This window comes from Methylopila jiangsuensis (assembly GCF_027922305.1).
Lineage (GTDB): Bacteria > Pseudomonadota > Alphaproteobacteria > Rhizobiales > Methylopilaceae > Methylopila > Methylopila jiangsuensis.
Window position 1 is genome coordinate 53334 of record NZ_BSFK01000007.1, and the last position, 115343, is coordinate 168676.

At 70.0% G+C, this 115343-nt stretch carries 97 protein-coding genes, 1 tRNA gene, 1 pseudogene and 2 riboswitches (1 of these 101 only partly in view); of the genes and pseudogenes, 62 read left to right on the plus strand and 37 right to left on the minus strand.

Going from position 1 to position 115343, the window contains the following annotated elements; translation table 11 throughout:
- Window positions 1-336: 336 nt before the first annotated feature.
- Window positions 337-1578: an MFS transporter gene (locus PKE85_RS07375; RefSeq protein ID WP_271204156.1), complete on the plus strand. Its 1242-nt coding sequence runs from the start codon at window positions 337-339 to the stop codon at window positions 1576-1578.
- Here PKE85_RS07375 and PKE85_RS07380 read toward each other — a convergent pair.
- Both PKE85_RS07380 and PKE85_RS07385 read right to left on the minus strand, forming a co-directional pair.
- The gene (locus tag PKE85_RS07380; protein WP_271204157.1) at window positions 1560-2999 is read right to left on the minus strand and encodes a UdgX family uracil-DNA binding protein; all 1440 of its coding nucleotides are present in this window, start codon (window positions 2997-2999) and stop codon (window positions 1560-1562) included. The two genes, PKE85_RS07375 and PKE85_RS07380, sit on opposite strands and share 19 nt — an antisense overlap.
- Window positions 2996-4228, minus strand: a complete 1233-nt coding sequence (locus PKE85_RS07385) for a putative DNA modification/repair radical SAM protein (protein WP_271204158.1) — start codon at window positions 4226-4228, stop codon at window positions 2996-2998. The genes PKE85_RS07380 and PKE85_RS07385 overlap by 4 nt, the downstream gene beginning before the upstream one ends.
- A gap of 251 nt (window positions 4229-4479) precedes the next feature.
- Between PKE85_RS07385 and PKE85_RS07390 the strand changes: the two genes are divergently transcribed.
- The 4 genes from PKE85_RS07390 to PKE85_RS07405 all read left to right on the plus strand — a co-directional run bounded on the left by PKE85_RS07390 (window position 4480) and on the right by PKE85_RS07405 (window position 7499).
- Window positions 4480-4668 (plus strand): YegP family protein, encoded by a 189-nt coding sequence (locus PKE85_RS07390; RefSeq protein ID WP_271204159.1) that lies wholly within the window; start codon window positions 4480-4482, stop codon window positions 4666-4668.
- A gap of 35 nt (window positions 4669-4703) precedes the next feature.
- The gene (locus PKE85_RS07395) at window positions 4704-5852 is read left to right on the plus strand and encodes a DNA cytosine methyltransferase (protein WP_271204160.1); all 1149 of its coding nucleotides are present in this window, start codon (window positions 4704-4706) and stop codon (window positions 5850-5852) included.
- On the plus strand, window positions 5849-6301 hold the full coding sequence (locus tag PKE85_RS07400; protein WP_271204161.1) for a very short patch repair endonuclease: 453 nt from the start codon (window positions 5849-5851) through the stop codon (window positions 6299-6301). Before PKE85_RS07395 ends, PKE85_RS07400 begins: the two co-directional genes overlap by 4 nt.
- Window positions 6302-6428: 127 nt before the next feature.
- Window positions 6429-7499, plus strand: a complete 1071-nt coding sequence (locus PKE85_RS07405; RefSeq protein ID WP_271204162.1) for a sensor domain-containing diguanylate cyclase — start codon at window positions 6429-6431, stop codon at window positions 7497-7499.
- A 28-nt stretch (window positions 7500-7527) separates the two neighbouring features.
- Here the strand turns inward: PKE85_RS07405 and lepA are convergent, their stop codons facing one another.
- The 10 genes from lepA to PKE85_RS07455 all read right to left on the minus strand — a co-directional run bounded on the left by lepA (window position 7528) and on the right by PKE85_RS07455 (window position 22209).
- A complete protein-coding gene (gene lepA / locus PKE85_RS07410; protein WP_271204163.1) occupies window positions 7528-9333 on the minus strand; it encodes a translation elongation factor 4 in 1806 nt (601 codons plus the stop codon).
- A 58-nt stretch (window positions 9334-9391) separates the two neighbouring features.
- Window positions 9392-11212 carry an aminopeptidase P family protein gene (locus PKE85_RS07415; protein ID WP_271204164.1) on the minus strand — a complete coding sequence of 607 codons (1821 nt, stop codon included), beginning with the start codon at window positions 11210-11212 and terminating at the stop codon, window positions 9392-9394.
- A gap of 68 nt (window positions 11213-11280) precedes the next feature.
- Window positions 11281-12123, minus strand: a complete 843-nt coding sequence (locus PKE85_RS07420; protein ID WP_271204165.1) for a universal stress protein — start codon at window positions 12121-12123, stop codon at window positions 11281-11283.
- Between the two features lie 96 nt (window positions 12124-12219).
- Window positions 12220-13092 carry a 50S ribosomal protein L11 methyltransferase gene (locus tag PKE85_RS07425; RefSeq protein ID WP_271204166.1) on the minus strand — a complete coding sequence of 291 codons (873 nt, stop codon included), beginning with the start codon at window positions 13090-13092 and terminating at the stop codon, window positions 12220-12222.
- A gap of 151 nt (window positions 13093-13243) precedes the next feature.
- Complete coding sequence (locus PKE85_RS07430; protein ID WP_271204167.1) at window positions 13244-14548, minus strand: UDP-glucose dehydrogenase family protein; 1305 nt, start codon at window positions 14546-14548, stop codon at window positions 13244-13246.
- A 260-nt stretch (window positions 14549-14808) separates the two neighbouring features.
- The gene (gene glgA / locus PKE85_RS07435) at window positions 14809-16251 is read right to left on the minus strand and encodes a glycogen synthase GlgA (protein WP_271204168.1); all 1443 of its coding nucleotides are present in this window, start codon (window positions 16249-16251) and stop codon (window positions 14809-14811) included.
- Window positions 16252-16293: 42 nt separating this feature from the next.
- On the minus strand, window positions 16294-16902 hold the full coding sequence (locus PKE85_RS07440) for a hypothetical protein (protein WP_271204169.1): 609 nt from the start codon (window positions 16900-16902) through the stop codon (window positions 16294-16296).
- A 54-nt stretch (window positions 16903-16956) separates the two neighbouring features.
- Window positions 16957-18219 (minus strand): glucose-1-phosphate adenylyltransferase, encoded by a 1263-nt coding sequence (gene glgC, locus PKE85_RS07445; RefSeq protein WP_271204170.1) that lies wholly within the window; start codon window positions 18217-18219, stop codon window positions 16957-16959.
- A 112-nt stretch (window positions 18220-18331) separates the two neighbouring features.
- A complete protein-coding gene (locus PKE85_RS07450) occupies window positions 18332-20842 on the minus strand; it encodes a glycogen/starch/alpha-glucan phosphorylase (RefSeq protein WP_271204171.1) in 2511 nt (836 codons plus the stop codon).
- A 137-nt stretch (window positions 20843-20979) separates the two neighbouring features.
- Window positions 20980-22209 carry a type III PLP-dependent enzyme domain-containing protein gene (locus PKE85_RS07455; RefSeq protein WP_271204172.1) on the minus strand — a complete coding sequence of 410 codons (1230 nt, stop codon included), beginning with the start codon at window positions 22207-22209 and terminating at the stop codon, window positions 20980-20982.
- A 170-nt stretch (window positions 22210-22379) separates the two neighbouring features.
- On the opposite strand from PKE85_RS07455, the gene PKE85_RS07460 reads away from it, so the two are divergent.
- From PKE85_RS07460 to efeO (PKE85_RS07505), 10 genes are all read left to right on the plus strand, one after another.
- Window positions 22380-23747 carry an ABC1 kinase family protein gene (locus PKE85_RS07460; protein ID WP_271204173.1) on the plus strand — a complete coding sequence of 456 codons (1368 nt, stop codon included), beginning with the start codon at window positions 22380-22382 and terminating at the stop codon, window positions 23745-23747.
- A gap of 66 nt (window positions 23748-23813) precedes the next feature.
- Window positions 23814-24599: a phosphotransferase enzyme family protein gene (locus PKE85_RS07465; protein WP_271204174.1), complete on the plus strand. Its 786-nt coding sequence runs from the start codon at window positions 23814-23816 to the stop codon at window positions 24597-24599.
- 383 nt (window positions 24600-24982) lie between these two features.
- The gene (locus PKE85_RS07470; protein ID WP_271204175.1) at window positions 24983-25267 is read left to right on the plus strand and encodes an aa3-type cytochrome c oxidase subunit IV; all 285 of its coding nucleotides are present in this window, start codon (window positions 24983-24985) and stop codon (window positions 25265-25267) included.
- Window positions 25268-25271: 4 nt separating this feature from the next.
- Window positions 25272-26414, plus strand: coding sequence for a Re/Si-specific NAD(P)(+) transhydrogenase subunit alpha (locus tag PKE85_RS07475; protein ID WP_271204176.1), 1143 nt, complete (start codon window positions 25272-25274; stop codon window positions 26412-26414).
- Window positions 26414-26857, plus strand: coding sequence for a proton-translocating transhydrogenase family protein (locus PKE85_RS07480; RefSeq protein WP_271204177.1), 444 nt, complete (start codon window positions 26414-26416; stop codon window positions 26855-26857). Before PKE85_RS07475 ends, PKE85_RS07480 begins: the two co-directional genes overlap by 1 nt.
- A gap of 9 nt (window positions 26858-26866) precedes the next feature.
- Window positions 26867-28276, plus strand: a complete 1410-nt coding sequence (locus tag PKE85_RS07485) for an NAD(P)(+) transhydrogenase (Re/Si-specific) subunit beta (protein ID WP_271204178.1) — start codon at window positions 26867-26869, stop codon at window positions 28274-28276.
- 290 nt (window positions 28277-28566) lie between these two features.
- Entirely contained in the window at window positions 28567-29415 is an 849-nt protein-coding gene (efeU, locus tag PKE85_RS07490; RefSeq protein ID WP_271204179.1) for an iron uptake transporter permease EfeU, read from the plus strand.
- Window positions 29412-30575 (plus strand): iron uptake system protein EfeO, encoded by a 1164-nt coding sequence (efeO, locus tag PKE85_RS07495; protein ID WP_271204180.1) that lies wholly within the window; start codon window positions 29412-29414, stop codon window positions 30573-30575. Before efeU ends, efeO (PKE85_RS07495) begins: the two co-directional genes overlap by 4 nt.
- A gap of 5 nt (window positions 30576-30580) precedes the next feature.
- Window positions 30581-31867 (plus strand): iron uptake transporter deferrochelatase/peroxidase subunit, encoded by a 1287-nt coding sequence (gene efeB / locus PKE85_RS07500; RefSeq protein WP_271204181.1) that lies wholly within the window; start codon window positions 30581-30583, stop codon window positions 31865-31867.
- Between the two features lie 70 nt (window positions 31868-31937).
- Window positions 31938-32756 carry an iron uptake system protein EfeO gene (gene efeO, locus PKE85_RS07505; RefSeq protein ID WP_271204182.1) on the plus strand — a complete coding sequence of 273 codons (819 nt, stop codon included), beginning with the start codon at window positions 31938-31940 and terminating at the stop codon, window positions 32754-32756.
- A gap of 57 nt (window positions 32757-32813) precedes the next feature.
- Here efeO (PKE85_RS07505) and PKE85_RS07510 read toward each other — a convergent pair whose 3' ends face one another.
- Window positions 32814-33161 carry a DMT family protein gene (locus PKE85_RS07510; protein WP_271204183.1) on the minus strand — a complete coding sequence of 116 codons (348 nt, stop codon included), beginning with the start codon at window positions 33159-33161 and terminating at the stop codon, window positions 32814-32816.
- Between the two features lie 29 nt (window positions 33162-33190).
- On the minus strand, window positions 33191-34501 hold the full coding sequence (locus PKE85_RS07515; RefSeq protein ID WP_271204184.1) for an MFS transporter: 1311 nt from the start codon (window positions 34499-34501) through the stop codon (window positions 33191-33193).
- Between the two features lie 139 nt (window positions 34502-34640).
- On the opposite strand from PKE85_RS07515, the gene PKE85_RS07520 reads away from it, so the two are divergent.
- On the plus strand, window positions 34641-35111 hold the full coding sequence (locus PKE85_RS07520) for an MgtC/SapB family protein (protein ID WP_271204185.1): 471 nt from the start codon (window positions 34641-34643) through the stop codon (window positions 35109-35111).
- 103 nt (window positions 35112-35214) lie between these two features.
- Window positions 35215-36564: an L-serine ammonia-lyase gene (locus PKE85_RS07525; protein WP_271204186.1), complete on the plus strand. Its 1350-nt coding sequence runs from the start codon at window positions 35215-35217 to the stop codon at window positions 36562-36564.
- Window positions 36565-36582: 18 nt separating this feature from the next.
- On the opposite strand, the gene PKE85_RS07530 is transcribed toward PKE85_RS07525, so the two are convergent.
- A complete protein-coding gene (locus tag PKE85_RS07530; protein WP_271204187.1) occupies window positions 36583-37362 on the minus strand; it encodes a helix-turn-helix domain-containing protein in 780 nt (259 codons plus the stop codon).
- Between the two features lie 142 nt (window positions 37363-37504).
- On the opposite strand from PKE85_RS07530, the gene PKE85_RS07535 reads away from it, so the two are divergent.
- The 3 genes from PKE85_RS07535 to PKE85_RS07545 all read left to right on the plus strand — a co-directional run bounded on the left by PKE85_RS07535 (window position 37505) and on the right by PKE85_RS07545 (window position 40773).
- On the plus strand, window positions 37505-38494 hold the full coding sequence (locus tag PKE85_RS07535) for an MBL fold metallo-hydrolase (protein ID WP_271204340.1): 990 nt from the start codon (window positions 37505-37507) through the stop codon (window positions 38492-38494).
- Between the two features lie 51 nt (window positions 38495-38545).
- Window positions 38546-39220, plus strand: coding sequence for a YoaK family protein (locus tag PKE85_RS07540; protein WP_271204188.1), 675 nt, complete (start codon window positions 38546-38548; stop codon window positions 39218-39220).
- A 248-nt stretch (window positions 39221-39468) separates the two neighbouring features.
- Entirely contained in the window at window positions 39469-40773 is a 1305-nt protein-coding gene (locus PKE85_RS07545) for a hypothetical protein (protein WP_271204189.1), read from the plus strand.
- Here PKE85_RS07545 and PKE85_RS07550 read toward each other — a convergent pair.
- From PKE85_RS07550 to flhA, 3 genes are all read right to left on the minus strand, one after another.
- Complete coding sequence (locus tag PKE85_RS07550) at window positions 40770-41306, minus strand: GIY-YIG nuclease family protein (RefSeq protein WP_271204190.1); 537 nt, start codon at window positions 41304-41306, stop codon at window positions 40770-40772. The genes PKE85_RS07545 and PKE85_RS07550 overlap by 4 nt on opposite strands.
- Window positions 41266-42165 (minus strand): HNH endonuclease, encoded by a 900-nt coding sequence (locus PKE85_RS07555; RefSeq protein WP_271204341.1) that lies wholly within the window; start codon window positions 42163-42165, stop codon window positions 41266-41268. The genes PKE85_RS07550 and PKE85_RS07555 overlap by 41 nt, the downstream gene beginning before the upstream one ends.
- Window positions 42166-42433: 268 nt before the next feature.
- Window positions 42434-44602 carry a flagellar biosynthesis protein FlhA gene (gene flhA / locus PKE85_RS07560; RefSeq protein ID WP_271204191.1) on the minus strand — a complete coding sequence of 723 codons (2169 nt, stop codon included), beginning with the start codon at window positions 44600-44602 and terminating at the stop codon, window positions 42434-42436.
- 166 nt (window positions 44603-44768) lie between these two features.
- Between flhA and PKE85_RS07565 the strand changes: the two genes are divergently transcribed.
- The 3 genes from PKE85_RS07565 to purB all read left to right on the plus strand — a co-directional run bounded on the left by PKE85_RS07565 (window position 44769) and on the right by purB (window position 48199).
- A complete protein-coding gene (locus PKE85_RS07565; RefSeq protein WP_271204192.1) occupies window positions 44769-46133 on the plus strand; it encodes a globin-coupled sensor protein in 1365 nt (454 codons plus the stop codon).
- A 72-nt stretch (window positions 46134-46205) separates the two neighbouring features.
- Window positions 46206-46799, plus strand: a complete 594-nt coding sequence (locus PKE85_RS07570; RefSeq protein ID WP_271204193.1) for a DUF2239 family protein — start codon at window positions 46206-46208, stop codon at window positions 46797-46799.
- 92 nt (window positions 46800-46891) lie between these two features.
- Window positions 46892-48199: an adenylosuccinate lyase gene (purB, locus tag PKE85_RS07575; RefSeq protein WP_271204194.1), complete on the plus strand. Its 1308-nt coding sequence runs from the start codon at window positions 46892-46894 to the stop codon at window positions 48197-48199.
- Between the two features lie 91 nt (window positions 48200-48290).
- On the opposite strand, the gene PKE85_RS07580 is transcribed toward purB, so the two are convergent.
- From PKE85_RS07580 to PKE85_RS07595, 4 genes are all read right to left on the minus strand, one after another.
- Window positions 48291-48905, minus strand: coding sequence for an SCO family protein (locus PKE85_RS07580; protein WP_271204195.1), 615 nt, complete (start codon window positions 48903-48905; stop codon window positions 48291-48293).
- Window positions 48898-50016: an MBL fold metallo-hydrolase gene (locus PKE85_RS07585; protein ID WP_271204196.1), complete on the minus strand. Its 1119-nt coding sequence runs from the start codon at window positions 50014-50016 to the stop codon at window positions 48898-48900. The genes PKE85_RS07580 and PKE85_RS07585 overlap by 8 nt, the downstream gene beginning before the upstream one ends.
- A 202-nt stretch (window positions 50017-50218) precedes the next feature.
- Window positions 50219-51070 carry an SH3 domain-containing protein gene (locus PKE85_RS07590; protein ID WP_271204197.1) on the minus strand — a complete coding sequence of 284 codons (852 nt, stop codon included), beginning with the start codon at window positions 51068-51070 and terminating at the stop codon, window positions 50219-50221.
- 93 nt (window positions 51071-51163) lie between these two features.
- Window positions 51164-51487 carry a DUF1476 domain-containing protein gene (locus PKE85_RS07595; RefSeq protein WP_271204198.1) on the minus strand — a complete coding sequence of 108 codons (324 nt, stop codon included), beginning with the start codon at window positions 51485-51487 and terminating at the stop codon, window positions 51164-51166.
- A 209-nt stretch (window positions 51488-51696) separates the two neighbouring features.
- Here PKE85_RS07595 and ftsH point away from each other — a divergent pair, with 209 nt between their 5' ends.
- From ftsH to serA, 7 genes are all read left to right on the plus strand, one after another.
- A complete protein-coding gene (ftsH, locus tag PKE85_RS07600) occupies window positions 51697-53607 on the plus strand; it encodes an ATP-dependent zinc metalloprotease FtsH (protein WP_271204199.1) in 1911 nt (636 codons plus the stop codon).
- Window positions 53608-53786: 179 nt separating this feature from the next.
- Window positions 53787-55133 (plus strand): phosphoglucosamine mutase, encoded by a 1347-nt coding sequence (gene glmM, locus PKE85_RS07605; protein ID WP_271204200.1) that lies wholly within the window; start codon window positions 53787-53789, stop codon window positions 55131-55133.
- Window positions 55134-55190: 57 nt separating this feature from the next.
- Complete coding sequence (locus PKE85_RS07610) at window positions 55191-55562, plus strand: hypothetical protein (RefSeq protein WP_271204201.1); 372 nt, start codon at window positions 55191-55193, stop codon at window positions 55560-55562.
- A 233-nt stretch (window positions 55563-55795) separates the two neighbouring features.
- Complete coding sequence (locus PKE85_RS07615) at window positions 55796-56557, plus strand: outer membrane protein (protein ID WP_271204202.1); 762 nt, start codon at window positions 55796-55798, stop codon at window positions 56555-56557.
- A 168-nt stretch (window positions 56558-56725) separates the two neighbouring features.
- A complete protein-coding gene (locus tag PKE85_RS07620; RefSeq protein ID WP_271204203.1) occupies window positions 56726-57895 on the plus strand; it encodes a phosphoserine transaminase in 1170 nt (389 codons plus the stop codon).
- Between the two features lie 165 nt (window positions 57896-58060).
- Window positions 58061-58804, plus strand: coding sequence for an enhanced serine sensitivity protein SseB C-terminal domain-containing protein (locus PKE85_RS07625; RefSeq protein ID WP_271204204.1), 744 nt, complete (start codon window positions 58061-58063; stop codon window positions 58802-58804).
- Between the two features lie 36 nt (window positions 58805-58840).
- Window positions 58841-60427, plus strand: coding sequence for a phosphoglycerate dehydrogenase (gene serA / locus PKE85_RS07630; RefSeq protein WP_271204205.1), 1587 nt, complete (start codon window positions 58841-58843; stop codon window positions 60425-60427).
- Window positions 60428-60850: 423 nt separating this feature from the next.
- Here serA and PKE85_RS07635 read toward each other — a convergent pair whose 3' ends face one another.
- Window positions 60851-62683 (minus strand): monovalent cation:proton antiporter-2 (CPA2) family protein, encoded by a 1833-nt coding sequence (locus PKE85_RS07635; RefSeq protein ID WP_271204206.1) that lies wholly within the window; start codon window positions 62681-62683, stop codon window positions 60851-60853.
- A gap of 166 nt (window positions 62684-62849) precedes the next feature.
- Here PKE85_RS07635 and PKE85_RS07640 point away from each other — a divergent pair.
- Window positions 62850-62926 (plus strand) — tRNA-Asp (locus tag PKE85_RS07640).
- Window positions 62927-63112: 186 nt separating this feature from the next.
- Here PKE85_RS07640 and PKE85_RS07645 read toward each other — a convergent pair.
- From PKE85_RS07645 to metE, 3 genes are all read right to left on the minus strand, one after another.
- On the minus strand, window positions 63113-63889 hold the full coding sequence (locus tag PKE85_RS07645) for a transporter substrate-binding domain-containing protein (protein WP_271204207.1): 777 nt from the start codon (window positions 63887-63889) through the stop codon (window positions 63113-63115).
- An 88-nt stretch (window positions 63890-63977) separates the two neighbouring features.
- Window positions 63978-64769 carry an acyl-CoA thioesterase gene (locus PKE85_RS07650; RefSeq protein WP_271204208.1) on the minus strand — a complete coding sequence of 264 codons (792 nt, stop codon included), beginning with the start codon at window positions 64767-64769 and terminating at the stop codon, window positions 63978-63980.
- On the minus strand, window positions 64766-67126 hold the full coding sequence (gene metE / locus PKE85_RS07655; protein ID WP_271204209.1) for a 5-methyltetrahydropteroyltriglutamate--homocysteine S-methyltransferase: 2361 nt from the start codon (window positions 67124-67126) through the stop codon (window positions 64766-64768). Before metE ends, PKE85_RS07650 begins: the two co-directional genes overlap by 4 nt.
- Window positions 67127-67244: 118 nt before the next feature.
- A riboswitch (cobalamin riboswitch) is annotated at window positions 67245-67455 on the minus strand.
- A gap of 142 nt (window positions 67456-67597) precedes the next feature.
- Window positions 67598-67819: riboswitch (cobalamin riboswitch) on the plus strand.
- Between the two features lie 125 nt (window positions 67820-67944).
- Here metE and PKE85_RS07660 point away from each other — a divergent pair.
- The 25 genes and pseudogenes from PKE85_RS07660 to PKE85_RS07780 all read left to right on the plus strand — a co-directional run bounded on the left by PKE85_RS07660 (window position 67945) and on the right by PKE85_RS07780 (window position 94214).
- Window positions 67945-70808: pseudogene (locus tag PKE85_RS07660) on the plus strand (ribonucleoside-diphosphate reductase subunit alpha).
- A 168-nt stretch (window positions 70809-70976) separates the two neighbouring features.
- On the plus strand, window positions 70977-72104 hold the full coding sequence (locus tag PKE85_RS07665; RefSeq protein WP_271204210.1) for a ribonucleotide-diphosphate reductase subunit beta: 1128 nt from the start codon (window positions 70977-70979) through the stop codon (window positions 72102-72104).
- 98 nt (window positions 72105-72202) lie between these two features.
- On the plus strand, window positions 72203-72928 hold the full coding sequence (locus PKE85_RS07670) for a type 1 glutamine amidotransferase (RefSeq protein WP_271204211.1): 726 nt from the start codon (window positions 72203-72205) through the stop codon (window positions 72926-72928).
- Between the two features lie 98 nt (window positions 72929-73026).
- Window positions 73027-73977 (plus strand): cell wall hydrolase, encoded by a 951-nt coding sequence (locus PKE85_RS07675; RefSeq protein WP_271204212.1) that lies wholly within the window; start codon window positions 73027-73029, stop codon window positions 73975-73977.
- A 391-nt stretch (window positions 73978-74368) separates the two neighbouring features.
- Window positions 74369-74734 carry an NADH-quinone oxidoreductase subunit A gene (locus tag PKE85_RS07680; protein ID WP_271204213.1) on the plus strand — a complete coding sequence of 122 codons (366 nt, stop codon included), beginning with the start codon at window positions 74369-74371 and terminating at the stop codon, window positions 74732-74734.
- Window positions 74725-75306 carry a NuoB/complex I 20 kDa subunit family protein gene (locus tag PKE85_RS07685; protein ID WP_271204214.1) on the plus strand — a complete coding sequence of 194 codons (582 nt, stop codon included), beginning with the start codon at window positions 74725-74727 and terminating at the stop codon, window positions 75304-75306. Before PKE85_RS07680 ends, PKE85_RS07685 begins: the two co-directional genes overlap by 10 nt.
- A 9-nt stretch (window positions 75307-75315) precedes the next feature.
- A complete protein-coding gene (locus tag PKE85_RS07690; RefSeq protein WP_271204215.1) occupies window positions 75316-75933 on the plus strand; it encodes an NADH-quinone oxidoreductase subunit C in 618 nt (205 codons plus the stop codon).
- 11 nt (window positions 75934-75944) lie between these two features.
- The gene (locus PKE85_RS07695) at window positions 75945-76391 is read left to right on the plus strand and encodes a GFA family protein (protein ID WP_271204216.1); all 447 of its coding nucleotides are present in this window, start codon (window positions 75945-75947) and stop codon (window positions 76389-76391) included.
- A complete protein-coding gene (locus tag PKE85_RS07700) occupies window positions 76384-76818 on the plus strand; it encodes a GFA family protein (RefSeq protein ID WP_271204217.1) in 435 nt (144 codons plus the stop codon). Before PKE85_RS07695 ends, PKE85_RS07700 begins: the two co-directional genes overlap by 8 nt.
- Window positions 76811-77995 carry an NADH-quinone oxidoreductase subunit D gene (locus PKE85_RS07705; RefSeq protein WP_271204218.1) on the plus strand — a complete coding sequence of 395 codons (1185 nt, stop codon included), beginning with the start codon at window positions 76811-76813 and terminating at the stop codon, window positions 77993-77995. Before PKE85_RS07700 ends, PKE85_RS07705 begins: the two co-directional genes overlap by 8 nt.
- Before the next feature lie 196 nt (window positions 77996-78191).
- Entirely contained in the window at window positions 78192-79061 is an 870-nt protein-coding gene (nuoE, locus tag PKE85_RS07710) for an NADH-quinone oxidoreductase subunit NuoE (protein ID WP_271204219.1), read from the plus strand.
- A gap of 2 nt (window positions 79062-79063) precedes the next feature.
- Entirely contained in the window at window positions 79064-80365 is a 1302-nt protein-coding gene (gene nuoF, locus PKE85_RS07715; RefSeq protein WP_271204220.1) for an NADH-quinone oxidoreductase subunit NuoF, read from the plus strand.
- Window positions 80366-80513: 148 nt separating this feature from the next.
- Entirely contained in the window at window positions 80514-82595 is a 2082-nt protein-coding gene (gene nuoG, locus PKE85_RS07720; protein ID WP_271204221.1) for an NADH-quinone oxidoreductase subunit NuoG, read from the plus strand.
- A 148-nt stretch (window positions 82596-82743) separates the two neighbouring features.
- Window positions 82744-83751: an NADH-quinone oxidoreductase subunit NuoH gene (gene nuoH, locus PKE85_RS07725; RefSeq protein ID WP_271204222.1), complete on the plus strand. Its 1008-nt coding sequence runs from the start codon at window positions 82744-82746 to the stop codon at window positions 83749-83751.
- Window positions 83748-83981 (plus strand): hypothetical protein, encoded by a 234-nt coding sequence (locus PKE85_RS07730; protein WP_271204223.1) that lies wholly within the window; start codon window positions 83748-83750, stop codon window positions 83979-83981. The genes nuoH and PKE85_RS07730 overlap by 4 nt, the downstream gene beginning before the upstream one ends.
- A 30-nt stretch (window positions 83982-84011) precedes the next feature.
- A complete protein-coding gene (gene nuoI, locus PKE85_RS07735; RefSeq protein ID WP_271204224.1) occupies window positions 84012-84500 on the plus strand; it encodes an NADH-quinone oxidoreductase subunit NuoI in 489 nt (162 codons plus the stop codon).
- Between the two features lie 226 nt (window positions 84501-84726).
- On the plus strand, window positions 84727-85356 hold the full coding sequence (locus tag PKE85_RS07740) for an NADH-quinone oxidoreductase subunit J (protein ID WP_271204225.1): 630 nt from the start codon (window positions 84727-84729) through the stop codon (window positions 85354-85356).
- A 2-nt stretch (window positions 85357-85358) separates the two neighbouring features.
- A complete protein-coding gene (gene nuoK, locus PKE85_RS07745) occupies window positions 85359-85667 on the plus strand; it encodes an NADH-quinone oxidoreductase subunit NuoK (RefSeq protein ID WP_271204226.1) in 309 nt (102 codons plus the stop codon).
- 25 nt (window positions 85668-85692) lie between these two features.
- Window positions 85693-87798 carry an NADH-quinone oxidoreductase subunit L gene (gene nuoL, locus PKE85_RS07750; protein WP_271204227.1) on the plus strand — a complete coding sequence of 702 codons (2106 nt, stop codon included), beginning with the start codon at window positions 85693-85695 and terminating at the stop codon, window positions 87796-87798.
- 154 nt (window positions 87799-87952) lie between these two features.
- The gene (locus tag PKE85_RS07755) at window positions 87953-89467 is read left to right on the plus strand and encodes an NADH-quinone oxidoreductase subunit M (RefSeq protein ID WP_271204228.1); all 1515 of its coding nucleotides are present in this window, start codon (window positions 87953-87955) and stop codon (window positions 89465-89467) included.
- Between the two features lie 19 nt (window positions 89468-89486).
- Window positions 89487-90917 carry an NADH-quinone oxidoreductase subunit NuoN gene (gene nuoN, locus PKE85_RS07760; RefSeq protein WP_271204229.1) on the plus strand — a complete coding sequence of 477 codons (1431 nt, stop codon included), beginning with the start codon at window positions 89487-89489 and terminating at the stop codon, window positions 90915-90917.
- 31 nt (window positions 90918-90948) lie between these two features.
- Window positions 90949-91740, plus strand: coding sequence for a biotin--[acetyl-CoA-carboxylase] ligase (locus PKE85_RS07765; protein ID WP_271204230.1), 792 nt, complete (start codon window positions 90949-90951; stop codon window positions 91738-91740).
- Between the two features lie 2 nt (window positions 91741-91742).
- Entirely contained in the window at window positions 91743-93413 is a 1671-nt protein-coding gene (locus PKE85_RS07770) for a ribonuclease J (protein WP_428981330.1), read from the plus strand.
- A 121-nt stretch (window positions 93414-93534) separates the two neighbouring features.
- The gene (mce, locus tag PKE85_RS07775; protein ID WP_271204232.1) at window positions 93535-93939 is read left to right on the plus strand and encodes a methylmalonyl-CoA epimerase; all 405 of its coding nucleotides are present in this window, start codon (window positions 93535-93537) and stop codon (window positions 93937-93939) included.
- Window positions 93936-94214: a DUF1467 family protein gene (locus PKE85_RS07780; protein ID WP_271204233.1), complete on the plus strand. Its 279-nt coding sequence runs from the start codon at window positions 93936-93938 to the stop codon at window positions 94212-94214. The genes mce and PKE85_RS07780 overlap by 4 nt, the downstream gene beginning before the upstream one ends.
- A 108-nt stretch (window positions 94215-94322) precedes the next feature.
- On the opposite strand, the gene PKE85_RS07785 is transcribed toward PKE85_RS07780, so the two are convergent.
- Entirely contained in the window at window positions 94323-95333 is a 1011-nt protein-coding gene (locus tag PKE85_RS07785) for an asparaginase (RefSeq protein ID WP_271204234.1), read from the minus strand.
- An 83-nt stretch (window positions 95334-95416) separates the two neighbouring features.
- Between PKE85_RS07785 and PKE85_RS07790 the strand changes: the two genes are divergently transcribed.
- From PKE85_RS07790 to PKE85_RS07800, 3 genes are all read left to right on the plus strand, one after another.
- Window positions 95417-95728: a DUF7218 family protein gene (locus tag PKE85_RS07790; protein WP_271204235.1), complete on the plus strand. Its 312-nt coding sequence runs from the start codon at window positions 95417-95419 to the stop codon at window positions 95726-95728.
- 1 nt (window position 95729) lies between these two features.
- Complete coding sequence (locus PKE85_RS07795) at window positions 95730-96785, plus strand: DNA topoisomerase IB (RefSeq protein WP_271204236.1); 1056 nt, start codon at window positions 95730-95732, stop codon at window positions 96783-96785.
- A 75-nt stretch (window positions 96786-96860) separates the two neighbouring features.
- Window positions 96861-98090 carry a lytic murein transglycosylase gene (locus PKE85_RS07800; protein WP_271204237.1) on the plus strand — a complete coding sequence of 410 codons (1230 nt, stop codon included), beginning with the start codon at window positions 96861-96863 and terminating at the stop codon, window positions 98088-98090.
- A gap of 136 nt (window positions 98091-98226) precedes the next feature.
- Here the strand turns inward: PKE85_RS07800 and minE are convergent, their stop codons facing one another.
- Genes minE through minC form a run of 3 tightly spaced genes read right to left on the minus strand, consistent with a single transcriptional unit; the run spans window position 98227 to window position 100064 of the window.
- On the minus strand, window positions 98227-98496 hold the full coding sequence (gene minE / locus PKE85_RS07805; RefSeq protein WP_271204238.1) for a cell division topological specificity factor MinE: 270 nt from the start codon (window positions 98494-98496) through the stop codon (window positions 98227-98229).
- Window positions 98493-99311: a septum site-determining protein MinD gene (gene minD / locus PKE85_RS07810; protein ID WP_271204239.1), complete on the minus strand. Its 819-nt coding sequence runs from the start codon at window positions 99309-99311 to the stop codon at window positions 98493-98495. The genes minE and minD overlap by 4 nt, the downstream gene beginning before the upstream one ends.
- A gap of 30 nt (window positions 99312-99341) precedes the next feature.
- Complete coding sequence (gene minC, locus PKE85_RS07815; RefSeq protein WP_271204240.1) at window positions 99342-100064, minus strand: septum site-determining protein MinC; 723 nt, start codon at window positions 100062-100064, stop codon at window positions 99342-99344.
- A gap of 207 nt (window positions 100065-100271) precedes the next feature.
- Between minC and PKE85_RS07820 the strand changes: the two genes are divergently transcribed.
- Both PKE85_RS07820 and PKE85_RS07825 read left to right on the plus strand, forming a co-directional pair.
- On the plus strand, window positions 100272-101309 hold the full coding sequence (locus tag PKE85_RS07820) for a calcium-binding protein (RefSeq protein WP_271204241.1): 1038 nt from the start codon (window positions 100272-100274) through the stop codon (window positions 101307-101309).
- A gap of 119 nt (window positions 101310-101428) precedes the next feature.
- Window positions 101429-102457: a calcium-binding protein gene (locus PKE85_RS07825; RefSeq protein WP_271204242.1), complete on the plus strand. Its 1029-nt coding sequence runs from the start codon at window positions 101429-101431 to the stop codon at window positions 102455-102457.
- 10 nt (window positions 102458-102467) lie between these two features.
- On the opposite strand, the gene addA is transcribed toward PKE85_RS07825, so the two are convergent.
- From addA to PKE85_RS07855, 6 genes are all read right to left on the minus strand, one after another.
- Complete coding sequence (gene addA / locus PKE85_RS07830; RefSeq protein ID WP_271204243.1) at window positions 102468-105866, minus strand: double-strand break repair helicase AddA; 3399 nt, start codon at window positions 105864-105866, stop codon at window positions 102468-102470.
- Entirely contained in the window at window positions 105863-108940 is a 3078-nt protein-coding gene (gene addB / locus PKE85_RS07835; protein WP_271204244.1) for a double-strand break repair protein AddB, read from the minus strand. The genes addA and addB overlap by 4 nt, the downstream gene beginning before the upstream one ends.
- Before the next feature lie 10 nt (window positions 108941-108950).
- Window positions 108951-109673, minus strand: coding sequence for a nucleotidyltransferase family protein (locus PKE85_RS07840; RefSeq protein WP_271204245.1), 723 nt, complete (start codon window positions 109671-109673; stop codon window positions 108951-108953).
- On the minus strand, window positions 109670-111235 hold the full coding sequence (gene tsaE / locus PKE85_RS07845; RefSeq protein ID WP_271204246.1) for a tRNA (adenosine(37)-N6)-threonylcarbamoyltransferase complex ATPase subunit type 1 TsaE: 1566 nt from the start codon (window positions 111233-111235) through the stop codon (window positions 109670-109672). The genes PKE85_RS07840 and tsaE overlap by 4 nt, the downstream gene beginning before the upstream one ends.
- Window positions 111232-113667, minus strand: coding sequence for an ATP-binding protein (locus PKE85_RS07850; RefSeq protein ID WP_271204247.1), 2436 nt, complete (start codon window positions 113665-113667; stop codon window positions 111232-111234). Before PKE85_RS07850 ends, tsaE begins: the two co-directional genes overlap by 4 nt.
- A gap of 151 nt (window positions 113668-113818) precedes the next feature.
- Entirely contained in the window at window positions 113819-114223 is a 405-nt protein-coding gene (locus PKE85_RS07855; protein ID WP_271204248.1) for a winged helix-turn-helix transcriptional regulator, read from the minus strand.
- Window positions 114224-114326: 103 nt separating this feature from the next.
- Here PKE85_RS07855 and PKE85_RS07860 point away from each other — a divergent pair, with 103 nt between their 5' ends.
- A complete protein-coding gene (locus PKE85_RS07860; protein WP_271204249.1) occupies window positions 114327-114935 on the plus strand; it encodes an NAD(P)-dependent oxidoreductase in 609 nt (202 codons plus the stop codon).
- A 39-nt stretch (window positions 114936-114974) separates the two neighbouring features.
- Here the strand turns inward: PKE85_RS07860 and PKE85_RS07865 are convergent, their stop codons facing one another.
- Window positions 114975-115343: the 3' portion of an RNA methyltransferase gene (locus PKE85_RS07865; protein ID WP_271204250.1), read on the minus strand. Its footprint extends 441 nt past the window's final position; 369 of the gene's 810 nt are visible here — the last part of the coding sequence; the start codon falls outside the window, past its right edge; its stop codon occupies window positions 114975-114977.

Consider the following 115343-nt stretch of genomic DNA (forward strand, 5'->3'; position numbering starts at 1 on the left):
TCAATGGTCATAGCGCTCTTCCGTGGCCGATCCAGCATCGGCGACCGGAAGTGCGGCTGTCGCGCGGCCATATTGCGACGCAATATCGCCGTCATTGCGTGCAGATGCACGACAAAATCCCGAGCATTTCAGATGTTCCCGGCGAGGTGTGGCACCGGGTAAACGCATGACAGCAATGCGCTGGGTTGCGTTGCAGCATGGCGGGCGGCCCGGTATACCCAGTCTTGTGTCTGGCTCTGGTCGGACGCAGCCCTCCTTGGGCGTTTCCTCCCTAGACTTTGGGCCGGCTTGCCGGCCCTTTTTTTTGGCCGGAGCCGATCCATGACGAGCGCGTGCATGACCGCCGAAGCGTCTGGTCCAGACGAGACGTCGCGCGAGGCGGCTGCTCCGGTCTCCGCCCCCTATGGCGCGGCGGCGGGCCAGATCGCGCTCGCGGTCGGCGGGCTCGCCATCGGCACCGGCGAATTCGCCGCCATGGGCGTGCTGCCGGAGGTGGCGAAGGACATCGGCGTCTCCATTCCCGAAGCCGGCCATCTGATCAGCGCCTATGCGCTCGGCGTGGTGGTCGGCGCGCCGCTGTTCGCGATCGCGCTGTCGTCCGCGCCGCGCCGCGCGCTGCTGATCGGACTCATGCTGTTCTTCGCGCTCGGCAATCTTGCGAGCGCGCTCGCGCCCGGCTACCTCGCCGTGAACGCGGGCCGGTTCGTCGCCGGCCTGCCGCACGGCGCTTATTTCGGCGTCGCGTCGCTGGTCGCCGCCTCGCTCGCGCCGCCGCACCGCCGCGCCCAGGCGGTCGGCAACGTGCTGCTCGGCCTCAGCGTCGCGAATGTGGTCGGCGTGCCGCTGGCCACATGGCTCGGACAGGCTTTCGGCTGGCGCGCCACCTTCGTGGCGGTGGCGGCGCTCGGGCTGCTGACGGCGCTCGCGGTCCGGATCTGCCTGCCGCGCATCGCCGCGCCGCAGGGCGCGAGCCCGGCGCGGGAGCTGACCGCCTTCCTGAAGCCTCAGGTCTGGCTGACGCTGGGCATCGCCGCCATCGGCTTCGGAGGCATGTTCGCGGTCTACAGCTATCTTGCTCCCACGCTGACCCACGTCACCGGCCTCGCTCCGGGGGCCGTGCCGGTGATGCTGGCGGTGCTCGGGTGCGGCATGATCGTGGGCAACATCGCCGGCGGCTACTTCGCCGACCGCGCGCTCAAGGCGACGATTCTCGGCGTGCTGGTGTGGAACGCGCTTGCGCTTGCGGCCTTCTCGGTCGCCTCGTCCTGGGTCTGGCTTGCGGCGCCGAACCTGTTTCTGATCGGCGGCTGCCTCGCCATCGGCCCTGCGCTGCAGACGCGTTTGATGGATGTGGCCGCCGACGCCCAGACGCTGGCCGCGGCGCTGAACCACTCCGCCTTCAATCTCGCCAACGCGCTCGGCGCCTGGCTTGGCGGACTGGCGCTGCTGTTCGGCTATGGCTGGACGGCTCCGTCCTGGGTGGGGGCCGCGCTGGCGCTCGGCGGCCTCGTGGTGGCGCTGGCCTCGTTCGGGCTGGAGCGCCGCGACGCGCATCGCCGTCAGGCCGCGTCCAGATAGGCGGCCGCCAGCCGCAGGTCGTCCACGAACCGGCCATACTCCCGCGCCTGCGCTTCCCGGTCCGGCAGGCGCAGCAGATAGGCGGGATGCACCGTGACCAGCGCCACGGAGCCATCCGGCAGCGTCTCCACGCGGCCGCGTCGCTCGCCAACCGTCACCGGCGCCCCGAGCACGGCGCGCGCGGCGGTGGCGCCCATGGCCACCACCAGCTTCGGCCGCACCAGCGCCCGCTCCCGGGCGAGCCAGGGCGCGCAGGCCCGAACCTCGTCGACCTTCGGCGAGCGATGCAGTCTGAACTTGCCGCGCGGCTCGAACTTGAAATGCTTGACCGCATTGGTGAGGTACAGCCGGTCGCGCGTCAGGCCCGCCTCCGCCGCGGCCCTGTCGAACAGGGCGCCCGCGGGGCCGACGAAGGGGCGTCCCGCGATGTCCTCCCGGTCGCCGGGCTGCTCGCCCACCACCATGATGGACGCGTCCTTCGGCCCTTCGCCCGGCACCGCCTGGGTCGCGGGCGCCCACAACGGACAGGCGCGGCAGCCGTCGATCTCCTCATGCAGCACGGCGAGCGAGTCCGGCTGGCCCACAGGGGCCGGCGCTCCCTCAGGCGTTCGCAGGCGGGTCGGATTGCGTTTCGCCGGGGTCGGGGCCGCCTGGGTCATCGCTTCGGTCGCCTGTCCGGCCTTGGCGATGAGAGACGGAATGAGCGCGGCCTCGGGCAGGTTGCGCCAGTACTTGCGCGGCATTTCCGACCGCATGGCGGCCACCTTCAGCCGCGCGGGATTGAAGATGCTGGCGTAATAGGCGCGCCACACATCCTCCATGGCGTCGTCGGCCTGCGCGGCGGCGCGTCGGGCGCCGGCGCCGAAGGTCAGCTCCCGGCCGTCCCAGAACGCGGAGCGCTCCGGCGTCAGAATGGCCCACCGCATGGCGGCGAAGCGGCGGACGAAGAACGGCGCGGTCGCTTCCAGAATGTGATGCTCGGGTTCGAACCAGGACGCGAAGCTGCCGTCGCCCGCGGCCCGAAACCGCACGAAGGCGGTCATCTTGTGGGCGTCGCGCCGCACCGCCTTGGCCAAGGCGGTGGCTCTGGCCACGTCGGGATCAGCCGCGTCGTCCAGCGCCGATCGTTCGGCTGCCACGCGCCGCAGCAGCCGGTAGCAGAGATCGAACCGGGTGGCATCGGAATGCAGCAGCGCGCGCTCCGCAAGCTCCACGAACGCGCGGGGGATGGCGCGCGTGGGCGCCGGATCCTCACAACTTTCCACGTCCTCGCCCGCGTCCGCGAACAGATCGCCCGCCTCGCGCCCAACGCGCCAGATGACGTCCGCAGGCTCCACCTCGCGCGCGAGCAGCGACCGCGCCGCCGCGCGCCAGCCGGCGACGTCGGCGTCGTGGGCGAGCGTCACGCGCCGGGGCGTCACAGGCCGAGCGCCAGCTGGCGCGGCGGCGGAACCAGCCGGTCGCGCAGGTTGGCGGCGTCGAGGACGCTGACGCGCGGGCGATGGTCGATGGTCGCCAGAAACGGCAGAGCCTTGCCAAGCGGCGCCCGCATCCGCTTCAGATCCTCGACGCGCAGCGCCCGGAACCTGCGGGCGCTGAGGATGCGCTCCACGGTGGTGCGCCCAAGTCCGGGCGTCCGCAGCAGCTCCTCGCGGGAGGCGCGGTTGACGTCGAGCGGAAACAGGCCGCGATGGCGCAGCGCCCAGGCGAGCTTGGGATCGAGCGCGAGGTCGAGCATGCCGTCAGCTTCGGTGATCTCGTGAACCGAGAAGCCATAGAACCGCATCAGCCAGTCGGCCTGGTAGAGCCGATGCTCGCGCATGAGCGGCGGGGCTTTGGACGGCAGCCGGGAACTGGCGTCCGGGATGGGGCTGAAGGCGGAGTAGTAGACCCGCTTCAGCCGGTAGGACCCGTAGAGGTTGGCGCTGGTCTCAAGCGTCGCGCGATCGTCGCTGTCGTCCGCGCCGATAATCATCTGCGTGCTCTGGCCGGCGGGCGAGAACCGGGGCGCGCGCGCCTCCGCCTTCGCCTCCTCGATGCGTCCGCGCAGCTGCGCCATGGTCCGGCGCACCGCGCGGGCGTCCTTCTCCGGCGCCAGCTGGGACAGTCCGGCTTCCGTCGGCAGCTCCAGATTGATCGAGAGGCGGTCCGCGTAGAGCCCGGCCTCGGCGAGCAGCGCGGGATCGGCGTCCGGGATGGTCTTCAGATGGATGTAGCCGCGAAAGCCATGGTCCAGCCGCAGGGATTTCGCCACCCGAACCACCTGCTCCATGGTGTAGTCCGCGCTGCGGACGATGCCGGACGAAAGGAAGAGGCCCTCGATGTAGTTGCGGCGGTAGAAATCGAGCGTGAGGTCGACCACCTCCTTCACCGTGAAACGGGCCCGGCGCACGTTGCTCGAGGCGCGGTTGACGCAATACAGGCAGTCGAAGGCGCAGGCGTTGGTCAGCAAAATCTTGAGCAGCGAGATGCAGCGCCCGTCCGGCGCGTAGGAATGGCAGATCCCGGCGCCTTCGGTGGAGCCCAGGCCCTGCGCCTGGCCGCCGGGGCGGGCCGGGCCGGAATGACGGCGATCCGTCCCGCTCGACGCGCAGGACGCATCGTATTTCGCGGCGTCGGCGAGAATCGACAGCTTGACGGCGAGGTCCACGATCGCTCCCCCTCATTAGCGTTATGTATTTCGTATGTTCATTAAATGTTCTTGTCAACGTCCGCGATGTGTGATGGATTGCCGAGGCTTTGGTGGGCTGGATGGACGGAGAACGCCGGCGCGGAAGGGGCTTGGGCGGCGCGTCTCGTCGCCTGACGCCGGGGAAGGCGAGGAAAACATCGGCAGATTTTGACGTCGGCTTCGGGAAGGGCCTAATCTGCGTCGGGCGGTGATTCCTTGCGGAGTTTGCAATGTACAAGTTCCAGATTTACAAGGATAAGGCTGGCGAATACCGGTTTCGGTTCATTGCATCCAACGGGCAGACGCTGTTCGGTTCCGAGGGCTACAAGTCCAAAGCCTCGGCCGTGAGCGCCATCGAGTCGATCAAGAAGAATGCGCCCGGCGCGGCGACGGACGACACCACCACGGCGGTGGCCTGACGTTCCGACGTGTTTGGGCGGATATGACGCCGGCGATGGACGACTTCACGTTTTACGAGTTCTTCGCCGGCGGCGGCATGGCGCGCGCCGGGCTCGGGGTCGGCTGGCGCTGTTTGTTCGCGAACGACCTCAGCCCGAAGAAGGCTGCGGCCTACCGCGCCAACTGGGGCGATGCGGATCTCCACGTGGGCGACGTGCATGCGCTGCGTCCGGACCAGGTGCCCGGACAGGCGGATGTGGCCTGGGGGTCGTTCCCTTGCCAGGATCTGTCGCTCGCCGGCGCCGGCGCTGGGCTTGACGGCGCGCGATCGGGCGCGTTCTGGGGCTTCTGGGCTCTGATCGAGGCGCTGGGCGTCGAGGGACGGGCGCCGCGGGCGCTGGTGCTGGAGAATGTCTGCGGCGCGCTGACCTCGCGCGGAGGCCGTGATTTCGCGGCCATCGGCGAGGCGCTCGCCGGCGCCGGCTACCGCTTCGGCGCGCTGGTGATCGACGCGGCGCTGTTCGTGCCCCAGTCGCGGCCGCGGCTGTTCATCGTCGCGTTCCATGAGGCGGCGGGCGTGGGGAGCGTCGCTTCGGGGGTCTCGCCCCGGGAGCCATGGCATCCGAAGGCGCTGGTGGTCGCCCGGGAGCGCCTGAGCGACGAGGCCAAGCGCCGCTGGCTCTGGCTCGAGCCCGCGGCGCCGCGGGCCAATGTCGCCCGCCTCGACGATATGATCGAGGACGCGCCGACGGGGGTGCGCTGGCGGTCGGCGGAGCAGACGGAGGCGCTTCTTGCGTTGATGGCGCCGCTGCATCGGGCGCGGGTGGCGGCCGCGGTGTCGTCCGGCGAGCGGCGCGTGGGCACGGTCTATCGGCGCATGAGGCTGGACGCGTCCGGCGCCCGGGTCCAGCGGGCCGAGGCGCGCTTCGACGGCGTCGCCGGCTGTCTCCGCACCCCCGCGGGCGGGTCCAGCCGGCAGACGCTGCTGGTGATCGAGAACGGCGTCGTGCGCAGCCGGCTGCTCTCGGCGCGGGAGGCGGCGCGGCTCATGGGCTTGCCGGACGATTATGTTTTGCCGGCGAAGTACAACGACGCTTACAAGCTCGCCGGCGACGGCGTGGCGGCGCCGGTGGTGCGGTTCCTGGCGGAGCAGGTGCTGGAGCCGGCGCTTGGGCGGCCGACGCCGGCGCGGGCTGCGGGGTGACGACGGAGGCCCCGGAGCGCCGCTCGGCCATCATGCGCGCGGTGAGGGCGCGCGACACCCGGCCCGAAATGCTGGTGCGCCGCGCCGCGCATGGCCTCGGCTACCGGTTTCGACTGCAGGCGAAGCATCTGCCCGGGCGGCCCGATCTGGCGTTCCCGTCCCGGAAGAAGGTGATCTTCGTGCACGGCTGCTTCTGGCACGGGCACGACTGCGCGCGCGGCGCGCGGGCGCCCAAGACCAACGCCGAGTACTGGCGGCGGAAGATCGCCCGCAACATGGTCAGGGACGCGCACGCGCTCGCGGCGCTGGCCGATCTCGGCTGGGACGCGCTCGTGCTGTGGGAATGCGAGCTCAAGCCGCCCGCGGCGCTTGCGGAGCGCCTCGTCGCCTTTCTGGGGAAACGCGGAGCGCCGTCGTCGCAGGACGACAGCGCCCCTTCCGGCATGTGACGCCCGTGGTCGTTGTGTCGCAGGCCGCGCGCGCGGTGGTCGAACGACCGAAATGCGCCCTATAAAGCGAATGCGCCGCGGATGGAGACGCCATCCGCACCCGCTGGTTCAAGGGAGAAGCGCCCCCATGGCATCTCGCCTTCGCCCGGATGACGCGCGGCCCGCGCTGATGTCCTGCCGTCTTTCGCCCGAGCGCGAGGACGCCCGTCTCGCGACGCTGCGCTCCTACGATCTGCTCGACACGCCGCAGGAGGAGAGCTTCGATCGGCTGACGCGGCTCGGTCAGCGGCTGTTCGACACGCCGGTCGTGCTGATCTCGCTGATCGATCGGGACCGGCAATGGTTCAAGTCGCGGCAAGGGTTCGAGGCGCAGGAGACGCCGCGCGAGCCGGCCTTCTGCAACATCACCATTCAGCGGGATGAACCGCTGGTGGTGTTGGACGCCACGCGCGACCTGCGCTTTGCGGACAATCCCTTCGTGGTGAGCGCGCCGCACATCCGGTTCTACGCCGGCGCGCCGCTGCGCACGGCGGAAGGGGTCGCGCTCGGGGCGCTGTGCGTCATCGACACGAAGCCCCGCGCCTTCGCGCGGAAAGATGTGGCGGCGCTGAACGATCTCGCAGGCGTGGTGATGGACGCTTTCGATCTCCGGCGGCAGGCGACGACCGACGCGCTGACCGGCGTCCTGTCGCGCCGCGCCTTTCGGGTCGAGGCGGAGCGGGGGCTGGATCACGCCGCGCTGCGCGGAGGCCCGTTCAGCCTCGTGACGTTCGATCTCGACCGCTTCAAGTCGGTCAACGACACCCACGGCCACATGACGGGCGATCTGGTGCTGCGCCGCGCGAGCGCGGCCTGCCAGGCGGAGCTCAGGGCCGGCGATCCCCTCGGCCGTCTCGGCGGTGAGGAGTTCGCGGTGGCGCTGCCCGTGGGAGAGGCCGAGGCGCTGGAGGTGGCGCGCCGGCTGCAGCATGCGATCGCGGCCGAAACGTTCGAGAGCGCGAACGGCCCGTTCCAGGTCACCGCCAGCTTCGGCGTGGCGTCATGGCCGGAGGCGGGCGCTGGCCTGGACGACCTGATGGCGTCCGCGGACGCTGCGCTCTACGCCGCCAAGGCGCAGGGACGCGACCGCTGCGTGTCGGCCGCGCCGGCGTCCCGCGCCAGCCCTTTCGCCGCGCGGGGCCGGGAGGAGCGCGCCTGACGGGCGCAGCCGATGGCGGCCGCCGCTCTCACTCGTCCATCTTCAGCGCGGCGATGAAGGCTTCCTGCGGAATCTCCACGCGGCCGAACTGGCGCATCTTCTTCTTGCCGGCCTTCTGCTTGTCCAGCAGCTTGCGCTTGCGGCTGGCGTCGCCGCCGTAGCACTTGGCGGTCACGTCCTTGCGCAGCGCCCGGATCGTCTCGCGGGCGATGATCTTGCCGCCGATGGCGGCCTGCACCGGGATCTGGAACAGGTGCGGCGGGATCAGCTCCTTCAGCTTCTCGCACATCACCCGGCCGCGGGCCTCGGCGCGGGTGCGGTGCACCAGCATGGAGAGCGCGTCCACCGGCTCGGCGTTCACGAGGATCGACATCTTCACCAGATCGCCGATGCGGTAGTCGGTGATGTTGTAGTCGAACGAGGCGTAGCCCTTGGAGATGGACTTCAGCCGGTCGTAGAAGTCGAACACCACCTCGTTCAGCGGCAGATCGTAGACCACCATGGCGCGCTTGCCCACATAGTTGAGGTCGATCTGCACGCCGCGCCGGTCCTGGCACAGCTTCAGCACCGCGCCGAGATAGTCGTCCGGGGTGAGGATGGTGGCGCGGATCCACGGTTCGGCGATGTCCGTGATCTTCATCACGTCCGGCAGGTCCGCCGGGTTGTGCAGCTCGATCTCCGAGCCGTCGGCCATGTTGATCTTGTAGACCACCGACGGCGCGGTCGCGATCAGGTCGAGGTTGAACTCGCGCTCCAGCCGCTCCTGGATGATCTCCAGATGCAGCAGGCCGAGGAAGCCGCAGCGGAAGCCGAAGCCGAGCGCGGCGGAGCTCTCCATCTCGAAGGTGAAGCTGGCGTCGTTCAGGCGCAGCTTGCCCATGGCGGCGCGCAGGTCGTCGAAGTCGGCGGCGTCCACGGGGAACAGGCCGCAGAACACCACCGGCTGGGCGGGGCGGAAGCCCGGCAGCATCGCGGCGGCCTGGCGCTTCTCCTCGGTGATGGTGTCGCCGACGCGGGTGTCGGCCACCTCCTTGATGGAGCCGGTGAGGAAGCCGATCTCGCCGGGACCGAGCTTCTCCACGTCCGCCATCTTGGGCGTGAACACGCCGACCTTGTCCACGTCGTAGACCGCGCCGGTGCCCATCAGGCGCACCTTCATGCCCTTCTTGAGCACGCCGTCCACGATGCGCACCAGCACGACGACGCCGAGATAGGCGTCGTACCAGCTGTCCACCAGCATGGCCTTGAGCGGAGCGTCCACGTCGCCCACAGGCGGCGGCAGGCGCTTCACGATCGCCTCCAGCACCAGATCGATGCCGATGCCGGTCTTGGCGGAGATCGGCACCGCGTCGGAGGCGTCGAGGCCGATCACCTCCTCGATCTGCTCCTTGATGCGGTCGGGCTCGGCCGCAGGCAGGTCGATCTTGTTCAGGACCGGCACGATCTCGTGGTTGTTGTCCAGCGCCTGATAGACGTTGGCGAGGGTCTGCGCCTCCACGCCCTGGGAGGCGTCCACCACCAGCAGCGAGCCTTCGCAGGCGGCGAGGCTGCGGGACACCTCATAGGCGAAGTCCACATGGCCCGGCGTGTCCATGAGGTTGAGGATGTAGCTCTTGCCGTCCTCGGCCGTGTAGGTCAGGCGCACGGTCTGCGCCTTGATGGTGATGCCGCGCTCCTTCTCGATCTCCATGGAGTCGAGAACCTGTTCGGTCATCTCGCGCGCCTGAAGCCCGCCGGTCTGCTGGATCAGGCGGTCGGCGAGCGTGGACTTCCCGTGGTCGATGTGGGCGACGATGGAGAAGTTGCGGATGTTGGTCTGGGGCGCGGCGGTCATGGCCGCGCGGATAGCAGGGACCGCGCGACTCGGCAAGGAGATCAGGGGCCGCGGCGTCTCACAGCGGCGCGCAGGCGGCCTCCAGCCAGCGCGCGGTCGCCGGATCGACCAGCGGGGCGACCTCGGCGAGAACGCGGGCGTGGTAGGCGTCGAGCCAGGCGCGCTCCTCCGGCGTCAGCAGGGCGGGCAGGACGGCGCGGCGGTCGATCGGGGCCAGCGTCAGGGTCTCGAAGCCCAGCATCGGCCGTTCGGCGCCCAAGATCTCCCGCGGCTCCACCAGCACCAGCGTCTCGGTGCGGATGCCGTAATGGCCCTCCCGGTAGTAGCCGGGCTCGTTGGACAGGATCATGCCCGGTTCCAGCGGCGTGGTTCCGAGCTTGGAGATGCGCTGCGGCCCTTCGTGCACCGAAAGATAGGAGCCGACGCCGTGGCCGGTGCCGTGGTCGAAGTCGAGCCCGGCCTCCCACAACGGCCGCCGCGCGAAGGCGTCGATCTGGGCGCCGGAGACGCCGCGCGGGAACACCGCGGTGGAGATGGCGATGTGGCCCTTCAGCACGCGGGTGAAGCGGTCCTTCATTTCGTCCGAGGCTGCGCCGATCACCACGGTGCGGGTGACGTCGGTGGTGCCGTCCTCGTACTGGGCGCCGGAATCGATCAGGTAGAAGCCGGGGGTGAGCGGGGCGTCGCTGACGCGGGTGACCCGGTAGTGGGGCAGAGCGGCGTTGGCGCCCGCGGCGGAGATGGACGGGAAAGACACGTCCTTCAGCTTGCCCGTCTCCCGCCGGAAGCTCTCCAGCGCTTCGGCGCTTGAGATTTCGGTCAGGCCGCCCTCCGGCGCCTCGGCGTCGAGCCAGGCGAGGAAGCGGCAGAGCGCGGCCGCGTCGCGCCGGTGGGCGGCCCGGGCGCCGGCGATCTCGACCGCGTTCTTCACCGCCTTCAGCCTGGCGACGGGATCGGCGCCCCGCTGCAGCGTCGCGCCCGCGGCTTCCAGCCGGCGCGCGAAGGACGCCGCGGTGGCGCCGGCGTCGAGCCGCACGGTCGCGCCCGCCGCGCCGAGCGCGTCGAGGCCCGCGGGCAGGGCGTTGGGCTCGGCCACGTCCGCCAGCGTCTCCAGAACCACGCGCACGGCGTTGGAGAGTTTTCGACCGTTGATGTACACGGTCGGCCGTCCTTCGGCCGGGATCACCGCGAAGCCCAGCGGCAGCGGCGTGTGCGCCACGTCCGCGCCTCGGATGTTGAAGGTCCAGGCCAGCGCATGGGCGTCGGCGGTGAACAGCGCGTCGGCGCGGGAATCCTTTAGCTCGGAGCGAAGGCGATCCAGCTTGGAGGCGGCGTCTTCGCCGGCGAAGGCGATGTCGTGCAGCTGCACGGGCGTGGAGGGCGGCGCCGGTCGGTCGATCCATTCGGCGTCGACGGGGTTCTCGTCCAGCGGGACCAGCCGGGCGCCGGCGGCGCTCGCAGCCTTTTCCAGCCGCTCCAGCCCCTCAAGCGTGTGCAGCGTGGGATCGTAGCCGATCGTTTGACGGGAGCCCAGATTGGCCTTCAGCCAGTCGGCCGGCGTGGTCTCGCCCACGTTCACCGTGGTGAAGGCGGCGGCGTCCACCTGCGTCCGCGCCTGCACGGTGTAGCGCCCATCCACGAACAGCGCGGCCCGCTCCTTCAGCACGACGACGAAGCCGTAGGAGCCGGTGAAGCCCGTGAGCCACGCCACCCGCTCGGCGCAGGCCGGCAGGTATTCGTTCTGGTGTTCGTCCGCCCGCGGCAGCAGGAAGCCGTCGAGCCCAAGCGCGTCGAGCCGCGCGCGCAGGCGCGCGAGCCGCGGCGCCCCCTGGCCCGGATCGGCGGTTTCCTCGAACGACTGGAACACGGCTTCGAACATGATGGTCTCCTCGCGCCGACCGGCGTTGTAAGCCAGTTCGGCGCGAGGCGCATCCGCCCGCGCGGGCGTCAGTGCGCCAGCAGCAGCGGGACCGGGCTTTCGCTCAGCATGCGCTGGGTGACGCCGCCGAACAGCCATTCCAGCAGCGAGGAGCGGGCGAAGGCGCCCATGACGATCAGGTCGGCGCGCACGAGCCCCGCCTGATCGCGCAGGCTCGCGCCCACGTCGTCGCCCGCGGGCAGCTCCTTGACCACGGCGTTGACGCCGTGGCGGCCGAGCGCGACCGTGAGGTCCGCGCCCGAGGCGCTGCGGGACAGGTCCTTCTCGCCCACATAGCAGACGATCTCCACCGTCTCGGCGGCGCGCAGCAGCGGCAGGGCGCCGGCGACGGCGCGGGAGGCCGGCTCGCTGCCGTCCCACGCCACCAGCACGGTCCTGCAGGCGAAGGCGTCGACGCCCCTGGGCACGACGATGGCGGGGCGTCCGCCGGCGAAGATCAGCGCCCGTAGCAGGCCGCCGTCCACGGAGAGGACGCTCGCATCCGCGTCGAGCAGAACGAGGTCGCTGACCCGGGCCTGCGCCAGCAGCCGGTCGCGCAGCTCCGCGTAAGGAAGCTGGGGCGCTTCGGTGACGCAGGCGACGCCGCCGAGCGCCGCGCCGCGCCGAACCTCGTCCGCCACCTGCTCGGTGAGCGCGCGCAGGCGCTTGTTCTCCGCCGCGATCAGGCCGCCGGCGGTGGCGCCGCCCCGGCCATGGGGCAGGTCCAGCGGCACCGACGCGGAATGGACCACTAGGCGGGCGTCGGCCGCGGCCGCCAGAGACAGGCCATAGGCGAGCGCGGCCGAGCGTTCGCCCTCGCCCTCTTCCGTGGCGGCGACGAGGATGGTCTTGACGTTCGCGATCAGCGGCATGGCGCGTGTCCTCCGAAAGGGTTCGGAGACCGTTCCTGCCGGGGGCCGCGCGCTCAGCCGATGATCTGGATCAAGCGGCGCGATCACGCTTGCGTGTCAGGCGGCGAGCACCAGCGTGGACCAGCCCTCGAGCTGACGCGCGACGACGAGGTTGAGGCCCTGCGCCCGGTAGGCGTCGAGCACGCGCTCCTCCTCATGGGTCATCAGGCCGGAGAGCACCACCCGGCCGTCCTCCGCCAGATGGCGCTTCACGTCGGGCGCGAGCTCCACCAGCGGGCCGGCCAGGATGTTGGCGACGATCAGGTCGAACGGCCCGCGTTCGGCGAAGACCGGATGGTCGAAACCGGTGGCGTGAACCGCCTCCACGAAGGCGCCGGCGCCGTTGGCCTCGGCGTTCTCGGCCGCGATCTGGACCGACATCTCGTCGATGTCGGTGGCGAGCACGGGGCCGCGCTGGGCGAGCGCCACCGCGATGGCGAGCACGGCGGTGCCGGCGCCGAGATCGAGCACGCGCTCGAAGCGGCGCTCGGTCAGCAGCTCGTCCAGCGCCAGCAGGCAGCCCCGGGTGGTGCCGTGATGGCCGGTGCCGAAGGCGAGCGCGGCCTCGATCTCGATGCCGATGGCGTCCGCCGGGATCTTGTCGCGATCGTGGGAGCCGTAGACCACGAACCGGCCGGCGGGCACGGGGGCCAGGCCTTCGAGGCTCTTCGCCACCCAGTCCGCCTCCTCGATCGCGTCGGCCTCGATGCGAAGCCCCGCGCTTTCCGGCCCGAGCGCCTCCCGCAGCGCCGCGGCCAGCTCCTCGGCGGTGGCGTCCGGGCCGCCGTAGACCTCCACCGCCCACTCATCCTTGGCGGTCTCGAACGCGGAGACGGAGGCCTCGCCGAAGGGGAAGGCGTCCTCCAGCACGTCGGCCACGCGCTTGGCGGTGGCTTCGTCGAGACGCAGGCGGACGAGCGGGGTGGACATGGGCGGCTCCCGTAATGGCGGCCGACCGGCCGCGGGCACGCTTATGGACGGAAATTCCGGTCGCGCAAGGGCGCAGGGGCCGCGCCTGAACGCGCGAAGGCCGGCGGAGGGCGTCCGCCGGCCTTCGGAGACGATGCGGATCAGGTCGCGATCAGCCGATGCCGACGCCCTGATACTGGAAGCCGCGCTCGATCATGTCTTCCTTGCGGTAGACGTTGCGCAGGTCGACCACGACCGGGGACTTGAGCAGGCTCTTCACGCGGGTCAGGTCGAGCGCGCGGAACTGGTCCCATTCGGTCAGGATCACCAGCGCGTCCGCGCCGTCGATCGCCGAATAGGCGTCGTCCACATAAGCGACGTTGGGCAGGTGCGGCTTGGCCTGGGCCATGGACTCGGGGTCGTAGGCCTTCACCTTGGCGCCGGCCGCTTCGAGCGCCGGGATGATGGCGAGCGAGGGCGCCTCGCGCATGTCGTCGGTGTTCGGCTTGAAGGCGAGGCCCAGAACGCCCACGGTCTTGCCCGAGAGGTCGCCGCCGAGCGCGTCCTTGATCCGCTCCGCCATGGCGAGCTTGCGGGCCTCGTTCACCTCCTCGACCATCTCGACGATCTTGATGGGGGTGCCGAAGTCGCGGCCGGTGCGCACCAGCGCGCGGGTGTCCTTGGGGAAGCACGAGCCGCCAAAGCCGGGGCCGGCGTGCAGGAACTTGGAGCCGATGCGGCCGTCGAGGCCGATGCCGCGGGCCACTTCCTGAACGTTCGCGCCGGCCTTCTCGCAGAGATCGGCGATCTCGTTGATGAAGGTGATCTTGGTGGCGAGGAAGGCGTTGGCGGCGTACTTGATCAGTTCGGCGGTGCGGCGGCCGGTGAACACCAGCGGCGCCACGTTGAGGTAGAGCGGGCGGTACAGCTCCTCCATCACGTCCTTGGCGCGCTCGTCCTCGACGCCGACCACGATGCGGTCCGGGCGCTTGAAGTCGCCGATGGCGTTGCCTTCGCGCAGGAATTCCGGGTTGGAGGCCACGGAGACGTCCGCGTCCGGGCGGGTCTCCTTGATGATGCGGGCGACCTCGTCGCCGGTGCCGACCGGAACCGTCGACTTGTCCACGACCACGGTGTAGCCGTCGACCGCCTTGGCGATCTGACGGGCGGCCTCGTAGACGTAGGTCAGGTCCGCATGGCCGTCGCCGCGCCGCGACGGGGTGCCGACCGCGATGAACACCGCGGCGGCGTCCTTCACGGCGGGTCCGAGATCGGTGGTGAAGGTGAGGCGGCCGGCTTCCACGTTGCGGGCGACCAGATCGTCGAGGCCGGGCTCGTAGATCGGCATGACGCCGTTCTTCAGCCCTTCGATCTTGGCGGCGTCGGTGTCGACGCAGGTGACTTCATGTCCGAAGTCCGCGAAGCAGGCGCCCGAAACAAGCCCCACATAGCCAGAACCGATCATCGTGACGCGCATGCGGCCATCGTCCCCCTGAGGTCCAAGGCGCCGGGGCCGTTCTGGGCGTCCAGCCCCACCCGGCGCGCCGCTCTCACGCGAGCGGCCCTTCGTCTTAAGAGAGCCCCTTCGCAAACGCAACACAGGCCGGTGATCGCCGCAGGGCTGCCTGGGATCGCCCCGCGCACGGCCGCTGGAGCGCAAGGCTTTGAACGAAAAGACGGGTTCGGGCCGGGACGCCGCCCGCTCCGGCGCGACGTCGCGCCGCGCTGGACGGAATGTCAGACCGGTCCGGCGAGGCGGCGGTAGAGATCGGCGTAGACGGCCGCGGAGGCGTTCCACGACACGTCCGAGCGCATGCCGTTGCGCTGGATTCGACGCCATGTCTCGGGCTCTGCGTGCAGCGCCGCGACCCGGCGCAGCGCCGCCTCCAGCGCGGCCTGATCGCCGCTCGGAAACTGCAGCCCTGTGGCGACGCCGGCTGCGAGCGCGGCCGGATTGGCGTCGATCACCGTGTCGGCGAGCCCGCCCACCCGCGCCACCACCGGCACGGCGCCGTAGCGCAGGGCGCAGAGCTGGGTCAGCCCGCAGGGCTCGAAGCGCGAGGGCACGAGAACGGCGTCCGCGCCCGCCTGCAGCAGATGGGCGCGGCGCTCGTCATAGCCGATGAAGGCGCCGATCCGGCCCGGATTGGCCTCCGCAAGGGCCCGGAAGCGGTCTTCCAGCCAGGCCTCGCCCGAGCCGATCAGCGCCAGAGAGCCGCCGCTCTCCAGCAGAGTCGGCGCAGCCTCCGCCAGCAGGTCGAGCCCCTTCTGGCTCGACAGCCGGCTGACCACGCCGAACAGCGGCCCGTCGCCCAGATCGAGCCCGAAGCTCTGGGCGAGCGCCCGGCGCGACGCCTCTCGGCCTTCCAGATTGGCCGCGGAGAACGGCGCCGGCAGCGCCGAATCCGCCTCCGGGTTCCACACGTTGGTGTCGATGCCGTTGAGGATGCCGGACACGTCCGCCGCCCGCGCCCTGAGCAGCCCGTCAAGGCCGAGTCCTGCGTCCGGCTGCAGGATCTCGCAGGCGTAGGTTGGGGAGACGGTGGTAATGTGGTCGGCGAACTGGAGCGCGGCCTTCAGGAACCCGACGCCGCCGAAATACTCCACGCCTTCGATGGCCATGGCCTCGGGCGGCAGGCGCAGCGCCTCGCGCATGGATTCCGGGAACCAGCCCTGGAACGCCATGTTATGGATGGTGGCGACCGTCTTCGGCCGGGGGCCGGGGCCGTAGGCGAGATAGGCGCCCGCAAGCCCCGCCTGCCAGTCGTGCAGGTGCACGATCTGCGGCGCCGGCAGGGATGCGGCGCCCCGCCCGATTTCCGCGGCCGCATAGCCCAGCGCGGCGAAACGGAAGGCGTTGTCCGCCCAGTCGCTTCCGTCGGGGCCGGCGTAGAGGCCGCCGTCGCGGGCGTAGAGATGGGGCGCGTCGAGGACGAGCAGATCAAGGCCCCTGGCGGTCGCCGCCAGAATGCGCGCCGGACCGCCGAACAGGTCGTCGAACCGGGCCACCACCGCGCCGTCGATGAGCGCCGCCATCACCGCCGGATAGCCGGGCAGCAGCGTTCGCACCGCGACGCCGTGGGGCGCGAGCGCGCCGGGCAGCGCGCCCGCCACATCCGCGAGCCCTCCGGTTTTCACGAGCGGGATGACTTCGGACGCGACGGCGAGGACGGAGGTCATGGGAACCTGGAAAAGAAGCCTGTGCGACGTAACCCTAGCTGCTCAAATCCTGTCAGGCGAGGGCGGCCGAGGCGGCGTCTGAGGGTTTTGTGGCGCGGCTGGGCTGGATCGCCCGCAAGGAGCGTCCTGTCGCTCTCCGACGCTGATCCAAGCGCTTCTGTTGTCGGGATCGAAAGCCAGCATGACGACGGTCTGGCAATTGCGCGCGTTGCGCGTCGTCGACCGGGCGAGAAGCAGGACCAGCGGATGAATCTGGTCGATATGAGGCGTTTCGTAGAGTGAGTCCGCGATCATGTCTCGGCGCAGCAGCAGAAACGTCCGGATCAGGGCCGCCTGTTCCATATTGGTCAGGGCGTCGTAAGTCGTGGCGAGGACGACCCTGCATTTGCGCTGTCCGGTCGGATTGCGCGCCACGTCGTTCTCGATGATCGCGAAGCGGCCGCCGTCTTCTCTCCAGGCGTTTTCGCGTTCTGGTCGAAATCCCCGATCGGCTCTCAACCCGGCCGGCGGCGCATAAGGCTTGAGGTCCGCGGTGTTCAAAGGCGTTCCATGCTCGATCGAGGCGATGCAGCGCTCCGCAAGATCCCGCCATTCGGCGCTGACGCGGTCGCGCGGCTCCCGCTCCATCAGCGCGCGAGCGCCGAGTCCCACGGCGAAGCCTCCGATGAGGATCGCCGCCCATACCCGAACGCGGAAGCCCAAAGGTCAGAGCCTGTCGATCATCGACTGGGTGATCAGGCAGACGCCCTTCTTGGTGCGGCGGAAGCGCTGGGCGTCGAGCTTGGGATCCTCGCCGACGACGAGCTTTTCGGGGATCTTCACGCCGCGGTCGATCACCACGTTCTTCAGCCGGGCGTGGCGGCCGATGTCCACGTAAGGCAGCACGACCGCCCGCTCCACCTCGGCGAAGGAGTTGGCGCGCACGCCCGTGAACAGCAGCGACTCCTTCACCCCCGCGCCGGAGACGATGCAGCCGCCTGACACCAGCGACGACACCGCGCGGCCGCGCCGCTCCTCGGTGTCGTGGATGAACTTCGCCGGCGGCGTGATCTCGGCGAAGGTCCAGATCGGCCACTCGTGATCGTAGAGGTCGAGCGCCGGGATGAAGTCGGTGAGGTCGATGTTGGCCTCGAAATAGGCGTCCACCGTGCCCACGTCCCGCCAGTAGGGCTCTCCCTCCTTGCTGGAGCGCACGCAGGATGTGGAGAAGTGGTGCGCCACCGCTTTGCCGTTCTTCACGATCTCCGGGATGATGTCCTTGCCGAAGTCATGGGACGAGTTCGGATCCGCCGCATCCTTGCGCAGCAGGTCGAACAGGAACGCGGTGTCGAAGACGTAGATGCCCATGCTGGCGAGCGCCACGTCCGGCTTGCCGGGCATGGGCGGCGGGTCCTTGGGCTTCTCCAGGAAGTCGACGACGCGGTTGGCCGCGTCCACATGCATCACGCCGAAGCCCGAAGCCTCCGCGCGCGGCACCTCGAGGCAGCCGATGGTGACGTCGGCGCCGCTCTCCACATGCTGGGCGAGCATCAGCTCGTAATCCATCTTGTAGATGTGGTCGCCGGCCAGGATCACCATGTGGCGCGGGGCGTAGTCCTCGATGATGTCGAGGTTCTGATAGACCGCGTCGGCGGTGCCGAGATACCAGGCCTCCTCCGACACCCGCTGGCTCGCGGGCAGGATGTCGAAGCTCTCGTTGCGCTCGGTGCGGAAGAAGTTCCAGCCGCGCTGCAGGTGGCGGATGAGGCTGTGGGCCTTGTACTGGGTCGCGACGCCGATGCGGCGGATGCCGGAGTTGAGCGCGTTCGAGAGCGCGAAGTCGATGATGCGGGTCTTGCCGCCGAAATAGACCGCGGGCTTGGCGCGCCGGTCGGTCAGCTCCATCAGGCGCGAGCCGCGCCCGCCCGCGAGCACATAGGCCATGGCTCCGCGCGCATAGGGCGGACCGAGCGGCGTTTTCGCGACCATCAGGCGCATTCCCCCTTGAGCATCATCAGCCGGACGTCCTCGCCGCCGCGCTTATCGCGCCGACGGCGGGCGTCCGTTCGTCATCCGTCCTGGCGTAAAGATAGCGGACGGATCAGCGGCTTGCAGGCGTCACGCCCCAAATATCGTCGGCGTATTCCGCGATGGTGCGGTCGGAGGAGAACCAGCCCACCCTTGCGGTGTTGACGACGCTCGCCTTCATCCAGGCCGCCCGGTCGCGCCACAGCTTGTAGACCCGCCGCTGGGCCGCGAAATAGGCGTCGAAGTCGGCGGTCACCAGGAAGGTGTCATGGGCCAGCAGCCCGTCGATGAGGCCGCGGTAGCGGTTCGGGTCGTCGGGCGAGAACACGCCGTTGCGGATCGACTCCAGCACCTCGCGCAGCATGGACGAGGCCTCCACGGCGGCGTGGGCGTCGTAGCCGCGGCGCTTGCGCGCCTCCACCTCCTGCGCGGTCAGGCCGAAGATGAAGATGTTGTCGTCGCCCACATGCTCCTTGATCTCCACATTGGCGCCGTCGAGCGTGCCGATGGTGAGCGCGCCGTTCAGCGCCAGCTTCATGTTGCCGGTGCCCGACGCCTCCATGCCGGCGGTGGAGATCTGCTCCGAGAGGTCGGCGGCGGGGATGATGATCTCCGCAAGCGAGACGTTGTAGTTCGGCAGGAACGCCACCTTCAGCAGGCCGCGCACGGTGGGGTCGGAGTTCACCACCCGCGCCACGTCGTTGGCGAGCTTGATGATGAGCTTGGCCTGATGATAGCTCGCCGCCGCCTTGCCGGCGAAGATCTTCACCCGCGGCATCCAGGCTCGCATGGGCTGGGCGCGCATGGCGTTGTAGATCGCCACCGTCTCCAGAATGTTCAGAAGCTGGCGCTTGTACTCGTGGATGCGCTTGATCTGGACGTCGAACAGCGCGTCCGGGTCCACCTGGATGTCGAGCCGGTCGGAGATCACCTTCGCGAGCGCCACCTTGTTGGCGCGCTTGGCGTCGATCAGCCGCTCGTGCAGGCCGGAATCGGTCGCCATGCCGGCGAGCTTCTCGAGCCGCATGGGATCGTCCAGCACCTCCGGGCCGACCGCGTCGATCAGGATCGAGGTCAGGCCCGGATTGGCCTGGGACAGCCAGCGGCGGAAGGTGATGCCGTTGGTCTTGTTGACGATGCGGTCCGGGTGCAGCCGGTGCAGGTCGCGGAACACGGTCTGCTTCATCAGCTCGGTGTGCAGCGCCGAGACGCCGTTGATCTTGTGCGAGCCGGTGAAAGCGAGCTGGCCCATGCGAACCCGGCGGCCGTTGCTCTCGTCGATCAGCGAGATGGAGGCCAGCAGGCCGTCGTCGCCGGGGTGGCGCTTGCGGGCGGCGTCCAGCTCCAGCGCGTTGATGAGGTAGATGATCTGCATGTGGCGCGGCAGCAGCCGCTCCATCAGCGGCACCGGCCAGCTCTCCAGCGCCTCCGGCAGCAGGGTGTGGTTGGTGTAGGAGAAGGTGGCGAGCGTGACTTTCCACGCCTCGTCCCAGTCGAGGCCGTGCACGTCCATCAGCAGGCGCATCAGCTCTGGCACCGCGATCGCCGGATGGGTGTCGTTGAGCTGGATCGCCACATGGTCGGCCAGCGAGCGCAGGTCGCCCCACTCCTCCAGATGGCGGCGGACGAGGTCCTGCAGCGAGCCGGAAACGAAGAAATACTCCTGCCGTAGCCGCAGCTCCTGGCCGGCGGGCGTCTCGTCGGAGGGGTAGAGCACCCTGGAGATGGATTCGACCCGCACCCGGTCGGCGAGCGCGCCCACGTAATCGCCGCGGTTGAAGGCCTCGAGCTTGATCTGATCGCCGGCGCGGGCGGACCACAGCCTGAGCGTGTTCACATGCCGGCCGCGCCAGCCGACCACGGGCGTGTCGAACGCCACCGCCTCCACCGTCTCGGCCGGGCGCCAGACGTGGCGGGCGACGCCGCCCTCGCTGACCTGCTCCACATAGCCGCCGAAGCCGATGGGGTAGTCGATCTCGGGATGGGCGAACTCCCACGGATTGCCGAAGGACAGCCAGTCCTCCGGGTACTCCTGCTGCCAGCCGTCGCGAATGCCCTGCCGGAACAGGCCGTGGTCGTAGCGGATGCCGTAGCCGAAGGCCGGCACGCCGATGGAGGCCATGGAGTCCATGAAGCAGGCGGCGAGGCGGCCGAGGCCGCCGTTGCCGAGCGCCGCGTCCGGCTCGGCGGTGCGGATGCGGTCGAGATCGACGCCGAGGCCGCTCAGCGCCTCGCGCGCCACCTCGGTGAGGTTGAGGTTGTTGAGCGCGTCGAACAGCAGACGGCCGATCAGGAACTCCAGCGACAGGTAATAGACCCGCTTCTCGGGCTTATTCTCCTTCGAGGCGTGGTCCACGATCCAGCGGTCGACGATGCGGTCGCGCACGGCGTAGGCGGTGGCGACGAACCAGTCCCGGGGGCTCGCGGTCTCCGGCGAACGGCCGACCGAATAGGTGAGCTCGGCCAGGATCTCCTTCTGCAGCCGCTTGACGTCGACGCCGGGATCGGGCGCGCCGGCGGGGGCGGCCTCGCGCACGGGACGGCGCGCCGCCTCGGGATCGATCGGGGTCGGAACGTCGTTCATGCGAGGTCTCCCGCTGCTTTGCGCCATCGCCGGCGCCGTCCGCGCCAGTGAGGCATGACCGTTCCCGCATGGCAAATGCCGCAATGCGGTAGAGGCGCCTAAATTCTGTGCGACCTTTGCGCGCGCCCAGTCTGGCGTCAGCCGGCCCCGCCGCGAGGCTCCAGCGTGGCCGCGCCGTCCACCGGCTCGCCGTCCTCGAAGGCCCGTTCCACCTCAACGAAATCATCGGGGTAGAAGCCGTTGAAGCGGGTGCGCAGCGCCAGGCTGTAGGCCCCGATGTGCCCGATCTCGATCCAGTCGCCGGCGCCCACCGTGTCCGGCAGCCAGAACGGGCGGGACAGGATGTCGACGCTGTCGCAGGTCGCGCCGCAGATGCGGAAGGGGGTGAGCTTCGGCGCCGCGGCGCGCTTGGGCCGGGGCCGCGCCGGGTCGGGGATGACCCGGGCGGGCAGGGTGATCTTGCCGGTCCAGGAATCCGACAGCGAGCTCCAGATGCCGTCGTTGATGTAGAGCCGTTGGCCCTTCTTCAGCAGCACCCGCACCACCACCGACAGGCAGCGCGCCACAACCACCCGGCCGGGCTCGGCGACCAGCGGCAGGGCCCCAAGCCCCCAGCCGTCGATCTCGGTCTGCACCCGGCGCACCAGATCGCCGACCGGGGGCGGCGGCGGGGCGGGCCGGCGCAGGTCGCGGCCGTAAGGGGCGGGGAAGCCGCCGCCGATGTCGAGCGCCGCGATGTGGACGCCGGCGCGGCCCTTCACCCAGGCGGCGGAGGCGACGGCGCGTTCGTAGGAATCGAGGTCCTCCACCTGGCTGCCCACATGGAACGCGAGCCCCGCCCGGAAGCCGATGCGGTCGATGCGCTGGAGCAGCTCCACCGCATGGGCCGGCGCGGCGCCGAACTTCTTCGACAGCTCGTAGGCCGCATGGCCCTTGGTGGCGAGCCGCACGAACAGCGTCACGTCCTCCGGCGCGATGTCGAGGCCGCGCACGACCCGCAGGATCTTCGCCGCCTCGTCCTCATGGTCCACGGCGATGGCGCGGATGCCATAGGTTTCGAGCGCGAGGCGGATGTCGGACGAGGCCTTGACCGGGTGCATGTAGAGCTGGGCGGCCTCCGGCGCCGCGGCCCGCGCCGCCGCGAACTCCGCCGGGCTGGCCACGTCGAAGGCCTTCACGCCCGCTTGGGCCAGCGTCTCCAGCACGAAGGGCTCGCCGTTGGTCTTCACCGCATAGGCCGTGACGCCCCGGAAGGCGTCGAGGAAGGCGCGGGCGTCGGCGGCCAGCGTGCGCGGCGCGAAGGCGTAGACGGGACGGTCGGGCCGCAGGGCGAGGGCGGCGTCGCGGGCGGTCGGAAAACGCTGCATGCGGGCGTGGGCCTCCGGGAACGGGATGGGCGGGGCGCAGTCAGCGCGCGGATCGTGACGCGGACGCGACGGCGGCCGTGCTGAAAAACCCGCCGTCATGGCCTACCTAAGGCGTCGATCCTCCGCGTCCGCCTCGCCCGATCCGTTTCGTCCGTCTCGAAAGCCCGCCCATGCCCGATCCCCGCGACCTCGAACGCAACCGCCTGTCCGCCCGCGTCGGCCGCTACGCCCGCGTGGGCGCCAATGTGGGCGGGGTGGCCGCGAAGGTGGCGGGCGCGCGGCTGTTCGGCGGCGGCGACCGGGCGGCGCGGGCCGCCGACCTGCGTGCGGCGCTGGGCGGGCTGAAGGGGCCGATCATGAAGGTGGCGCAGCTGCTCGCCACCATTCCCGACGCCCTGCCGCCGGAATACGCCGAGGAGCTGGCGCAGCTTCAGTCCGACGCGCCGCCCATGGGCTACGCCTTCGTCAAGCGCCGCATGGCGGCGGAGCTTGGGGCGGAATGGCTCACGAAGTTCGGCTCATTCGAGAAGGAGCCCGCCGCCGCGGCTTCGCTGGGGCAGGTGCATCGCGCGACCGCCCTCGACGGCGCGCCGCTCGCGGTCAAGCTGCAGTATCCGGACATGGCCTCGGCGGTGGAGGCGGACCTCACCCAGCTCGGCTGGCTGTTCGATCTGCGCGCCCGCTTCGACAGCGCCATCGACACCAGCGAGATCCTCAAGGAGATCGGCGAGCGCATCCGCGAGGAGCTGGACTACCGCCGCGAGGCCGCCCACGCCCGGCTCTACGCCCACATGCTGGCGGACACGGCCGAGGTGCGGGTTCCGGGCGTGCGCGGCGAGCTCTCCACCGGGCGTCTGCTGACGCTGGACTGGCTGGAGGGGACGCGGCTGCTCGCCCACAAGGCCGCCCCGCTCGAGGTCCGAAACCGGCTCGGCGTCGCCATGTTCCACGCCTGGTGGCGGCCGTTCTCGCGCCACGGCGTCATCCATGGCGACCCCCATCTCGGCAACTACGCCGCCTTTTCCGAAAGCGGCGAGCCGCAGGGCGTGAACCTGCTGGATTACGGTTGCGTGCGCATCTTCCCGCCGCGGTTCGTCGGCGGCGTGGTCGACCTTTATGAGGGTCTGCGTGACGGCGACGACACCCGCGTGGCCCACGCCTACGAGACCTGGGGCTTCCAGCGCCTCACCCGCGACCTGATCGAGACGCTGAACATCTGGGCGCGGTTCATCTACGGTCCGCTGCTGGACGACCGGACGCGCACCGTCGCGGACGGCGTCTCGCCCGGCGCCTATGGGCGTAAGGAGGCGTTCCGGGTGCACCAGGAGCTGAAGCGCAAGGGGCCGGTCACGATTCCGCGCGAATTCGTGTTCATGGACCGGGCCGCCATCGGCCTCGGCGGCGTGTTCCTGCATCTCGGGGCCGAGCTGAACTTCGCGCGCCTGTTCCAGCGCGAGATCGAGGGGTTTTCGGTCGAGCGCGTGGCCACGCGGCAGGCCGAGGCGCTTGACGTGGCGGAGCTGGAGAAAAGCCTCTAGAAGCGCGCCAGAGGCGCAGCGGAGAGCACTAAAATCATTTCGGATGAGATTGAAATCGGGCGGGGCGTGCAGGGCGTCGTTTACGAGCTGCCCGATGGGCGGATCGTAAAGCGCTATTTCCCGCATATTCCCCAAAAGCTCATATTGTCGGAATATCTCTGCACCCGCCATGCGTACGAGCATGGCGTTCCGACCTGGCGTCCGGACGAGTTGCTTGACGACGGGCGATCCATCGTCGGTTCAAAACTCGAAGGGGTTTCCCTGTCGAGCTTTGTCACTGGCCGCCCATGGGACGCCATGGCTGTAATGGCGCAGCTTGGCGAAACGCACGCGGCCATCCATCAGACGCCGACGTTCAAGGGCGCCAGGCTTTGGCGCGTCAGGCAAAGAGCGCCGATCGCAGCCAAAGCGCTTCCTGATTTCACGCCGTCGGATGTTGACCGGGTGAACGAGATTCTGGGACAGGACGCAGCCGAACGCGGCTTCTGTCATGGCGATCTGTCTCCAGCGAATGTGGTCGTGCGTGAAAAGCGGCTGGCTGTGATCGACTGGGGGCGCGCCGGCGTCGGTTGCTTCGTTCAGGATGTGGCGCGGACCTTCTGTTTCATCCTTTACGTGCGCCCCAAATTCGGCTGGGTCCCCTCAAGGATGCTTTTGCCGTTCCGGATGCGTTTGGCGCAGAGCTATCTGTCGGCCTACATCGCGGCGACCGGAAGGTCGGAAACTGCGGTCCTGTTGTGGGTCGCCTGCGAACTGGCGCGCGAATCCCGCCGGTTGCGCCGAGAAGCGATCCGAGCCCTGCTTCGCGCGGCCTATCGCGATGTGTTGGGCGTGGTGCGGGCGCGTCTCTGAAGGAGGAGCGCTGTCCTGGCGCTCGGCTCCGCCGAGGCCCATCTCGCCGAAAGCGGCCGCACGAGGGCGGCGGTCGAGGCCTGGGCCGCCGTCACGCTCGCGTCAGCGGCCGTGGACGCGCGCCGGCCGGCCGCCTCCCGGGCTCTGGCCCGGGCCGCGCTTGAGCGGGTGGCTCGCGCCTTCGAGCGCGCGGCCTGATCTCATTTTCAATTGATTATTGAGCTGTTTGGCGCTCGCCCGCGCGGATTTGGCGCGCAGGATTGTCCTGTTCTGGCATTTGGTATACCAGTACGTTTAGGGGGGTTTGCTCCCTCCGATGCTTTAGGCTAAGCCCGACGCGCGAGTGCGACACAATGACGTCGAGCACATTGAAAGGGACGGATATGGCAGGGATCACCGAATACGCCACGGCGACCGGCAACGACTACGCCGAGCACGAGCGCACCTATGCGGGCGTTATGAAGATGTCGAAGATCGGCACGGCCATGGCCGTCCTGGTCGTGATCTCGCTCGCCATCGGCGGCGTGACGGGCCCGTGGTGGCTCTGCGGCCTCGGCGTGGCGCTCGCCATCGTCGGCGGCGTCATCGGCGCCGTGAGCGAGAAGGGCACCATCCTGCCCATCATCGGCTCCGCGCTGCTTCTCGTCGCGCTCTGGTACATCGTCTGATCCGATGAAGATCGCCGTCGCCAAAGAGACAGACCCGTCGGAGCCGCGCGTCGCCCTGACGCCTGACGTCGTCAAGAGGCTGAAGGGGCTTGGCGCCTCGATCAGCGTCGAGACCGGCGCAGGCCTCACTGCAGGCGCCACCGACGAGGCATACAGCGAGGCGGGCGCCGAAATCGCCTCCTCGCGCGCGGCAGCGCTGTCCGGCGCCGACGTGCTCCTGACCGTGCGCCGCCCGGCGCCCGAGGGCGTGACGGGCCTCAAGCCCGGCGCGCTCGTGATCGGCACGATGGACCCTTACGGAGCCGCCGAAGACATCGCGGCGCTCGCCGCCGCGAACGTCTCCCTCTTCGCCATGGAGCTGATGCCCCGCATCACCCGGGCCCAGGTCATGGACGTGCTCTCGTCCCAAGCCAACCTCGCGGGCTACCGCGCGGTGATCGACGCCGCCGCCGAGTTCGGCCGCGCCCTTCCCCAGATGATGACCGCCGCCGGCACGGTGCCGCCGGCCAAGGCCTTCGTCATGGGCGCGGGCGTCGCCGGCCTCCAGGCCATCGCCACCGCCCGGCGCCTCGGCGCCGTGGTGTCGGCGACCGACGTGCGGCCCGCCGCCAAGGAGCAGGTGGCCTCGCTCGGCGCCAAGTTCGTGGCGGTCGAGGACGAGGAGTTCAAGCAGGCCGAGACCGCGGCCGGCTACGCCAAGCCCATGTCGGCCGAGTACCAGGCCAAGCAGGCGGAGCTGGTGGCGAACCACATCGCCAAGCAGGACATCGTGATCACCACCGCGCTCATTCCGGGTCGTCCGGCGCCGCGGCTCGTGACCGCGGCCATGGTGAAGTCCATGAAGCCCGGCTCGGTGCTGGTGGATCTCGCGGTCGAGCGCGGCGGCAACGTCGAAGGCGCGGTCGCGGGCGAGGTGGTCGAGGTGAACGGGGTCAAGATCGTCGGGCACCGCAACGTGCCGGGCCGTCTCTCGGCGTCGTCCTCCGCGCTCTACGCAAAGAACCTGTCGGCCTTCCTCGAGACCCTGCTCTCCAAGGAGACCAAGGAGCTCGCCGTCGACTGGGACGATGAGCTCGTCAAGGCGACCCTCCTGACGAAGGACGGCGCCGTCGTGCATCCCATCGCCAAGCCCGCGGAGACGAACTGATGGCCGCGCTTTCCCCTGAAGAGGCCGCGGACCGCGCCCAGGCCGCGGCCGACGCCGCGCGCGAGGCGGCGGCCGCCGCCCAGTCCTACGCCGACCAGATCGCCGACGCGGCGGGCGTCGCCCTGCACGGCGCCACCGGCGGCGTGATCGATCCCTTCGTGTTCCGCCTCGCGATCTTCGTGCTGGCGGTGTTCGTGGGCTACTACGTGGTGTGGAGCGTGACGCCCGCGCTGCACACCCCCCTGATGGCGGTCACCAACGCCATCTCATCCGTCATCGTCGTCGGCGCGCTGCTCGCCGTCGGCGTCGATCTGGCCGGCGGTTCGGGCCCCTGGTGGGCGCGCGGCTTCGGCTTCGTCGCCCTGGTGCTCGCCTCGATCAACATCTTCGGCGGCTTCCTCGTCACCCAGCGCATGCTCAGCATGTACAAGAAGAAGGGCTGACGACCAGCGATGACCGACATCGTCCAGATCCTCTACCTCATCGCCGGCGTTCTCTTCATCCTGTCGCTGCAGGGCCTGTCGAGCCCGGCTTCCTCCCGGCGCGGCAACGCCATGGGCATCGCGGGCATGACGCTCGCGATCCTGACCACGCTGTTCGTCTCCCCGCCCCACGGGGTGGGCGGCTGGCTGCTGGTGATCCTCGGCCTTGGCGTCGGCGGCGCCATCGGCGCCCTCACCGCCAAGCGCATCGCCATGACGGCGATGCCGCAGCTGGTGGCCGCCTTCCACTCGCTCGTCGGCCTCGCCGCCGTGCTGGTGGCGGCCGCCGCCCTCTACGCGCCGGAAGCCTTCGGCATCGGCGCGGTGGGCGCGATCCACGGCCAGTCGCTGGTGGAGATGGCGCTCGGCGTCGCGATCGGCGCGATCACCTTCACCGGTTCGCTGATCGCCTTCGCTAAGCTCGACGGACGCATGTCCGGCAAGCCGATCATGCTGCCCATGCGCCACGTCATCAACATCGGCCTGTTCGCGCTGATCGTGGTGCTCGGCGTGGCGTTCGTGATCACCGAGAGCCACTTCGTGTTCTGGCTCATCGTGCTGGCCTCGCTCGCCTTCGGCTTCCTGATCATCATCCCGATCGGCGGCGCGGACATGCCGGTGGTGGTCTCGATGCTCAACTCCTATTCGGGTTGGGCCGCGGCCGGCATCGGCTTCACGCTCGGCAACCTGGCGCTGATCATCACCGGCGCGCTGGTGGGCTCGAGCGGCGCGATCCTGTCCTACATCATGTGCAAGGGCATGAACCGGAGCTTCATCTCCGTGATCCTCGGCGGCTTCGGCGGCTTCGGCGGCGACGCCGCGGCGGGCGGGGGCGGAGCCGGCGGCGGCGAGCAGCGGCCGGTGAAGCAGGGCTCGGCCGACGACGCCGCCTTCATCATGAAGAACGCGTCCAAGGTCATCATCGTGCCGGGCTACGGCATGGCGGTGGCGCAGGCCCAGCACGCGCTGCGCGAAATGGCCGACAAGCTGAAGGAGGAGGGCGTCGAGGTGAAGTACGCCATCCATCCGGTGGCGGGCCGCATGCCGGGCCACATGAACGTGCTGCTCGCCGAGGCGCAGGTGCCCTACGACGAGGTGTTCGAGCTGGAAGACATCAACTCCGAGTTCTCGGGCGCGGACGTGGCCTTCGTCATCGGCGCCAACGACGTCACCAACCCGGCGGCCAAGACCGACAAGACTTCGGCGATCTACGGCATGCCGATCCTCGACGTGGAGAAGGCGGGCACCGTCCTCTTCATCAAGCGCGGCATGGCGGCGGGCTACGCGGGCGTGGAGAACGAGCTGTTCTTCCGCGACAACACCATGATGCTGTTCGGCGACGCCAAGAAGGTCACCGAGGCGATCGTGAAGGGCCTCTGAGGCTCCGGCGATCCGCGACGACATCGGGAGAGGCCGGGCCGCGACGCCCGGCCTCTTCTGTTTCAGGACGTTGTCCAGAGGGCGCGGCCTGATCACCCGTCATGCCCAAGCTCGGGCATGACGGTCAGGGAGAGGTCCCGAACGGGCGCCGTGACGTCCGGAATCGCGCGGCTCATTCGCCCCAAAAATGCCGTGATTAGATAAATTTCAAAGTAATAACAAAAACTTGCGAGCGCGGGGACGGGGGCGCATAGCTTCCGCACGACCTCTCCCGCTCCGGCGTCCCACCGATGCTCGCACCCTTTCTGATCATGCTGCGCGAAGGGCTCGAGGCGGCGCTCATCGTGGGCGTCATCGCGAGCTACCTGCGCCAGACCGGCCGCGACGGCTGGCTGCCGGCGATCTGGATCGGCGTGCTGCTGGCGGTGGCGGCCTCGTTCGCGATCGGCGCGGCGCTGCAGTTCGCGAGCGCCGAATTTCCCCAGAAGACGCAGGAGCTCTTCGAGGCTCTCGTCGGGCTGGTGGCGGCGGCGCTGCTCACCGGCATGGTGTTCTGGATGCGCAAGGCGGCGCGCACCATCGCCTCCGACCTGCGCCATTCGGTGGACGAGGCCTTGGCCGGCGGCTCCGGCGCATGGGGGCTGGTGGCCATGGCCTTCTTCGCCGTGGCCCGCGAGGGGCTGGAGTCGATCTTCTTTCTGCTCGCCATCGTGCAGCAGAGCCCCGGACCCGGCGCGGCGCTGGGGGCGCTCGCAGGCGTCGCGGTCTCGGCCGCGGTTGGCTACGCCATCTTCCACGGCGGCGCGCGCATCGACCTCCGCCGTTTCTTCCGCTGGACCGGCGTGCTGATCCTGATCGTGGCCGCGGGCCTGCTCGCGGGCGTGGTGCGGCAGCTGCACGAGGCGGGGCTGTGGAACCACCTGCAGACGCTGGCGTATGACCTGACCGGCGTGCTGCCGGCGTCGAGCCCGGTGGGCGCGGTGCTGGCGGGTCTGTTCAACTACCACGACGCGCCGACGGTGGGCGAAGTCGTCGTCTATGTGACGTTCCTCGCCGTCACGCTTGTCCTGCTGCTGCGGCCGCACGCGCCGGCGCCCCAGCCGGAGCGGGCCGGCGCCTCCGTGAAGGCCCGATCATGACGCCGCCCGCATCCCGCCGCGCGCCGTCCCGCCGCGCGCTCCGTCTCGGCGTCGCGGGCGCGGCCCTGCTCGCGCTCGCCGGCGCGGCGCTGTTCGCCTACGCCGTCAAGCGCGGCGGGCCGAAGCCCGAAGACGGGGCGATCGCCGTGGCGGTGCGCGACGGCCGCTGCGAGCCGAACGACCTTACGGTTCCCGCCGGACGCGCGGTCTTTCACATCCGCAACCAGTCCGACCGGACGCTGGAATGGGAGATCCTCGACGGCGTGATGGTGGTGGAGGAGCGTGAGAACATCCCGCCCGGCTTCAGCGCCCGCCTGACCGCGCGTCTGAAACCCGGAACGTACCAGATCACCTGCGGGCTGCTGTCGAACCCGCGCGGCACGCTGACGGTGACGCCCTCCGCCGCGTCCGAGGCGGCGCGCGCGCGGCCGCCGATCACCGCCTTCATCGGCCCGCTGTCGGAATACAAGGTCACGCTGGCGCTGCAGTCCTCCGCCTTCGTGACGCAGGTCGGCAGACTGCGGGAGGCGATCGCGGCCGGCGATCTCGATGCGGCGAAGGCCCGGTTCGCGGAGGCGCGGGCGGCCTATCGCCGGCTCGAGCCCATGGCGGCGCGTTTTGGCCACCTGAAGAACGCGCTCGACGGCGCGGCGGACTATCTGGCCGAACGCGAGGCCGATGCCGCCTTCCGGGGCCTGCCGCGCATCGAATACGGGCTGTTCGCCAAGGGGGCTGTCGAGGGCCTCGCTCCGGTCGCCGCCGCGCTCGCCGAGGACGCGGCGGCGCTCAAGGCCCGCCTGCGCGAGCTGAAGCTGGCGCCGGAGGACCTGTTCGGCGCCTCGGCCCGGCAGGCCCGGCTGCTGGCGGACGGCGCGGTGGTCCACGGCCTTGCGCCCTACGCGAAGAACGACGCCGCGGAGCTTGGCGCGGAGCTCGACGGCATGGCGAAGGCCGCCGGGCTGCTGTCGCCGCTGCTGAAGGAGGCGTCGCCGGAGGCGGCCACAGCCCTCGACCTGCGCTTTGCGGAGACCCGCGCGGCGCTTGCTGGGCTTTCTCCGGGCGCTGGCCGTGACGATCCCGCCCGGACGGCGCTCGCCCAGCGCTTCGGCGCGCTGTCGGACGCGCTGCGGCAGGCCGCCGCAGCGCTCGGGCTGGAGTGAGCGCCATGGGGGAGCCGGGGCACAGCCGAAGGGCGCTGCTCAAGGGCGTCGGCGGGTTGGTGGCGGCCTGTCCGTTCGCGGCGTCGGTCGCGCGCGCCGAGCCCCATGTCACCGACGCGCCGCTTGCGAACCACGCGTCGCAGGACGACCGCACGCCCTTTTACGGCGCGCGGCAGGCGGGCGTGGTCACGCCCCGTCCGGCGCACGGCATGGTGGCGAGCTTCGCGGTGGTGGCGGACGACGCCGACGCGCTGGAGGCGCTGTTCCGGCGTTTGACCGAGCGCATCGCCTTCCTCACCGCGGGCGGCCCCGTGCCCGTGCTGGACCCGAAGCTGCCGCCGGCGGATTCCGGCCTGCTCGGTCCGGTCGCCAGACCGGACGGGCTCACCGTCACGGTGGCGCTCGGCGCCTCGCTGTTCGACGACCGGCCGTGGCTCCGGCCGCTGAAGCCGAAGCGGCTGACGCGCATGACACGCTTCCCCAACGACGCGCTCAACGCCGACCTGTGCCACGGCGACCTGACGCTGCAGATCTGCGCCAACTCCCAGGACGCCACGATCCACGCGCTGCGCGACATCATCAAGTCGATCCCCGACCAACTCATCCTGAGCTGGAAGCAGGAGGGCGCGGTGCCGGTGGTCGCGCCCGGACCGGACGGGACCGCGGAGAGCGCGCGCAACTTCCTCGGCTTCCGCGACGGCTCCGCCAACCCGGATTCCCGCGACGAGGCCTTGATGGACCGGGTGGTCTGGGTCGGCGCCGGCGATGGCGAGCCGGACTGGGCCACGGGCGGCAGCTATCAGGCGGTGCGCATCATCCGCAATTTCGTGGAGCGCTGGGACCGCACGCCGCTCGGCGAGCAGGAGCGCATCATGGGCCGCTCCAAGATGACCGGCGCGCCGCTCGACAAGCTTTCGGCGAGCGAATTCGTCGGGCCGGATTACGCGCAGGACAGGGACGGCCGCCTGACGCCGCTCGATTCCCACATCCGCCTCGCCAATCCCCGAGACGCCAAATCCGACGCCAACCTGATCCTGAGGCGGCCGTTCAACTATTCGAACGGCGTCACCCGTTCCGGCCAGCTCGATCAGGGCCTGCTGTTCATCTGCTACCAGGCCGATCTCGACGCCGGCTTCATTTCCGTCCAGCGTCGGCTCGATGGCGAGCCGCTGGAGGAGTACGTCAAGCCGGTCGGCGGCGGCTACTTCTACGTCCTGCCCGGCGTCGAAACCCCATCCGACCATCTCGGCCGCGCGCTCGTCGCCGCCGCCCGCGAGCCGCGGGACGGATGAGCGCCGGCCGTCCCGCCGCCCGCGCGCGTCCGGCGTCGCCGGCCGCGATTTTCGCACCTGGAGCGATCCCATGAAGCTGAAGCATTCCCTGGCGGCCGCCGGCCTCGCGCTGGTCCTGGCGTCCGGCGCCTTCGCCCGCGACGCGGCGCTCGACCTGGTCGAGCCGCTGGCCGAGTACAAGGTCTACGTGACCGAGAAGACCGAGAAGCTGGAGACCGACGTCGCGGCCTTCACGGCGGCGGTCAAGGCCGGCGAGATCGACAAGGCCAAGGCGCTGTTCGCCCCGTCGCGCATGAGCTACGAGGCCATCGAGCCGATCGCGGAGCTGTTCGGCGATCTGGACGCCTCGATCGACTCCCGCGCCGACGACCACGAGGGCGGCGAGGCCAACCCCGACTTCATCGGCTTCCACCGCATCGAATACGCCCTGTGGGTCAAGAGCTCCACCGAAGGCCTCGCGCCCGTGGCCGACAAGCTGCTGGCCGACGTGAAGGAGCTGCGCACGCGCATCGCGGGCCTCACCTTCCCGCCGGAGAAGGTGGTCGGCGGCGCCGCCGCGCTGATGGAGGAGGTGGCCGCCACCAAGATCTCCGGCGAGGAGGATCGCTACAGCCACACCGACCTGTGGGACTTCCGCGCCAACTTCGACGGCTCCCGCAAGATCGTGGAGCTGGTGCGTCCCCTGATCGCCAAGAAGGAGGCCACGTTCCTCAAGACCGTCGACGCCAATTTCGAGCGCATCGACACGATCCTGTCCAAGTACAAGCAGGGCGAGGGCTACGTGTCCTACGAGAAGCTGACGGACGGCGACCGCAAGGCGCTCTCCGCCGCGGTGAACACGCTGGCCGAGGACCTCTCCAAGCTGCGCGGCAAGCTCGGCCTGGACTGAGAGCCGATCTGCGACGTCGCCGCCACGCCCGGTCACAGCTCCGGGCTGGCGGCGACGTCATGAGCCGGCGCGGAACACGAAGGTCGCGCCGAGCCCGATCAGGGCGAAACCGATGGCGTGGTTCAGCGTGAAGCGCTCGCCCAGGTAAAGCACCGAGAACACGGCGAACACGATGAGCGTGATCGCCTCCTGCATCGCCTTGAGCTGGGCGGTGGAATAGACCTCGGCGCCGATCCGGTTCGCGGGCACCGCGAAGCAGTATTCGATCAGCGCGATCATCCAGCTCACCAGGATCGCGATCCAGAGAGCCTGGTTCTTGTCCTTCAGGTGCCCGTACCAGGCGAACGTCATGAAGACGTTCGACACCACCAGCAGCGCGGGCGTGGCGATCAGCGACAGGTTCATGGAGCTGGTCCGTTAGGCGATGCGAAGGCTCACGCGCTTGGGGCCGGCGCGGCGGCTCCCGGCGCGCGATCCTCGCCGACCGGCGGCTCATAGCCGTTCGTTTCGGGCATCGCCACGAGATAAAGCGCGAAGCCGGCGCCCGCGAGGGCGGCGAGCGTGAAGAACGCCGCCGAGTAGCCCGCCGACACGATCACGAGCCCCGCGACCGACGCGCTGACGGCGGCGCCGAGCCCCTGGGCGGTGGCGACCGCGCCCTGCGCCACGTTGAAGCGTCCCGTCCCGCGGGTGAGATCCGCCACGATGATCGGGAACAGCGCGCCGTAGACCCCGGCGCCGACGCCGTCCAGCAGTTGCACCCCGACCAGCCAGTAGGGATCGTCCGACAGCGGATAGAGCGCGCCGCGCAGCGCCAGCACGCCGAAGGCGACGAGGAAGATCGGCTTGCGGCCCCAACGGTCGGCGCGGGCCCCCGCGATCGCCGCCACCGGGATCATCACCACCTGCGCCGCCACGATGCAGATGGCGATCAGCGAGGTGGCGTAGGCGTCGCCCACCACCTTGGTGAGCAACTGCCCGACGGTGGGCAGCATGGCGGCGTTGGAGAGGTGGAACAGCGCGGCGAGGCCGGCGAACAGCAGCAGGGCGCGGTTCTTCAGAAGAACGGCGAGGCCGGAGGGCGCCGCGGCGTCGTCCGCCGCCGTGCGGTCCATGCCGCGGGCGAGGTCGTGGTCGATCTCGTCCGACGGCACCATCAGCAGGGCGCCGATGCTGAGAACCGCCGCGCCCGCCATGAGCCAGAACACCACCACCGGGCCGAACAGATAGGCGAGGGCGCCGGCGAGCGCCGCGGATGTGGCGTTGCCCGCATGGTTGAACGCCTCGTTGCGGCCGATGCGGCGGGCGAACAGCTTCGGGCCGACCACGCCCAGCGTGATGGCGGCGATGGCGGGGGCGAACACCGCGCCGGCGGCGCCTGCGAGCGACTGGGTGATCGCCACCAGCGCGAAGCCGGACACGAAGGGCAGCAGCACGCAGCTCAGCGTGACCGCCGCCGCCGCGATCAGCACCACGAGCCTGGTGCTGCGGAAGCGGTCGATCAGGGCGCCGGCGGGCGTCTGCGCCAGCAGTCCCGCGACGCCCGCAAGCGTCATGACGAAGCCGACGGTGGCCTCGTTCCAGCCCTGATCCGGCCCGCGCACGGCGAGCAGATAGATGGCGAGATAGGGGCCGAGGCCGTCGCGCACATCGGCGAGGAAGAAGTTCAGCGCGTCGAGCCCGCGCAGGGCGCGACCCGACGGCCGCCAATCCGGGGCCGCTCGGGATTCCGATGCGCCGCTCATGCCACCGTCCCCGATCACGCTGAGATCACGAGCACGTAAACGAGGGGCTGGAAAGTTGGTTCCGGCGGATCGGAGCCATCTCGCGGGCGTTCAGAAGGAGCGGCGGCTTCCCTGAGGCCGGAAGGCGGAGGGGTGTGGCATGCTGGTCGAGACGTCCGACGCCTATCTGATCGAATCCGGCCTCCGGCTGCTCGCGGCCGCCGGCTGCGGCATCGTGATCGGACTCAACCGAGATCTCAAACAGAAGCCCATGGGCATGCGGACGCTCGGCCTCGTCGCCGTCGGCGCGGCGGTGGCGTCCCTGGCGGCGCTTCATCCGGAGGAGATACGGACCAATCCCGACGCCTTCAGCCGCGTGGCGCAAGGCATCCTGCAGGGCGTTCTGACCGGAATCGGGTTCATCGGCGCCGGCGCCGTTCTCAAGCTGCCCGACGACACCGCCATCAGGGGCCTGACGACCGCCGCAGCGGTCTGGGCGACGGCGGCGCTCGGGATCGCCTGCGCTCTGGCGGACTGGCGGTTCATGCTCATCGCTTTCGTCGTCACCGGGATCGTGCTGATCCTGCCCCGGAAGATCGCCCGGTGGGGCGGCTTCGAACTGGACGACTAGCGGCCCCTGCGCCTTTTTTGGACGCCGGACGCGGCGGCGGGGGCTCGCATTGCGCTTCGTCTTTCGTCTAAACTCACGGCGGAACCTCTGTCGGGATCGCCATTTGATCAGCGCCTTCGACCTCTTCAAGATCGGCGTCGGCCCGTCGAGTTCGCACACCGTGGGGCCGATGGCGGCGGCGCGGGCGTTCCGGGACCATGTGGCGCTGCTGAACGGCGTCGCCCATGTGGAGGTCGAGATCTTCGGCTCGCTCGCGTGGACGGGCAAAGGCCACGGCACGGATCTCGCGCTCTGCCTCGGCCTGCTTGGCCACGAGCCGGCCACGGTGGACCCGGACAAGATGGCGGACTACGTCGCCGCGCTGCGCAGGGCCCGGCGGCTCGACGGCGCGCTGTCCCATGTGGCGTTCGATCCCGACCGGGACGTGATCTTCCAGTTCAAGGAGCTGCTGCCGTTCCACACCAACGGCATGCGCTTCCGCGCTTATGACGCGGCCGGGCGGCTGCTGGACGAGCAGGTGCGCTACTCCATCGGCGGCGGCTTCGTGGCCGCAGGGCCGGAGGCTGCGGGCGAGGACGTGGCCTATCCGCTGCCGTTCGAGAGCGGGGCGGAGCTGCTGCGGCTCTGCGCCGAAAGCGGCCGCACCATGGCCGAGCTGCAGTTCGCGAACGAACTCGCCCGCCGCACCCGCTCCGAGGCGGAGGCCGGGCTCGACGGGATCGCCGCCGCCATGTTCGACTGCATCGACCGGGGCATGCGGCAGGACGGCGTGCTGCCCGGCGGGCTGAAGGTGCGCCGCCGCGCCAAGAAGCTGCACGAGACGCTGGAGCAGCGCTCCACCGTCAACAGCCGCCCTCCGCACGAGATCGTGGACTGGGTCAGTCTCTACGCGCTCGCCGTGAACGAGGAGAACGCCGCCGGCGGCCGGGTGGTCACCGCGCCCACCAACGGGGCGGCGGGCATCGTGCCGGCGGTGCTGCGCTACTGCCGCGACTTCTGCCCCGGCTGGTCGCCCGAACGGGGGCGCGAATTCCTCCTGACCGCCGCGGCCATCGGCGGCCTGATCAAGCGCCGGGCCTCGATCTCGGGCGCGGAGGTGGGGTGTCAGGGCGAGGTGGGCTCCGCCGCCGCCATGGCCGCAGCCGGCCTCACCGCGGCGCTCGGCGGCACGCCGGAGCAGATCGAGAACGCCGCCGAGATCGCCATGGAGCACCATCTCGGCATGACCTGCGACCCGATCGGCGGGCTGGTGCAGATCCCCTGCATCGAGCGCAACGCCTTCGGCGCCAACAAGGCCATCGTCGCCGCCTCGCTGTCGCTCCGGGGCGACGGCGTCCACCGCGTCACGCTGGACGAGGTGATCGAGACCATGCGCCAGACCGGCGCCGACATGCAGGCGAAGTACAAGGAGACCTCGCAGGGCGGCCTGGCGGTCAACGTCGCCGCCTGCTGAACGCGCAGGCGCGGCGCGTCACCGGCCCGGCGCGCGCCGCACGTCGGTCAGGCTGCGGGAGGCCGGCGCGCCGAAGGTGCGCCGGAAGTCCCGGGCGAAATGGGGCTGGTCGGCGTAGCCGGCCGCGTGGGCCGCGGCGGTGAAGCTGGCGCCGCCCACGATCTCCGCGATCGCGCGCCGCATGCGGGTCCAGCGCCGGTAGCGCCGGAACGACACGCCGATCTCCGCCGTGAACAGATGCTGCAGGCGGGAGACCGACAGGCCGGCGGCGCGGGCGGCCTGGTCCAGCCGCGCGGTCTCGTTCTCCGCCGCAAGGTCCGCGGCCCGCCTCACCCGCGCGTCCACGGCGCAGGGCGCCCGGCGGGCGGAGAACCGCGTCAGGTCCGCGATCGCTTCGTCCGCCCAGCCGAGGCTCGCCGGATCGTCGAACAGCGCGCGGAACGTCTCCGTCTCGCCCGCGTGGCCGATCAGCGCGCCGTCCGCCTCCTCCGCGTCCCGCAGCAGCGCCTGCAGCGCGGGCGCGCCTTCGGCCTGCGGCTCCAGATAGAGAACGCCAAGCGGGTCTCCGTCGAGCCGCAACTCGTGGGGGACGCCGGCCGGGATCAGCGCCGTGCGGCAGGTGCGCCATGGGCCGTTCCCGACCTTGAGCGCGAAGCGTCCGTATGGCCCGGCCAGAAACACCGGCGCGCCGTGCTCATGCGCGGCGTTGCGGTCCAGCGGTCCCACGAACAGCGTGCGCGGGCCGTCGAGCCGCCACAGGGGGCGGCGCGAGGCGCTTTCGGCAGCGGAAACGTTCAAGCGCCCGCCCTCCCGCGGCGTCCAGCATCCGGCCTCCCGGCGGATGCGGGAGAGCCTAGCCGCGGACGGTCCCGCGCGCAGCGGCTCACGCCCTCTCCGCCTTATCGTCTTTGGACTGAGAACGAGGCGCCCGATGCCGCAGATGTCTCCCTTCACGCTCACCCGCCGCCGCTGGCTCGCCGGAGCGCTGGCCGCGCCCGTCGCGCTCAAGGGGCTGGCCGCGCCGGCGCAGGCTGAGGCGCCGCAGGCGGACGCCGCGCCGCAGTTCCGTCGCTTCCGCCTCGGCGGCTTCGAGGTGACCGTGTTCGCGGACGCCGTCGTCACCATCGACGGCCCGTGGCCGATCGTGGGCGAGGATCGCCCGAAGCAGGAGGTCGAGGCGCTGATGCGCGAGCGCGGCCTGACGCCGGACCGGTTCAGCCCCGGCTTCAGCCCGGTGCTGATCGACACCGGCCGACAGCGCGTGCTGATCGACGCCGGCAACGGCGCGGACGGGTTCGTGCCAAAGCCGGCCGGCGGCCGGCTCCGGAAGGCGCTCGCCTCGGCGGGCGTCCGTCCCGAGCAGATCGACGTGGTCGCCATCACCCACGCCCACGCCGATCACATCGGCGGGCTGCTAGGGGAGGGCGGTCCGGCCTTCCCCAACGCCGGCCATCTCATGGGCGCGGCCGAGCACGCCTTCTGGGCGGACGAGGCCCGTCTCGGCGCGGCGGAGGGCTCCAACGCGCTGAACTCCGCCCGCCTGTTCCGCCGCGTGGCGCCGGCGGTGGGCGATCGCCTGCGCCTGATCGCGCCCGGCGACGAGGCGGCGCCGGGGATCACGGCGGTGGCGGCCTTCGGCCACACGCCCGGCCATCTCGCCTTCCATGTGGAGAGCGAAGGCAAGCGGCTGCTGGTCTGGGGCGACTGCGCCCATCACGAGGTCGCCTCGCTCGCCCATCCCGAATGGAGCGCGCTGTTCGACCAGGACAAGGCGCAAGGGGCGGCGACCCGCGCCCGCATCTACGACATGGCCGCCACGGAGAAACTGCCCGTCATCGGCTATCACACGACGTTCCCCTCCTTCGGCGTGGTGGAGCGGGACGGGGCGGCCTATCGCTGGCGGCCGGAACCCGCCTCCCTGATGGAGTGAGACGCAAGGGCGCGTTGACGGCCGCGTGATCGCGGCCTCTCTATCCCGGCCATGAGATACGTTCTGATCGCGCTGCTCAGCCTCAACGCCGGCTATGTGGACGCCACCGGCTTCCTGGCCCTGCACGGCCTGTTCCCGACCCATGTGACGGGCAACTTCGTCACGCTCGGCGCGGCGCTGGCGCTGGGCGCCTCCGGCATTCTGGCCAAGGTGCTGGCGCTGCCGCTGTTCTGCGCGGTGGTGCTGGCGTCCCGGCTCGCCGGCGGCGGGCTCGACCGCATGGGATGGCCGGGCCTGCGCATCATGTTCGCGCTTGAGGCGGCGCTGCTCAGCGTGGCCGCGGGGCTGGCGCTGCGGCTCGGACCGTTTCCGGACGGCGACGCCCCGACCGCGCTCGCGGTCGGCGGGGCGATGGTCTCCGCCATGGCGATCCAGAACGCGGTGCACCGGGTGCGCCTCGCCCACCTGCCGCCCTCCACCATCATGACCGGCACCACCACGCAGGTCATGGTCGATCTCGCCGACTTCCTCCGGCCCGCCGCGCCGGAGGTGCGCGCTGCCGCGCGCCGGCGTCTCGGCCCCATGTCGGCGGCGCTGGCCTTCTTCGCGCTCGGCTGCGGCGCGGCCGCCTTCGCCCATGTGCTGGACGAGAAGCTGAGCTTCCTTGTCCCTCCCATCCTCGCGTTAGCGACCCTGATCGCCGGCTGGCGCCACAAGGCGCCGTGATCTTGGAAGGCTGTCCGTAAGGCTTGCTTTCCGTCATGCCCGCCATCGGCGGGCATCCACGATTTCCTGCGTCGGGACGCCCTGAAACGCTCATGTGGTAACCGGTATCAGAACTGGCCGAGCGGCGATTGGGGCTCCGCTGTCAGGTCGGCTCGGCGCCAAGAGCGGACATCAACCAGCAGCCCAAAGCTAACCTTCAAAGCTTGATGCCTCAACCCTGACTGGTAGGCTGCCAGTCAGAGGAAGCCATGGCTATAAAAAAACTCGCATTGAGTGCGCTGGTTGTGAACCGCGCAAATGACCGTCACGGGGAGCTTGAGAACGAGACAGCCGCGATTGCATGGCTCTTTAAAGCGCGTGAAACGCACATGCGAAGTCTGACAAAGGACATCGTGGAGCAGGGCGAAATATACGAGTATCCTCTCGTTTCTCCTGATAAGTCAAAATTCATCGTATTCGACGGCAACCGCCGTGTGACGTGTCTCAAGCTTCTCGACGATCCGCGCCGAGCGCCGACTACAGAGCTCCAAGCATTTTTCCGGGACCAGAAGGCGCTTTGGAAAGGCGCATTCCCTACAGAGATCCAGTGCCAGGTCGAAGCTGACCGTGACCGGATCGACGAAATCCTCTTCCGTCGCCACACCGGCTCGCAATCCGGCGTCGGTCAGAGCACCTGGGACGACCGGATGAAAGCAAACTTCGTCACGCGCACAGGCAAGGGTGGCGGGCCGCAAATTGCAGACGAGATCGAAAAGCGGCTGTCAGAGGCGAGCCTCCTGCCCACTCGTCGGAAGATCCCCCGCTCGACGCTGAACCGCCTGTTGTCGTCTGAACCTTTCCGACATCGCGTTGGCGTCAGTATGAAGGGCGGCCGGTTTCAATTCATACAAGACGAGGCCAAATCGCTCACCGCTCTGGCCCGTATCGCAAAAGACATGGCCGAACGCGATCTCGTCCTCGGCGATATTTGGGACATCGACGGCAAGCAGGGCTACCTCGACAAGCTTGAACTCGAGGGCGTCCTTCCCAAAAAAACAGTCACGGTGACGACAGCTGAGCCCACGAAGTCGGCTGAAAAGCCCGCAAAGGTGAAGCCAAGCGCCAAGGCGACGCCGACCCTCCGCACGACGCTTATTCCGCAGAAAGATTTCGATCTTAGTTGGCCGGGACGGCTTCAACGCCATCACCGCATCTGGGAAGAATTACAGTTTCACCTCGATTTGCGAACCCATCCCAATGCGATCTCGGTTCTCATGCGCGTGCTCATCGAACTCGCGTTGGAGAATTACATCAAAGAAGCGAAGGTCACAGCCCACGAGAACGACAAGCTCGCGACCCGGCTGGAGAAGGCAGGCCTGCACCTTCAGGCGGCTGGAAGGATTGACGCAAAGAAAATCGAGGTGTTGAAGAAGTTCAAGCAAGGCGAAAAGCTTGTGTCTGCTGACACGTTGAACAAGTATGTTCACTCAACGAATTTCGCGCCTTCGCCTGAGCATCTGATGTCTATCTGGGATAGCTTGGCCGACGTGATCGTCGAGATGTTGAAGGTCTAGTCAATCTTCTTCTGAACGTCGGATTCCTGTCTCTGATACTTCGGCAGCGTCAGCTTCTGGTTGTCCATCTCGATCTGGAATTCGAGCATGCCGTCATGGCACCAATAGATGAAATTGACGGAGTTCATGTCAGGATCTTCGTCGCTGAAGGCAGTAAAATTATTGACGAACCACTCGCGCATGTCGTCTTCGCCTATGAAATTGAACCACTCACCCGCGTACCAGAAGCGGGAGAGGCCTGTGTGTAGTAACCGCTCGGTTTGTGACATTCCCCAGAACGGTTTGAAGCCAATGAGCTTCATATCGGGCAGCCACGTCTTCGCGGCTTTGCGACGCTCCTTCGTTGATCGGGTTTTCCCGATTTTGAAGCGCCCGTTGTCTTCGATCACATACAGATAACCGGGATCAACGCGCCGAACCTGCCAGACAGGCATGACGGTGCCGACGTTGCCGAAGTCATTCGATCTGCCCCGATGAGAACCCTCAGTCATTTCATAGGCCTTCGATGCCCTGAGCCAGATCGAAATCGACACCAGCCTTCAAGGAAGGCTGCCCTATCAGTCGCGTCGCGTCCACATCCACTTCAAGCGTTAACCCTAGTCGCTCAATCAGCGGGCTAAGCCCCGGGTGCTCCTTAAGCCATTCCACATAGCCTTTAATTGAGGGACCGCCGAGGTTCAGCGCGAATTCATAACCATAGAAGATCAAGACGATGTAACGCTCACGTCGCCGGGTCAACAGCAGATCGATGATATAGCCCGCCTGAACCCAGTCTCCCGAGTCCGGGTGAGTCATTAGGGTCTCTTCTGGATAGACTTGACGCATATGGAAGGGCCAATGATCGGCGTTGTCGCCGACGCGGACCCATCGGCGGATGCCGTCCCAGTGGGGATCATCGATCAGGCGCTCGACATCAGCCGGTACCGCCGACAACCGCAAGGCGAGCACTTCCAGCGCGATCTTTGCCAAGAGCCGGGACATTTCGCGCTCTGGTGGTCGCATCTCGCGCGGGAACAGGATCGGAGTAAGGCTATGCTCGCTGGCGCCTCGGAGATGGGCCTGAATGGCCGCGGCGTCGCCGCTCCGTTCGAGTTGCAGCTCTGGCCCGCTCTGGCCGATCCGGAAGTTCACTCCGATGTCGAGCCCCGGGATGAAGCCGTACAGGCTGGGGTGCCGGCCTCTCTTGTTGGGGATGCGATACCAAGCCCGGAGGTTCCGGAATGACTCGTGGGCGAGAAGCGGCTGTTCGATTTTGCGTGCGATGTAGTTGTTGCACGGGTCACAAATCATGCCTCTCGGCAGGACGATCCGGTTGTTACCTAAAGACTGTGGAATGACATGCTCCACACTCGTCGCCGTGTTTGACGGGACCTTGCAGAATAGGCAACGCATCGCCTCAGCCCCTATAACGTGGAAGTCCACAGCGGATCGGGGATCGGAGCGATCTCCGGGTTCGCGACCCTGGTCCGGCTCAAGGCCCCGTCAGTATAGATTCCGTCGAACCCTTTCGATAACAGTCTAGCTGAATGGAGCGCACAGCGGACCTTTCTAGCTGCCGCTATGGGCAGGAGCGGCGGTGGGGTGGTCCAGACAATCTCAAGTCGTGGATGCCCGAGACAGGCTCCGGCATGACGGCGATCTTGGCTCCCCGCAGCGTCGCTCAGATGCTCGCCACCGTCTTCAGCCGGGCGCGGGGGTGGATTTCGTTCTGCGACATCACCGGCGTCTGGTTGCGGAAGCGCTCGACGATGGAGCGCACGAACGGCCGCGAGGCGGCGGAGGTGAGCAGCACCGGCGTCTCGCCCTGGCGGGCCGCCTCCTCGAAGCGGTCGCGCACCAGGCCGATGAAGTCGTGCAGCTTGGAGGGCGCCATGGCGAGCGAGCGGTCGTCGCCGGAGCCCACGATCGATTCGGCGAAGGTCTGCTCCCATTGCGGGGACAGGGTGACGAGCGGCACGTAGCCGCCGGGCGCCTGGTGCTGGGCGCAGAGCTGGCGCGACAGCCGGGCGCGCACATGCTCCACGATCTGGGCCGGCGAGCGGGTGAAGGAGGTCGCCTCCGCGATCCCTTCGAGAATCGTGCCGAGGTCGCGGATCGACACCCGCTCCGCCAGCAGGAGCTGCAGCACCCGCTGGATGCCGGTGGTGGAGATCTGGCCGGGCACGATGTCCTCCACCAGCTTCTGCTGCTCCTTGGGTAGCTCCTTCAGCAGCTTGGAGACCTCGGCGTAGGACAGCAGGTCCGGCATGTTGGCCTTGACGATCTCGTTGAGATGCGTCGAGAGCACCGTGGTCGCGTCCACCACGGTGTAGCCGAGGATGTTGGCTTCCTCCCGCAGCGAGGCGTCGACCCATGTGGCGGGAAGGCCGAAGGTGGGCTCGGTGGTGTGGACGCCGGGCAGCGACACCTGCGCGCCGGTGGGGTCCATGGTCATGAACTGGTTCGGGTAGACCGCGCCGCCGCCGGCCTCCACCTCCTTCACCTTGACCACATAGGCGTTGGGGGCGAGCTGCAGGTTGTCGAGCAGGCGCACCTGCGGCATCACGAAGCCCGCCTCCGCCGCGATGGAGCGGCGCAGCGCCTTGATCTGTTCGGTGAGCTTGTCCGGGCCGGAGCTCGCGTCCACCAGCGGCAGCAGCGCGTAGCCGAGCTCGATCTTGACGTCGTCCATCTTGAGCGCGTCGGACGGCTGCTCCTCCGCCGCGGGCGCCGCGCCCGCCGCTCCCGGCCCGGCGTTCGCGCCGACGATCGCCGCCACCCGCGCGGCCTCCTCCGCGGCGCGCGTCTTGGAGGCGCGGTAGGCGAGCCAGCCCGCGCCGGCCGCAAGCCCCATGAACGGGATGAAGGGGATGCCCGGCAGCATGGCCATGATCGCCATCACCGCGGCTGCGAGGCCGAGCGCCTTGGGGTAGCCGGAGAGCTGGCGCACCAGCGCCCGGTCGGCGGAGCCCGAGACGCCCGCCTTCGACACCAGCAGGCCGGCGGCGGTGGAGACGATCAGCGCCGGGATCTGGCTGACGAGGCCGTCGCCGATGGAGAGCAGGGTGTAGGAACGGGCGGCTTCGGCGAAGCCTAGGCCGTTCTGGGCGATGCCCACGATCATGCCGCCGATGATGGTGATGAACAGGATCAGCAGGCCGGCGATGGCGTCGCCGCGCACGAATTTCGAGGCGCCGTCCATGGCGCCGAAGAAGGTCGATTCGTCCTCCAGCTCCTTGCGGCGGGTCTTGGCGGTGGCCTCGTCGATCAGGCCGGCGGAGAGGTCGGCGTCGATCGCCATCTGCTTGCCGGGCATGGCGTCGAGGGTGAAGCGGGCGGCGACCTCGGCGATGCGGCCCGAACCCTTGGTGATGACGACGAAGTTCACGATGATCAGGATCGCGAACACGATCACGCCGATCACGAAATTGCCGCCCATGACGAAGGAGCCGAAGGCCTCGATCACATGGCCGGCGGCGTCGGTGCCCTCATGGCCGTGGCCGAGGATCAGGCGCGTGGAGGCGAGGTTGAGCGCCAGCCGCAGCATGGTCGCCACCAGCAGCACGGTGGGGAAGGCCGAGAACTCCAGCGGCTTCTCGATGAACAGCGCCGTCATCAGGATCAGGACGGAGAGCGTGATCGAGATCGCCAGCAGCAGGTCCAGCAGCAGCGGCGGCAGCGGCACGATGAGCACGCACAGGATGACCAGCACCCCGAGCGCGAGGCCGAGATCGCCCTTGCGCAGCACGTCCAGCGCCTTGGCGAAGCCGGCCTGGCCCGCGAAGCCGCCCCCCGGGGCCCGCGCCGCGGCGGGCGCCGGCGCCTGACCCGTAACCGTGACGTCCGACATCCCCCGCCCTTTCGCATCGTGCGACGCTGGGCAGAAATTGCCGGCTGCATGGTTTCCGAAAGGTTAACGGCTTTGCGAAAGGTAGCGCGAACGCTTTGGGAAAGGCGGCCCTTAACCCGATCCTCGTACGTCATGGATATGTGATTTACATCGGGAGAGATGGCCCATGCCGTCCACAATCCAGGCGCCCGCGACCGGCGCCGGAAGCGACGACGCCCAGTCGCGCCTCGCCTTTCTGCAGATCGACGCCGCGACCCGCTCCGACCTGCGGGAGGCGTGGGCGATCGCCAAGCCGGCGCTCGGCGACATTCTCGACGGGTTCTACGCCCATCTGGTCAAGCAGCCGCAGCTGGCGGGCCGGGTGAAGGGCAACGAACCGCGCCTGAAATCGGCGCAAGGGGTGCACTGGGAGCGGCTGTTCTCCGGCGCCTTCGATGAGGCCTATTTCGACAGCGTGCGCCGCATCGGCATGGCCCATGTGAAGATCGGGCTGGAGCCGCGGTGGTACATCGGCGGCTACGCCTTCGTGCAGGACCGGCTGCTGGAGATCTTCGGCCGGGAGAAGCGGTTCTCCGGCCCGGCCGCCATGCGCTACGCCCGCGCCGCCTCCAAGGCCGTCATGCTCGACATGGAGCTCGCGATCTCGGTCTATCAGGACAAGATCATGGGCGACCTCGCCACCAAGAACGCGGCGATCGAAAGCGCCATCAACGCTTTCGACCATGTGGTGGCGGAGGCGCTGGGCGGGGTCGCCGCGGCGTCGGACCGGCTGGGCGGCACCGCCTCCACCTTGGAGGCGGCGGCGCTCGCCACCAACGACCGTTCGGCGGTGGTGGCGAGCGCCGCCAGCGACACCGCGGCCATCGTGCGCGGCTCGGCCGCGGCCACCGAAGAGCTCGCGGCCTCGATTCGCCAGATCGGCGAGCAGGCCCGCCGCTCGCTGGAGAAGTCCGAGCAGGCCGCGCAGGAAGCCACCCGCACCAACGGCGCCATGACCGAGCTCGCCGACACCGCGAACCGCATCGGCTCCGTGGTCGGGCTGATCTCCGCCATCGCCGGACAGACCAACCTGCTGGCCCTGAACGCCACCATCGAGGCGGCGCGGGCGGGCGACGCCGGGCGCGGCTTCGCGGTCGTCGCCTCGGAGGTGAAGGAGCTCGCGCGGCAGACCGCGGAGGCCACCGACAGCATCGCGAGCCAGATCGCGGCGATCCAGGCCTCCACCCAGGCCTCCGCCGGCGACATCGCCCGCGTGCTGGACAGCATCGCCGAGGTGGCGGACATCGCGGGCGGCATCTCGCTCGCCGTGGAGCAGCAGGAGGCCGCCACCCGCGAGATCGCCGAGAACGCCCAGGGCGCGGCGCGCAACACCGGCGAGGTGAACGATTCCATCGTCGTGGTGCAGGACTCCAACGGCCAGACCCATGCGGCGGCGATCGAGGTCCACACGCTGTCCGGCGACATCCGCCGCCAGGTGGACGGCATCCAGAGCATGGTGCAGGACTTCTTCGCGAAGGTGCGCGCGGCGTAAAAATTTATACGGGTAAATTGACTCCATAAAATAATCCGGGTAATTCGTCGCGCAGGCACAGGAGCATGTGGGATGGATGAGCGAGAGACCGGCGCCTGCACGGCGTTTCTGAACGGGAATCGGCTGGCCTCGGGGACGCCGGAGGATGTGTCGGTCGCGTGCCGCGCCGCGCTGGCGGCCGCGCCCCACGCGGAGATCCGGGTGTTCGACGACGCCACGGCGCGACCGGTCGATTTCGACCTGCGCGGATCGACGGAGGAGGTCCGGGCGCGGCACGCCGCCCCGCCCCGGCGGCCCGGCAGACCGAAGCTCGGCGTCGTGGCGCGGGAGGTGACGCTGTTGCCGCGCCATTGGGAATGGCTCGGCGCCCAGCGGGGTGGGGCGTCCGTCGCCTTGCGCCGCCTGATCGACGAGGCGCGGGCGGAGAGCGCGGCGGCGGACCGGACGCGGGCCGCGCAGGAGGCCGCGTTTCGGTTTCTGCAGGCCATGGCCGGAGACCGGCCGCATTTCGAGGAGGCCATCCGGGCGCTGTTCGCGAGCGACGCCGGGCGTTTCGCCGCGCAGATGGCGGGCTGGCCCGAGGATATCACGGCCTATGCGCGTAAGCTGGCCTCTCCGGCCCTGACGCCTGCGGCCGCGCCAGCCTCCCGCGATCCGGCGATGTGACGGCGTCTGTCCGCCTGTGATCGGGCGGCGGATTTGAGCCGGCGCCCGATCATGCTAGGGAGCGCCGGTCTGAACGTCGGAGCGTCCCCGCCATGATCCCCCGCTACTCCCGTCCCGAGATGGCCGACATCTGGTCGCCCGAGACCCGGTTCCGCATCTGGTTCGAGATCGAGGCCCACGCCTGCGACGCGCTGGCGGAGATCGGCGTCATTCCGAAGGAGGCTGCGAAGACCATCTGGGAGAAGGGCGGCGCCGCCACCTTCGACGTGGCCCGCATCGACGAGATCGAGCGCGAGACCAAGCACGACGTCATCGCCTTCCTGACCCATCTGGCCGAATTCGTCGGGCCGGACTCCCGCTTCGTGCATCAGGGCATGACCTCTTCGGACGTGCTCGACACCTGCCTGTCCGTGCAGCTCGTCCGGGCGAGCGACATCCTGATCGCCGACGTGGACCGTCTGCTCGCGGCGCTGAAGACGCGCGCGCTTGAGCACAAGCACACCCCGACCATCGGCCGCAGCCATGGCATCCACGCCGAGCCGACCACCTTCGGCCTGAAGCTCGCGGGCTTCTACGTGGAGTTCGAGCGCGCCCGCGAGCGTCTGGTCGCGGCCCGCAAGGAGGTCGCCACCTGCGCCATCTCCGGGGCGGTGGGCACCTTCGCCAACATCGACCCCCGGGTGGAGGCCCATGTGGCGGAGAAGCTCGGTCTGACGGTGGAGCCGGTCTCGACCCAGGTCATTCCCCGCGACCGGCACGCCATGTTCTTCGCCACGCTCGGCGTGGTCGCCTCCTCCATGGAGCGTCTGGCGATCGAGGTGCGGCATCTGCAGCGCACCGAGGTGCTGGAGGCGGAAGAGTATTTCTCCCCGGGCCAGAAGGGCTCGTCGGCCATGCCGCACAAGCGCAACCCGGTGCTGACCGAGAACATCACCGGCCTCGCCCGCATGGTGCGCGCCTACGCGCTGCCCGCCATGGAGAACGTGGCGCTCTGGCACGAGCGCGACATCTCGCACTCGTCCGTCGAGCGCATGATCGGCCCGGACGCCACCGTGACGCTGGACTTCGCGCTGAACCGCATGGCGGGCGTCGTTGAGAACCTGCTGGTCTATCCGGAGCGCATGCAGGGCAATCTCGACCGGCTCGGCGGGCTGGTGCATTCCCAGCGCGTGCTGCTGGCGCTGACGCAGAAGGGCGCGAGCCGCGAGGACAGCTACCGTCTGGTCCAGCGCAACGCCATGCCGGTGTGGCGCGGGGAGGGCGACTTCCTCACCCTGCTCAAGGCCGACGCGGACGTGACCGCCTACCTCACCGAAGCCGAACTCGAGGAGGCCTTCGACCTCGGCTACCACTTCAAGGCCGTGGACCAGACCTTCGCCCGGGTGTTCGGCGAGGGCTGAGCCGACGGGATCGGGCCGGTCCCGGAAAACATCGCCGTCATGCCCGCGAAGAGGTGGGCATGACGGCGAGCGCGAATGTCCAAACGGGCGCCTAGTTCGCCAGATGCGGCCGGATGATCGTCAGCATCCGGTCGGCCGTCGTGCCGGGCGGGAAGAAGCCGAGATACCGGCCCTCCGGATCCATCAGGTAGATGAAGGCCGAGTGGTCGACCGTGTAGCCGCCGCCGGGCAGCTCGACCTTCTCGTAGAACACCTTGTAGGCGTCGGCCGCCTTGCGCACGGCGTCGGCGTCGCCCCTCAGCCCGACCAGTCGGGGGTGAAAGGCGGCGACATATTCGGCCATGCGCGCAGGCCCGTCGCGTTCCGGGTCAAGGGTGATGAACAGCGGCTGCACCTTGTCGGCGTCGTCGCCGAGCAGGATCAGGGCCTGCGTGATCTCGTGAAGGTCGGTCGGGCAGATGTCCGGGCAGCTGGTGAAGCCGAAATAGACCAGCAGGTGCTTGCCCCTGTAGTCGGCGTCGGTCCGCGCCCGCCCCGTCTGGTCGAACAGGGCGAAGGGGCCGCCGACGGGCTCGCGGCTCCACATCAGCACGTCCATCAGCTCCGCGGCGGAGCGGCGCGGCGCCGTCGCATCGCTGCGAGCGGGCGCGGCCTGAAGGCAGCACAGCGCCGCCGTCAGAACCGCAGCGGCGACGGCTTCACGCACCGAAGGTGAGCCTGCTTCCGGTGGTGGGGACGATGACGTTGGCGGGCATCTGCGCCTGGGCCTCGAGCGCGAAGTTGAGCCCGCTGCAATGCATCGGGATGACCACGTCGGGCTTCAGCTTCCCGATCTCGGCGACGACCTGCGTGAGATAGTCCTTCGGCGCCGGCCCGAGATGGAAGCCGCCCACGATCGCATGCACCTTCTCGACGCCCGACACCTCCTGCGCCTGCCGCACCGAATTGACGATGCCCACATGGCCGCAGGAGCTGATCACCACCAGCCCCTTGTCCTTGACGTTGAAGCAGGTGGCGTGCTCGTGGACGTGCTCGTCGGGAACGATCTGCCCCGCGAGTTCGGCCGCAGAATAATGGCTGGCGTCGCAACCGAGGCCGTCCTTGATTCCGCGCTCGACGAAAGTGTTGGGCAGGATGCGCTCGATCGACGAGCGCTTGATCTGGCCGGTGGTGAAAGCGTGGTCGGCGACCACCGTCGGCGTCTCGCAGAGCACCGTCGTAATCCGGCGCGCCGCCAGTTCGCGCCGGTCCAGCTGCCCGAAATCGGTGAACTGGCCCTTGACGGCGGTCGGGCTGACCCGATGGCAGAAGTTGTCCTCGCCGCCGGCGTAGAGCTTCACGTCCGCCGCGAGGTCCTGCCGGTACCGGTCGAGGAAGCCCGTCAGGCCGCCGTAATGATCGTGATGCCCGTGGCTGACGATCAGCGCGTTCACCTTGGTCGGGTCGACCTTCAGAATCTCGATGTTGTTGATCAGCGCCTCCGGGCTGTAGCCGAAGTCGAGCAGGATGGCGCGGGCCTCGTCGCCCCGCTGGGTCTCCGCGAACAGCGAGAGGCCCCACTGGTTGTGCAGGACCCGGCGGTAGTCCTGCCCGCGGCCGCTGCCGGGCGGCTGATGCAGCACGCCCTGAACCGTGCTCGGCTTCAGAAACTGGTCATGAGCGGAGTCGATCAGGACGCGGAGGCTGAGCTTGTCCACGGTCGGAACCGCGATGGGGCCCGCGTTCGCGATCTCGATGCAGGAGAACCCGGCTGCGGCGCCGGCGGCGAAGGCCGCTGACGCCTTCAGGAAGCTTCGTCTTTCGATGGTCCCGGCCATGCCTTTTTCTCCGGCGAGATGAGTCGCCGGAACAAATGACATTAAATCTATGGAATAACAATAATGATATGGGCCTTATGCGCGGTCCGTGAAGCGCGAGCCTGGAAGTCGGCCGGGGATCGGCGTTTCGGCCGCCTTGCGTCCGTGAGCCGATGCAGAAAGGGCGGCCCAAGGCCGCCCTTCGCGTGTTCCGTAATCGCGTTCAGCGGTCCCGGTCGCGTCCGCCGCCACGGTCGCCGCCCCTGTCTCCGCCGCGTCCGCCGTGGTCGCCGCCGCCGCGCTCCATGCGGCCGCCGCCGCCCTCGAAGCGCGGACGGTCGCCGCCGCGGTCGCGATAGGCGCCGGGCGAACCCCAGCCGGGGCCGCCATAGCCCATGTTGCGGTCGCGCTCCGGCCGGTCAGGCCGCTCCGGGCGATCGGGCCGTTCCGGACGGCCGGGCCTGTCGGGTCGATCGGGGCGGTCGCCTCCCCAGCCGGGACGGTCGGGGCGGCCCGGACGATCCGGACGGCCGGGCCGATCGCCGCCCCAGCCGGGACGGCCCGGGCGGTCGCCGATCCAGCCCGGGCGATCCGGACGGCCGGGGCGGTCCCATCCGGGACGTCCAGGCCTGCCCCAATGGGGCGGGCGGGGGCGATGGGAGCCGTGCCAGCCGGGCCGGCCGGGACGCACGCCCCACCAGCGGCCGCCCCAGTAGTAATAGCCGTCCGAGAAGTACCACGGGCGGTCGTCCCAGTAGCCGCCGATCGACAGCCCGTAGGCCGGATCCTCGACCTCCTCCTCGATGATCACCCGCTCCCGCACGGCGCGGGACAGGTAGCTCGCGCTGGCGAAGCCGCTGCGGGCGCCGAGATCGACCTCGCACCAGGCGCCGTCGCAGCCGATGACCTCGACGCTGCGGCCGGCGGGGATGGTCCCGATCACGGAGTAGGACGTGCCGGGGCCGGAGCGCACGTTCAGATTGGTGGTGGCGGTGGCGGGCGCCGCGAGCGCCGCGCCCGCGGACAGGACCAGCGCGCCGGCGGCCGCCAGCGCCGTCCTCATGCGGACCTTCATGGCCTTGAACTCCATTCCTTGAACCGGCGCGGACGCGCCGTGGAGACATAACGCTTTCGCGAGCGCAAGCGAGCCGCGCCTCGTCTTCGCGCTTCAGCTTTCGAGCTTCACCTGCTCCAGCGCCTCGGCGAGCAGCTCGTCCATGCGCGCCCGCACCTCCGCCACCCGGATGCGCAAGCCCCCGCAGGCGAAGTCGCCGGAGACCTTGCGCAGCACGTCCTCGTCGCCGACCTCCTCGAAATCCGCCATCACCACCGTCTTGGCGTAGCGCTCGGCGTCCTCGCCGGTCTTGCCGAGCTGCTCCGCGGCCCACAGGCCGAGCAGCCGGTTGCGGCGGGCGTAGGCCCGGAACCGTATGGCGGCGTCGTGCGCGAACAGGTTTTCGAACGCGCGTTCGCGCTCATCGAAGGTGGTCATGGCTTGTCCCTTGCGGCCTCCGCCGCGCTTTTGTCGCCCTCACGCAAGTAAGAACCTGCGATTGTGGCGAAGCAACGCGCAGAGCGGCGTCCGGCGCCCCTTCCTTCGTCGAGAGGCCGTCTTGGCAGAGCGCGCGCCTGCGCTTACATTCGCGCAAGCGTCGCTGGACCTTGGGGCTCCGCCGTCGCGACCGACGCGAAAGGCCCGAAATGAACCCGAATTTCCGGAACTTCGCCCTCTGGGTGATCATAGTTCTGCTGCTGCTCGCCCTGTTCACGCTGTTCCAGAACCCCGGACAGCGCTCACAGCCCAACGACATCTCCTTCAGCCAGCTGCTGACCGAGGTGGACAACGGCCGCGTGCGCGGGGTGGTGATCGAAGGGCCGAACATTTCGGGCCAGTACACCGACGGCTCCCAGTTCCAGACCTACGCCCCGAGCGACCCCTCGCTGGTGAAGCGGCTCTATGACAAGGGCGTGTCCATCACCGCGCGGCCGCCGGGCGACAACATGCCGTGGATGGTGGCGCTGCTGCTGCAGTGGCTGCCCTTCATCGCGCTGATCGCGGTCTGGGTGTTCCTGTCCCGGCAGATGCAGGGCGGCGCCGGCAAGGCCATGGGCTTCGGCAAGTCCAAGGCCAAGCTGCTGACCGAGGCCCACGGCCGCGTCACCTTCGACGACGTGGCGGGCGTGGACGAGGCCAAGGACGACCTGCAGGAGATCGTGGAGTTCCTGCGCGACCCGCAGAAGTTCCAGAGGCTCGGCGGCCGCATTCCCCGCGGCGTGCTGCTGGTCGGCCCTCCCGGCACCGGCAAGACGCTGATCGCCCGCGCGGTGGCGGGCGAGGCCAACGTGCCGTTCTTCACCATTTCGGGCTCCGACTTCGTGGAGATGTTCGTGGGCGTCGGCGCGAGCCGCGTGCGCGACATGTTCGAGCAGGCCAAGAAGAACGCGCCCTGCATCATCTTCATCGACGAGATCGACGCGGTGGGCCGCCATCGCGGCGCCGGCCTCGGCGGCGGCAACGACGAGCGCGAGCAGACGCTGAACCAGCTGCTCGTGGAGATGGACGGCTTCGAGGCGAACGAGGGCATCATCCTCATCGCCGCCACCAACCGTCCCGACGTGCTCGATCCCGCGCTGATGCGTCCGGGCCGGTTCGACCGCCAGGTGGTGGTGGCCAACCCGGACATCATCGGCCGCGAGAAGATCCTGAAGGTGCATGTGCGCAAGGTGCCGCTGGCGCCGGACGTGGACCTGAAGACCATCGCCCGCGGCACGCCCGGCTTCTCCGGCGCGGACCTGATGAACCTCGTCAACGAGGCCGCGTTGATGGCCGCGCGCCGCTCCAAGCGCATGGTGACCGCCGCCGAGTTCGACGCCGCCAAGGACAAGATCATGATGGGCGCGGAGCGCCGCATGGTGATGACCGACGACGAGAAGCGGGTGACCGCCTATCACGAGGCCGGCCACGCCATCGTCGCGCTCTACACGCCCGCGAACGATCCGATCCACAAGGCGACGATCATTCCCCGCGGCCGCGCCCTCGGCATGGTGCAGTACCTGCCGGAGCGGGACCAGATCTCCATCTCGTACGAGCAGCTCACCTCGCGCCTCGCCATGGCCATGGGCGGCCGCGTGGCGGAGGAGATCTTCTTCGGTGAGGACAAGGTGACGGCGGGCGCCCAGTCGGACATCCAGATGGCGACAAACATCGCCCGCGGGATGGTGACGCGCTGGGGCTTCTCCAAGGAGCTCGGCACCGTGGCTTACGGCGAGAACCAGGACGAGGTGTTCCTCGGCATGTCGGTCGCCCGCCAGCAGAACGTCAGCGGCACGACGATGCTGAAGATCGACAATGAGATCAAACGCTTCATCGACGAGGGCTACGACACCGCCCGGCGCATCGTGACCGAGCATCGCGACCAGATGGACCAGCTCGCCAAGGCGCTGCTCGAATACGAGACGCTGACCGGCGAGGAGATCAAGGCGCTGCTCGAGGGCCGTCCGCCGGTGCGCGACGCCGACGAGCCGCCGGCCCCGCGCGGCTCCGCGGTGCCGACCGCCGGCAAGCCCCGCCGCCGCCCCGACGGCGGGCTGGAGCCCCAGCCGCAGGCGTGAGCGCCGCCATCCTATGACGGAAAGGGGCCGGGCGGCGACGTCCGGCCTTTTTCATTTCAGAAGAATTCGCGCGGCGCCGTAACGGACGCTCACGATTTTTGAACGTCGTTGCGTCAGGCTCGCGCTATGACGTCAAGCTGGCGGGCGTGCGCCGGCCCAAAAGACCTGAGGAGCGCTGCATGACGCGGAAGTACTTCGGCACGGACGGTATCCGCGGACAGGCCAACAAGTTTCCCATCACGCCTGACTTCGCCATGAAGGTCGGCATGGCCGCCGGCATCGCCTTTCGGCGCGGCGATTACCGCCATCGGGTGGTGATCGGCAAGGACACCCGCCTGTCCGGCTACATGATCGAGAGCGCGCTTCAGGCGGGCTTCACCTCGGTGGGGGTGGACGTGCTGCTGCTCGGGCCGATGCCGACGCCGGCGGTGGCGCTGCTCACCCGCTCCATGCGCGCCGATCTGGGCGTGATGATCTCCGCCTCGCACAACCCCTTCGCCGACAACGGCATCAAGCTGTTCGCGCCCGACGGCTACAAGCTGTCGGACGAGGTGGAGGCCGAGATCGAGGCCCTGCTCGACAGCGATCTGGGCCCCAGGCTCGCCGACGCGCCGCAGCTCGGCCGCGCCAAGCGCATCGAGGGCGCGCAGGCCCGCTACATCGAATTCGCCAAGCGCACGCTCACCCGCAACCTCTCGCTGGAGGGTCTGCGCGTGGTGGTCGATTGCGCCAACGGCGCCGCCTACAAGGTCGCGCCCGAGGCGCTGTGGGAGCTGGGCGCCGAAGTGGTGACGCTCGGCGTGGAGCCGAACGGCGTCAACATCAACAAGGACGTGGGCTCCACCGCCCCGAACGCGCTGATCGCCAAGGTGCGCGAGACCCGCGCCGACATCGGGATCGCGCTCGACGGCGACGCCGACCGGGTCATCATCGTGGACGAGAAGGGCCAGGTGGTGGACGGCGACCAGCTCATGGCGGTGGTGGCCTCGTCCTGGGCGGAGGAGGGGCGGCTGTCCGTGCCGGGCCTGGTCTCCACCGTGATGTCCAATCTCGGGCTCGAGCGCTACCTCTCCTCGCTCGGCCTGACGCTGGAGCGCACCCCGGTCGGCGATCGCTACGTGGTCGAGCGCATGCGGGCCAAGGGCTACAATCTCGGCGGCGAGCCGTCCGGTCACATCGTGCTGTCCGATTACGCCACCACCGGCGACGGGCTGGTGGCGGCGCTGCAGCTGCTCGCTGTGGTGCAGAAGGCGGAACGTCCGGTCTCGGAGATCTGCCACTGCTTCGAGCCGCTGCCGCAGGTGATGAAGAACGTGCGCTACAAGGCCGGCCGTCCGCTGGACGACGACGGCGTGCGCGCCGCCATCGCCAAGGCCACCGAGCGGCTCGGCCGCGCGGGCCGGCTCGTGATCCGCCCCTCCGGCACCGAGCCGGTGATCCGCGTGATGGCGGAGGGCGACGACCGCACGCTGGTGACCGACGTGGTCGACGGCGTGGTGGAGGTGATCACCAAGGCGGCCGCCTGACGGCTCGCGCGCTCAGAGATTTCGAACGCACTCGACAGTCTGCGACAAGGAGGAACGATGACCCCGTTTTCAAAGCTGTTCCGCGGGATGGCCATGGCGCTCGCGGTGCTCACGGCGGGCGTGGCGATGGCGCCTGTGGCTGCCTCGGCGGGTGACCGCCGTGGCGGCTATGGCCGGGACCACGGTCATTCCGGCTACCGCGACCGGCATCACTACCGTCACCGCGATTATGGGCGCCGTCACTACTACCGCGGTCATCGGCATCATCGCGGCCGTGACGCGGCAGCCATCGCGGGGGTCGGCATTCTGGGCCTCGCCGCCGGCGCGGCGCTGGCCAACGCCAACCGGGGCGGCTGCCATCTGGAGCGTCAGCGGTTCGTGGATCATCGCGGCGTCCGGCGCACGCGCACGATCGAGGTCTGCGACTGAGTCGACCTCGCGCCGCGGACGGTTTGCGTCCGCAGCCATAGTCCTGTCCGGACGCGCTCGCGAAAGCATTCGCGAGCGCGTTCCCGTTTCGGGACGATTGTCGGATGAACAAACATGGTTGAGTTTTAAGGTTAAGCGCCCTTTAACGATTAACGGTCACAGTGCCAGTCGTGTGGTGAACACGATCGCGTCCGGCGGGTTCGCCGCGGGGCGCCGAACAAGGATCTGGCGGTATGGCCAAATTGACGACCTACGCGCTCGCGGGCGCGCTTGCTATCGCGCTTGCCCCGACGATGGGCCGCGCGGCTGACCTTCCCGAACCCCCGCTGCTGGAGCCGATCGAGCCGGTGGAGTTCGGCTCCGCCTGGTACCTGCGCGGCGACGTGGGCTACAAGTTCTACCGCGATCCCTCGGCGCGGTTCCTTGATCCGGCCTATAAAGGCGTGGACAAGTACAGAAAAGAAAACCTCGACGAGGCCTTCATCTTCGGCGGCGGCGTCGGCTACAAGTTCAACGAGTGGTTCCGCACCGACGTCACGGTGGACTACGAGACCAAGGCGGACTTCGGCGGCAAGCTGTGGTGCATCGGTTGCGCGACGAAGGGGCTCTATTCGGACGAGCGCGCCAAGATTTCGGCGCTCACCTTCCTCGCCAACGCCTATTTCGACATCGGCACCTGGCACGGATTTACGCCTTACGTGGGCGCCGGCATCGGCACGTCGCGCGTGAATGTCGATGACTATCGCTACACCAACCCGAACGGCTCGAAGGGCAAGATCGGCGGCGACCATAAGTGGAACCTCGCCTGGGCGCTCATGGCGGGCGTCGGCTACGAGGTCAGCGACAACATCACCATCGACGCGAACTACCGCTACGTCGATCTGGGCGAAGGACGCACGAAGCGCGTCGCGGGCGTGACCGGCGGTCATCGCGTCAAGATCGACGACATCGCGGCCCACGAGATCCGTCTCGGCGTGCGCTACACGCTCGACTGATCCCAAAGTCTGGCTCGTCTTCAACGCGGCGGAGCGCAACGCTCCGCCGCGTTTTTATTTGTCCGGCGCAGGATCAGGGCGCTTGACGGCGAGCCCCGAGGCGACGTATCCAGCGGCCGGGCCACCCCTCCCCAACGAGGGGCTGCCATCTGAAAGGGTGGTTTTGACATGACCGATACGCCTTCCGTTCGCCCCGCGAACCCCAATTTCTCGTCCGGACCCACGACCAAGCGTCCCGGCTGGTCGTTCGAAGCTCTGGCCAAGGCCGAGCTCGGCCGCTCGCACCGCTCCAAGGCCGGCAAGGCCAAGCTGAAGCACGCGATCGACCTGACCCGCGAGGTCCTGCGCGTTCCGGCCTCCCACCGCATCGCCATCGTTCCAGGCTCCGACACCGGCGCCGTCGAAATGGCCATGTGGTCCATGCTCGGCGCCCGCGGCGTCGAGGTGCTGGCCTGGGAGAGCTTCGGCGCCATCTGGGTGACCGACGCCGTCAAGCAGCTCCGCCTGCCCAACACCAAGGCCGTCGTCGCCGAGTTCGGCAAGCTGCCGGATCTCGCCGCGGTCGATTTCGACAACGACGTCGTCTTCACCTTCAACGGCACCACGGCCGGCGTCCGGGTTCCGAACCACGACTGGATTCCCGCCGACCGCGCCGGCCTGACCATCTGCGACGCGACCTCGGCCGCCTTCGCGATGGAGCTCGACTACGACAAGCTCGATGTGGTCACCTTCTCCTGGCAGAAGGTGATGGGCGGCGAAGCGGCGCACGGCATGCTGATCCTCGGCCCGCGCGCGGTGGAGCGGCTGGAAAGCTTCACGCCGGCCTTCCCGCTGCCGAAGCTGTTCCGCATGACCAAGAACGGCAAGCTGGACGAGGCGCTGTTCGAGGGCGACACCATCAACACGCCCTCCATGCTCTGCGTCGAGGACTATATCGACACGCTGGAATGGGCGAAGACGGTGGGCGGTCTCGACGGGCTGATGGCCCGCGCCGACGCCAGCGCCAAGGCGGTCTACGACTACGCGTCTCGCACGCCCTGGCTGAAGGTTCTGCCCGAGGACCCGGCCACGCGCAGCAACACCGGCGTCTGCCTCACCTTCGCCGATCCGGCGCTCGCCTCCGCCTCGCGCGAGGTTCAGGCGGCCTTCGCCAAGGACTTCGTGGCGCTGCTGGAGACGAAGGGCGTCGCTTACGACTTCGGCTCCTACCGCGACGCGCCTCCCGGCCTGCGCATCTGGTGCGGCGCCACCGTCGAGACCTCGGACGTCGAGGCGCTGCTGCCCTGGCTCGACTGGGCCTACGCGCAGCTGTCGCCGGCGCTCGCCAGGGCGGCCTGATCAAGCGCGCGGGGCCCTTCGGGTCTGGCGGTTAGGGATGATGGACGGTCGGCGCGCAAGCCGACCGGTCAGGCCCTCACATTCGTCGCGCAGGCCTGCTAAGGCAGGCGCGACGACGCGGGTCGCCCGCGCCGCTTGGCCCTTACCTCCGGAGCCCTGACGCCCATGTTCACGCCCGAAAACGCTCTCGAACGCTCGCTCATCCGCGCGATCGAGGAGCCGGACCATCGCATCGCCTTCCTCAAGGAGTTTCTGGAGGCGGAGCTGTCCTTCGCGCTGATGGACCCGGGCGACGGCAAGGGCGGCGGCTACGCGGTGCCGGAGGTGACCCACGAGGACCTGAGCTTCGTGCCGGTCTTCACCTCCGACGCCCGCGTGCAGGCCATGTTCCCGGACGAGAAGCTCATGGTGGTGCGCCAGAGCTTCAAGCAGATCGTGTCCCAGATCGAGGACGCCAACTTCGTCCTCAATCCGGGGTCGGAATACGGCCATGAGTTCATGGCCGAAGACGTGGCGGCCATGCTCGACGGCGACTTCGAGCGCGCCAACGAAGGCTTCGACGTCGCGCCCGACTTCGACGACGAAGAGGACGACCTGCCGACCCTGGTCGGCCGGCCGCAGACGCCGCGCACGCATCTGACGGCGCCGCTGGCGGCGCTGTTCGCCGAACTGGAGGACGTGGAGGCCGCACACCTGGCCGAAGCGACCATCGCCGACGAAGACGGCGTCAAGCGCCTCGTCATCGGCCTCAGGGTGAACGGCGATCTCGACGCGGTGCTCGACCGGGTGGAGGAGGTGCTGGAGAGCTCCGCCCGGCCGACCGACACGATCGACTTCGTGCCGATCCCCGGCTCTCCGCTCGACGGCTACTTCGAGCGGGACGCCGAGCCTTTCTATCGGAAAACCTGAGCGGGCGAGAAGCCCGCGAACACGAGAGAGACCCCCATGGCCCCCCGCGTCCTGATCTCCGACAAGCTGTCGCCCGCGGCGATCCAGATCTTCAGGGACCGGGGGGTCGAGGCGGATTTCCAGCCCGACCTCGGCAAGGACAAGGAGAAGCTGGCCGCCGTCATCGGCGACTATGACGGCCTCGCCATCCGCTCCGCCACCAAGGTCACGCCGAAAATCCTCGCGAACGCGCACAGGCTCAAGGTGATCGGCCGGGCCGGCATCGGCGTCGACAACGTGGACATCCCGGCGGCCACCGCGAAGGGCGTGATCGTGATGAACACGCCCTTCGGCAACTCCATCACCACCGCGGAGCACGCCATCGCGCTGATGTTCGCGGTCGCGCGCGAAATTCCCGCCGCCGACGTCTCCACCCAGGCCGGCAAGTGGGAGAAGAACCGCTTCATGGGCGTGGAGATCACCTCCAAGACGCTCGGGATCATCGGCTGCGGCAACATCGGCTCCATCGTCGCCGAGCGCGCCATCGGGCTGAAGATGCGCGTCATCGCCTTCGATCCGTTCCTTTCGCCGGAGCGGGCGCAGGATCTCGGCGTCGAGAAGGTGGAGCTCGACGAGCTGTTCGCCCGCGCCGACTTCATCACCCTGCACACGCCCCTGACCGAGAAGACGCGCAACGTCATCGACCGGCAGGCGCTGTTCCGCATGAAGAAGGGCGTGCGCATCGTCAACTGCGCCCGCGGCGGGCTGGTGGACGAGGTCGCGCTGCGCGAGGCTTTGGACGCCGGCCATGTGGCGGGCGCCGGCTTCGACGTGTTCGTGACCGAGCCCGCCATCGAGAACCCGCTGTTCGGCCATCCGGCGGTGGTGTGCACGCCCCATCTCGGCGCCGCCACCTCCGAGGCGCAGGAGAACGTGGCGCTGCAGGTGGCCGAGCAGATGTCGGACTACCTGCTGCGCGGCGCGGTGTCGAACGCGGTCAACTCGCCCTCCATCACCGCCGAGGAGGCGCCGCGGCTGCGGCCGTTCGTGGCGCTGGCCGAGAAGCTCGGCTCCTTCGCGGGCCAGCTCACCGACAGCGGCGTGACCGCGGTCCGGATCGAATATGAGGGGCTGGTGGCGGGCATGAACACCCGCGCGCTCACCTCCGCCGCGGTCACCGGCCTGCTGAAGCCGCTGCTCGCGGACATCAACATGGTCTCGGCCCCGGTGATCGCCCGCGAGCGCGGGATCGCCATCGAGGAGGTGCTGCGCGAGGACGCCGACACCTATGACAGCGTCGTCCGCCTGACCGTCACCACCGACGGCCTGACGCGGCATGTGGCCGGCACCGTCTACGCCGACGGCAAGCCCCGCATCATCGACATCAAGGGCATCGAGATCGAGGCCGCCTTCGGCCCGTCCATGCTCTACGTCACCAACGAGGACAAGCCTGGCTACGTGGGCGCGCTCGGCGCGACGCTCGGCGCCGCGGGCGTGAACATCGCCACCTTCAATCTGGGCCGGGCCGCGGAGGGCGGCGACGCCATCGCCATCGTCCAGATCGACGGCGACATCCCGGACGCGGTGGTGGCGCAGGTGCAGGCGCTGGAGCACGTCAAGCACGCCCGCGCGCTCCGGTTCTGAGAGCCCGTTCGGAAAGGACCGCCGCGCGCGACCAGAACTCATGTCATGCCCGAGGCAAGCTCGGGCATGACGGCGAACGCGTTTTTAGGCGTCAGAGTCCTTGGGGGTTTACGCGGCTGCCCCTCACCTGGCGGGCGGCCGGGCTCCCCCTCACCCGCCGCTTCGCGTCGACCTCTCCCCGCCGGGAGAGGTGAGGGCGGGCCTCCTCACCAGATCTAAACGGACGCCCCGGACCTGTGCCGCCCCTTGAGCGCGCGGCCGTCGCCGCGTCACCTCTCCCCGGCGGGGAGAGGTCGGCACGAAGGGCCGGGTGAGGGGGCTTCGGGCAAGCGAGAATCGCACGATCCGCCCGCCACGCCCGAGCCGCGTGACGGGGCCTGTCGTACAGAGCCGTTCCCCGCCGTCAGCCGGCTGCCCTTCGACTCAGGCGCCGCGCACGCCGGGCGCGGGCCGTCCGGGCAGGGCCTTGTCGTCGAACACGCGGCCGCGTCGCTTCGGCCGCGTCAGCGGGCTCGGCACCGGCGCGTTGCCGGTGAGCAGGTCGGTGCCGGAGTAGATGTCGCCCGCCACCTGCAGCGCCAGCCGCTCCTCGTCCTTGCGGCGCACGTCCTCCATCAGCTCCTCCGCTTCCTCCGGCGGCACGCCCAGCTCCTTCAGCGCGGCCTCGCCGAAGGTCAGCGCGGATTCGAGCGTCTCGCGCAGCTGGTAGTCCACGCCGTTGCGGATCAGGTCGATGGCGTGGCCGCGGTCGTAGGCGCGCACGAACAGCTTGGCGTGCGGGAACTCGTGCCGGACGAGATCGGCGATGCGGGTGACGTTGTCGCGCCCGTCGGCGCAGACCAGCACCGCCCGCGCTTCGCCCGCGCCGGAGGTGCGCAGCGTGTCGAGCCGCGAGCCGTCGCCGTAATAGACCTTGAAGCCGAAGTCGGACGCGGCCTCGATCATGTCGACGTTGTTCTCGATGATCGAGACGTCGAAGCCGCGGGCGAGCAGCGGCTGGCTCACCATCTGCCCGAAGCGGCCGAAGCCGATCACCAGCACCGAGCCGGTGAGCCCGTCGGCGTGCTCCACGTCCGCGTCTCCGCGGTCGTCGGCGGGGGGCGGCATCAGATGCTTGAGCGCGATCGTCGTGAACGGCGTCAGCGCCATGGAGATGATGACGGCGGCGGTGAAGATGGCGTTCTCGCGCGCGTCCATCACGCCGGCGGACGTCGCCGCCGAATAGAGCACGAAGGCGAACTCGCCGCCCTGGGCGAACAAGGCGGTGCGGTCGATGGCTTCGCGGTTGGTCGCGCCGGTCGCACGGGCGACGCCATAGATGCCGATCGCCTTCACGATGACGAAGCCCGCCACCGCCAGCGCCACCACGCCCCAGTTGGCGGCGATGGCGGCGAGGTCGAGCGACATGCCGACCGCCAGGAAGAACACGCCCAGCAGCACGCCGCGGAACGGCTCGATGTCCGCCTCGAGCTGGTGGCGGAAGGTGGATTCGGACAGCAGCACGCCGGCGAGGAAGGCGCCCATGGCCATGGAGAGCCCGCCGAGCTCCATCAGCAGCGCCGCGCCCAGCACCACCAGCAGGGCGGCCGCGGTCATCACCTCGCGGGCCTGGGAGCGCGCCAGCACCCGGAACATGGGGTTCAGCAGATACCGCCCGGCGATCACGAGGCCCGCCACCGAGGCGATGGCGATTCCGATTCCGCGCCAGTCGGCGCCGCCGTGGCTGTCCGCGCCCGGCGCCAGGAAGGCGACGATGGCGAGCAGCGGCACGATGGCGAGGTCCTCCAGCAGGAGAATCGCCACCGCCTTCTGTCCGGCGGGCGTGGACACGTCGCCGCGCTCCTCCAGCATCTGCATCACCACCGCGGTGGAGGACAGCACGAAGCCCATGCCGGCAACGAAAGCGACGGCGGGCGACAGGCCGGCGGCGACGCCCGCGCCCGTCAGCAGCGCGCCGCACACGACCACCTGCCCCGCGCCGAGCCCGAAGATCAGCCGGCGCATGGCCCACAACCGCGCGGGCTGCATTTCAAGCCCGATGATGAACAGCAGCATGATGACGCCGAACTCCGCCACATGCAGCACCGAGGCGGGATCGGGGAACAGGCCGAATCCGAACGGGCCGATCACGAGGCCGGCGGCGAAATAGCCGAGCACGGAGCCCAGCCCGAGGCGGCGGAAGATCGGCACGGCGACGACGCCGGCCCCCAGCAGCGCCACCACCTGGATCAGCTGATTTCCCTCGGCCGCCGCCATCGTCCGCTCTCCGTTCCGCGCCAGATGTCCGGGTGATAGCGCACCATCGCCGCATCGCGCAAAAACGCTTGTCCACAGGCGCGTGACAGGGCGATGTCGGCCCGCTTGACAGCCGCACGGTCGTCCCGTACCAAGCGCCCACCAGACGGGGCGCACGCCCCGCTGCGGGGGTGTAGCTCAGTCGGTTAGAGCGCCGGCCTGTCACGCCGGAGGCCGCGGGTTCGAGTCCCGTCACTCCCGCCATGGTGTTCTTGGGCCGGCGACAGCGGCCAGGACAAGGTTCCGACTTCCGGAGCCTCTTTTCCTTCAAAATCTCGACGATGACGCGACGTTTACGCGATCGTCGGCGGTCGTCCTTTTTCGTCGCATCCTGCGCGGCCATTGGCGGCGGCGTGGCCGCGCGCGGAGAAACGCCGCGCACGCTCGGCGTCAGCCGCGCGCGCCGGCCGGCGCCACGGCGGCTTCCGCCATGCCCCAGCGGTCGAAGCTTGAACGCAGGACTCCGTCGGCCTTCATGTCCTCAATCAGCGCGCTGGCGATCTCGATCGCCGCGCCGCGTCCCTTTGGCGCCGCGACGGCTGTGGCGGCGAAATGGAACGGCTCGTCCAGCAGTCGGGCGCCGGGCAGGGCGGGCAGCAGGCTCATGAGCGATTCCCGCCCCAGCGCCAGAGTGTCCGCTTCGCCCGACCGGAACAGGCTGAGCGCCTCGTCGAGCGTGGCGGCGCCGGATGCGGTCGCGAGCGGGGCCGTGCGGCGCGCGCTGCGCAGGGTCGCGGTGTTCTCGACCCCGACGATGCGAACGCCGGCGCGGTTCACGTCCGCCAGGGCCCGGATCGCAGAGCCTTCCGGCAGCAGATGGACGCTTTCGCCGAGATAATGCGCCGCGCCGAAATCGACCACGGCCCTGCGCTCGTCGTCCACGGGCGCGAAGGCGACGTCCCAGGTCCCGCTCGCCGCCGCGGCGATGATCGCGCCCGAGCTGTCATGCTCCACAAGGTCCAGCGGCAGTTCGGCCATCTCCGCCATGCGCCGGGCGATGTCGACCGTCACGCCCTGCGGCCGCCCGGCCGCGTCCCGGCAGGTCCACACCGCGGAGCGCGCCTTGCCCACGGCGACGCCGACGCGCAGCCGGCCCGTGGGAGCGAGCGCCTTCAGCGCCGAAGAGTCCGACAGCCATTGCGCGGCCTCCGACCAGATGCCGGTCATGAACGAAACTCCGAGGTGAGATGACGGGAAGGAGAATCAGGCCGGGTCGCCGGCGGCGGGCGCGTTGCTGTCCGCATCGACGATGCTCCTAAAGTGCGGTTTCGGGCGCGGCGCGCACGGGGATCGGGCGGTGGTCGGCGCCCACCGCCACCATCGTGAAGGCGGCCGCGCCCGCCCGCCGGCGCTCGCCGGTGAGCAGGTTCTCGGCGGTGAGCTCCACATCCACGGTCATGGACGAGCGGCCGACGCGCGCGATGCGGGGAGCGATCTCCATCACCTCGCCGGCGCCGATCTGGCTGACGAACTCGCTCCATGGCGTCGCCGCCAGCACCACCGCGGCGCGGGCGCGCCGGGAGGCTGCGACGAAGGCGGACTTGGCCATGGCCTCCAGCGCCCGGCCGCCGAACAGGCTGCCGTAGTGGCTGGTCTGCTCAGGAAACACCATTTCCACCATGCGCAGCTCAGACGTCCTGGCGACGGCGGCGGGGGCGGGCATGGGCGGCAGCGCGCCGCCCCCGTCCTGGAGATCGCCGACCGCCACCATGTTGAACACGCTGCGTCCGCAGCGGCGGCGCTCGCCCGTGAGCGGCGTCTCCGCGAAGAAGTCCACCTCCACGCCGAGCGACCGCCGTCCGACGCGCACCAGCGCGCCGGTCAGCTCGATGATGTCGCCGAGCTTCGCCGGCCGGTCGAAGTCCACCCGTTCGCAGGAGGCGGTGACGAAGGCGCGGCGCCCGTGGCGCGAGGCGGCGATGAAGGCCACCTTGTCCATGTGCGCCAGCCCGACGCCGCCGAACAGCGTGCCGTGATGGTTGGTGTCTCCGGGGAACACGACGTCGACCAGCGTGGTCGATGTCGTGGCGGGCTGGCCCGCGGTCATTGCGCGGCTTCGGCCGAAGCCGCGCGGTCCCGCAGCCGTCGGGCGGCGGCGACCATGTTGACGAGCGCGGGCTTCACCTCCTCCCACTTGCGGGTCTTGAGGCCGCAATCGGGATTGACCCAGAGCTGCTCGGGCGCGATGCGCTCCCGCGCCCGTTCGAGCAGCTCCACCATCTCCTCCACGGACGGCACGCGCGGCGAGTGGATGTCGTAGACGCCGGGCCCGATCTCCGCCGGGTAGCGGTAGCCGACGAAGGCGTCCAGCAGCTCCATGCGCGAGCGGGAGGTCTCGATCGAGATCACGTCCGCGTCCATGGCGCCGATGGAGGCGATGATGTCGTTGAACTCCGAGTAGCACATGTGGGTGTGGATCTGGGTTGCGTCCTCCACGCCCGACGAGCACAGCCGGAAGCTCGCCACCGCCCAGTCGAGATAGGTCTTCCACTCGCCCCGTCGCAGCGGCAGGCCTTCGCGCAGCGCCGCCTCGTCGATCTGGATCACGGAGGCGCCGGCGGCCTCCAAGTCCTCCACTTCGTCGCGGATCGCGAGCGCGATCTGCCGGCAGGCGGTCGCGCGCGGGATGTCGTCGCGCACGAAGGACCAGTTCAGGATGGTCACCGGCCCGGTGAGCATGCCTTTCATCGGCTTGCTGGTGAGCGACTGGCTGTAGGACCACCACTCCACCGTCATGGGCTTCGGCCGGGAGACGTCGCCGTAGAGGATCGGCGGGCGGACGCAGCGGGAGCCGTAGCTCTGCACCCAGCCGTGCCTGGTGAAGGCGAAGCCGGCGAGCTGCTCGCCGAAATACTGCACCATGTCGTTGCGCTCGAACTCGCCATGCGCCAGCACGTCGAGGCCGATCTCCTCCTGCCAGCGGATGGCGCTCGCGGTCACCTTGCGCAGGAAGTCCACATAGTCGGCGTCCGGGAGCGCGCCATTGGCGTTGGCGGCGCGGGCCTTGCGCACCTCCGGCGTCTGGGGGAACGAGCCGATGGTGGTGGTGGGGTAGGCCGGCAGGTCGAGACCCTTGCGCTGCTTCACGGCGCGCTCCGCGAAGGCGCTGCGGCGGCGCGTCATGTCCGGCGTGACGCGGGCGAGCCGCATCGCCACCTCGGGATCATGGATCTTGGGCGATTCCCGCCGCGCCCTGGCGGCGATGGAGGAGGAGGTCAGTTCCGGCTTCACGCTGTCGGCGCCGTGGGACAGGGCGCGGGCGAGGATCGACAGCTCCTCCATCTTCTGGACCGAGAAGGCGAGCCAGCGCTTCACGTCCGGGTCGAGCGCGTCCTCGGAGGCGAGATCGACCGGGGTGTGCAGCAGCGAGCAGGACGGCGCGAGTTCGATCCGCTCGGCGCCGCGGGCCGCGACCACGGGCGCGAGCCGCTCCACGATCGGGGCGAGATCCGCGCGCCAGACGTTGCGGCCGTCGATGACGCCGAGCGACAGCGTGAGGTCCTTCGGCGCCCGCGCCACCGCGAGGTCGAGCTGGGTCGGGGCGCGCACGAGATCGAGGTGAAGCCCAGCCACCGGCAGCGCCAGCGCGGTTCCGAGATTGTCGCCGAGGCCGCCGAAATAGGTCGCCAGCATGATCTTCAGCGACGGAACCTCGCGCGCGAAGCGGGCGTAGGCGTCCGCCAGCGCCTTGCGCGCCGCCGCGTCGAGGTCGAGGGCGAGGCACGGCTCGTCGAGCTGCGCCCAGTCGGCGCCATGGGCCGCGAGGCGCTTCAGGACCTCCACATAGACCGGAAGCAGGTCGTCGATCAGCGCGATCGGGTCGAAGCCCGCGTCCGCGCTCTTGCCGAGCCGCAGATAGGTCACCGGGCCGACCAGAACCGGCCGGGTCTTATGTCCCAGCGCCAGCGCCTCGCAGAACTCACTGACCACCTTGGTGGAGGACAGCGCGAACCGCTGGGCGCGGGAGAATTCGGGGACCATGTAATGGTAGTTGGTGTCGAACCACTTGGTCATCTCCAGCGCCGCCGCGCCGGCGTGGCCGCAGCCGCAAGCCCCATGGGCCTCCCCGCCCTGACGGCCGCGCGCCATGGCGAAATAGGCGTCGAGCGGGACCGGACCGCCGCTCCAGCCGTAGCGTTCGGGCACGACCCCGGCCATGGCGCTGACGTCGAGCACATGGTCGTAAAGCGAGAAGTCGTTGGAGGGGATCACGGCGACGCCGCGGGCCTTCTGGCGCGCCCAGTTGGCGGCGCGCAGGCCCGCGGCGGCGGTTTCCAGCGTCGCGGCGTCGCTCTTGCCGGACCAGTAGGACTCGAGCGCGGTCTTCAGCTCGCGGCGCGGGCCGATGCGCGGCGCGCCAAGCGTGGCGACGCGGATGATGTCAGTCTTCTCGGAATTGGACATTTCGGCAGACCCCAATCTGGCGTTGGGGGCAAAAGGCCGAGCGGACGCGTCGAACGGACCGCGGGCGGCTGCGCCGACGGTCGGGTTCCTGCGATCCACCGGGGCACCCCGCCCGTGGACGTTTCATGTCGTCGGGGCAGGTCTCCTGGCTCGCGGGTCGTCGCCTGTCGTCCGGTCTTCCCAAGGCTGTCCGGCCTCAGTGACAGGGTTGGACGAAAGGCTCGCCGCTCACAGTTGCGGGGGCAGCTCCGGCATTGCCCAAGGGCTCACCGGATTCCCTCTTAGCTCCGGCCAAACCCGGCCGGAGAACCTCGACAGCGTCATCCTAGGGCGGCGGCGGGACGATCGTCAAGGGCAGTATAAAGATATCTTTATTTCAGCATATGGAGAGCGTTATGGGTCGGCCGCAACGGCGGCGCCCATCTGTGGACAATATCGACCCCAGATGTTGACCGAAGCAGGGTCTCCGCCACAACATATGGGCGTCGAGGTTCTTCGAGGGGCGCATGCGCCTCACGGAGCTAAGAGGGAATCCGGTGCGCCGCGTCAGCGGCCAGTCCGGAGCTGCCCCCGCAACTGTGAGCGGCGAGCGTCTCGTCCATCCTGCGCCACTGAAGCCGTCACGCTTCGGGAAGGCCGGACGAAACGCCGTGACCCGCGAGCCAGGAGACCTGCCCCGACGCGATGAAACGTCCACGGGCGGGGTGTCCCGGTGGAGCGCTTGGGTTGAAGCCTGCGCCATCCCCCCGCGCACGGCTCGTGGCCCTTCCGCATCCGCTCGGCCTTTTGCCCCCAACGCGATCTTGGGGTCCAAGCCGATGTCTCTTTCGCAAGCTTCCGTATCGCCGGCCGTGACCTCCCGCCCGTCGCCGCAGGCGCCCGAGGCGGCGGCGCGGGCGACGCCCGCCTTCCGCGTCATACGGCGCAACGGATCGGTGTCCGATTTCGACGCGGCCAAGATCGTGGTCGCCATGACCAAGGCCTTCCTCGCGGTCGAGGGCGGCGGCGCCGCGGCCTCCCGCCGGGTGCATGAAACGGTGGAGGAGCTTGCGGGCGAGGTGGTCGCCGCGCTGACCCGCCGGGCGGATTTCGAGCGTGCGATCCACATCGAGGACGTGCAGGACCAGGTGGAGCTGGCGCTGATGCGCGGCGGCCACCACAAGGTCGCCCGCGCCTATGTGCTCTACCGCGAGGCCCGCGCGGCCGAGCGGCGCAAGGAGGCGCAGACCGCGCCCGTGGCCCCGCCCGCGATCCATGTGCGCAGGGCCGACGGCTCGCTCGCCGAGCTCGACGAGACGCGGCTCGCGCTCGTCATCCGCGAGGCCTGCGCCGGACTGGACGGGACAGATCCCGAGGCGGTGCTGACCGAGGCCCGCCGCAATCTTTATGACGGGGTGTCGGAGGGCGAACTCGCCCAGGCCCCGGTGATGGCGGCGCGGGCGCTGGTGGAGACCGAGCCGAACTACGCTTTCGTCTCCGCGCGCCTGCTGCTCGACGCGCTGCGCGCCGAGGCGCTGACCGCGGTGTTCGGCGCGCCGACCCGCGCCACCAGGGCGAGATGGCGGAGACCTACCGCGATTATTTCCCGGCCTTCGTGCAGGCGGGCGTCGAGGCGGAGCTGATCGACCCGGAGCTCGCCCGCTTCGACCTCCACGCGCTCGCTTCGGCGCTCAGGCCCGAACGCGACCTGAACTTCCAGTTCCTCGGCCTGCAGACGCTCTATGACCGCTATTTCCTGCACGCCGGGCCAAGGCGCATCGAACTCCCCCAGGCCTTCTTCATGCGCGTGGCCATGGGGCTTTCGCTCCGGGAGATCGACCGCGAGGCCCGGGCGATCGAATTCTATGACCTGCTGTCCAGCTTCGATTTCATGGCCTCGACCCCGACGCTGTTCAATTCCGGCACGACGCGGCCGCAGCTCTCTTCCTGCTTCCTCACCACCGTGGCCGATGATCTGGACGGCATCTTCAAGGCGGTGAAGGACAACGCTTTGCTGGCGAAATATTCTGGCGGCCTCGGCAACGACTGGACGCCGGTGCGCGGCCTCGGCGCGCACATCAAGGGCACCAACGGCGAGAGCCAGGGCGTGGTGCCGTTCCTGAAGGTGGCGAACGACACCGCGATCGCCGTCAACCAGGGCGGCAAGCGCAAGGGCGCGGTCTGCGCCTATCTGGAGACCTGGCACGTGGATCTCGAGGAGTTCCTCGACCTGCGCAAGAACACCGGCGACGACCGCCGCCGCACCCACGACATGAACACCGCGAACTGGATCCCGGACCTGTTCATGGAGCGGGTCGAGGCGGACGGGGCGTGGACGCTGTTCTCGCCCGACGAGACTCCGGACCTGCACGACCTCTACGGCCCCGCCTTCAAGGCGGCCTACGAGGGCTATGAGGCGAGGGCCGCGCGCGGCGAACTCAGGGTGTTCCGCACCCTCCGCGCGGTCGATCTGTGGCGGCGCATGCTGACCATGCTGTTCGAGACCGGGCATCCCTGGATCACCTTCAAGGATCCCTGCAACATCCGCTCGCCCCAGCGCCATGTGGGCGTGGTGCATTCCTCGAACCTCTGCACCGAGATCACGCTCAACACCTCGGCCGACGAGGTGGCGGTGTGCAACCTCGGCTCCGTCAACCTCGCGCGGCATGTGACGGGTGAGGGGCTCGACCGGGCGCGGCTCGCCCGCACGGTGAAGACCGCCATGCGGATGCTCGACAACGTGGTCGACATCAACTTCTACACCATCCCCGAGGCCCGCCGCTCCAACCTGCGCCACCGGCCGGTGGGGCTCGGGATCATGGGCTTTCAGGATGCGCTGCAGACGCTGCGGCTGCCTTACGCCTCCGAACAGGCCGTCCGCTTCGCCGACGAGAGCATGGAGGCCGTGAGCTTCGAGGCGATCTCGGCGTCCGTCGACCTCGCCGCCGAGCGCGGCCGCTATCCGAGCTTCGAGGGCTCGCTCTGGTCGCAGGGCGTTCTGCCGATCGACAGTCTCGACCTGCTGGCGGAGGCGCGGGGAGGGTCGGCGTTCGACCGGTCCGCGACGCTCGGCTGGGCGTCCTTGCGCGAGCGCGTGAGAAGCGTCGGCATGCGCAACTCGAACTGCATGGCGATCGCTCCGACCGCCACGATCTCCAACATCTGCGGCGTGTCGCAGTCGATCGAGCCCGCCTACCAGAACCTCTACGTGAAATCGAACATGTCCGGCGACTTCACGGTGGTGAACGCCGGCCTCGCCCGCGACCTGAAAGCCCGCGGGCTGTGGGATGAGGTGATGGTCTCGGACCTGAAATATTTCGACGGCGCGCTGGCCCTGATCGACCGCGTGCCGGGCGACCTCAAGGCGCTCTACGCCACCGCCTTCGAGATCGACGCCAGATGGCTGATCGAGGCGGCCGCGCGCCGCCAGAAATGGATCGACCAGGCCCAGTCGCTCAACCTCTACATCGCCGCGCCTTCGGGCCGCGCGCTGGACGCGCTCTACCGTTCGGCGTGGAAGGCGGGGCTCAAGACCACCTATTACCTGCGCTCGCGCTCCGCGAGCCATGTGGAGAAATCCACGCTGAAGGGCGTGGACGGCAAGCTCAACGCCGTCTCCGCCACGCTTTCGGCCCAGCCGATCGTGGTGGGCGAGGGCGCGGTCTGCGCCATGGACGATCCGACCTGCGAGGCCTGCCAGTAAGGCGGCCCGCGCCAGCAACCGTCATGCCCGCCGCGGCGGGCAGCCACCCCTTCCTTGCGATCGCGGCGTCCTGCGGCGAAGTCGTGGAGGCCCGAGCCGGGCTCGGGCCTCATGACGGCGTTTCGTTCCGCGAGCGTTGCCGCCGCTTGAAACAGAATGAGGCCTCCCGTGCTCGACTGGTCCGAACCCGCCTCTCCGAAATCGGCCGCCCTGCTCCCCGCCGATCCGGCCTCCTCCGGTCCGGTCCAGAGCGGCCTCGGCGTCATCGACCGCTCCGGCGGCCGCGTCACCGTGGACGAGAAGCGGCTCATCAACTGCCGCGCCGACGTCAACCAGCTTCTGCCGCTCAAATACCGCTGGGCCTGGGAGAAGTACCTCGCCGCCTGCAACAACCACTGGATGCCGACGGAAGTGTCCATGCAGGCCGACATCGCGTTGTGGAAGTCCAGCGACGGCCTCACCGATGACGAGCGGCGCATGGTCAAGCGCAATCTCGGCTTCTTCGCCGCATCGGAGAGTCTTGTCGCGAACAACATCGTGCTGGCGATCTACCGTCACCTCACCAATCCCGAGTGCCGGCAATATCTGCTGCGGCAGGCCTTCGAGGAGGCCGTCCACACCCACACCTTCCAGTATGTGGTGGAGAGCCTCGGCCTGGACGAAGGCGAACTGTTCAACATGTATCGCGAGGCGCCGTCGATCACCGACAAGGCCGCCTGGGCGCTGAACCACACCCGCCATCTCGACGACCCCGATTTCCGCACCGGCACGCCGGCCGCCGACGGCGCCTTCCTGAAGGACCTGATCGCCTTCTACGTGGTGTTCGAAGGCATGTGGTTCTACACCGGCTTCGCGCAGATCCTGTCGCTCGGCCGCCGCAACAAGATGGTCGGCATCGCCGAGCAGTATCAGTACATCCTGCGCGACGAGAGCCTGCACCTGAACTTCGGCGTCGACGTCATCAATCAGATCAAGGCGGAGAGCCCGCATCTGTGGACCTCCGCCTTCCAGGCGGAAGCGCTCGCCATGATCCGGGAGGCGGCGGAGCTGGAGGCGGCCTATGGCCGCGACGTGCTGCCGCGCGGCCTGCTGGGGCTGAACGCCGCGGCCTGCGAGCGGTACATGCGCTTTATCGCCAACCGCCGCTGCGCCCAGCTCGGCCTGCCTTGGGCCTTCGAGGCCACGGAAAATCCCTTCCCGTGGATGTCGGAGGCTATGGACCTGAAGAAGGAGAAGAACTTCTTCGAGACCCGCGTCATCGAATATCAGAACGGCGGGGCTCTCGCCTGGGACTGACGGCGCCTGTTCGTTGTGCTGGCGTTCCGGGCTTGGCCTCGGGCGAGGGGAGGGGCGATAGTGGCGCCGACACCTCTCCCGCGCCCGGAGCGAGCCCCGTGAAGATCATCGTGTTTCAGCATCTCGCGGTGGAGCATCCCGGCGTGTTCCGGGAGTTCTGGGCCCGATCCGGCCACGACTGGCGCGCGGTGGAGCTGGACGAGGGCGAGCCGGTCCCCGATCTGGACGGCTTCGACCTGATGGCCGTCATGGGCGGCCCCATGGACGTGTGGCAGGAGGACGAACACCCCTGGCTCGTGGCGGAGAAGGCGGCGATCGCGGCCTGGGCGCGCGCCGGCCGGCCCTATCTCGGCGTTTGCCTGGGCCACCAGCTTCTGGCGTCCGCGCTTGGCGGCGAGGTCGGCCTGATGGCGCGGCCCGAGGTGGGGGTCACGACCGTGGAGCTGACGCCCGAAGGCGCGGCGGATCCGGTCTTCGCCGGCCTCGATCCCCGCATCGAGACCCTGCAGTGGCATGGCGCGGAAGTGGCGCGCCTGCCTGACGGCGCGACGGCGCTCGCAGCCAACGCCGCCTGTGCGACGCAGGCCATGCGCTGGGGCGCGCGCGCCTATGGCGTCCAGTTTCATCTGGAGATCACGGACACGACGGTGGACGAGTGGGCCGCGGTGCCGGAATACGCCGCGAGCCTGAAGGCGACCCTCGGCGCCGAGGGCGCGCGGGCGCTGGAGGACGAGGTGCGGCGCAAGCTGCCGGACTTCCGGGCGGTCGCGGAGCGGTTCGATCGCAATGTGGGCGCGCTGATCGCGACCGCGTCGAGTCGTTAAGCGTTTGATGACGTCCGGGCGCTAATCTGACGTTTGAGGTTGGGCGTCGCCCGGCGGCGACAGTCCGCCCGGCGAAAGCTGGTGAGTTGCGTATGCGTATGGCGTTGTCGAGGACGGCGAAGCTCTTCGCCGCGTTGGTTCTGCCGCTTGTGGCGGCGGCCTGCGGGCATTCGCCCAAGGTCAGCAGGGTGAGCCTCAGCGCGCGGGAGTGTATGGCCCGCGTGATGTATTTCGAATCCAACCGCTCCAGCGACGACGGCATGCTTGCCGTCGGCACGGTGGTCATGAACCGCGTGGCGTCAGGGCGCTACCCGCGCACCGTCTGCGGCGTGATCGGGCAGCCGAACCAGTTCGCCCCCGGCGTTCTGACCCGGCCCATGACCGACAGCGGCAAACCGCGCGCCTATCGCATGGCGGACGCGGTGCTCTCCGGCGCGCGCAATCCGCGCGTGGGCTCGAAGTCCATGTTCTTCCACACCGCCGGCTACAAGTTCCCGTACCGGAACATGCATTACGTGGCGATCGCCGGCGGCAACGCCTTCTATGAGAAGCGCCGTCCGGCGCCGGGCGTGATGATCGCGAGCCAGGAGTCGATCGCGGCGACCGAGCGCGTGCGCATGGCCTCGCTGGAGCCGAGCCGCCCGGTCTATGTGGCCCGCCATGCGCCGACGGAGGCCGCGGAACGTCATGCGGTTGAGAGCCACATGGCCGAGCGCCGCGCGCGTGAGACGCGCGAGGAGATCCGCGTCGCGGCCCTGCCGCCGCGCGTTGCGGAGCGGGCGCCTGCGCCGCGCCCGATTCGGGTCGCCGACGCCCGTCCGGCCTATGAGGCGGCGCCGATCGAGCCCTACCGCGCCAACCCGCGGCCGGTGTCCGTATGGCGCGAGGGGCCGGAGCCGAGGCCCGCGCCGCGCCGGGTGATCGATCCGGGCGAGCGCATGGCGCTGGCCTCCGCCGCGCCGCTGCCGGCGCCGCGGGAGCCGGAGGCCCTGCGGGCCCCGAAGACCATCGAGGAGCTGATCGAGGCGGGGGTCATTCCCGGCCGCTGATCCTCTTCGATCCGCTGGTTTCGTAAGGCGGACACGGCGCGTTCGAAGGTCTCGAAACCCATCACATTCCCATCAAAAAGGCCGGGTCGGCGGAACGCCGACCCGGCCTTTTTGCGTTTGTTTTCCGCGCGATGGCGCAACGACGCGCGGACATGGCGTCGCATGCGGCGATCCATGCGAAGATCAAGGACGGGAAAGAATTTTTTCGTTTCGGCTGGAATTGTTCAGCTTCTGAAGCGCAGGGTCTTGCACCTAAAGTGGCAGGGGTCTAAGCCTCGCCAAAAGGGCGTCGGCGCGCGTGGCATGCCAAGCGTGAACCGACCCGAAGGACCGGGCGGGCGCGCCTGAAGGCGCCGCGATCCGGCCATGAGGAACGGAGGCGGCGAAGCCAATGCCCGATCTGCTCGCGGACTATCTGCCGCTTGTGATCTTCCTCGGCGTGTCGCTCGTGATCGGCGTGGCCCTGCTCGCCTCGCCCTTCCTGCTCGCCTACAAGAACCCGGATCCCGAAAAGCTCTCGGCTTACGAGTGCGGCTTCAACGCGTTCGACGACGCGCGCATGAAGTTCGACGTGCGGTTCTATCTGGTCGCCATCCTGTTCATCATCTTCGACCTCGAGGTCGCGTTCCTGTTCCCCTGGGCGGTGGCGTTCAAGGAGGTCGGCCTGTTCGGCTTCTGGTCGATGATGGCGTTCCTCGGGGTGCTGACGATCGGCTTCATCTATGAATGGCGCAAGGGAGCCCTGGAATGGGACTGAGCCCGACGTCTCCCGGAACGCTGGTGGCGCCGGCCCCCAAGGGCCTGACCGACGCTTCCGGCCGCCCGCTCGGCCATGACGACGCCTTCTTCACCGGCGTGAACGACGAACTGGCCGACAAGGGCTTCCTCGTCACCTCCACCGAGGATCTCATCACCTGGGCCCGCACCGGCTCGCTGATGTGGATGACCTTCGGCCTGGCGTGCTGCGCGGTGGAGATGATGCAGGTCTCCATGCCGCGCTACGACGTGGAGCGCTTCGGCTTCGCGCCGCGCGCAAGCCCCCGCCAGTCCGACGTGATGATCGTCGCCGGCACGCTGACCAACAAGATGGCTCCGGCGCTGCGCAAGGTCTACGACCAGATGCCGGAGCCGCGCTACGTCATCTCCATGGGCTCCTGCGCCAATGGCGGCGGCTACTACCACTACTCCTATGCGGTGGTGCGCGGCTGCGACCGCGTGGCGCCGGTGGACGTCTATGTGCCCGGCTGTCCGCCGACCGCCGAGGCGCTGCTCTACGGCGTTCTGCTGCTGCAGAAGAAGATCCGCCGCACCGGCACGATCGAGCGGTGAGGGCCAGGCATGAGCGTCTCTCCTGACGAGGTTCTGAACGCGCTGGCGGCGCGCATCGCCGAGGGGCTGGGGGCGGACGTGCTGTCTGCCTCCGTCGCCTATGGCGAACTGACGGTGACGGCCGAAGCGGCTCGGATCGTCGAGGTCCTGACCTTCCTGCGCGACGACCCCGCGTGCCGGTTCGTCTCCTTCGTCGACGTCTGCGGCGTGGACTGGCCGGCGCGCGAGAAGCGCTTCGACGTGGTCTATCACCTGCTGTCGCCCTACCGGAACACGCGGGTGCGCGTGAAGGTGGAGGCCGACGACGTGGAGCCGGTGCCCTCCGTCACCGGCGTGTTCCCCGGCGCGCTGTGGTTCGAGCGCGAGGCCTACGACCTCTATGGCATGCTGTTCTCCGGCCATCCGGACCTGCGCCGCCTGCTCACCGACTACGGCTTCGACGGCCACCCCCTGCGCAAGGACTTCCCCACCACCGGCTATGTGGAGGTGCGCTGGGACGACGAGGCCAAGCGCGTGGTCTACGAGCCCGTGCGCCTGAACCAGGAGTTCCGCAACTTCGACTTTCTCTCGCCCTGGGAAGGCACGGACTACGTGCTGCCCGGCGACGAGAAGGCCAAGGCGAACTGAGGCCCCCGGCGATGGCGGCGGGAGAGCGGATCAGCGGGCGGTGCCTGTGCGGCGAGGCGACCTTCGAGGCGGTCCTCGAGGACGGCGCCATGCACGCCTGCCATTGCGACAGCTGCCGCCGCTGGACCGGCGGGGTCTATCTCTATCTGCCGGTGGAGCCGGCGAGCCTGAGCGTGTCGGGCGGCGGCGCGCGCTTCTTCCAGTCCTCGGCCTTCGCGGAGCGCGGCTTCTGCGCTCAGTGCGGCTCCACGCTCGCGTTCCGCCATCTGGACGGGCGATCGGCCGACGTTTCGGCGCAGGCGGTCGAGGATTGCGGTCGTTTTCCCTTCGCGAGCGAAGTGTTCGTGGATGAGCAGCCGGCGAACTACGTCTTCGCCGGGGCCCGCGCGCGCCTGACCGGCGCGCAGTCGCAGGGGTTGATCGGGGCCGCGCCGACGGCGGAGGCCGCCCATGTCTGAGCCTCGGCCCATCCGTTCCGGCGGCTGCCTCTGCGGCGCGGTGCGCTTCACCGCCCGTCCGGGCCCGCATATGGACGTGTGCCATTGCGGCATGTGCCGGCGCTGGAGCGGCGGCGCGTTCATGGGCGTGCCCGTGACGGAGCTCGTCATCGAGGACGAGTCGCCGCTCGGCGCCTACGCTTCGTCGGACTACGGCGAGCGGGCCTTCTGCCGCAACTGCGGCTCCAGCCTGTTCTGGCGCATGCGCGACGGCTCCGCGGCGGTCGCCTCGCTGCAGGCCTTCGACGACCTGTCGGGCATCGTCTTCGCCGAAGAGATTTTCATCGACGACAAGCCCGCCCTTTACAGTTTCGCCGAAGACACGGCCAAACTGACCGGGGCGGAGTTCATGGCGCGCATGAGCGGGCAGGAGCAGGCCGGTGGCTGAAGCCGACATCCGCAATTTCACCATCAACTTCGGCCCGCAGCATCCGGCGGCGCATGGCGTGCTGCGCCTTGTGCTGGAGCTCGACGGCGAGGTGGTGGAGCGCGTCGATCCCCACATCGGCCTGCTGCACCGCGGCACCGAGAAGCTGATCGAGACCAAGACCTTCCTGCAGGCGATGCCCTATTTCGACCGGCTCGACTACGTCGCGCCGATGAACCAGGAGCACGCTTACTGCCTCGCGGTGGAGCGGCTGCTGGGCGTCGAGATCCCGATGCGGGCCCAGCTCATCCGCGTGCTCTATTCCGAGATCGGCCGCATCCTCTCCCATCTCCTCAACGTCACCACCCAGGCCATGGACGTGGGCGCGCTCACCCCGCCGCTGTGGGGCTTCGAGGAGCGCGAGAAGCTGATGGTGTTCTACGAGCGCGCCTCGGGCTCGCGCATGCACGCGGCCTACTTCCGCCCCGGCGGCGTGCATCAGGACCTGCCCGACGCCTTGATCGAGGACATCGATCGCTGGTGCGTGGGCTTCTACAAGGCGCTCGCCGACATCGACGCGCTGCTGACCGAGAACCGCATCTTCAAGCAGCGCAACGTGGACATCGGCGTGGTGCCGCTGGACGAGGCGTGGGCATGGGGCTTTTCGGGCGTGATGGTGCGCGGCTCCGGCGCGGCGTGGGATCTGCGCAAGTCGCAGCCCTACGACTGCTACGCCGACCTCGATTTCGACATCCCGATCGGCAAGAACGGCGACTGCTACGACCGCTACCTCATCCGCATGGAGGAGATGCGGCAGGCGACGCACATCATGCAGCAGTGCTGCGCGCGCCTGAAGACGGAGCGCGGGCCGGTCGCGACCCTCGACGGCAAGGTGGCGCCGCCGAAGCGGGGCGAGATGAAGCGCTCCATGGAGGCGCTCATCCACCACTTCAAGCTCTACACCGAGGGCTACCGGGTGCCCGAAGGCGAGGTCTACGCCGCGGTCGAGGCGCCCAAGGGCGAGTTCGGCGTCTATCTGGTCTCGACCGGCGACAACAAGCCGTACCGCTGCAAGATCCGCGCGCCCGGCTTCGCCCACCTGCAGGCGATGGACCACCTGTGCCGCGGCACGATGCTGGCCGACGTCTCCGCCATCCTCGGCTCGCTCGACATCGTGTTCGGGGAGGTGGACCGGTGAGGCTCGTCGTTCGCACAGGCAGGGCGCGGGCCTTCACCTCTCACCGGCGGGGAGAGGTCTGCCCGCAGGGCCGGGTGAGGGGGCTTCGGTCTTCTCCGGAACGCCTTCGCCCCCTCACCCGCGAGGCTTCCCCTCGCGACCTCTCCCCGCTGGGGAGAGGTGGGAGCCATATCCTGCCCGCGGGGAGCGCCGCCTGATGTCCGTCCGTCGTCTCGCCGAGGTCCAGCCCGCCGATTTCGAGTTCACGCAGGACAACCTGCAGTGGGCCGAAGGGCAGATCGCCAAATATCCGGAAGGCCGTCAGGCTTCGGCCGTCATTCCGCTGCTGTGGAAGGCGCAGGAGCAGCACGACGGCTGGCTGCCGGAGCCGGCGATCCGCCGGGTCGCCGAGATGCTGGGCATGCCGGTGATCCGGGTGATGGAGGTCGCGACCTTCTACACCATGTTCAACCTGAAGCCGGTGGGCGAGCATTTCGTCCAGCTCTGCGGCACCACCCCCTGCGCGCTGCGGGGGGCGGAGCGGCTGAAGGACGTGTGCCGCAAGCTCATCGGCGAGCAGAACCATGTGACCGCCGACGGCAAGCTGAGCTGGCTCGAGGTGGAGTGCCTCGGCGCCTGCGCCAACGCGCCCATGGTCCAGATCAACTTCGACTATTACGAAGACCTCAGCCCCGAGAGCTTCGAGGCGCTGCTCGAGGACCTGCGCGCCGGCCGCGCCGTGACGACCGGCTCCCAGACCGGCCGCTCCTGCTCCGCGCCGTTCGGCGGCGACACCTCGCTCACCGACGAGAGCCTCTATGACGGCTCGGTGGTCGGCGGCTGGAAGAGCCGCTTCAGCGAGGAGGCCAAGGTCGACGCGGCCGAAGCGGGAGCCGCGGCGAAGCCCGCCGAGGCCGCCCGGCCCGAGGCGAAGGCCGCGGGCTCGAAGCCGGACGCCGATGCGCAGCCTGCGGACGCCAAGCCCGCCGTGGCCGAGCGTCCCGCGGACCGCAGCCGCCGCGAGGGCCAGCCCTATCTCGGCTCCGGCGCGAGCGCGCCCGCCAAGCCCGGCGACAAGGAGGCGTGACGATGCTGACCGATCGCGACCGGATTTTCACCAATCTCAACGGCCGCCGCGGCGCCGACCTCCAGTCGGCGCTGAAGCGTGGCGCCTGGGACGAGACCAAGTTCCTGCTGGACAAGGGCCGGGACTGGATCGTGGCCGAGATGAAGGCCTCCGGCCTGCGCGGACGCGGAGGCGCCGGCTTTCCCACCGGCCTCAAGTGGTCCTTCATGCCGAAGCCGCAGGAGGGCCGTCCGCATTATCTGGTGGTCAACGCCGACGAGTCCGAGCCCGGCACCTGCAAGGACCGGGAGATCATGCGGAACGACCCGCATCTCCTGATCGAGGGCTGCCTGATCGCGTCCTTCGCGATGCACGCCAACGCCTGCTACATCTACATTCGCGGCGAATACGTGCGGGAGCGCGAGGCGCTGCAGCGCGCCGTGGACGAGGCCTACGCCGCCAATCTGGTGGGCAAGAACAACACGCACGGCTGGCCGTTCGACATCTACGTTCATCACGGCGCCGGCGCCTACATCTGCGGCGAGGAGACCGCGCTGCTCGAAAGCCTCGAAGGCAAGAAGGGCATGCCGCGCCTGAAGCCGCCGTTCCCGGCCAACATGGGCCTCTACGGCAACCCGACCACGGTCAACAACGTGGAGTCGATCGCGGTCGCGGGCACCATCCTGCGGCGCGGCGGGGCGTGGTTCGCGGGCCTCGGCAAGCCCAACAACACCGGCACCAAGCTGTTCTCCATCTCCGGCCACGTGGAGCGGCCGTGCAACGTGGAGGAGGAGATGGGCATCTCCTTCCGCGAGCTGGTGGAGAAGCACTGCGGCGGCGTCCGCGGCGGCTGGGACAACCTCTACGCGGTCATCCCCGGCGGCTCGTCGGTGCCGGTGCTCCCCGAGCACCAGTGCCAGGACCTGTCCATGGACTTCGACACCCTGCGCAACCTGCGCTCGGGCCTCGGCACGGCGGCGGTGATCGTCATGGACAAGTCCACCGACATCGTGCGCGCCATCGCCCGCATCTCGCACTTCTACAAGCACGAGAGCTGCGGCCAGTGCACGCCCTGCCGCGAGGGCACGGGCTGGATGTGGCGCGTGCTGGAGCGCATGGCGGTCGGCCGCGCCGAAAAGCGCGAGATCGACATGCTGCTGGAGGTCTCCACCCAGGTGGAGGGCCACACCATCTGCGCGCTCGGCGACGCCGCGGCCTGGCCGGTGCAGGGCCTGATCCGGCACTACCGCCACGAGATCGAGAAGCGCATCGACGACTACGCCGCGAACCCCGCCCCGCGGGATTACGCCATGGCGGCGGAGTGAGCGCGATGGCCGGCTTGATCCAGCCCCACGCCGTCATGCCCGAGCTGTGCTCGGGCGTCCACGACTTCGGCGTGGAGGGCGGCGGCCATCAAATCGTGGATACCCGCGCTGCGCGCGGGCATGACGTGAAGCCGAGGCGGAACCGCCCATGACCAAGATCATCGTCGACGGCGCCGAGGTCGACGTCCCGGCCGAGTACACCATCCTGCAGGCCTGCGAGGCGGCGGGGGCCGAGATTCCGCGCTTCTGCTACCATGAGCGGCTGTCGATCGCCGGCAACTGCCGCATGTGCCTCGTCGAGGTGAAGGGCGGGCCGCCCAAGCCGGTGGCCTCCTGCGCCATGGGCGTGCGCGACCTGCGCCCCGGGCCGAACGGCGAGCCGCCGGTGGTCTCCACCCGCTCGCCCATGGTGAAGAAGGCGCGCGAGGGGGTGATGGAGTTCCTGCTCATCAACCACCCGCTGGATTGCCCGATCTGCGACCAGGGCGGCGAGTGCGACCTGCAGGACCAGGCCATGGCCTACGGCGTCTCGGGCTCGCGCTTCCACGAGAACAAGCGCGCGGTCGAGGACAAGCACATCGGGCCGCTGGTCAAGACGACCATGACCCGCTGCATCCACTGCACCCGCTGCGTGCGTTTCGTGACCGAGGTCACCGGCGTCGCCGAGCTCGGCGCCATCGGCCGCGGCGAGGACATGGAGATCACCACCTATCTGGAATCCGCGCTGTCGTCGGAGCTGCAGGGCAACGTCATCGACCTGTGCCCGGTGGGCGCGCTGACCTCGAAGCCTTACGCCTTCCAGGCCCGGCCGTGGGAGCTGTCGAAGACCGAGTCCATCGACGTCATGGACGCGCTCGGCTCCGCCATCCGGGTGGACGCCCGCGGGCGCGAGGTGATGCGCATCCTGCCGCGCGTCAACGACGAGGTGAACGAGGAGTGGATCTCGGACAAGACCCGCTTCGTGTGGGACGGCCTGCGCGCCCAGCGGCTGGACCGGCCCTACGTGCGTGAAGGCGGCCGCCTGCGCCCGGCGTCGTGGCCCGAAGCGCTGGCGAAGGTCGCGGAGAAGATCAAGACGACCGACAAGGCCCGCATCGGCGCCATCGTCGGCGATCTCGCCGCGGCCGAGGAGATGTTCGCGCTGAAGGATCTGCTGAGCCGTCTCGGCGTCGCGAACATCGACGCCCGCCAGGACGGCGCCGCGATCGATCCGGCCGCGGGCCGCGCAAGCTACCTGTTCAATCCGGGGATCGCCGGCGTCGACGAGGCGGACGCGATCCTGATCGTGGGCTCCAACCCGCGGCTCGAGGCGCCGGTGCTGAACGCCCGCATCCGCCGGGCGTGGCGCCAGCGCGGCGTGCGCGTGGGGCTGATCGGCGAGCGCGCCGACCTCACCTATGGCGCGGAGCACATCGGCGCCGGGACCGACAGCCTGATCGAGCTGGTGGAGGGCAAGCACTCCTTCGCCCGGGTTCTCGCGGGGGCCAGCCGGCCGCTGATCCTGATCGGCGCCGGCGCGCTGGCACGTCCCGACGGCGCGGCGGTGCTGTCCGCCGCCGCGAGGCTGGCGCAGGGCGTCGAGGCTCGGGCCGAGGGCTGGAACGGCCTCGCGGTGCTGCACGCCGCGGCCTCCCGCGTGGGCGCGCTCGACCTCGGGCTGGTTCCGGGGGAGGGGGCGAAGACCGCGGCCGAGATGGCGGCGCCCGGCGGGCTCGACGTGGCCATCCTGCTCGGCGCGGATGAGATCGAGGTCGCGCCCGGCGCCTTCGTGGTCTACCTCGGCAGCCATGGCGACCGCGGCGCGCACCGCGCCGACGTCATCCTGCCGGGCGCGGCCTACACCGAGAAGTCCGGCCTCTACGTCAACACCGAAGGCCGGGTGCAGGTGGCGAACCGCGCCACCTTCCCGCCCGGCGAGGCGCGGGAGGACTGGGCCATCCTGCGCGCCCTGTCCGACCAGGTCGGCGCGCGTCTTCCTTACGACTCGCTGGCGCAGCTGCGCGCGGCGCTGGTCGCGGCCCATCCGCATTTCGGCGCGGTGGACGCGGTCGCCGCCGGCGACCCGGCGGACCTCTCGCGTCTGGCGCAAGCCGGCGGCGCGCTCTCGGGCGACGTGTTCCTGAACGCCGTGTCTGACTTCCATCTGACGAACCCGATCGCCCGCGCCTCGGCCATCATGGCCGAGATGAGCGCGCTCCGGCAGGGGTCGCTGGCGGAGGCCGCGGAGTGATGAATGTGCGAGCAAGCTCGTCCGTCATGCCCGCGAATGCGGGCATCCACGACTTTCGTGGCGCGGCGGTCGACGTCCAAGTCGTGGATGCCCGGCATGCGCCGGGCATGACGGCGCGTGTCGCAGCGGCTGAGTGAGGGCGGATAACGTGGAAACCCTTCTCCAGGTGCTGCTGATCCTCGCCCAGAGCCTCGCGCTGCTGGTCGCGCTGCTGGTGTTCATCGCCTACATCCTGCTGGCCGACCGCAAGGTCTGGGCGGCGGTGCAGCTTCGGCGCGGTCCGAACGTGGTCGGGCCGTTCGGCCTGTTCCAGTCCTTCGCCGACCTGCTCAAGTTCGTGCTGAAGGAGCCGGTGGTCCCGTCCAGCTCCAACAAGGGCGTGTTCCTGCTGGCGCCGCTGGTCACCTGCTTCCTGGCGCTCGGCGCCTGGGCGGTGATCCCGCTTGCGGACGGCTGGGTCATCGCCGACCTGAACGTGGGCATCCTCTACGTGTTCGCGATCTCCTCGCTCGGCGTCTACGGCGTCATCATGGGCGGCTGGTCGTCGAACTCGAAATACCCGTTCCTGGGCGCGCTGCGCTCGGCGGCGCAGATGGTGTCCTACGAGGTCTCGATCGGCTTCGTGATCATCTGCGTGCTGCTCTGCGTCGGCTCGCTGAACCTGTCGGACATCGTGCGGGCTCAGGACACCGCCGCCGGCGTGTTCGGCTGGTACTGGCTGCCGCTGTTCCCGATGTTCGTGGTGTTCTTCATCTCCGCGCTCGCCGAGACCAACCGGCCGCCGTTCGACCTGCCCGAGGCGGAGTCGGAGCTGGTCGCCGGCTTCATGACCGAATACGGCTCCACGCCCTACCTGCTGTTCATGCTGGGCGAGTACGTGGCGATCATGTCCATGTGCGCGCTGACCACGATCCTGTTCCTCGGCGGCTGGCTGTCGCCGATCCCGTTCGCGCCATTCACCTGGATTCCGGGCGTGATCTGGTTCGTGGGCAAGATGTGCCTGGTGTTCTTCATGTTCGCCATGGTGAAGGCCTTCGTGCCCCGCTACCGCTACGACCAGCTCATGCGGCTCGGCTGGAAGGTGTTCCTGCCGATCTCGCTCGCCATGGTGGTGATCGTGGCCGGCGTGCTGCAGTTCACGGGCTGGGCGCCGTGAGCTTCAGCGCCCTCGGCGCGCTTGCGGGCGCGGTCGCGGGCGCGGTTCTCGGGTGGATCGGGGCGCGGGTGATCAACGCGGGCCTCGATGCGCAGATCGGACGGGCGTCTCCCGAGGACGCCGCGAAATTCACGACGATCCGCCGGCTCGCCGGTCCGATCGTCATCGCCACCACGATCGTGGAGATCGCGATCGTCGGCTATGTGGCCGTGGAATTGCTCGCGGGCTGAGACGCCCGCATGAGGAGACGAGGGTTGGAGATGCGGCTCGACCAAGCGGCCCGCTCGCTGTTCCTGAAGGAGTTCGTGTCGGCGTTTTTTCTGTCGATGCGCTACTTCTTCCGGCCCAAGGCGACCATCAACTACCCCTTCGAGAAGGGCGCCATCAGCCCGCGCTTCCGGGGGGAGCACGCCCTGCGCCGCTACCCCAACGGCGAGGAGCGCTGCATCGCGTGCAAGCTGTGCGAGGCCATCTGCCCGGCGCAGGCCATCACCATCGAGGCCGGCCCGCGCCGCAACGACGGCACGCGGCGCACGACCCGTTACGACATCGACATGGTGAAGTGCATCTATTGCGGCTTCTGCCAGGAGGCCTGTCCCGTGGACGCCATCGTCGAGGGGCCGAACTTCGAGTTCGCCACCGAGACCCGCGAGGAGCTCTATTACGACAAGGAGCGCCTGCTCGCGAACGGCGACCGCTGGGAGCGGGAGATCGCCCGCCGCATCGCGCTCGACGCGCCGTACCGGTGAGGGCCGTGATGACGACAGTCTCGGCGCGCCGGCGACAGGCGCCACGGTCACCTCTCCCCGGCGGGGAGAGGTCGCGAGGCGTCAGCCTCGCGGGTGAGGGGGCTTCGGTCCGCTTCGCCCGCAGCCTCCCCCTCACCCGGCGCTTCGCGCCGACCTCTCCCCGCCGGGGAGAGGTGAAGGGCCAGCGTTTCGCCGGCGCCGACCTTCCGCGCAAGGACCTTCGCGCATGAGCTTCGCCGCCCTGTTCTTCTATCTCTTCGCCACCGTCACCGTGGCCTCCGCCTTCATGGTGATCGCGGCCAAGAACCCCGTGCATTCGGTGCTGTTCCTGATCCTCGCCTTCGTGAACGCGGCCGGCCTGTTCGTGCTGATGGGCGCCGAGTTCCTGGCGATGATCCTGGTGGTCGTCTACGTGGGCGCGGTCGCGGTGCTGTTCATGTTCGTCACCATGATGCTCGACGTGGATTTCGCGGAGTTGCGCGACGGCTTCCTGCAGTATCTGCCGGTGGGCGCGCTGGTCGGCGCCATCGTTCTGGTGGAACTGGTGCTGGTGGTGGGAACCTGGAGCTTCGGCGGGGCTCAGAGCACGGTCACGCCGTCCGCGCCGATCCCCGCCGACGTCACCAACGCGGAAGCGCTCGGCCGCGTGCTCTACACCGAGCACCTGCTGCTATTCCAGGCGGCCGGCCTCGTGCTGCTCACCGCCATGATCGGCGCCATCGTGCTGACGCTGCGCGAGCGCCGCGCCGGCGTGAAGCGCCAGGACATCTCGGCCCAGGTCGCCCGCGGCCCCGCCACCGCCATCGAGGTGGTGAAGGCGCGTCCGGGCGAGGGCCTTTCGGAGGGGACGGTCTGACCATGGACGTCGGTCTCGGACATTACCTCACGGTCGCCGCCATCCTGTTCACGCTCGGGGTGCTCGGCATCTTCCTGAACCGGAAGAACGTGATCGTCATCCTGATGTCGGTGGAGCTGATCCTGCTGGCCGTGAACATCAACTTCGTGGCGTTCTCCACCCATATGGGCGACCTGAACGGCCAGGTGTTCGCGCTGTTCGTGCTCACCGTCGCCGCCGCCGAGGCCGCGATCGGCCTCGCCATCCTCGTGGTCTATTTCCGCAACCGCGGCACGATCGCGGTCGAGGACATCAACCGGATGAAGGGGTGAGGGCTTACGCCCCGACGGACCGCCGATGTACCATCTGATCGTCTTCCTTCCGCTTCTGGGCGCCATCGCCGCCGGCGTCATCGCGCTCGCCGGCGCCCGCAAGCGCCATCCCGGCGCCGTGGGCCCCGTGGACGCCTTCCACCACGCCCACGACCATGGCGGCCATGGCCATGGCGCGCATCACGACGCCCACGCGCATGACGCCCATGGCCACGACGACCACGGCCACCACGACGACCACGGTCACGGCCCGGTCGAACCGCCGGCGCAAGGGTCGCGGCTCGCGGAGCTGATCACCACCGGCCTGCTGATGGTCTCGGCGCTGCTGGCGTGGATCGCCTTCATCGACGTGGCCATCTCCGGCAACGCCGCCCATGTGCCGGTGCTGCGCTGGATCACCTCGGGCGAGCTCGCCATCGACTGGGCGTTCCGGGTCGACACGCTGACCGCCGTCATGCTGGTGGTGGTCACCTCGGTGTCGGCGCTCGTCCACCTCTATTCCATCGGCTACATGCACGAGGATCCGCATCGGCCGCGGTTCTTCGGCTACCTGTCGCTGTTCACCTTCATGATGCTGATGCTGGTGACGGCGGACAATCTGGTCCAGCTGTTCTTCGGCTGGGAGGGCGTCGGCCTCGCCAGCTACCTGCTGATCGGCTTCTGGTATCAGAAGCCCTCCGCCAACGCCGCGGCCATCAAGGCCTTCGTGGTCAACCGCGTCGGCGACTTCGGCTTCCTGCTCGGCATCTTCGCCACCTTCGTGGTGTTCGGCAGCGTTCAGTTCGAAACCATCTTCGCAGCCGTCCCCGCCGCGGCCGACAAGACCATCCACGTCTTCGGCCACGACTGGCACGCGCTCACCGTGATCGGGCTGCTGCTGTTCATGGGCGCCATGGGCAAATCGGCCCAGCTCGGCCTGCACACCTGGCTGCCGGACGCCATGGAGGGCCCGACGCCGGTGTCGGCGCTGATCCACGCCGCCACCATGGTCACCGCCGGCGTGGTGCTGGTGGCGCGCATGTCGCCGATCTACGAGTTCGCGCCGGACGCGCTCACCGTCATCACCTATGTGGGCGCCACCACGGCGATCTTCGCCGCCACCGTCGGCCTGGTGCAGACCGACATCAAGCGCGTCATCGCCTATTCCACCTGCTCGCAGCTCGGCTACATGTTCGTGGCGCTCGGCGTCGGGGCCTATGGCGTGGCGGTGTTCCACCTGTTCACGCACGCCTTCTTCAAGGCGCTGCTGTTCCTCGGCTCCGGCTCGGTGATCCATGCGATGCACCACGAGCAGGACATGCGGAACATGGGCGGCCTGCGCCGGCTGATCCCGCTGACCTACTGGATGATGGTGATCGGCACGCTGGCGCTGACCGGCTTCCCGCTGACCGCCGGCTACTTCTCCAAGGACGCGGTGATCGAGGCGGCCTATGCGGCGCATTCCAGCGCGGGCATGTACGCCTTCGTCCTCACCGTGCTCGCGGCGCTGCTGACCTCGTTCTACTCGTGGCGCCTAATCTTCCTCACCTTCCACGGCCGTCCGCGCGCCTCGCTCGAGACCATGAGCCACGTGCACGAGAGCCCGCGGGTGATGACGGTGCCGCTGCTGGTGCTGGCGGTGGGCGCGCTGTTCGCCGGCGCGGTGTTCAAGTCGCGCTTCATCGGCGACAAGCACGACAGCTTCTGGAACGGCGCGCTGTTCGTGGGCGAGCACAACGAGATCCTGCACCACATGCACGAGGCGCCGGCGTGGGTGATCTGGTCGCCCTTCGTGATGATGGTCCTCGGCTTCGCGACGGCCTGGTTCTTCTACATCCGCAGCCCCGAGACGCCCGCCCGCCTCGCGGAGCGGCACCGGCTGCTGTACCAGTTCCTGCTCAACAAGTGGTGGTTCGACGAGCTCTACGACCGGCTGTTCACCCGCCCGGCCAAGTGGCTCGGCCGCTTCCTGTGGAAGACGGGCGACGGCCGGATCATCGACGGCCTCGGGCCGGACGGAGTCTCGGCGCGGGTGATCGACGTCACCAACCGCGTGGTGAAGCTGCAGACGGGCTACGTCTACCACTACGCCTTCGCGATGCTGATCGGCGTCGCGGCCCTGTTCACCTGGTTCCTGATGCGGGGTCTGTGATGATCGTCGATCTCCAGGTGACGATGGAAACGCCTCGTCATGCCCGAGCCTGTCTCGGGCATCCACGACTGCCTGTCAGCCGCTCGGCGCTCGAAGTCGTGGATACCCGCGCTGCGCGCGGGCATGACGGCCGCGAAGTCGCAGGAACGCCCCAATGACCGGCTGGCCCATCCTCTCGCTGCTGACCTTCCTTCCGCTGGTCGGCGTGTTCTTCCTGCTCGTGATCCGCGGGCAGGACGAGGCGAGCCTCGGCAACATGCGCCATGTGGCGCTGTGGACGACCGTGGTGAACTTCGCCGTCTCTGTGGTGCTGTGGGCGAAGTTTGACCTCGCGCAGCCGGGCTTCCAGTTCATCGAGCAGGCCGAATGGCTCGGCGGCTCCATCAACTACAAGCTCGGCGTGGACGGCATCTCGGCGCCCTTCGTGGTGCTGACCGCCTTCCTGATGCCGTTCTGCATCCTGGCGTCCTGGACCACGATCAAGACGCGGGTGCGCGAGTACCTGATCGCGTTCCTCGTGCTCGAGACGCTCATGATCGGCGTGTTCTGCGCGCTCGACATGGTGCTGTTCTATCTGTTCTTCGAAGCCGGCCTGATCCCGATGTTCCTCATCATCGGCATCTGGGGCGGCCCGCGCCGGGTCTACGCCAGCTTCAAGTTCTTCCTTTACACGCTGCTCGGCTCGCTGCTGATGCTGGTGGGCATCCTCGCCATGTACGGGACGGCGGGCACCACCGACATCGTGGCGCTGCTCGCCTACAAGTTCCCGGCGGACATGCAGTGGTGGCTGTGGCTCGGCTTCTTCGCCTCCTTCGCGGTGAAGATGCCCATGTGGCCGGTGCACACTTGGCTGCCCGACGCCCATGTGGAGGCGCCGACGGCGGGCTCCGTGATCCTCGCGGGCATCCTGCTGAAGATGGGCGGCTACGGCTTCCTGCGCTTCTCGCTGCCCATGTTCCCGCTGGCGTCGGAGTATTTCGCGCCGTTCGTGTTCACCCTCTCCGTCGTCGCCATCATCTACACCTCGCTGGTCGCGCTGATGCAGGAGGACATCAAGAAGCTCATCGCCTACTCGTCGATCGCGCACATGGGCTTCGTGACCATGGGCATCTTCGCGCTCAACGAGCAGGGCGTGCAGGGCGCGGTGTTCCAGATGATCAGCCACGGCGTGGTCTCGGGCGCGCTGTTCCTGTGCGTGGGCGTGATCTACGACCGGCTGCACACCCGCGAGATCAAGGCCTTCGGCGGCCTCGTGAACCGCATGCCCTGGTACGCGGCGGCGTTCCTCGTCTTCACCATGGCCAATGTGGGCCTGCCCGGCACCTCCGGCTTCGTGGGCGAGTTCCTGACGCTGATGGGCTCGTTCCGGGCCAACTCCTGGGTGGCGCTGTTCGCCACCACCGGCGTCATCCTGTCCGCCGGCTACGCGCTCTGGCTCTACCGTCGCGTGGTGCTCGGGCCGCTGGACAAGCCGGAGCTCGCCGGCATCCCGGACCTGTCGCGCCGGGAGATCGCGCTGCTTGCGCCGCTGCTGGTCCTCACCGTGCTGTTCGGCGTGTGGCCGGCGCCGGTGATCGACTTCTCCGCCGCCTCCATCGACGGCCTGCTGCAGCAGACCACCGCCGCCATCGAGAGCGCCGGCAAGGCCGCCGCTCTGGCGGGGCAGTGAACCTCGGGACGACCTGACCATGGACGCCACCTTGCCTTCCCTCGCGCCGGCGCTTCCCGAGCTGATCCTCGCGGTCGGCGCGCTTGTCCTCGTGCTCGTGGGCGCGATCCGCGGCGAGCGCGCCACCCCGCTGGTCAACGGCCTCGCGCTCGTGGTTCTGGCGCTCGCCACCGTCGCGGTCACGCTCGCCCCCGCGGAGTCCACCTTCAACGGCGCCTTCGTGCTGGACGGCTTCGCCCGCTTCATGAAGCTGATCGCCTTCATCGGCGCTTTCGCGGCGCTGCTGCTGTCGTTCGACTACATGGAGCGCCTGCGCTTCGCCCGGTTCGAATACGCCATCCTGGTGGTGCTCGCGACGCTCGGCATGGCGCTGATGATCTCGGCCCACGACCTGATCGCGCTCTATCTCGGCCTCGAGCTGCAGAGCCTCGCGCTCTATGTCATCGCCGCCATCAACCGCGACGACGAGCGCTCCACGGAAGCGGGCCTGAAGTATTTCGTGCTGGGCGCGCTGTCGTCCGGCATGCTGCTCTACGGCGCGTCGCTGATCTACGGCTCCACCGGCGCGGTGGGCTTCACCGAGATCGCCGCGGCGCTGAAGGGCGGCGAGGCCTCGCTCGGCCTGATCTTCGGCGTGGTGTTCCTGATCTCCGGCTTCGCCTTCAAGGTCTCGGCGGTGCCGTTCCACATGTGGACGCCGGACGTCTACGAGGGCGCGCCGACGCCGATCACCGCCTTCTTCGCCTCCGCCACCAAGGTGGCCGCCATGGCCATGTTCGTGCGCGCCGTCGCCGAGGCGCTGCCGGAGGTGACCTCCGAATGGCGGCAGGTGGTGGTGTTCGTGGCGCTGGCCTCCATGGCGCTCGGCTCCTTCGCCGCCATCGGGCAGAGCAACATCAAGCGCCTGATGGCCTACTCCTCCATCGGCCACATGGGCTACGCGCTGGTCGGCCTCGCCGCCGGCACGCCCGAGGGCGTGCGGGGCGTCGCGATCTATCTGGCGATCTATCTCGCCATGACGCTCGGCGCCTTCGCCTGCATCCTGTCCATGCGGGTCGGCGAGCGTTACGTGGAGAACGTGTCGGATCTGGCGGGCCTGTCGCGCACCAAGCCGGCCATGGCCTTCGTGCTGGCGATGATCCTGTTCTCGCTCGCCGGCATCCCGCCGCTCGCGGGCTTCTTCGCCAAGTTCTACGTGTTCTACGCGGCGGTGAACGCCGGGCTCTACCCGCTCGCGGTGGCCGGCTTCGTGCTGTCGGTGGTGGGCGCGTTCTACTATCTGCGCCTCGTCAAGATCATCTATTTCGACGAGCCGACGGTGGAGTTCGCTCCCATGACGCTCGCGGCCAAGGCGGTGCTGACGGTCGCGGGCGGCTTCACGCTGCTCTACTTCGTCTACCCCGCGCCCCTCACCGCCGCCGCCGGCGCGGCGGCGCAGTCGCTGTTCTAACGCGCGGCGGTTCATTCTGGACGCTGCGGCGATGACCTTCGCTCTCGGCCCTCACGCCGTCGCCGCCGGCCATGCGCTGCAGGCCTACGACACGGTCGGCTCCACCAACGCCGAGGCGCTCGGGCTCGCGCGCGAGGGGCGGGGGCCGGTGTGGGTGGTGGCGCGGGCGCAGACGGCGGGGCGGGGGCGACGCGGGCGGGCGTGGTCCACCGGGCGCGGCAATCTGGCGGCGAGCTTCGGCGTGACGCTCGCCCTGCCGCCCGCGACCGCCGCGACGCTCGGCTTCGTGGCGGGGCTCGCGCTCGAGCAGGCGCTGCGCGCCGCCGCGCCGTCGCTCTCCACCCCCACCACCCGGGCGGAGCTGAAATGGCCGAACGACGTGATCGTCGACGGCGCCAAGCTCGCCGGCATCCTGCTGGAGGCCGACGCCTCGGTTCCCGGCTGCATCTCCGTCGCGGTCGGCATGGGCGTGAACGTGGCGGCGGCGCCCGAGGGCCTGCCCTATCCCGCGGCCTCGCTGGCCGCCCGCGGCGACGCCGTGAGCGCGGAACAGCTCTTCGTCGCGTTGACGGACGCCTTCGCCTCGTGGTTCCACATCTGGGACGAGGGACGGGGCTTCCCTGCGCTGCGCAAGGCGTGGATGGCGCGCGCGGCGGGGGTGGGGCGGCCGGTCCGGGTGGATGCGGGCGGGCGCGTTCTCAGCGGCCTGTTCGAAAAGATCGATGATGAGGGTCGCCTCGTGCTACGAGGCGAGGATGGAGCGTTCGTCGCGGTGGCGGCGGGCGACGTGCATTTCGGGACCGTGGCCACGGTTCGAGAGTAAGGGTGCGGATGGCGCAGGATCTGGTTTTCGTTCCCCTCGGCGGCGTGGGGGAGATCGGCATGAACGCCGGCCTCTATGGTCTTGGCGAAGGGCGCAAGCGGCGCTGGCTGATGGTGGACTGCGGCGTGACCTTCGGCGATCCCGTCACGACGCCGGGCGTCGACCTGATCATGCCGGACATCCGCTTCGCGCTCTCCCATGGCAAGGCGGTGGAGGCCATCGTCCTCACCCACGCCCATGAGGACCATTACGGCGCGCTGCTGGACCTGTGGCCTCAGCTCAAGTGCCCCGTCTACGCCACGCCCTTCGCCGCCGGCCTGCTGGACGCCAAGCGCGCCGCCGAGCGCGACGCGCCCAAGATCGACGTGCGGGTGGTGGCCGAGGGCTCCCGCTTCTCCGTCGGCCCGTTCGACGTGGAGCTGGTGCCGGTCGCGCATTCGATCCCGGAATCCACCGCGCTCACGCTGCGCACGCCGGTCGGAACCGTCATCCACACCGGCGACTGGAAGATCGACCGCACCCCCGTGCTCGGCCGCCCCACCGACGAGGAGCGCTTCCGGGCCATCGGCGAGGAGGGCGTCGCCGCCATCGTCGGCGATTCGACCAACTCGCTGCGCGAGGGCATCTCGCGCTCGGAATCGGAAGTGGCGGCGAGCCTCGGCGAGCTGATCCGCAACGCGCCCGGCCGGGTCGCGGTCACCACCTTCGCCTCCAACGTGGGGCGCCTGCGGGCGGTGGCGGACGCCGCCATGGCCTGCGACCGGCAGGTGGTGCTGGTGGGCCGCGCCATGGCCCGCGCCACCGAGGTGGCGCGGGAGCTGGGCTATCTGGAGGGCGTGCCGGAGTTCCTGAGCCCCGACGCCTTCGGCTATCTGCCCCGCGACAAGGTGGTGGCGCTGATGACCGGCAGCCAGGGCGAGCCCCGCGCGGCGCTCGCCCGCGTGGCGGAAGGCGATCACCCTCAGGTGACGCTCGCCAAGGGCGACCGGGTGATCTTCTCGTCCCGCGCCATCCCCGGCAACGAGAAGGCGGTCGGCCGCATCATCAACCGCCTGATCGAGGGCGGGGCCGAGGTCATCACCGACCGCACCCATTTCGTGCACGTCTCCGGCCATCCCCGGCAGGAGGAGCTCGCCATGCTCTACGGCTGGACCAAGCCGAAGGTGCTGGTGCCGGTCCATGGCGAGGAGGCCCATCTCCACGGCCACGCCGCCTTCGCCCATGCGGTCGGCGTGCCGAAGGTGGTGCGGGTCCGCAACGGCGACATGGTGCGGCTCGCAGGCGGCGAGGCCGAGATCGTGGACGACGTGCCCGTCGGCCGCACGCTGAAGGACGGCCGCGTGCTGGTGAGCGCCACCGAAGCCACCATCGGCGAGCGCCGTCGGCTGAGCTTCGCGGGCGTCGTCTCCATCGCGCTCGCCTTCACCGAGCGCGGCGAGCTTTCGGGCGGGGTTTCGGTGCGCTTCACCGGCCTGCCGCCGCGGGACGACGAGGGCACGCCCATGCTGGAGGTGCTGCGCGACACCGTGCTCGACTGCATCGACGGCCTGCCGCGCCAGAAGCGCCGCGACGCCGGCGTGGTGGAGAAGGCCATCGAGCGCGCGGTGCGCGGCGAACTGCAGCTGGTATGGGGCAAAAAGCCAATATGCCATGTGAGCGTGCTGGGGGTATGAGCGATCGTCGGCGCGACGCCTTCGTGATCGCGATCTGAGCCGAATGTGAGCCACGCGGGCGCGCTCGCGTGGCATGTTCGCCGCGGTCCGGCGTGACCTCAACCTGTTCGGAGCCTTGTCCATGATCGGCCGCCTCAACCACGTCGCCATCGCCGTGCCGGACCTCGCCGCCGCGACCGCGGTCTATCGCGATACGCTGGGTGCCAGGGTGACCGAGCCGACGCAGGAGCCGGAGCACGGCGTCACCGTGGTGTTCATCGAGCTGCCGAACACCAAGGTGGAGCTGCTGGAGCCTCTGGGCGAGAATTCGCCGATCCAGGCGTTCCTCGACCGCGCCCCGGCGGGCGGCATCCACCACGTCTGTTACGAGGTGGACGACATCCTGGCGGCGCGCGACCAGCTCAAGGCGCAGGGCGCGCGGGTTCTGGGCTCGGGCGAGCCGAAGATCGGCGCCCACGGCAAGCCGGTGCTGTTCCTGCATCCGAAGGACATGCTCGGCACGCTTGTGGAGCTCGAGCAGGCGTGATCCTTCCGATCGCAAGCTGGGTCGCGATCTATTTCGTGATCTGGTGGATCGCGCTGTTCGCGGCGCTGCCCTTCGCCGGCCGCAGTCAGGCGGAGGAGGGCGCCGTGGTGCCCGGGTCGGAGGCGAGCGCCCCCGCCCGCTTCCGCTGGCGTCGCCTCGTCCTGCTCAACACCGTGATCTCGACGGCGGTGTTCCTGCTTGTGATGTGGCTGCTGACGCAGAAGATGTTCAGCCTCGACGACGTGCCGTTCCTGCCGAAATACGGCGTGTTCTGACGCCGCTCTCGGCGGGGGGCGGTCCAGTGGAGCGAGCGTCACGCCCGAGCTTGGCCATAGGGCATCATCGCTCGGGCATGACGTTGAGGTGAGACGCGCGACCTGCGCTTACGCCAGCAGCGCCGCCGCCGGGCGCATCACGCCGACCTCGACGCCTTCCCAGTTGGTCAGCCGCTTTGCGGTCTGGCCGGCGAGCCAGTCGCCGGCCGCGCCGGAGGGGTCCAGGAAGCGGGCGATGAGAGCCGCCATCGCCACCTCGGAGGCGCGGGTCGCGCCGTCCTCGATCTTGAGCGCGATCCCGATCCCGAGCTCGGGCAGCGCGGCGATGTGGACGCCCTCCGCGCCGAACTTGACGAAGGCGCGGCCGTTCAGCGCCTGCATCGCCTCGGTGTCGAAGCGGCCGGAGCCGCCGATCTGGAACGGCGCCGACCACGCGGCTTGTTTTAGCCGTCTCGCCGCGGCGGCGCGGGCGGGGCCGAAGCCGGTCTCCGCGCCGAACCGGGCGAAGGCGCGGGCGATGGCGCTGAGCGGCGCGGCGTAGGTGGGGATGCCGCAGCCGTCGGTCCCTACCGGCGCGTCCGCGAGGCTGACGCCCATGGCGGTCTCCAGCGCCGCCGTCACCTCCCGCTGCACCGGATGGTCGGGGCCGATGTAGCCGGCGGTGTCCACCTCCATGGCGCAGGCGAGGCACAGGAAGCCCGCATGCTTGCCGGAGCAGTTGTTGTGGAGCGCGTTGGGGCCGGCGCCGCTCGCCGCCAGCGCCCGGGCCGCGGCGTCGTTGGTCGGCCAGTGCGCGCCGCATTCCAGCGCCTCGACCCCGAGCCCGAGCCTCGCCAGCGCGCCGGCGGCGGTCGCCACATGCTCCGGCTCGCCGCCGTGGGAGGCGCAGGCGAGCGCCAGCTCCTCCACGGCGAAGCCGAAGCGGTCGGCGGCCCCGCTCTCCACCAGCGGCAGCGCCTGCAGCCCCTTCACCGCCGAGCGCCCGAAGGTCGGCCGTTCCGCGTCGCCCAGCGCCAGCACGATCGCGCCGTCCGCGTCCGCCACCGCAACCGTTCCGGCGTGACGGCTCTCCACCGCCAGCCCGCGGGTGACCTCGACGAGAGTGACGGGAGCGGTCATCGGGAAGTCTCCGGAGGAAGGGATGACGGAACCCGCGCGGCAAGCGCGGTGTTGAGCGCTCACGACGGACGCGGGAGGCGACCATGGCCACGAAATCCCAATCCCACAAGACGAAGACGCCGGCGGCGAAGGACAATCCTTCCATCAAGAACGCGGAGGTCTACGAGGCCCTGCGCGAGCAGGGCGCCAGCAAGGAGAAGGCGGCGCGGATCGCCAACGCCAAGGCGAAATACGGCGACGCAGGGCCGAAGTCGCCCTCCGTCCGCGGCGGCAAGGCCGCGCCTTACGAGGACTGGACCCGAGACGCGCTGTACGAGCGCGCGAAAGAGATCGGCGTCGCCGGCCTGTCCCGGGCGACCAAGGGCGAGCTGATCCACGCGCTCCGGTCGCACTGAGATGGCGGCGGAGCAGGACGGAGACGACGCCGCGCTGGCGAAGCTCGCGAAAGACGTCGGGCTTACGCTCGGCGCGCCCCGCGATCTCACCATCACCCGCCGGCGCGCGGGACGGGGCTTCCGCTATCTGGACGCCAAGGGCCGCCCGGTGCGCGACGCCGCCACGCTCGAGCGCATCGACGCCCTCGCCATCCCGCCGGCCTATGAGGAGGTCCGCATCGCCCGCGACGCGAACGTCCATCTTCAGGCGATCGGGCGCGACGAGGCCGGGCGCGCCCAGTACCGTTACCATCCCGACTGGAACGCGGTACGGGAGCTGAAGAAGGTGGAGCGGCTCGACCGGGTGATCGAGGCGCTGCCCAAGCTGCGGCGCCGGGTGGCGCGGGATCTGGCGAGCCCCCGGCTCAGCCGCGCCAAGGCGCTGGCGGCGGCTGTGGCGCTGATCGACGAGACCCACATCCGGGTCGGCTGCGAGGCCTATGTGCGCAGCAACAAGGCCCATGGCGCCTCCACCTTGCTGAAACGGCATGTGAAGGTGAAGGGCGAGGCGGTGCAGCTCGCCTTCCGGGGCAAGGGCGGCAAGGACATAAGCTGCAGCATCCGCTCCGGCCGGCTCGCCCGCGCGGTCGGGCGCATCGGCGCGCTGCCGGGGCGGAGGCTGTTCCAGTACCGCGACGCCGACGGCGCCGTGCGCCGGATCACGGCGGTGGACGTGAACGCCTATCTGCGCGAGGCGACCGGCCTGCCGGTGACGGCGAAGGATCTGCGCATGCTGGGCGCCAGCGCCAACGCCGCCGAGCATCTGGCGGAGCTTGAGCCCGCAACCAGCCCGACCGCGCGCAGACGTCAGCTCTCGGCGGTGATGCGGGCGATTTCCGAGCGGCTCGCCAACACGCCCGCCGTGGTGCGCAAGTCCTACGTGCATGCGGTGGTGGTTGACGGCTTCGGCTCCGGTTCGCTGAAGAAGGCCTATGCGGGCGCGCGCGGCCGCTCGGGGCTTCGGCGGGCGGAGGCGGCGCTCGCCGGCCTGGTGCGGCGTCTGAAGCGCGGACGGTGACCGAACGGCCGCTTGACCCGCGCGCCATTCCGGCCAATCAGTCCGAAGCCTGCTCTGTCCCTTCGGATCACCGTCATGTCCCGCCGCCTCGCCTTCGCGCTCGCTCTCGGTCTCGCCGCGCCCCTGGCGCCGTCCGCGCGCGCGCAACCGGCGGAGCCTGCGGCGGCGACGCCCCCCTGCGGCGGTGATTTCGCGAGCTGGCTCGACGGCGTCAGGGCGGAGGCGCGCGCGGCCGGCGTGTCCGACGACGCCATCGCCCGCGGGCTCGATGGGGTGGCGGTCGACCCCAAGGTGCTGTCGCACGATCGCGGCCAGCAGGTGTTCCAGCAGACCTTCCTGCAGTTTGCCGGGCGCATGGTGGCGGGCGCGCGGGTGACGCGCGGGCCGAAGCTGATCGAGCAGAACCGGGCGCTGTTCGCCAGAATGGAGTCGGAGTACGGCGTGCCGGCTTCCGTGGTCGCGGCCTTCTGGGGGCTGGAGACCGATTTCGGGGCCAATCTCGGCAAGTTCGACACTCGCAACGCGCTGGCGACGCTGTCCCACGACTGCCGGCGCCCGGCCTTCTTCCGCCCGCAGCTCATTGCGGCGCTGAAGATCGTGGAGCGCGGCGATCTCGCTCCGGCCGAGATGAAGGGCGCCTGGGCGGGCGAGCTTGGCCAGACCCAGATGATGCCGGCGGACTACATCCGCTTCGGCGTGGACGGCGACGGCGACGGCCGCGTCGACCTGATGAAGAGCACGCCGGACGCCATCCTCTCCGCCGGCCGCTACGTCTCCGAAATGGGCTGGCGGCGCGGCGAGCCCTGGCTGCAGGAGGTGACGGTTCCGGCCTCAATGCCGTGGGAGCAGGCCGACATCGACGTCAAGCATCCGGTGTCGCAGTGGAGCGCCTGGGGCGTGACCGCGCGGCAGGGCGCTCTGCTCGCCAGGCCCGACTCAGGCGCGGCGCTGCTGCTGCCCATGGGGCGGAACGGCCCGGCCTTCCTCGCCTATGACAATTTCGACGTCTACCGGAAGTGGAACCAGTCCTTCATCTACGCCATGACGGCCGCCTATCTCGCGACCCGCTACGAGGGCGCCCCCCAGGTCGCGCCGGGCGCCGCGCCGGTGCGGCCGCTCGACACCGCGGAGCTGACCGATCTGCAGCATCGTCTGCGCAAGGCGGGCTTCCTCGACGGCGACGCGGACGGCCGGCTCGGCTTCGCCACCCGCAAGGCCTCGCGGGCGGCGCAACTCAAGCTCGGCCTGCCCGCCGACGGCTATCCCAGCCTCGAACTGCTGCAGGCCCTGCCGCCGGCGGAATGAAGTTTCGGGGAGCCATTTTTCGTTTCAGCCGCGTGATCCGAAGCACCTCCAAAAACGCGAACGGCCCCTCTCATGGCGGAGGGGCCGTTCTCGTCGAACCGGACCGGGGCGCCGTCCGGCCTTGCGCTTGCCGACCTTAGCCGGCGAGCTTCAGCCCGCCGTTCGGCGTGCGGATTTCGATGTCGACCTCCAGCGTCGCCAGCGTGTCCTGGGTGTCGGTCTTGATGCGGACCTTGTCCGGGTCGATGGCGATGTGCTTGGCGATCACCGCCAGGATCTCGTCCTTGAGCTGCGCCACCAGATCGGTGCGGCCGAACACGGCGCGCTCGTGGGCGAGCAGGAGCTGCAGGCGCTCGCGCGCGGCGGGGGCGGAGGAGCGGCGGGTGAAGAACCTGAGAACGCTCATGCCGCGGCCCTCCGGCCGAACAGCGAGCCGAAGAAGCTCTTCTTCTCGCTAGGCACCACCATGTCGATGGTCTCGCCGCGCAGGCGCCGTGCGGCGTCGAGATAGGCCCGGGACGGCGCGGAGATCGGGTTCGCCAGCGTGACCGGCGAGCCGAGGTTCGACGCCTTCAGCACTTCCGGGCTCTCCGGGATGATGCCGAGCAGCGGGATCGACAGGATCTCCAGCACGTCGTCGACCTTCAGCATGTCGCCGCGGTCGGCGCGCACCGGATCGTAGCGGGTGAGGAGCAGCAGCTTCTCCATGGTCTCGCCGCGCTCGGCCTTCTCGGTCTTCGAATCGAGCAGGCCGATGATGCGGTCCGAGTCGCGCACCGAGGAGACTTCCGGATTGGTGACGATCACCGCCAGATCGGCGTGGCGCATGGCGAAATAGGCGCCGCGCTCGATGCCCGCCGGGCTGTCGCAGATGATCCAGTCGAACTTCTCCTTGAGCTGGTTGATCACCCGCTCGACGCCCTCCGCCGTCAGCGCGTCCTTGTCGCGCGTCTGGGAGGCGGGCAGGAGGTAGAGGCTGTCCACCCGCTTGTCGCGGATCAGCGCCTGGTTCAGGTTGGCGTCGTTCTGGACCACGTTGATCAGGTCGTAGACCACGCGGCGCTCGGCGCCCATCACCAGGTCGAGATTGCGCAGCCCGACGTCGAAATCGATGACCACGACGCTCTGCCCGGTCTGCGCGAGCGCCGCGCCGAGGGCCGCCGTCGACGTGGTCTTGCCGACGCCTCCCTTGCCCGACGTGACGACCAGAACCTCTGCCATTGGAATGTCTCCTTCGAAACCGTGTGATCGTCAGTCGAGCGCGGCGACGCGGAGCGTCTCGCCGTCGAGATGGGCGCGGGCGGGCTTGCCCTTGAGCTTGGGATCGAGCGCGTCGGTGGTCATGTAGACCCCGTCGATCGCCAGCAGTTCGGCGTCGAGCTTGGCGCAGAAGATGCGCGCCTTCGAATTGCCCGCCGAGCCCGCGATCGCCCGGCCGCGCAGCGCGCCGTAGATGTGGATCGAGCCGGCCGCCACGATCTCCGCGCCGGAGGCCACGGAGCCGCAGATGGTGACGTCGCCGTTGGGAAAGCTGATGCTCTGCCCGGAGCGCACCGTGTGGTCGATGATCAGCGAGGTCCCGGTCGGGGCCGCGGCCTCCTTGGCGGAGATTTCGCCGGCGGCGCGGCCGCCCACCGGCATGGCGAGGCGGGCGTTGGGGCCGTCGAGGAACTTCGGATCGCAGCCCTCGACGCCGATGACGCGCACCTTGCGGATGTCGAGCTCGCCCAGCAGGGCCGCAAGCGCCCGGGGCGACAGCTTCAGCGCCGCCACGTCCAGCACCACCGGCCGTTCGCCGAAGAAGCCGGGCGAGCCTGCGGCGAGCGCGTCGAGTTCGGCCAGCCAGTCCTCCAGCGGCGGTTCGGGCGCCAGCACCAGCGCCATGAACGACCGCCCCCGGAACCGGATCTGCTGGCGCTTCGCCGGCTCGTCGGCGGCGGACTTCGGGACGATCTGGAGGGCGGGCTGCGACACGGCGAAACGTCCGGGCTGGAGGAACGGGTTAACGAAGCGTTGCCCGCACAGTTGAGCGCGCCGTGGTTAACGAGCCGTTAACCGCCCGGCAAAATATGCCGCCCCTTCGCGCTTTGCGTGCCCGTTGCGCGCCGTCGCGGTCCTGATCTAGGCTCCGCGCCCCGCGGCTATGGCCGTGTGATCAATTTTTCAGTGGGGGATTTCAAAGTGGCGATCATTCGGGGAACGAACGCGGGCGACGCCCGCACCGGCACGGCGCTCGCGGACCGAATCTACGGTCTGCTCGGCGCCGACACGCTGAGGGGCGCCGGCGGAAACGACTATCTGTCGGGCGACGGCGGAAACGACACGCTCTATGGCGACGCCGGCGACGATGAACTGCACGGCGGGCAGGGCGCCGATCGTCTGGAGGGCGGCGACGGCGACGACTTCCTGTTCGGCGGGCTGGACACCGTTCAGGACGCGCTGATCGGCGGCGCCGGCGACGACGTGGTGGCCGTCGGCGCGCTGGACCGCGCGGACGGTGGGACCGGTCTCGACACGCTGGTCATCGGCGGCGTCTACGACCTTGGCGAGTACAATGAGGACGGCGTGAAGTACAACATCGATCTCACCAAGATCGATGGGGCGACGTCGGTCGCCACCGGCTACAAGGGCAGCTACGCGCGGAATTTCGAGCGGGCCGAAATCTATGTGGGCGATGCTCTTGGCGGCTCGAAGATCACCGGAACCACGGGCGACGACGTGATTTCTGTGTCGACGGTGTTCAACGGCACGGGCTTCGGCGGCGTCGTGATCCGCGGTGGAAACGGCAATGACGAGATCACCGGCGGCGCGGGCGACGATCTCATCTTTGGCGACGCCGGCGACGACATTCTGTCGGGCGGCTACGGTTCCGACAAGATCTATGGCGGCGCCGGCTCCGACCTGTTCCGCCTGTCGCTGACCGAGTTTGATGGGCCGGACATCTATTACGGCGTGACGGCGGACGACGCGTTCCTGATCGACCTCGAGGGCATCGGCTACCAGAATCTGGACATCGCCCGCGCCATCGACCGCGACAACCCGGTGGTGTCCGCCCGAAATCCGGTGGTGAGCTCGGACAATCCGCAGTTCCTCTACAACACCCGCACCGGCGCCCTGTCGTTCGACGCCGACGGCATTGGCGGCGAGGCGGCCTTCATCGTCGGCTATCTCGACGGCAAGCCAGCGCTGACCGACGCCCAGTTCCTGTTCGACCTGTGATCCGACAGGCACGCCCCGCCGCCGAAACCCCGGCGGCGGGGCGTGCTACGTAGTTGTCGCAATATCAAAAGCCGTCGAATCGGGTAGCGCTCTAGGCCTCATGCAACGGGGGCGCGCAGATGGCGGTTATCAAGGGCACGATCACATCCGAGCGGATCGACGGGACCGATGCGGCCGACCGCATCTTCGGCGACGGCGGCGCGGACCTGATCTACGGCGGCCTCGGCAATGACGAGCTGTTCGGCGGCCGGGGTTCGGACCGGCTGTTCGGCGGCGCGGGGAGGGACGCTCTCGACGGCGGGATCGGGGTCGACCGGCTTTACGGCGGCGACGGCGACGACCTCCTCAACGGCGACGGCGACGCCTATGGCGATCTGCTCTGGGGCGGCGCGGGCGACGACGTCGCCCAGGTGGGCGCCGGCGACTTCGTCGATGGCGGCGCCGGAGACGACCTTCTGATCATCGACGGCGTCGACGCCGATTTCGCCATCGTCAACGTGGACTTCAGCAAAGTGTCCGGCGCGGCCACCGCCTCGATCGGCATCGGGGGCATCAAGGCCCGGGGCGTCGAGCGCGTCGACGTGTGGATCGACGACGCGGGCGCCGGCTCCACGCTGCGCGGGACGGAGGGAGCCGACACGCTGCAGCTCGACATGGCCCGCGGCGCCCAGAAGGGCGCGACGATCTATGGCGGCGGCGGCGACGACACGATCTACGGGTCGGAGCTCGCGGACGTGCTCGACGGCGGCGCCGGCGACGACATCATCTACGCGCTTGAAGGGCGCGACAGCGTTCGGGGCGGAGCCGGCAGCGACCTGTTCGTGGTCGACCTGTCGGAGCGGTTCCCGGACGCCTTCACCGTTCAGGATTTTTCCAGCGCAGATTTCTTCTATGTGCCGGCCTACAATCTTCCCGGCTCGTGGGAAGACAATCTTGAAAACACTGGGCGCTATTTCGATCTCGACAACCTGCTGGTGGCCAAGGCCGCGCCGGCGGCGACCTCGTGGAGCGCCCAGTTCCTCTATGACACCCGGACGGGCGCGTTCAGCTTCGACGAAGACGGCCGGGGAAGCCTGGCGCCGATCCATCTCGCCACTCTGACCGGCGCGCCGGCCCTGACGGCCGACAACATCCTGTTCGGCTTCTGAACGGGCAGGCTCAGCCCAGCCGGTCGAGCCGGGGGGCTTCTGTCCACAGGATCGCGGCGCGGACGGGGCGGTCGGGCCAGATCTCCGACAGCAGCTCGGCATAGGCGCCGAGCTGCGCCGCGTAGCCCGCGGGAACGGGCGCGCCGGCCGCCGGCGGTCGGCGGTCGGTCTTAAAGTCCACCACCAGGATTTCGTCGTCCGTCACCGCCAGCCGGTCGATGCGGCCGGAGACCGGGCGGCCGTCCTTCAGGCGGCCGACGATCGGGACCTCGCCGCGGCTTGACGGCGTGAACACCGCCGCGAAGGCGGAATCGGCCACGATGGCGAGCGCCGCGTCCACGCAGGCCGCGCGCGTCTCCTCCGGCAACACAGCGGCGCTCGCCGCCATGCGGGCGGCCGCCTCGGCGCGGCGCTCAGGGGCCACGTCGGGCAAAGTCTTCAGCAACCTGTGCAGCAGCACGCCTCGCGCGCGGGCGGCCTCCGCTACGGGGCCAGAGGGCAGGGCGCCGGCCCGCTCGCCGTCCTCCGCCACCAGCGCCGAAGGCGACAGCGGCGGGCCCGGGGGCTCTTCGCGCAGGGCGGCAGCGCGCAGCCAGACGGGATTTGGTTCCGGCGTCGACATGTCCGGGGACGATGCGGCGGCCTCGAAGTGTGTCTGCACAGCCTCCGGCTTTCCGAGGCGCAGGCGCAGCATCGGCTGGTCTTGGCCCACATCCACCGTCTCGACCTCCGGCGCATGGATCAGGCCGGCGCGGATCAGGTCGTACCACGCGCCGTCGGGGCGTTTGCGACCGCTGTCGTGGCCGCAGACCACCAGCCGGTCGCGGGCGCGGGTCATGGCCACATAGAGCAGGCGGCGATGCTCGGCCTCGGCCCCCTGCGCCGCCAGCGCGCGGGCGGCGGCGAGCACGGGCGGATCTTCGGCCTGCCGCCCGGCCCAGACCGGGATCGGCGCGGCGCCGTGTCCGGCTGCGGCCCGGGGCAGCTCCAGCAGCGCCGAGCCTCGCCCCGAGGCCGCGCCGCCGCAGGTGTCGGCCAGCACCACCATGTCGGCTTCTAGCCCCTTGGCGCCGTGCACGGTCATCACCCGCACCTCGCCGGCGGAGACGTCCAGATCGCGCTTGATCTCGGCCGGGGCGGCCCGCATCCAGATCAGGAAGCCCGCAAGCGTCGGCGGATGGGCGCGCACATAGTCCTGCGCCAGATCGAGAAAGGCGTCTAGCGGATCGTCCGCCTCGTGGCCGAGCCGGGCGCGGAAGGCGCGGCGTCCGCCGCCCGCCGCCAGCAGGTCGGCGTAGAAGGCGAACGGGTCGCGCAGGCTCGCGGAGGCCGCGATGCGCGTGAGCCGTTCGTGAGCGGCGCGGGCGCGCGTCGGGCCTTCCGCCAGCGCGTCGACGAGCCGGCCCGAACGATGGGGCGCGACGGCGATCAGGTCGTCGTCGTCGAGCCCGAACAGCGGGCTTTTCAGCGCGCAGGCGAGCGCCAGATCGTCCTCGGGCGTCACCAGCGCGTCGCCCAGCGCCAGCAGGTCCATGACGGCGATGTGCTCGCCCACGATCAGCCGGTCCGCGCCCGCCACCGGCACGTTCCGGCTCTTGAGCGCCCGGAGGATGGCCTCGAACAGCGCCTTGCGCTGGCGCACCAGCACGAGGATCTCGCCCGGCGGCGTTTCGCCGGCGTCGATCGTGCGGCGGATTTCGGTCGCGACCGACTCCGCCAGCCGCACCACGGCGCTGCGGGGTTGGGCGGCGTCGAACGGCGCGTCCCAGGCCTCCTCCGCCCGCTCGGCCTTGAGCGCCGGGGTGAGAGGCCAGAGCTCGACCGTTCCCGGGTCTTCGCCGCGGGCGGTGGAGTGGCTGGTGGACACCGTCTCGTCGGAGCTCAGGCCCTCATGGGCCTGCGGCCGCGCGAACACATGGTCCACGGCGGCGAGCACGGCGCGTGCGGAGCGGAAGCTTTCGGTCAGGCGCACGTCTGCGAAAGCGCGTCCGGCGGCCTCGTGGCCGCGGAGATAGTCGCGGCGGGAGCGGCCGAACTCCTTCGGCTCCGCGCCCTGGAACGAAAATATGGACTGCTTCTCGTCGCCCACCGCGAACACGGTGCGGGCCGTGTCGCCGCGCGCTCCTTCGCCGGCTAAAAACTCCTCCGTCAGCTTGCGCACGATCTCCCACTGGCGGGGCGAGGTGTCCTGCGCCTCATCCACCAGAACGTGGTCGAGCCCGCCGTCGAGCTTGAACAGCACCCAGGACGACGCCGTGCGCGCCAGCAGCGCGTGGGTGCGGTCGATCAGGTCGTCATAGTCCAGCAGCGCTTCGGCGGATTTGGCGCGCGCGTAGGCCGCCGCCGTGGCGCGGGCGAGCGTGAGCAGGGCGCCCGTGCGCTCCACGATGGCGGCGGCGGCGATCTTCGGCAGCAGCGCCACGAGGCGCTCCATCTCGGCGTCGAGCCGGGCGGCGACCTCCGGGTGGGCGGCGCGGGTCTTCCGGGTCACGAAGCGGCTCGCCGCGCGCGGCTGGCCCTGACCCGTGAGGAACACCCCCAGATAGGCCGCGCGGCGGGCGTCGTCGTCCTTCGCCGCGATGGCGGCGGCGAAGCTGTCCGCAAGGTCCCGGTCGGTGGCGGAGCCCTCGCCGAGCGCGCCGGCGAGCCCGGGCCACAGCGCCGGATCAAGGCCGCCGCCCAGCACCGAGGCCAGCAGCGCGTCATGCTCTTCGCCGGGCGCGAGGTCGAGCAGGGCGGCGAGTTCGGACGCGGCCTCGTCCGGGCCGCCGGTCTCCTCGAACAGCCGGCGCAGGGTTTCCCGCTCGGTCACGGCCTCCGCCACCGCGCCGTCGATGACGTTCGGCGCGTGGCGCGGGGTGAGCGTGGCGAAGGCCCGGCCCACCGGTCCGTCCGGCCGGCGCGCGGCTTCGGCGAACACGGCGGCGCGGGCGCGGGCCATCATCTCCGCCTGGTCGCGGGGGTCGAGCTCCCGGAAGCCCGCCGGCGCGTTGGCCTCGAACGGGAACTGCCGCAGCAGCCGGCCGCAGAAGGCGTGGATGGTGTAGATCTTCAGCCCGCCCGGCGTCTCCAGCGCGCGGGCGAACAGCCGCCGCGCCTCGGCGAGGCGGGCGGGCGAGGGCGCCGCGCCTTCAAGCGCCGCGATCTCCGGCGCGAGCCGCGCGTCGGGCGTGGTGGCCCAGCCGCGCAGCCGCTCCACTATGCGGTTCTGCATGTTGGCGGCGGCGGCTTTGGTGAAGGTGAGGCACAGGATGCGCGACGGCTCGGCGCCCGCCAGCAGCAGCCGCACCACCCGCTGCACCAGCACATAGGTCTTGCCCGAGCCGGCGTTGGCCGACACCCAGGCGGAGGAGCCGGGATGGGAGGCGAGCGCCTGCCGGCGCAGCGTCTCGGCGCTGGGGCGGCTCATTCCTCCGCTCCCCCGTCCTCGTCCGCGCCGCCGGTGGCGGACCATTCCCGCACCCGGGCGAGATGGCCGTAAGGCCCCTCCGGCCGGGCCAGGAACTGCGGGTGGGACAGCGAGCGGTAGGGCTCGTCCGGGTTCTCGAACCGGTCCACCACGGCGCGGAAGGCGGCGAACGCCTCGTCGGCCACCTGATCGAGCGGCTTGTCCTTGTGGCGGATGTCGATCTCCTCGCCGGCGGGGTCGCGGCCCGTGAGCCGCAACAGCGACAGGCTCTCCACGCTCACGCCCTCGGCCGCCACGTCCGGGAAGCCGCCCTGCCGGAGGATCGCGGCCTCCAGCGGAAGCTGGGGCGCGAAGCCCGCCAGCGCCTGCTTCTTCGTGGCGACCCGGCCGGTCTTGTAGTCGATCAGCGCCGCCGAGCCGTCGGTCATCAGGTCGATGCGGTCCGCGCGGGCGGTGAGCTCGAAGTCCCGGCCTGCGCCGGTGCGGAACAGAACGGCTCCGGCGCGCTCCACGAAGCGGGCGGCGACGCGGGGGCCGCGCTCCGTTTCGCGCTTCAGCAGCCAGTCGGCGATGCGCACGAAGCGCGGCCACCACAGCGTCTGCGCCTCGTCGCGCTCCAGCAGCGGGCCGAAGGCGGCGCGGCCGAAGCCGAGCAGGGCTTCGCGCGCGTCCGGATGGGCGGGATTAAGCCCGCTTGCGGCGAACAGCTCCAGCGCGCCGTGGATGGCGTTTCCAAGCTCCCCGGGGCCGGGTTCGGGGCCGACGGGACCGATCTCGTCCAGCTTCAGGATGTGGCGGGCATAGATGGCGTAAGGGTCGCGCAGCCAGGTCTCGACGCCGGTGACGCTGAGCCGGGTCGGCCGCAGATCGAGCGGCGGGCGAGGCTCCGGCGCCGCGGCGGGCACGGGCGGCGGGGTTTCGTCGAGCGCGTCGGTGAGCCGGACCAGCCGCTCGCCGCGCGCGAGCGCGGCGGCGAAGGCCGGGCCGCCGGCCGCCGCCTCCAGCCGCTGCAGCCAGCGGGACGGGATGGTGGGCGCGCCGCCCGCCTTCCTCGCCCGCGTCAGAACCACCTCGCGGGCGCCGAGGCCCTGCTCGAAATCATGGGCGGAAAGGCCGATGCGCCGCTCCGGCGCCGGCAGGCCGAGCTGGGCGCGCAGCGGCCGGTTGATCCAGGCGTCGCTCTGGGGCGCGGGCGGCCAGACGCCGTCGTTCAGCCCGCCCAGCGCCACCCGGTGGAAGGCCAGCAGGCGGGCCTCCAGCGGCCCCAGAATGTGCAGCCGGGGGTGGCGCGGCCGGGGCGGGCGCACCACGCGGCCCCCCATCAGGGCGGCGAGCACGCCGGGGAAGCTGAGGGCCGAGATCGGGTCGCTCGCGGGCGCGGCGTCGGACAGCTCCTCGAGGAACCGGACCGCCTCGGCGTGGTCTTCGGTCTCCGCCTCGCCCGCCAGGGCGGCGTAGCCGGAGACCAGCGCGGCGACGAAGGCGGACAGCGGCGCTTCCGTCTCGGCCTTCAGCGCGGCGAGCGGCGCCAGCGCCGCGGTGAGGGCCGCGAGCAACGCGTGGGCGCTCGCCCTGGCCGCGCCGGACAGCCGGCGCGCCGGGCCGCGCGGGTCGACGGTCTCCAGCGCGCGGGCGAGCCCCGCGAACCCCTCGCCGGGCAGGGGGGCGCGGAAGGCCATCAGGTCGAGCGCGTCCACCGCGCGGTCGTTCAGGTCTGCGCTCTGGGCCAACCGGCAGGCGGGATGGCGCAGCAGCGCCAGCAGCGCGGCGGGCTTGGGCGCCAGCGCCGCCTCGGCGACAAGCCGCAGCAGCCCGCCGGCGCGGGTGACGGCGAGCGCGACGCCGGCGCTGTCGTCCACGGCGACGCCCCAGCGCTCCAGCTCCACGGCGACGCGGGCGGCGAGCGCCCGGTCCGGCGTCACCAGCGCCGCGGTCGCGCCCGGCGTCTCCAGCGCCTCGCGAAGGCTGAGCGCCACGGCGGTCGCCTCCCCGCGCACATGGGGCGCCGCCACCAGCGTGACGCCGGAAAGCGCCGCCGCGCGCTCGGCCTCGGACCGGGGCGCGCGGGCCCACATGTCGGTGGTGGCGGCCGGGCGCAGGGCGTCGGCGACGAGCCGCGCCCGCGCCGCGAGCGCCGGCGCGGCCTCGCCCAGCTCCCGCACCTCCGCGCGGGACAGCCCGAGATCGCGCAGCAGCAGCGCGAGGCCGCGCTGGGGGTGGCCCTGAAGCGCGGGCTCGTCGTCCCGCAGCAGGTCGTGCCAGGCAGGGGGCTCCAGCCCGTCGCGGTCGAGGCCCGGCAGGACCACGGCGCCCTGGTCCGCCTCCGCGATGGCCCTGATCAGCCGGCGGGTGGCGGGGACCGAGCCGGTGGAGCCGGCGGCGACCACGGGGCCGGACCCCCGCGCCACGCGGGCGGCGGCGGCGTCGATCTGCAGCCGGCGGCGGCGAGCCGGATCAAGCCGGCCGATTTCGCTCAGGTGCTCGGGCCAGGCGCGCAGCGCCACCTGCAGGAAGGACTGGGTGATGGCCCAGTAGCGGTCGTGCTCCCCGGGAGCGAGGCGGTCCAGGGCGGTGAGGTCCGCCTCCTCGGTCTCGACCGAATCCACCAGCGCCTCGAGATCGCCGGCGAGATGGATCGCCTCCGCCGCGGTGGCGGGGATCAGCGGCCCGTCCTTGGCGTCGAGATTCAGCACGGAGCGGTCGAGGGTGGCGGCGAAGCGGCTGACGAGCCGGGCGAGCGTCAGCCGCCGCTCCAGCGGCGCGACCGCGGGGGGAAGATCGTCCTCGCCCTCGTCGGGCGCGTCGGCGAGGCCGGAATCCTCGTCCACGTCGCCGAGCGGGGCGATGCGCGGCAGCAGGGCGGCGCGGCCGTCGAGTTCGGCGAGGAAGGCGTCGCGCAGCGCGCGGCCCGCGCGGCGGGTGGGCAGGAAGAGGGTGGCGGAGGCGAGCGCCAGCGGATCGTGGCGCGGCGCGAAGCCGGGGATCAGGTCGCCGTCCAGCAGGGCGCGGGCGAGCGTCGGCAGGAAGGCCGCGCCGGGCGGGATGGTGAGCACGTTGGGGCGGCGGGCCGCCATGGCGTCGGCCTCAGGCCGCCGACAGGGCGATGGCGCGCTCGGCCTCGGTGATGGCGCCGGGGTCGCCCACATGCAGCCACAGCCCGTCAAGCCGGAGCCCGTGCAGCCGCTCCCGCTCGATGGCGGCGGTCCACAGCCGGTTGAGCGAGAACGGCGCGCCGTCCCAGCCCTCGAAGGCGCTACGGGGCATGATGGCCGCGCCCGCATAGGCGAAGGGCGTCACCTGCCGTTCCGGACGCCGCGTCAGGCGCCCGTCGGTGGAGAAGGCGAAATCGCCGGCGCCGTCGAAGCCGACGCTGGAGGTGAGCGCCGCCACCAGCAGAAGGGCGTCCATGCGGGCCGGGTCCCACATCTCGGCCATGCGCGCGAGGTTGGAGCGGGCGCCGTCGATCCAGAACGTGTCGGCGTTCAGGATGAAGAACGCCTCGCCGTTCAGAAGCGGCAGCGCATGGGCCACGCCGCCGCCTGAATCCAGCAGCCGCGCCCGTTCGTCGGACACCGCGATCTCCGGCGCGCGGCGCGTCTTCAGATGCGCCTCCATCTGGTCGGCGTGGTGGTGGACGTTGACCACGGCGCGGGCCACGCCCGCCTGCTCCAGCCGGTCGAGCGCGTGGTCGATCAGCGCCCGGCCGGACACGTTCACCAGCGGCTTCGGCCGGGTGTCGGTGATGGGGCGCATGCGGGTGCCGAGCCCCGCGGCCAGCACCATGGCGTCGGTGAGGGGAGCCGTCATTGCGGCGTCTCCGTGACGCCGGCGTTTTCCGCGTACCAGGCGGCGAGGTCGGCGAGATCGGGATGGGCGAGGTTGGCGATCAGCGCCCGGCGCACCCGGGGCAGGTGCTTGAGATAGCCCGGCTTGCCGTCGCGTTTCGCGAGCCGCACGAACACGCCGAGGATCTTGGTGGCGCGCTGGGCGCCCATGGTGGCGTAGGCGCGGGCGAAGGCGGCGGGGTCGAAGCCGATGTCCGCCCTGCGGCGGGCGTCGAGGTAGCGGGCGGCGAGCGCGAGCTCCAGCCCGTCCGGCAGGTCCACCCGCGCGTCCTGCAGCAGCGAGACCACGTCATAGGCCGGCGGACCCATCACCATGTCCTGGAAGTCGAGCAGGCCGAGGCGGCCGAAGCCCTCATGGCCGTCGCGCCAGGTGAGGTTGGGCGAGTGGTAGTCGCGCAGCGTCCAGGTCTGCGGTCCCGCCAGCACCGGCTCCAGCGCCGCCCGCCACAGCGTCCGGAACGCTTCGCGGGTCTCCGGCTCCGGGGAGACGCCGGTGACATGGGGCATGTGCCAGTCGGTGAACAGCTCGCACTCCACCAGCATGGCGGAGAGGTCGTAGGGCGGCACGCGGTAAAGCTCGCGGCCCACGGCGAGGTCGGCGGGCGCGTCGCGGCCATGCAGGTCCGCCAGCAGATCGGTGGCGAGCTCGTAGCGGCTGGCGATGGGCTGGCCGCCGGCGACCACCGGCTCGAAGCCCATGTCCTCCACCAGCAGGAAGCCGTTGGCGAGATCCTGGGCGTAGATCTGCGGCGCGGCGTAGCCGAGCTTGCGCAGCCCGTCCGCCACCGCCACGAACGGCGTCACGTCGGCGGCGAGTCGCGCCACCGAGAGGTAGCTGCGGCCATCGGCCAGCGGCGGGCCGGCGGGGCGGGGCGGGGCGTCCATGAGGATGGCGGTGCGGCGGCCGAGGGTGAGGCGCTCGTAGAGGCGGCTCGAGGCGTCGCCCTGCACGTGCTCGCGGGTCGCGTCGCCCCAGCCGGCGGCGTCCACGAAGCGCCTGCCGTCGCGCAGGCGCGCGAGCCGCGGCCCGAAGGCGCCGAAGCCGGTGAGTCGGGCGCGGCGGCCGCCGCCGGGCGCGATCTCCAGCGACAGGTCGAGCCGGTCCTCGGGCAGGCCGGCGCCCAGCCGGTCCGGCCACTCCACCAGCACGATGGCGTCCTCGCCCGCCTCCTCCCAGCCGAGCTCGTCCAGCTCCTCGGGGCTGGTGAGCCGGTAGAGGTCGGCATGGACCACGGGGCCGCGGGGCAGGTCGTAGATCTGCAGCAGCGTGAAGGTGGGGCTCGGGGCCTCCAGCTCGGGATCGCCGGCGCGGGCGCGCACCAGCGCCCGGGCGAAGCTGCTCTTGCCGGCGCCGAGGTCGCCCGTGAGCGTGACGATGTCGCCGGGCTTCAGCGCGCGGGACACGTCGGCGGCGAGCGCCCCGGTCGCGGCCTCGTCGGCGAGGTGCAGGTCCCAGGTCTCGGCGCCGGGGGCGGCCGTCGTCGCCCGGTGATGGGCGCCGACGCGGCTTGCGGGGCCCTTCATTCGGCCGCCGCCGCCAGAGCGCGCAGCGGGAAGGTGCAGGTGACCACGGTGCCGACGCCCTCTTCGCTCTCGATCGCGACCCGACCGCCGTGAAGCTGCACCAGCGAGCGCACGATGGAAAGGCCCAGGCCCACGCCCCGGTGGCGGGCGCCGGCGGTGCGGCTTTCGAACCGGTCGAACACCCGCTCGATCATGGCGCTCGGGATGCCGCTGCCCTGGTCCGCGACCCGGAAGGCGATCTCCTCGCCCTGGCGCGCGGCGCTGACGCGGATGACGCGGCCGGGCTTGGAGAAGCCGATGGCGTTGGACAGCAGGTTGAACAGCACCTGCCGCACCCGCTTGGCGTCCGCCTGGAAGGCGCCGATGTCCGAGGCGGTGTCGATCTCGAGCCCGAGCCCGGCCTCGGCGAGGCGGTCGCGCACGCCCTCGGCCGCGGCCTCGATCGCCTCGCGGGCGTCCACCGGGCCGAGCTCCAGCTCCATGGCGCCGGCGTCGATGGTGGTGAGGTCGAGGATGTCGTTGATGATGGCGAGCAGCGCCGAGGACGACGACAGGATGTGGTCCACATATTCGCGCTGCTTCTGGGACAGCTCGCCGAGGCGGGCGTCGCCCAGCAGCTGGCCGAAGCCGATGATGTTGGTGAGCGGCGAGCGCAGCTCGTAGGAGACGTGGTTCACGAAGTCGTTCTTGAGCCGGTCGGCGGCCTCCAGCGCCTCCGCCCGCTCGCGCAGCGCCCGCTCCACGTTCACGCTGGCGGTGACGTCGGTGAAGGTGGCGAGCGTGCCGCCGTCCGGCAGCGGCAGCGCCACAACGTCCACGATCCCGGCGGGGCCGCGGTCGACGCGGGTCACCAGCGGCTGGCGCTCGTCGGGGATGGCGGTCGCGGCCACCTTCAGCCGGCGCCACAGCTCCACGTCGGCGGGACGCAGGTTGCAGGCCTTGAGCAGGTCGTCCGCGTGGGGGCGGTTGGCGAGCTCCGCCTCGCCAAGGCGCCACAGCCCGGCGAAGGCGGGGTTGTGCAGCCGGAGCCTGCCGTCGGAGCCGAACACCGCCACCGCCTCCTGCAGATGGTCGATGGTCTCGCGCTGCACCTTGGTCAGCGCGTTGAAGCGGCTTTCGAGGTCGAGGCGCTCGGTGACGTCGTCGAACAGATAGGTGACGCCGCCTTCGGGATTGGGCGTCACCACCACGCGCAGGGTGCGGCCGTCCGGCAGATGCCACCAGTGCTCGCGGGCCTCCAGCGCCCGATAGGCCTCGTGCAGGTCCGCCTTCCATTTGCGGAAGTCCGCCTCCTCGGGCAGCCGCCGTTCCGCGCGCAGCCGGTCGAGCACCGTGGCGTCGGTGGGGGCGGACTCCAGGAAGGCCGGGTCGAGCGCCCACAGCCGGGCATAGGACTGGTTGTGGAAGGCGAGCGCCCCGTCCTTGCGGAAGATGGCGACGGCGGTGGTCAGCTCGTCCAGCGTGCGGCGGTGAGCCTCCATCTGCCGGGACAGGTCGGCGCGCACGTCCTCCAGTTCGGAGACGTCGATGGCGATGGCGGCCGCGCCGGATGAGGAGGGGGCCTCCACCACGTCGAAGATGCGGCGCTGGCCGGCGTAGACCGCGGCCGCGCGCTTGCGGAACACCTGCCCCGCCTCGTTGGCCTTGCGGGCGGCGGCGCGCAGCGACTGGTCGAGGAACTCGGTTCCGTGCTCCACCGCCAGCATGCCGTCGGTGGCGTCCACCCCGCGGGCGTAGGCCTCGTTGGCGTAGGCGAGGCGGCCGTCGCCGTCGCGCAGCCACACCGGCTGGGCGAGCGACTCCATCAGCGCCAGCGCGCGGGCGAGCGCGCCCTGAAGCTCGGCGTTGCGGTCCTCGATCTCGGCGCGGGCGAGGCGCTCGCCGGTGACGTCGCGCAGCCGCAGCACGGCAGCGCCGCCCACCGGGCCGCCGTCCGCCTCCAGATGGCCGCCCTCCGGCGTGCGCAGAAGCTGGCGGAAGGGCTCGCCGCGCTGGCGCAGGGCGTCGATGCGGGCGTCGAGCGCGCGGGCGGCCTCCGGGTCGAGCCAGGAGCCGAAGGCGAGCAGGCGCCGCCCGGCCGGCATGCCGGTGAGACGCGAGGCGTCGCCGACCACGTCCGGCGCGTCGCCGGCCGAGCGCCAGGTCACGATCACCTGCGCCTCGGAGGCGACCAGCGCCTCGGCCCGGTCCAGCCGGGCGCGCAGGTCGGCGACGTCGCGGGCGGTGGCGGCGGTCACGTCCGCCAGCCGCTGGCGGGCGCGCAGCAGCGCGATGGAGGACACCACGGCCACGAACAGCGCGCCGAGCACCAGCGCGAGCGTCGCGGTCTCCGGCGCGCCGAACGGCGCCGCCTGGGCGGCGGATGCGGAGAGAGACGCCGTCGCGGTCAGTGCGACAAGAAGAGCGGCTCCGCGACGCGGCCGTTCAAGCATGTGGCGAGGTCCCCGTCGGTGGTCCGTTCCGGCCGGGAACGGACTCCGGCGACGCCGAGGCGCGCCGCGCCCCCGTCGCGAATCAAGGTCAGTCTACTGATCCGGAGACTCCCCCCCAAGAGTCCATAACGGGTACGTGGGCGCCTCCCCGTCACTTTTTCGCCCCGGGGCCGCCATCGCCGCCGAGATCGGCGTCGTAGCGACGCTGGGCCTGCTGCACGGCGTCGATGTTGGCTTCCGCCCACAGGCGCAGGCCGTCCACCAGCGTCGCCAGCGTCAGGCCGAGCGGCGTCAGCGCGTATTCGACCGTCACGGGGACGGTGGCGAAGGCGGTGCGGCGCACGAGGCCGTCGCGCTCCAGCCCCTTCAGCGTCTGGGACAGCGCCTTCTGGGACAGGCCCTGAACCGCGCGGCGGATCTGGTTGAAGCGCATGGGGCCGTCTGCGAGCAGGCCGATGACCAGCGCGGCCCATTTGTTGGCGATGCGATCCAAGACCATGCGCGTCGGGCATTCGGCGGCGTAGGCGTTGGGGCGGAGGGAGGCGGGCGTGTCCATGGGTGTCGTCGCGGTGACCAGGTTGCGTTAGGGTTCCTTCTTGGAAGGTAGATATCACTTTGATATGTAGGTTTCTATTCGAAACCATAAAGGAGATTGCGCCATGCGCGTCGCATTGATCGGAGCCTCGGGCAATGTGGGCTCCCGCATCGTCGCGGAGCTCGTCCGCCGCGGCCACGCGGTCACCGCCATCGCCCGTCACCCCGAGCGCATTCCGGCCGCGCCGGGCGTCACGCCGGTCGCCGGCGACCTGTTCGACGCGGACGCGCTCGCCGCGGCGCTGAAGGGCCATGACGCGGCGGTGAGTTCGGTGATGTTCGCGGCCAGCGATCCCCAGAAGCTGATCGCGGCGGTGAAGGCCTCGGGCGCGCCGCGCTATCTGGTGGTGGGCGGCGCCGGCAGCCTTTACGCGGCCCCCGGCGTCCGGCTGATCGACACGCCGGAGTTCCCCGCCGCCTACAGGGAGGAGGCGTCCGCCGGCGCGGCCTTCCTCGACCGGCTGAAGGCGGAGCCCGATCTCGACTGGACATTCCTGTCGCCCTCCGCGGTGTTCGGGCCGGGCGAGCGCACGGGCGCGTTCCGCCTGGGCGCGGACGACCTGCTCACGACCGCGGCCGGAAGCTCCATTTCCTACGAGGACTTCGCCGTGGCGCTGGTCGACGAGCTGGAGCGGCCCGCCCACTCCCGCGCGCGCTTCACCGTGGGGTATTAAGCCGCCGGGCGTGAGGGGAGGCGCGTCGACCGCGTCTCCTCACTCCTCCGCCGCGGGCTTCAGCAGCTTGCGCGGGCGGCCGCCGGGACCGGGGCGGCCCTCCGACAGGGCGGCGACCGCGCCGTGGAGCGTCTGCAGGTCCTGCCTGGTGGGCTCCATGCGGTGGATCATGTTGCGCAGGTTGCGGATCATGATCGCGCGCTTGTCCTCGGAGCGGAAGAAGCCGGTTTCGTCGAGCTCGCCTTCCAGGTGGCGGAATAGCGCCAGCTTCTCGGTCTCGGTCGCGTCCGGCGAGCGCCGCGCCGCGTCGAAGGCCGGCGCGCCGCCGGTAGCGGCCTTGAACCACTCGTAGCCGACCAGCAGCACCGCCTGCGCCAGGTTCAGGCTGGCGTAGGCGGGATTGACGGG

Coding starts and splice junctions, on each gene's coding strand:
- PKE85_RS07375 (WP_271204156.1), top strand. CDS start 337: ATGACCGCCGAAGCGTCTGGTCCAGACGAGACGTCGCGCGAGGCGGCT.
- PKE85_RS07390 (WP_271204159.1), top strand. CDS start 4,480: ATGTACAAGTTCCAGATTTACAAGGATAAGGCTGGCGAATACCGGTTT.
- PKE85_RS07395 (WP_271204160.1), top strand. CDS start 4,704: ATGGACGACTTCACGTTTTACGAGTTCTTCGCCGGCGGCGGCATGGCG.
- PKE85_RS07405 (WP_271204162.1), top strand. CDS start 6,429: ATGGCATCTCGCCTTCGCCCGGATGACGCGCGGCCCGCGCTGATGTCC.
- lepA (WP_271204163.1), bottom strand. CDS start 9,333: ATGACCGCCGCGCCCCAGACCAACATCCGCAACTTCTCCATCGTCGCC.
- PKE85_RS07415 (WP_271204164.1), bottom strand. CDS start 11,212: ATGTTCGAAGCCGTGTTCCAGTCGTTCGAGGAAACCGCCGATCCGGGC.
- PKE85_RS07420 (WP_271204165.1), bottom strand. CDS start 12,123: ATGCCGCTGATCGCGAACGTCAAGACCATCCTCGTCGCCGCCACGGAA.
- PKE85_RS07425 (WP_271204166.1), bottom strand. CDS start 13,092: ATGTCCACCCCGCTCGTCCGCCTGCGTCTCGACGAAGCCACCGCCAAG.
- PKE85_RS07430 (WP_271204167.1), bottom strand. CDS start 14,548: ATGCGCGTCACGATGATCGGTTCTGGCTATGTGGGGCTTGTTTCGGGC.
- glgA (WP_271204168.1), bottom strand. CDS start 16,251: ATGACCTCCGTCCTCGCCGTCGCGTCCGAAGTCATCCCGCTCGTGAAA.
- glgC (WP_271204170.1), bottom strand. CDS start 18,219: ATGGTCGCGAAAACGCCGCTCGGTCCGCCCTATGCGCGCGGAGCCATG.
- PKE85_RS07450 (WP_271204171.1), bottom strand. CDS start 20,842: ATGAACGACGTTCCGACCCCGATCGATCCCGAGGCGGCGCGCCGTCCC.
- PKE85_RS07455 (WP_271204172.1), bottom strand. CDS start 22,209: ATGCAGCGTTTTCCGACCGCCCGCGACGCCGCCCTCGCCCTGCGGCCC.
- PKE85_RS07460 (WP_271204173.1), top strand. CDS start 22,380: ATGCCCGATCCCCGCGACCTCGAACGCAACCGCCTGTCCGCCCGCGTC.
- PKE85_RS07470 (WP_271204175.1), top strand. CDS start 24,983: ATGGCAGGGATCACCGAATACGCCACGGCGACCGGCAACGACTACGCC.
- PKE85_RS07475 (WP_271204176.1), top strand. CDS start 25,272: ATGAAGATCGCCGTCGCCAAAGAGACAGACCCGTCGGAGCCGCGCGTC.
- PKE85_RS07480 (WP_271204177.1), top strand. CDS start 26,414: ATGGCCGCGCTTTCCCCTGAAGAGGCCGCGGACCGCGCCCAGGCCGCG.
- PKE85_RS07485 (WP_271204178.1), top strand. CDS start 26,867: ATGACCGACATCGTCCAGATCCTCTACCTCATCGCCGGCGTTCTCTTC.
- efeU (WP_271204179.1), top strand. CDS start 28,567: ATGCTCGCACCCTTTCTGATCATGCTGCGCGAAGGGCTCGAGGCGGCG.
- efeO (WP_271204180.1), top strand. CDS start 29,412: ATGACGCCGCCCGCATCCCGCCGCGCGCCGTCCCGCCGCGCGCTCCGT.
- efeB (WP_271204181.1), top strand. CDS start 30,581: ATGGGGGAGCCGGGGCACAGCCGAAGGGCGCTGCTCAAGGGCGTCGGC.
- efeO (WP_271204182.1), top strand. CDS start 31,938: ATGAAGCTGAAGCATTCCCTGGCGGCCGCCGGCCTCGCGCTGGTCCTG.
- PKE85_RS07510 (WP_271204183.1), bottom strand. CDS start 33,161: ATGAACCTGTCGCTGATCGCCACGCCCGCGCTGCTGGTGGTGTCGAAC.
- PKE85_RS07515 (WP_271204184.1), bottom strand. CDS start 34,501: ATGAGCGGCGCATCGGAATCCCGAGCGGCCCCGGATTGGCGGCCGTCG.
- PKE85_RS07520 (WP_271204185.1), top strand. CDS start 34,641: ATGCTGGTCGAGACGTCCGACGCCTATCTGATCGAATCCGGCCTCCGG.
- PKE85_RS07535 (WP_271204340.1), top strand. CDS start 37,505: ATGTCTCCCTTCACGCTCACCCGCCGCCGCTGGCTCGCCGGAGCGCTG.
- PKE85_RS07540 (WP_271204188.1), top strand. CDS start 38,546: ATGAGATACGTTCTGATCGCGCTGCTCAGCCTCAACGCCGGCTATGTG.
- PKE85_RS07545 (WP_271204189.1), top strand. CDS start 39,469: ATGGCTATAAAAAAACTCGCATTGAGTGCGCTGGTTGTGAACCGCGCA.
- PKE85_RS07555 (WP_271204341.1), bottom strand. CDS start 42,165: ATGCGTTGCCTATTCTGCAAGGTCCCGTCAAACACGGCGACGAGTGTG.
- flhA (WP_271204191.1), bottom strand. CDS start 44,602: ATGTCGGACGTCACGGTTACGGGTCAGGCGCCGGCGCCCGCCGCGGCG.
- PKE85_RS07565 (WP_271204192.1), top strand. CDS start 44,769: ATGCCGTCCACAATCCAGGCGCCCGCGACCGGCGCCGGAAGCGACGAC.
- PKE85_RS07570 (WP_271204193.1), top strand. CDS start 46,206: ATGGATGAGCGAGAGACCGGCGCCTGCACGGCGTTTCTGAACGGGAAT.
- purB (WP_271204194.1), top strand. CDS start 46,892: ATGATCCCCCGCTACTCCCGTCCCGAGATGGCCGACATCTGGTCGCCC.
- PKE85_RS07585 (WP_271204196.1), bottom strand. CDS start 50,016: ATGGCCGGGACCATCGAAAGACGAAGCTTCCTGAAGGCGTCAGCGGCC.
- PKE85_RS07590 (WP_271204197.1), bottom strand. CDS start 51,070: ATGAAGGTCCGCATGAGGACGGCGCTGGCGGCCGCCGGCGCGCTGGTC.
- PKE85_RS07595 (WP_271204198.1), bottom strand. CDS start 51,487: ATGACCACCTTCGATGAGCGCGAACGCGCGTTCGAAAACCTGTTCGCG.
- ftsH (WP_271204199.1), top strand. CDS start 51,697: ATGAACCCGAATTTCCGGAACTTCGCCCTCTGGGTGATCATAGTTCTG.
- glmM (WP_271204200.1), top strand. CDS start 53,787: ATGACGCGGAAGTACTTCGGCACGGACGGTATCCGCGGACAGGCCAAC.
- PKE85_RS07610 (WP_271204201.1), top strand. CDS start 55,191: ATGACCCCGTTTTCAAAGCTGTTCCGCGGGATGGCCATGGCGCTCGCG.
- PKE85_RS07615 (WP_271204202.1), top strand. CDS start 55,796: ATGGCCAAATTGACGACCTACGCGCTCGCGGGCGCGCTTGCTATCGCG.
- PKE85_RS07620 (WP_271204203.1), top strand. CDS start 56,726: ATGACCGATACGCCTTCCGTTCGCCCCGCGAACCCCAATTTCTCGTCC.
- PKE85_RS07625 (WP_271204204.1), top strand. CDS start 58,061: ATGTTCACGCCCGAAAACGCTCTCGAACGCTCGCTCATCCGCGCGATC.
- serA (WP_271204205.1), top strand. CDS start 58,841: ATGGCCCCCCGCGTCCTGATCTCCGACAAGCTGTCGCCCGCGGCGATC.
- PKE85_RS07635 (WP_271204206.1), bottom strand. CDS start 62,683: ATGGCGGCGGCCGAGGGAAATCAGCTGATCCAGGTGGTGGCGCTGCTG.
- PKE85_RS07645 (WP_271204207.1), bottom strand. CDS start 63,889: ATGACCGGCATCTGGTCGGAGGCCGCGCAATGGCTGTCGGACTCTTCG.
- PKE85_RS07650 (WP_271204208.1), bottom strand. CDS start 64,769: ATGACCGCGGGCCAGCCCGCCACGACATCGACCACGCTGGTCGACGTC.
- metE (WP_271204209.1), bottom strand. CDS start 67,126: ATGTCCAATTCCGAGAAGACTGACATCATCCGCGTCGCCACGCTTGGC.
- PKE85_RS07675 (WP_271204212.1), top strand. CDS start 73,027: ATGGCGTTGTCGAGGACGGCGAAGCTCTTCGCCGCGTTGGTTCTGCCG.
- PKE85_RS07680 (WP_271204213.1), top strand. CDS start 74,369: ATGCCCGATCTGCTCGCGGACTATCTGCCGCTTGTGATCTTCCTCGGC.
- PKE85_RS07685 (WP_271204214.1), top strand. CDS start 74,725: ATGGGACTGAGCCCGACGTCTCCCGGAACGCTGGTGGCGCCGGCCCCC.
- PKE85_RS07690 (WP_271204215.1), top strand. CDS start 75,316: ATGAGCGTCTCTCCTGACGAGGTTCTGAACGCGCTGGCGGCGCGCATC.
- PKE85_RS07695 (WP_271204216.1), top strand. CDS start 75,945: ATGGCGGCGGGAGAGCGGATCAGCGGGCGGTGCCTGTGCGGCGAGGCG.
- PKE85_RS07700 (WP_271204217.1), top strand. CDS start 76,384: ATGTCTGAGCCTCGGCCCATCCGTTCCGGCGGCTGCCTCTGCGGCGCG.
- nuoE (WP_271204219.1), top strand. CDS start 78,192: ATGTCCGTCCGTCGTCTCGCCGAGGTCCAGCCCGCCGATTTCGAGTTC.
- nuoF (WP_271204220.1), top strand. CDS start 79,064: ATGCTGACCGATCGCGACCGGATTTTCACCAATCTCAACGGCCGCCGC.
- nuoG (WP_271204221.1), top strand. CDS start 80,514: ATGACCAAGATCATCGTCGACGGCGCCGAGGTCGACGTCCCGGCCGAG.
- nuoI (WP_271204224.1), top strand. CDS start 84,012: ATGCGGCTCGACCAAGCGGCCCGCTCGCTGTTCCTGAAGGAGTTCGTG.
- PKE85_RS07740 (WP_271204225.1), top strand. CDS start 84,727: ATGAGCTTCGCCGCCCTGTTCTTCTATCTCTTCGCCACCGTCACCGTG.
- nuoK (WP_271204226.1), top strand. CDS start 85,359: ATGGACGTCGGTCTCGGACATTACCTCACGGTCGCCGCCATCCTGTTC.
- nuoL (WP_271204227.1), top strand. CDS start 85,693: ATGTACCATCTGATCGTCTTCCTTCCGCTTCTGGGCGCCATCGCCGCC.
- PKE85_RS07755 (WP_271204228.1), top strand. CDS start 87,953: ATGACCGGCTGGCCCATCCTCTCGCTGCTGACCTTCCTTCCGCTGGTC.
- nuoN (WP_271204229.1), top strand. CDS start 89,487: ATGGACGCCACCTTGCCTTCCCTCGCGCCGGCGCTTCCCGAGCTGATC.
- PKE85_RS07765 (WP_271204230.1), top strand. CDS start 90,949: ATGACCTTCGCTCTCGGCCCTCACGCCGTCGCCGCCGGCCATGCGCTG.
- mce (WP_271204232.1), top strand. CDS start 93,535: ATGATCGGCCGCCTCAACCACGTCGCCATCGCCGTGCCGGACCTCGCC.
- PKE85_RS07785 (WP_271204234.1), bottom strand. CDS start 95,333: ATGACCGCTCCCGTCACTCTCGTCGAGGTCACCCGCGGGCTGGCGGTG.
- PKE85_RS07790 (WP_271204235.1), top strand. CDS start 95,417: ATGGCCACGAAATCCCAATCCCACAAGACGAAGACGCCGGCGGCGAAG.
- PKE85_RS07795 (WP_271204236.1), top strand. CDS start 95,730: ATGGCGGCGGAGCAGGACGGAGACGACGCCGCGCTGGCGAAGCTCGCG.
- PKE85_RS07800 (WP_271204237.1), top strand. CDS start 96,861: ATGTCCCGCCGCCTCGCCTTCGCGCTCGCTCTCGGTCTCGCCGCGCCC.
- minE (WP_271204238.1), bottom strand. CDS start 98,496: ATGAGCGTTCTCAGGTTCTTCACCCGCCGCTCCTCCGCCCCCGCCGCG.
- minD (WP_271204239.1), bottom strand. CDS start 99,311: ATGGCAGAGGTTCTGGTCGTCACGTCGGGCAAGGGAGGCGTCGGCAAG.
- PKE85_RS07825 (WP_271204242.1), top strand. CDS start 101,429: ATGGCGGTTATCAAGGGCACGATCACATCCGAGCGGATCGACGGGACC.
- addA (WP_271204243.1), bottom strand. CDS start 105,866: ATGAGCCGCCCCAGCGCCGAGACGCTGCGCCGGCAGGCGCTCGCCTCC.
- addB (WP_271204244.1), bottom strand. CDS start 108,940: ATGGCGGCCCGCCGCCCCAACGTGCTCACCATCCCGCCCGGCGCGGCC.
- PKE85_RS07840 (WP_271204245.1), bottom strand. CDS start 109,673: ATGACGGCTCCCCTCACCGACGCCATGGTGCTGGCCGCGGGGCTCGGC.
- tsaE (WP_271204246.1), bottom strand. CDS start 111,235: ATGAAGGGCCCCGCAAGCCGCGTCGGCGCCCATCACCGGGCGACGACG.
- PKE85_RS07850 (WP_271204247.1), bottom strand. CDS start 113,667: ATGCTTGAACGGCCGCGTCGCGGAGCCGCTCTTCTTGTCGCACTGACC.
- PKE85_RS07855 (WP_271204248.1), bottom strand. CDS start 114,223: ATGGACACGCCCGCCTCCCTCCGCCCCAACGCCTACGCCGCCGAATGC.
- PKE85_RS07860 (WP_271204249.1), top strand. CDS start 114,327: ATGCGCGTCGCATTGATCGGAGCCTCGGGCAATGTGGGCTCCCGCATC.